Origin of the sequence: Pseudoalteromonas sp. SG43-6, from assembly GCF_014164365.1 — a bacterium.
GTDB classification, from domain to species: domain Bacteria; phylum Pseudomonadota; class Gammaproteobacteria; order Enterobacterales; family Alteromonadaceae; genus Pseudoalteromonas; species Pseudoalteromonas rhizosphaerae.
In genome coordinates, this window is record NZ_JACJEZ010000019.1 from 1 (window position 1) to 85,793 (window position 85,793).

67 protein-coding genes and 1 pseudogene are annotated in these 85,793 nt (G+C 39.3%); 40 read left to right on the forward strand and 28 right to left on the reverse strand.

Annotated features, from left to right (window positions below; genetic code table 11):
* Nucleotides 1-56: 56 nt before the first annotated feature.
* A complete protein-coding gene (locus H5201_RS09790) occupies nucleotides 57-710 on the reverse strand; it encodes a DUF6058 family natural product biosynthesis protein (RefSeq protein WP_182784474.1) in 654 nt (217 codons plus the stop codon).
* Nucleotides 711-880: 170 nt separating this feature from the next.
* Here H5201_RS09790 and dapA point away from each other — a divergent pair, with 170 nt between their 5' ends.
* Nucleotides 881-1,801 (forward strand): 4-hydroxy-tetrahydrodipicolinate synthase, encoded by a 921-nt coding sequence (gene dapA, locus H5201_RS09795; RefSeq protein ID WP_182784476.1) that lies wholly within the window; start codon nucleotides 881-883, stop codon nucleotides 1,799-1,801.
* A gap of 197 nt (nucleotides 1,802-1,998) precedes the next feature.
* Nucleotides 1,999-3,300 carry a DEAD/DEAH box helicase gene (locus tag H5201_RS09800; RefSeq protein ID WP_145236005.1) on the forward strand — a complete coding sequence of 434 codons (1,302 nt, stop codon included), beginning with the start codon at nucleotides 1,999-2,001 and terminating at the stop codon, nucleotides 3,298-3,300.
* A 72-nt stretch (nucleotides 3,301-3,372) separates the two neighbouring features.
* On the opposite strand, the gene H5201_RS09805 is transcribed toward H5201_RS09800, so the two are convergent.
* Nucleotides 3,373-4,983 carry an NAD(P)/FAD-dependent oxidoreductase gene (locus H5201_RS09805; protein WP_182784478.1) on the reverse strand — a complete coding sequence of 537 codons (1,611 nt, stop codon included), beginning with the start codon at nucleotides 4,981-4,983 and terminating at the stop codon, nucleotides 3,373-3,375.
* A gap of 165 nt (nucleotides 4,984-5,148) precedes the next feature.
* Here H5201_RS09805 and fdxA point away from each other — a divergent pair, with 165 nt between their 5' ends.
* Complete coding sequence (gene fdxA, locus H5201_RS09810; RefSeq protein ID WP_145235999.1) at nucleotides 5,149-5,472, forward strand: ferredoxin FdxA; 324 nt, start codon at nucleotides 5,149-5,151, stop codon at nucleotides 5,470-5,472.
* Between the two features lie 134 nt (nucleotides 5,473-5,606).
* Nucleotides 5,607-7,838 carry a carbohydrate binding family 9 domain-containing protein gene (locus H5201_RS09815; RefSeq protein WP_182784480.1) on the forward strand — a complete coding sequence of 744 codons (2,232 nt, stop codon included), beginning with the start codon at nucleotides 5,607-5,609 and terminating at the stop codon, nucleotides 7,836-7,838.
* 101 nt (nucleotides 7,839-7,939) lie between these two features.
* Here H5201_RS09815 and H5201_RS09820 read toward each other — a convergent pair whose 3' ends face one another.
* From H5201_RS09820 to H5201_RS09835, 4 genes are all read right to left on the reverse strand, one after another.
* Complete coding sequence (locus H5201_RS09820; protein ID WP_182784483.1) at nucleotides 7,940-8,479, reverse strand: fused DSP-PTPase phosphatase/NAD kinase-like protein; 540 nt, start codon at nucleotides 8,477-8,479, stop codon at nucleotides 7,940-7,942.
* Nucleotides 8,480-8,621: 142 nt separating this feature from the next.
* On the reverse strand, nucleotides 8,622-10,220 hold the full coding sequence (locus tag H5201_RS09825; RefSeq protein ID WP_149980148.1) for an AbgT family transporter: 1,599 nt from the start codon (nucleotides 10,218-10,220) through the stop codon (nucleotides 8,622-8,624).
* 107 nt (nucleotides 10,221-10,327) lie between these two features.
* On the reverse strand, nucleotides 10,328-10,630 hold the full coding sequence (locus H5201_RS09830) for a hypothetical protein (RefSeq protein ID WP_182740900.1): 303 nt from the start codon (nucleotides 10,628-10,630) through the stop codon (nucleotides 10,328-10,330).
* 2 nt (nucleotides 10,631-10,632) lie between these two features.
* Complete coding sequence (locus H5201_RS09835; protein ID WP_149980149.1) at nucleotides 10,633-10,890, reverse strand: DUF3081 family protein; 258 nt, start codon at nucleotides 10,888-10,890, stop codon at nucleotides 10,633-10,635.
* Nucleotides 10,891-11,052: 162 nt separating this feature from the next.
* On the opposite strand from H5201_RS09835, the gene H5201_RS09840 reads away from it, so the two are divergent.
* Entirely contained in the window at nucleotides 11,053-11,952 is a 900-nt protein-coding gene (locus H5201_RS09840; protein ID WP_149980150.1) for a redoxin family protein, read from the forward strand.
* A gap of 66 nt (nucleotides 11,953-12,018) precedes the next feature.
* Nucleotides 12,019-13,299, forward strand: coding sequence for a flavohemoglobin expression-modulating QEGLA motif protein (locus H5201_RS09845; RefSeq protein WP_145235968.1), 1,281 nt, complete (start codon nucleotides 12,019-12,021; stop codon nucleotides 13,297-13,299).
* 471 nt (nucleotides 13,300-13,770) lie between these two features.
* On the opposite strand, the gene H5201_RS09850 is transcribed toward H5201_RS09845, so the two are convergent.
* Both H5201_RS09850 and H5201_RS23170 read right to left on the reverse strand, forming a co-directional pair.
* Nucleotides 13,771-16,728 carry a TonB-dependent receptor gene (locus tag H5201_RS09850; protein ID WP_182784485.1) on the reverse strand — a complete coding sequence of 986 codons (2,958 nt, stop codon included), beginning with the start codon at nucleotides 16,726-16,728 and terminating at the stop codon, nucleotides 13,771-13,773.
* A gap of 583 nt (nucleotides 16,729-17,311) precedes the next feature.
* On the reverse strand, nucleotides 17,312-17,551 hold the full coding sequence (locus H5201_RS23170) for a hypothetical protein (protein WP_259399680.1): 240 nt from the start codon (nucleotides 17,549-17,551) through the stop codon (nucleotides 17,312-17,314).
* Between the two features lie 552 nt (nucleotides 17,552-18,103).
* Here H5201_RS23170 and tnpA point away from each other — a divergent pair.
* Nucleotides 18,104-18,441: pseudogene (tnpA, locus tag H5201_RS23550) on the forward strand (IS200/IS605 family transposase).
* A 76-nt stretch (nucleotides 18,442-18,517) separates the two neighbouring features.
* On the opposite strand, the gene H5201_RS09865 reads toward tnpA, so the two are convergent.
* The 5 genes from H5201_RS09865 to H5201_RS09885 all read right to left on the reverse strand — a co-directional run bounded on the left by H5201_RS09865 (nucleotide 18,518) and on the right by H5201_RS09885 (nucleotide 24,060).
* Entirely contained in the window at nucleotides 18,518-19,342 is an 825-nt protein-coding gene (locus H5201_RS09865) for a transporter substrate-binding domain-containing protein (protein ID WP_182784487.1), read from the reverse strand.
* Between the two features lie 82 nt (nucleotides 19,343-19,424).
* Complete coding sequence (locus H5201_RS09870; RefSeq protein WP_149980151.1) at nucleotides 19,425-20,228, reverse strand: DUF1338 domain-containing protein; 804 nt, start codon at nucleotides 20,226-20,228, stop codon at nucleotides 19,425-19,427.
* Between the two features lie 47 nt (nucleotides 20,229-20,275).
* Nucleotides 20,276-21,757, reverse strand: coding sequence for a succinylglutamate-semialdehyde dehydrogenase (gene astD / locus H5201_RS09875; protein ID WP_182784489.1), 1,482 nt, complete (start codon nucleotides 21,755-21,757; stop codon nucleotides 20,276-20,278).
* 18 nt (nucleotides 21,758-21,775) lie between these two features.
* Nucleotides 21,776-22,810: an arginine N-succinyltransferase gene (astA, locus tag H5201_RS09880; protein ID WP_149980153.1), complete on the reverse strand. Its 1,035-nt coding sequence runs from the start codon at nucleotides 22,808-22,810 to the stop codon at nucleotides 21,776-21,778.
* 44 nt (nucleotides 22,811-22,854) lie between these two features.
* Nucleotides 22,855-24,060 carry an aspartate aminotransferase family protein gene (locus H5201_RS09885; RefSeq protein ID WP_182784491.1) on the reverse strand — a complete coding sequence of 402 codons (1,206 nt, stop codon included), beginning with the start codon at nucleotides 24,058-24,060 and terminating at the stop codon, nucleotides 22,855-22,857.
* Between the two features lie 204 nt (nucleotides 24,061-24,264).
* Here H5201_RS09885 and H5201_RS09890 point away from each other — a divergent pair, with 204 nt between their 5' ends.
* Nucleotides 24,265-24,693, forward strand: coding sequence for an Lrp/AsnC family transcriptional regulator (locus H5201_RS09890; RefSeq protein ID WP_145235943.1), 429 nt, complete (start codon nucleotides 24,265-24,267; stop codon nucleotides 24,691-24,693).
* 266 nt (nucleotides 24,694-24,959) lie between these two features.
* Nucleotides 24,960-25,985 (forward strand): GGDEF domain-containing protein, encoded by a 1,026-nt coding sequence (locus tag H5201_RS09895; RefSeq protein WP_182718639.1) that lies wholly within the window; start codon nucleotides 24,960-24,962, stop codon nucleotides 25,983-25,985.
* Here H5201_RS09895 and H5201_RS09900 read toward each other — a convergent pair.
* Entirely contained in the window at nucleotides 25,982-26,905 is a 924-nt protein-coding gene (locus tag H5201_RS09900; protein ID WP_182718640.1) for a hypothetical protein, read from the reverse strand. The two genes, H5201_RS09895 and H5201_RS09900, sit on opposite strands and share 4 nt — an antisense overlap.
* 91 nt (nucleotides 26,906-26,996) lie before the next feature.
* Nucleotides 26,997-28,910 carry a bifunctional diguanylate cyclase/phosphodiesterase gene (locus H5201_RS09905; protein WP_182718641.1) on the reverse strand — a complete coding sequence of 638 codons (1,914 nt, stop codon included), beginning with the start codon at nucleotides 28,908-28,910 and terminating at the stop codon, nucleotides 26,997-26,999.
* A gap of 650 nt (nucleotides 28,911-29,560) precedes the next feature.
* On the opposite strand from H5201_RS09905, the gene H5201_RS09910 reads away from it, so the two are divergent.
* The 10 genes from H5201_RS09910 to rluF all read left to right on the forward strand — a co-directional run bounded on the left by H5201_RS09910 (nucleotide 29,561) and on the right by rluF (nucleotide 45,205).
* Entirely contained in the window at nucleotides 29,561-29,860 is a 300-nt protein-coding gene (locus tag H5201_RS09910; protein WP_182718642.1) for an isoamylase early set domain-containing protein, read from the forward strand.
* A gap of 10 nt (nucleotides 29,861-29,870) precedes the next feature.
* A complete protein-coding gene (gene malQ / locus H5201_RS09915; protein WP_182784493.1) occupies nucleotides 29,871-31,868 on the forward strand; it encodes a 4-alpha-glucanotransferase in 1,998 nt (665 codons plus the stop codon).
* A complete protein-coding gene (glgB, locus tag H5201_RS09920) occupies nucleotides 31,869-34,097 on the forward strand; it encodes a 1,4-alpha-glucan branching protein GlgB (protein ID WP_182718644.1) in 2,229 nt (742 codons plus the stop codon). It begins immediately after the preceding gene.
* Nucleotides 34,081-36,141 (forward strand): glycogen debranching protein GlgX, encoded by a 2,061-nt coding sequence (gene glgX / locus H5201_RS09925; RefSeq protein ID WP_182784495.1) that lies wholly within the window; start codon nucleotides 34,081-34,083, stop codon nucleotides 36,139-36,141. The genes glgB and glgX overlap by 17 nt, the downstream gene beginning before the upstream one ends.
* The gene (locus H5201_RS09930) at nucleotides 36,131-38,656 is read left to right on the forward strand and encodes a glycogen/starch/alpha-glucan phosphorylase (RefSeq protein WP_182784496.1); all 2,526 of its coding nucleotides are present in this window, start codon (nucleotides 36,131-36,133) and stop codon (nucleotides 38,654-38,656) included. Before glgX ends, H5201_RS09930 begins: the two co-directional genes overlap by 11 nt.
* Nucleotides 38,657-38,670: 14 nt before the next feature.
* On the forward strand, nucleotides 38,671-39,972 hold the full coding sequence (gene glgC / locus H5201_RS09935) for a glucose-1-phosphate adenylyltransferase (RefSeq protein WP_149980163.1): 1,302 nt from the start codon (nucleotides 38,671-38,673) through the stop codon (nucleotides 39,970-39,972).
* A gap of 32 nt (nucleotides 39,973-40,004) precedes the next feature.
* Nucleotides 40,005-41,546, forward strand: coding sequence for a glycogen synthase (locus tag H5201_RS09940; protein ID WP_182718647.1), 1,542 nt, complete (start codon nucleotides 40,005-40,007; stop codon nucleotides 41,544-41,546).
* A 118-nt stretch (nucleotides 41,547-41,664) separates the two neighbouring features.
* Nucleotides 41,665-42,876, forward strand: coding sequence for an EAL and HDOD domain-containing protein (locus H5201_RS09945; protein ID WP_182718648.1), 1,212 nt, complete (start codon nucleotides 41,665-41,667; stop codon nucleotides 42,874-42,876).
* Between the two features lie 16 nt (nucleotides 42,877-42,892).
* Entirely contained in the window at nucleotides 42,893-43,978 is a 1,086-nt protein-coding gene (locus tag H5201_RS09950) for a DUF418 domain-containing protein (protein WP_259398509.1), read from the forward strand.
* Between the two features lie 303 nt (nucleotides 43,979-44,281).
* A complete protein-coding gene (rluF, locus tag H5201_RS09955) occupies nucleotides 44,282-45,205 on the forward strand; it encodes a 23S rRNA pseudouridine(2604) synthase RluF (protein ID WP_182767903.1) in 924 nt (307 codons plus the stop codon).
* 60 nt (nucleotides 45,206-45,265) lie between these two features.
* Here the strand turns inward: rluF and H5201_RS09960 are convergent, their stop codons facing one another.
* Both H5201_RS09960 and H5201_RS09965 read right to left on the reverse strand, forming a co-directional pair.
* On the reverse strand, nucleotides 45,266-48,328 hold the full coding sequence (locus H5201_RS09960) for an efflux RND transporter permease subunit (RefSeq protein WP_145235895.1): 3,063 nt from the start codon (nucleotides 48,326-48,328) through the stop codon (nucleotides 45,266-45,268).
* Nucleotide 48,329: 1 nt separating this feature from the next.
* On the reverse strand, nucleotides 48,330-49,412 hold the full coding sequence (locus H5201_RS09965) for an efflux RND transporter periplasmic adaptor subunit (protein WP_145235892.1): 1,083 nt from the start codon (nucleotides 49,410-49,412) through the stop codon (nucleotides 48,330-48,332).
* A 122-nt stretch (nucleotides 49,413-49,534) separates the two neighbouring features.
* Between H5201_RS09965 and H5201_RS09970 the strand changes: the two genes are divergently transcribed.
* On the forward strand, nucleotides 49,535-50,428 hold the full coding sequence (locus H5201_RS09970; RefSeq protein WP_145235888.1) for a LysR family transcriptional regulator: 894 nt from the start codon (nucleotides 49,535-49,537) through the stop codon (nucleotides 50,426-50,428).
* Entirely contained in the window at nucleotides 50,429-50,734 is a 306-nt protein-coding gene (locus tag H5201_RS09975; RefSeq protein ID WP_145235885.1) for an MGMT family protein, read from the forward strand.
* 9 nt (nucleotides 50,735-50,743) lie between these two features.
* On the opposite strand, the gene H5201_RS09980 is transcribed toward H5201_RS09975, so the two are convergent.
* Complete coding sequence (locus H5201_RS09980) at nucleotides 50,744-51,382, reverse strand: hemolysin III family protein (RefSeq protein WP_182740059.1); 639 nt, start codon at nucleotides 51,380-51,382, stop codon at nucleotides 50,744-50,746.
* A 255-nt stretch (nucleotides 51,383-51,637) separates the two neighbouring features.
* Here H5201_RS09980 and H5201_RS09985 point away from each other — a divergent pair, with 255 nt between their 5' ends.
* The 15 genes from H5201_RS09985 to H5201_RS10055 all read left to right on the forward strand — a co-directional run bounded on the left by H5201_RS09985 (nucleotide 51,638) and on the right by H5201_RS10055 (nucleotide 62,875).
* Nucleotides 51,638-51,928 (forward strand): hypothetical protein, encoded by a 291-nt coding sequence (locus H5201_RS09985; RefSeq protein ID WP_149980170.1) that lies wholly within the window; start codon nucleotides 51,638-51,640, stop codon nucleotides 51,926-51,928.
* Nucleotides 51,929-52,141: 213 nt separating this feature from the next.
* Nucleotides 52,142-52,720 (forward strand): LON peptidase substrate-binding domain-containing protein, encoded by a 579-nt coding sequence (locus H5201_RS09990; protein WP_182784498.1) that lies wholly within the window; start codon nucleotides 52,142-52,144, stop codon nucleotides 52,718-52,720.
* Nucleotides 52,721-52,786: 66 nt separating this feature from the next.
* The gene (locus tag H5201_RS09995) at nucleotides 52,787-53,410 is read left to right on the forward strand and encodes a sigma-70 family RNA polymerase sigma factor (RefSeq protein ID WP_182740069.1); all 624 of its coding nucleotides are present in this window, start codon (nucleotides 52,787-52,789) and stop codon (nucleotides 53,408-53,410) included.
* Nucleotides 53,403-54,065, forward strand: coding sequence for a ChrR family anti-sigma-E factor (locus H5201_RS10000; protein ID WP_182761711.1), 663 nt, complete (start codon nucleotides 53,403-53,405; stop codon nucleotides 54,063-54,065). Before H5201_RS09995 ends, H5201_RS10000 begins: the two co-directional genes overlap by 8 nt.
* Before the next feature lie 8 nt (nucleotides 54,066-54,073).
* Nucleotides 54,074-55,027, forward strand: coding sequence for a DUF523 and DUF1722 domain-containing protein (locus H5201_RS10005; RefSeq protein ID WP_145235868.1), 954 nt, complete (start codon nucleotides 54,074-54,076; stop codon nucleotides 55,025-55,027).
* Nucleotides 55,027-56,421 (forward strand): deoxyribodipyrimidine photo-lyase, encoded by a 1,395-nt coding sequence (gene phrB / locus H5201_RS10010; RefSeq protein ID WP_182784500.1) that lies wholly within the window; start codon nucleotides 55,027-55,029, stop codon nucleotides 56,419-56,421. The genes H5201_RS10005 and phrB overlap by 1 nt, the downstream gene beginning before the upstream one ends.
* A 1-nt stretch (nucleotide 56,422) precedes the next feature.
* Nucleotides 56,423-56,851 carry a nuclear transport factor 2 family protein gene (locus H5201_RS10015; RefSeq protein WP_145235859.1) on the forward strand — a complete coding sequence of 143 codons (429 nt, stop codon included), beginning with the start codon at nucleotides 56,423-56,425 and terminating at the stop codon, nucleotides 56,849-56,851.
* Nucleotides 56,851-57,561, forward strand: coding sequence for an SDR family NAD(P)-dependent oxidoreductase (locus tag H5201_RS10020; RefSeq protein WP_182718654.1), 711 nt, complete (start codon nucleotides 56,851-56,853; stop codon nucleotides 57,559-57,561). Before H5201_RS10015 ends, H5201_RS10020 begins: the two co-directional genes overlap by 1 nt.
* On the forward strand, nucleotides 57,558-58,814 hold the full coding sequence (locus tag H5201_RS10025) for an NAD(P)/FAD-dependent oxidoreductase (RefSeq protein ID WP_182784502.1): 1,257 nt from the start codon (nucleotides 57,558-57,560) through the stop codon (nucleotides 58,812-58,814). The genes H5201_RS10020 and H5201_RS10025 overlap by 4 nt, the downstream gene beginning before the upstream one ends.
* A complete protein-coding gene (locus H5201_RS10030; protein WP_149980176.1) occupies nucleotides 58,807-59,541 on the forward strand; it encodes a DUF1365 domain-containing protein in 735 nt (244 codons plus the stop codon). The genes H5201_RS10025 and H5201_RS10030 overlap by 8 nt, the downstream gene beginning before the upstream one ends.
* A 26-nt stretch (nucleotides 59,542-59,567) precedes the next feature.
* A complete protein-coding gene (locus tag H5201_RS10035; protein ID WP_149980177.1) occupies nucleotides 59,568-60,830 on the forward strand; it encodes a cyclopropane-fatty-acyl-phospholipid synthase family protein in 1,263 nt (420 codons plus the stop codon).
* Nucleotides 60,808-61,320, forward strand: coding sequence for a DUF2878 domain-containing protein (locus H5201_RS10040; RefSeq protein ID WP_182718658.1), 513 nt, complete (start codon nucleotides 60,808-60,810; stop codon nucleotides 61,318-61,320). The genes H5201_RS10035 and H5201_RS10040 overlap by 23 nt, the downstream gene beginning before the upstream one ends.
* Nucleotides 61,321-61,364: 44 nt before the next feature.
* Nucleotides 61,365-61,856 carry a chalcone isomerase family protein gene (locus H5201_RS10045; RefSeq protein WP_182718659.1) on the forward strand — a complete coding sequence of 164 codons (492 nt, stop codon included), beginning with the start codon at nucleotides 61,365-61,367 and terminating at the stop codon, nucleotides 61,854-61,856.
* 1 nt (nucleotide 61,857) lies between these two features.
* A complete protein-coding gene (locus H5201_RS10050) occupies nucleotides 61,858-62,391 on the forward strand; it encodes a DUF3833 domain-containing protein (RefSeq protein ID WP_149980180.1) in 534 nt (177 codons plus the stop codon).
* Nucleotides 62,392-62,599: 208 nt separating this feature from the next.
* Nucleotides 62,600-62,875 (forward strand): HU family DNA-binding protein, encoded by a 276-nt coding sequence (locus H5201_RS10055; protein ID WP_145235830.1) that lies wholly within the window; start codon nucleotides 62,600-62,602, stop codon nucleotides 62,873-62,875.
* Between the two features lie 69 nt (nucleotides 62,876-62,944).
* Here H5201_RS10055 and ilvN read toward each other — a convergent pair whose 3' ends face one another.
* Entirely contained in the window at nucleotides 62,945-63,442 is a 498-nt protein-coding gene (gene ilvN / locus H5201_RS10060) for an acetolactate synthase small subunit (protein WP_182767905.1), read from the reverse strand.
* Complete coding sequence (locus H5201_RS10065; protein WP_182784504.1) at nucleotides 63,442-65,166, reverse strand: acetolactate synthase 3 large subunit; 1,725 nt, start codon at nucleotides 65,164-65,166, stop codon at nucleotides 63,442-63,444. The genes ilvN and H5201_RS10065 overlap by 1 nt, the downstream gene beginning before the upstream one ends.
* A 567-nt stretch (nucleotides 65,167-65,733) precedes the next feature.
* Here H5201_RS10065 and H5201_RS10070 point away from each other — a divergent pair.
* Nucleotides 65,734-68,742, forward strand: a complete 3,009-nt coding sequence (locus H5201_RS10070) for an immune inhibitor A domain-containing protein (RefSeq protein WP_310736935.1) — start codon at nucleotides 65,734-65,736, stop codon at nucleotides 68,740-68,742.
* Between the two features lie 64 nt (nucleotides 68,743-68,806).
* On the opposite strand, the gene H5201_RS10075 is transcribed toward H5201_RS10070, so the two are convergent.
* From H5201_RS10075 to H5201_RS10100, 6 genes are all read right to left on the reverse strand, one after another.
* Nucleotides 68,807-69,814, reverse strand: a complete 1,008-nt coding sequence (locus H5201_RS10075; RefSeq protein WP_182718661.1) for an isocitrate dehydrogenase — start codon at nucleotides 69,812-69,814, stop codon at nucleotides 68,807-68,809.
* 345 nt (nucleotides 69,815-70,159) lie between these two features.
* The gene (locus H5201_RS10080) at nucleotides 70,160-71,848 is read right to left on the reverse strand and encodes a hypothetical protein (RefSeq protein WP_182718662.1); all 1,689 of its coding nucleotides are present in this window, start codon (nucleotides 71,846-71,848) and stop codon (nucleotides 70,160-70,162) included.
* Between the two features lie 10 nt (nucleotides 71,849-71,858).
* Nucleotides 71,859-72,242, reverse strand: coding sequence for a DUF3192 domain-containing protein (locus tag H5201_RS10085; protein WP_149980185.1), 384 nt, complete (start codon nucleotides 72,240-72,242; stop codon nucleotides 71,859-71,861).
* Nucleotides 72,243-72,311: 69 nt separating this feature from the next.
* Nucleotides 72,312-73,085, reverse strand: coding sequence for a flap endonuclease Xni (xni, locus tag H5201_RS10090; RefSeq protein ID WP_182718663.1), 774 nt, complete (start codon nucleotides 73,083-73,085; stop codon nucleotides 72,312-72,314).
* A gap of 14 nt (nucleotides 73,086-73,099) precedes the next feature.
* Nucleotides 73,100-74,443, reverse strand: coding sequence for a nucleotide 5'-monophosphate nucleosidase PpnN (gene ppnN / locus H5201_RS10095; RefSeq protein ID WP_149980187.1), 1,344 nt, complete (start codon nucleotides 74,441-74,443; stop codon nucleotides 73,100-73,102).
* 41 nt (nucleotides 74,444-74,484) lie between these two features.
* On the reverse strand, nucleotides 74,485-76,020 hold the full coding sequence (locus H5201_RS10100; protein ID WP_404687826.1) for a diguanylate cyclase: 1,536 nt from the start codon (nucleotides 76,018-76,020) through the stop codon (nucleotides 74,485-74,487).
* A 217-nt stretch (nucleotides 76,021-76,237) separates the two neighbouring features.
* Between H5201_RS10100 and H5201_RS10105 the strand changes: the two genes are divergently transcribed.
* Nucleotides 76,238-78,022, forward strand: a complete 1,785-nt coding sequence (locus H5201_RS10105; protein WP_182718664.1) for a M61 family metallopeptidase — start codon at nucleotides 76,238-76,240, stop codon at nucleotides 78,020-78,022.
* A 21-nt stretch (nucleotides 78,023-78,043) separates the two neighbouring features.
* Here H5201_RS10105 and H5201_RS10110 read toward each other — a convergent pair whose 3' ends face one another.
* Nucleotides 78,044-78,844, reverse strand: a complete 801-nt coding sequence (locus tag H5201_RS10110) for a glycosyltransferase family 25 protein (RefSeq protein ID WP_182718665.1) — start codon at nucleotides 78,842-78,844, stop codon at nucleotides 78,044-78,046.
* Nucleotides 78,845-79,061: 217 nt separating this feature from the next.
* Between H5201_RS10110 and H5201_RS10115 the strand changes: the two genes are divergently transcribed.
* Nucleotides 79,062-81,221 carry a S46 family peptidase gene (locus H5201_RS10115; RefSeq protein ID WP_182718666.1) on the forward strand — a complete coding sequence of 720 codons (2,160 nt, stop codon included), beginning with the start codon at nucleotides 79,062-79,064 and terminating at the stop codon, nucleotides 81,219-81,221.
* A 150-nt stretch (nucleotides 81,222-81,371) separates the two neighbouring features.
* Here the strand turns inward: H5201_RS10115 and H5201_RS10120 are convergent, their stop codons facing one another.
* On the reverse strand, nucleotides 81,372-83,789 hold the full coding sequence (locus tag H5201_RS10120) for a PAS domain S-box protein (protein WP_182734172.1): 2,418 nt from the start codon (nucleotides 83,787-83,789) through the stop codon (nucleotides 81,372-81,374).
* 497 nt (nucleotides 83,790-84,286) lie between these two features.
* Between H5201_RS10120 and H5201_RS10125 the strand changes: the two genes are divergently transcribed.
* Nucleotides 84,287-85,558 (forward strand): O-acetylhomoserine aminocarboxypropyltransferase/cysteine synthase family protein, encoded by a 1,272-nt coding sequence (locus H5201_RS10125; RefSeq protein ID WP_182767964.1) that lies wholly within the window; start codon nucleotides 84,287-84,289, stop codon nucleotides 85,556-85,558.
* Nucleotides 85,559-85,793: the final 235 nt, after the last annotated feature.

The following is an 85,793-nucleotide window of genomic DNA, read 5'->3' on the forward strand; positions in this document are numbered from 1 at the left end:
TTTTCCTAAAACCTAAAACCTAAAACCTAAAACCTAAAACCTAAAACTTTTTTTCTTCACTTAACCGATAAATCATATTTAAGCACCAGTGCATCAATATAACGGGCACGAAGGGTATGTTGTTTTTCGTGTTCGGCACCATGACTAAGCGCGCGATTTAATAGTTTTAAAGCAGGGTGTAATTTGCTTCGCTCTGCTTGTGTGAGGTTTGGCTTTGTGCGTAATTCGGTTATATCATCTACAACTAAGCGACCAATATCAACGGCGGCGATTTCTTCAATTAAGCCATTTTGAGTTAGCACACCGTATTTACTGCATAAAAATTGTTGCCATACTTGTTGTAGGTGCTCTTCTAATTCACAACCAAATAGCTCTTCGTTAAATTCAAATCCTTGTTGATCTAACTTCGTTAAACTTGCACTGTATTGCTGTGCAAAGTAGTTGAAGGCTTGACTGGATGAATCAATTTTTTGCTTGGCTAAGCCTTGTCCCCAGTTAACGCATCCTCGTGGATAGAAGTCGTCGTATTCTTCGCATTCATATAAACCAGAGTAAGAGCTACAACTAAGCTGATTTTTAATACAGTAACTGGGTTTTGGAAATAACCCGTTTTGTTGCCAAATTGCAAGAGTATCTTCATCGATTGCTAAGGCATGACAAAGCTCTTCGCTGTGATAAAAATGGGTTGCTAAAAATCGTGATAAACGCATAAAAGTGCACTCAAGGTTAGAAAATAAATATACTGTTTATTTATACAGTTGTTTATTTTGGACTAAGCACCTCTACAACACAAGTAATTTAATTAATTAGTTATGCAACACTCGGAAAACGCCTGCTTTTATGTTACAACTACGGCAAGTTTTTTTAAGATTAATTTTTTATGCGCACCCTAGAACAAATTAAACAAGCAAGCCTCATCACAGCAATTAAAACGCCTTATTTAGCCAGTGGTGAAATTGACTTAGCCACCTATGATTTTTTAGTTGAACAACAAATTTCCGCAGGTGTTGATGGTATTGTGGTCGGTGGAACCACAGGTGAAGGCCAGTTAATGAACTGGGAAGAGCATTTAATGCTGATTGCGCACAGCGTTAATAAGTATGCAGATAAGTTGGTGATTGTTGGTAACACTGGCAGTAACAATACCCGCGAAGCCGTTAAAGCGACTGAGTATGGCTTTGCCAGCGGTATGGACGCAGCGCTACAAATTAACCCTTATTATGGCCGCACATCGATTGCCGGTGTGATTGAACACTTCAAACGAGTGCTGGCAATTGGTCCGGCATTTATTTACAACGTAGCAGGGCGTACAGGACAAGATTTAACCCCTGACATTATTGAGCCGTTGGCACAACATGAAAACTTTATTGGCGTAAAAGAGTGCGGTGGTAATGAGCGCATTAATCACTATGAGCAACAAGGTATTGCCTGTTGGTCTGGTAATGACGATGAAGCACATGATGCTCGCCATACTTATAAAGCGCATGGCGTGATCTCGGTAACCTCTAATTTAATTCCTGGCTTGTATCGTCAATTAATGGACAGCAAAAGCGACGCGCTGAACGCGTCATTACAACCTTTGATCAGTTGGTTGTTCTGTGAGCCAAATCCAATTGCAATTAATACTGCATTGATGATGACAGGTGCAGTCAAGCCTGTATTTAGATTACCTTATGTGCCATTAAATGAGCAGCAGCAAGTGCAAGGGGTTACGTTGATCAATCAACTTGATGATGTTGCTGTTGTAGGTGGCTCTAAAGCCACACCATTAAATTTAGAAAATACAATTATTCTGCCATAATTTAGTTTGGGCTTTAAAAGATCGCCAACCATTGTTGTTATTGCTTAGCAAAGTATGCTTTGAAAAGGTCAAACACAAAAATGGCTGTAGAAGAGAAAAGGTAATTCTAGTTGGTTTATATATTTAAAAACTAACTGTTTGCCTTAAATTGCTGTATAATTTGCGACCCTTGATAATGTGGCCGCAGGTTATACAGCATGAATTTTAAATCTTTTAGTTTTGCCCCTGAACTTCTTCAGGCGTTAGATGAACTTAACTATCACACCCTTACGCCCATTCAACGTAATGCTATTCCAGCAGTACGTAAAGGCAAAGATGTTTTAGCCAGTGCCCAAACAGGCACCGGTAAGACAGCTGCTTTTGCTTTACCAATTATTCAAAAATTATCTGAAGTTGAATACACAAAAACTAATGCGCCACGTGCCTTAGTGCTAGCACCAACCCGTGAGCTTGCAGAGCAAATTGCCAATAATTTTACTGATTTTGCAAAGTACACCAAGCTTAAAACTGTGAGTTTATTTGGCGGTGTTAGTACGGTAGGTCAAGCTAATGGCTTAAAAGCGGGTGTCGATATCGTAGTCGCAACACCGGGTCGTTTACTGGATCATATTCGTTTAGGTAATCTAAGCCTTGCTGACGTACAACATCTTGTGCTCGATGAAGCTGACCGTATGCTTGATATGGGCTTTATTGGTGATATGCAAACAGTGATCAATGGCTGTGCTGAAGATCGCCAAATTTTGTTGTTCTCTGCAACATTCCCAGCGGCAATTAAACAGTTTGCTAGCAAAGTACTCAAGCAAGCTGAAATTGTCCGTGTTGATCAAACCAACAGCACTGCTGCAACCGTTCATCACGTGGTTTATCCAGTTGAAGAGCGCCGTAAACAAGAGTTGCTTTCTGAATTGATCGGTAAGAAAAACTGGCAGCAAGTGTTAGTGTTCGTCAACATGAAAGAAACGGCTGATGAGCTAGTTAAAGAATTAAACTTAGATGGTATCCCGGCTGCTGTGTGCCATGGTGATAAAACCCAAGGTAACCGTCGTCGTGCATTAAGTGATTTCAAAGCGGGTAAAGTACGTGTGCTTGTGGCTACAGAAGTTGCCGCTCGCGGGATTGATATTGATGACCTACCACGTGTAATTAATATTGACTTACCATGGCTTGCTGAAGATTACGTACACCGTATTGGTCGTACAGGTCGTGCCGGTAAACAAGGTCAAGCAATCTCATTTGTTAGCCGCGAAGAAGAAAATATGTTGTTTGAAATTGAAACCTTAATCGGTCAAAAAATTCAGCGTGAATACTTGCCGGGTTATGAAGTAAGTAACCGTGAAGTACTGATTGATAAAATTGGCAAAAAACCATCGCATTTGCGTCGTAGCCATTCAAATAAACCATCAGGTCAAGCAACTGGTGAAGCGCGAGCTAAAAACCGTTCACGTATCTCAAACGTACGTAAAACCCTCAAAGGTGCCAAACTTTCGTTAAAGAAATAATGGTATAAGTTAAGTCATTAACACAAAAAAGCCTCAATAAATGAGGCTTTTTTGTGAACAGTGAAAAACTACTTAGCTATTTTTCTCAAGCATAGATAACGCTAATGCTTCAGCGGCCTTTATACCGTCAATGCCTGCGGAAAGAATACCACCTGCATAACCCGCGCCTTCACCTGCAGGGTATAAACCTAGAGTATTAATACTTTGCATGCTCTTATCACGTTTAATGCAAATTGGTGATGAAGTACGGGTTTCAACGCTAGTTAATAAGCCATCGTTTGATGAAAAACCACGAATTTGCTTATTAAATGCAGGAATTGCTTCACGAATGGCATCAATTGCATATTTAGGTAACACATTTGCTAGATCAGTGAGTTTGATACCTGGTGTGTATGAAGGCTTTACATCGCCTAAGTCACTTGAATCTTTACCTTTTAAGAAGTCGCCAATTAACTGTGCAGGTGCATCGTAATTACTACCACCTAGTTCAAAGGCTTGCTCTTCTAGTTTTCGCTGCAGATCAATACCGGCTAATGGATGACCTGGGAAATCTTCTTCAGGAGAAATCCCCACAACAATGGCACTGTTAGCGTTGCGTTCGCTGCGAGAATACTGACTCATGCCATTCGTTACCACGCGACCTTCTTCCGAGGTTGCTGCAACCACAGTACCGCCTGGGCACATACAAAAACTGTAAACAGTACGGCCACTGTGACAATGGTGAACCAGTTTGTAATCTGCAGAGCCAAGGATCGGGTTACCAGCATTATCACCAAAACGGCATTCATCGATCATAGATTGTTTATGCTCAATTCTAAAACCAACTGAAAACGGTTTTGCTTCAACGTAAATCCCTTTATCGTATACCATTTTAAATGTATCACGTGCGCTGTGACCTACCGCAAGCACAACATGACGGGTATCAAGTTGTTCACCGGAGGATAATTTCAGTCCTGTTACTTGGCCATCATCAAGTAGGATGTCATCAACGCGGGTGCTAAAACGAATTTCACCGCCGAGCGCTTCAATACTTGCACGCATTTTTTCAATCATTGTAACCAGCTTAAAAGTACCAATGTGCGGTTTGCTGACATACATAATTTCTTCTGGTGCGCCTGCAGCTACAAATTCAGTGATCACTTTACGACCATAATGCTTTGGATCTTTAACTTGGCTGTAAAGTTTTCCGTCAGAGAATGTTCCTGCGCCGCCTTCACCAAATTGCACGTTTGACTCGGTATTTAGAGTACGTTTTCGCCAAAAACCGAAAGTGTCTTTGGTACGTTCACGTACTTCTTTACCACGTTCTAAAATAATGGGTTTAAACCCCATTTGCGCCAGTATTAAACCAGCAAACAGTCCACAAGGGCCAAAGCCTATTACCACAGGACGTTCTTGGATTGTTGCTGGTGCTTGAGCAACAAATTTATAGCTGGTGTCAGGGGCTGGTTTTACATGTTGGTCTTTATCAAACTGAATTAATAATTGCGCTTCATTATCAACCTCAATGTCGAGGGTATAAATAAGTAAAATGGCGGTTTTTTTGCGGGCATCGTAACCACGTTTAAAGACATTAAAGCTATGGAGTTGGCTGTTATCAATGCCAAGTTTAGTTATAATTGCTTGCTTTATGGCATCTTCGCCATGATCAAGTGGCAGCTTAATTTCTGTTAAACGTATCATATTTAGTCTCTGTTAGGTGTCTTAGCAATCGCTGACGCGAGTTGCTCACAATAGCGGACTATTTTACGTTAATTTAAGCCTCGATGGCAGCGATTATTTATTGTATTTTGGCTGTGGTTGGGTATGATCTCCAGCTGTATTAAGATATGTTAGGCAAACGTTAAAATGGCATTTGTAGTCACTGAAAACTGTATAAAGTGTAAATACACTGACTGTGTAGCAGTGTGTCCAGCTGATGCGTTTTATGAAGGCCCTAATTTTTTGGCGATCAGTCCGATTGATTGTATTGATTGTGGTTTATGTGTTCCAGAATGCCCCGCTGAAGCAATTTATCAAGAAGATGAATTACCTGATTCGCAACAAGAATTCACCGAACTGAATGCCGAACTTGCCCTTATTTGGCCGCGTATCACTGATGTAAAACCAGCCCCTGAAGATGCCGATACCTGGAATGGTGTGGCCGATAAATTAAAGTTAATTGAGACCTAAAATCTCAGCTTTTTGCCTTGGTTAGTTAATTAAAATAACATTTTTGCAATCAAAATATTAACAAATGTACCTGCGTGAATTACAATTGCTACTTAACTTACTCATCCGAGTAACTGAGTATTAAATGGATGTTTATGCAGTATATAAAATTAATAACGTTACCTGTCTGGATTTTAGCTTTCGCTTTATGTAGTACGTTTGCACACGCTGAGCAACAACAATTTAGTTTAGCGCACATTGATCAAGGTATTGATCTTGATGGGCAGTTGAGCGAACCGCACTGGCAACAAGCCACTTTAATCCCTTTACGCTATCAAAATGAACCCAATGAAAAAGGCACACCACCTGTAAAAACAGACGCTTATATCTATGAAGATGGCAACTATTTATATCTTGGTTTTGTTGCTTATGATAATGATGCCAGTCAAATACGTGCAGCACTTCGAGATCGCGATACATTATGGTCGGATGATAATGTCGCATTGATGATTGATACCTTCAACGATGAGCGAACAGGTTATGAGTTTTACGTAAACCCACTCGGTGCACAAGGTGATATGCGCATGACCGATACCGATGGCTGGACTGAAGACCCATCGTGGGATGCGATTTGGGACAGTGCGGGGCAAATAACTAACCAAGGTTATACCGTAGAGATGCGCATTCCGTTCACTGCATTGCGTTTTCCTAAAAATAAAGCCGATATGACTTGGGGGGTTGCGCTGTGGCGTAATTATCCTCGAGATGTTTTATATCAATTATCCAATGTAGGTTTTGATCGCGACGTGAAATGCAGTTTTTGCCAGTTTGATAAAATAACAGGCTTTAATGCCATGGAACCGAGCAAAAATATTCAATTAACACCGACCTTGACCGCTCTTCGCAATGATGCCAAAGAGGCTATACCAGGGGATTGGCAAAATGGTGATATTGAGACTGAAGCTGGACTCGATTTACGTTGGGGTATCAGCCAAGATGCGGTTATTAATGCCACCATTAATCCCGATTTCTCGCAAGTAGAGACCGATAGTTTAGAGTTGGATGTCAATACTACATACTCTATTTATTATGCTGAGAAACGCCCGTTCTTTTTAGATGGTGCATCGTATTTCAAAAGCAGTTTATTTGAGCTTTTATATACTCGTACAATTGCCGAGCCTGAAATTGGCGCCAAAATAACCGGTAAAACAGATGCACATAGTTATGCCTTTATGTATGCCGATGATGAAAATACCAGTCTTTTTTTACCGACTAACCAAGGTTCTGGCTTTGCTAATTTAGCTGAAAAATCAAAGTCAGCGGTTGGCCGATATCAATACGACATTGGCGAGCAGGGCACTATAGGGGTGATGAGTACCCACCGTGAAGCGAATGACTATCACAATACCGTACTGTCGGTAGATGGTAGTTATTGGTTTAATCAAACAGATAGTGTGTTGTATCAAGTTGCTACCTCTGATACTAAAAACTCCGCCTTTTTAACTGATAACTATGGCTTGGAGAAAAACCAATCTGATCAAGCTTATAAGCTCGAGTTTTCTCGCGAGAAAAGGGATTATAAGCTACTTGCCAGTTACGAAGATATTGGTGAGGATTATCGTACCGATGTTGGCTATCAAGAAAAAGTGGATTATAAAAAAGCGTTACTAGGCGGCGGGCAAACTTGGTACTTAGACGCAAGTGAGATGATAACCGAATATTCTTATAATGTTGATTGGGACAAAACCTGGGCGCAAGATGGTAGCTTGCTTGAAGAAGAGTACGAAGGGTATATTTTTTTAAAAGGCCAATTACAGTCATCCTTAGAGTTTGGTTTGATCCATCGTAATGAGAGCTATAAAGATGATTTTTATAATCAAAATATCGGCTTTATTTATGGTGGTTTTAACCCAAGCAAAGATTTACGTATTACGCTCTATAGTGAGTTTGGTAGTAAAATAGATTACAGTAATGAGCAGTTAGGTGATTTATTTACTCTAGAGCCAGAACTTACCTGGGACATCAATGATCATTGGCAACTACAGCTTGAACACAGTTATAGCCGTTTAGATAACCCACAAGGTGAAAATGTATTTACAGCGAATCTAACCGATTTACGAATTTATTATAAATTTAATATGCGCTCGATGCTGAAACTGATTTTACAGTTTGAAGATATCGACCGAAATCAAAATGCTTATTACTTTGCTGTAAATCACATCAACCGAGATTATGGCAGTCAGCTTGTTTACTCATATAAAATTAATGCACAAACATTATTTTACTTGGGTTATTCAGATAAAGGCTATCAAGATGACTCATTAAAAAGTATAGAACGCGATCAACGTACTTTCTTTACTAAATTAAGTTATGCATGGCAGCTTTAAATTACATTTAAAAAAAGCCCTTAGTATTTAACTAAGGGCTTTTTGTTGTTAGATCTATTTAAAGTCATAGTTGAATATTTCAATACATCTAATGTGTTATTTTAATGCTCTTTTATTGCATAGGTTGCTGCTATGGCGTCTCTTACCACAGGTTCAAGACTTTTCAATCCCCACTGTTTACCGGTCTCAATCGCTTTTTCAATTGGTTGGTTAAGCTCTATTGCGTTATAAAGTGCAATCAGTGCCCCAACTCGGTTACCACTTGCACAATGCAGTAATGTTGGGCTCTCAGATGCTTGCGCTAATAATTGCTGCAGTTTTTTTGCATTTTCGATATTGATATCGGCTCTTGATGAAATGGGCAGTGAAAAGTATTGCAGTCCTAAATTGGTCACTAAAGCCTGTTCATCCCAATTATTTTCCCCATCCCCGCGTAAATTAATCACATACTTTATACCTTGCTTTGCAAGCTGCTGAAATTGCTCTTTAGGAGGTTGTCCTGCAGTATAGATGTGTTGTTGCGGGTGCGCATAATTAGTTAATGCAACGGACTTTATATTTACTGATGGGAGTGGCTGCGCATAACTTGTTATGCTGATCAAAGAACATGCTAAAGTGATAATAAAAAATACTATTTTCATGATGTTAGATCTCGTTGAAGTTGCTAATAATGTGACAATTGTATAAGTAGTTACTATTATTAAAGCAGATAGTTTAGTTTTTCAAACACGTTAGAGTCACTCAATAATAATGCCAGCAACAGCTGGCATTATTTATCGGTTATTAAGGTGTGTAATAAATTGGTGAGCCAGGCCCTACTGGCAGACCAAATACAAACACCCACAAATAAAACAGAGCAACCCAACCGACAAAGAAAATCATACTATAAGGCAGCATGGTGGCGACTAAAGTGCCTATTCCCATGTCTTTTTTATATTTAGTGGCAACGGCGAGTATCAAGCCAAAGTAACTCATCATTGGGGTGATCAAGTTGGTGACAGAATCACCAATTCGATAAGCCGCCTGAATGGTCTCTGGCGCATAGCCAATTAACATGAGCATAGGTACAAAGATAGGCGCAGTGATTGCCCATTGTGCAGATGAAGAACCTAAGCTTAGATTAACTAATGCACACATTAATATAAATAACACAAATACTTCAGGACCAGTCAGATTGAGGGCTTGTAACATAGCAGCGCCATTTATGGCTAAAATAGTCCCTAAGTTAGTCCATTTAAAGAAGGCAACAAACTGCGCGGCAAAAAATACTAATACAATGTACATGCCCATTGAGCTCATACTTTTGCTCATCGCGTTGATCACGTCTTTATCATTTTTCATGGTGCCTACTACACGGCCATAAACGAAACCGGGTATACCAAAGGTAATAAAAATAAATACCACAATCCCTTTAGAAAAAGGCGAGTGGGCAAATAAACCTGTTTCAGGATGGCGCAAAATGCCATCTGCAGGCACGATTGTCCAAGCAAGTAGTAGCGATACTAACAATAAAGAAAATCCAGCCCATTTTAAGCCTGATTTTTCTTTAGCTGTTAAGCCTTCTATATTATTTTGCGCCAGATCAGCACTGGCATCATCGGGGTTGTATTTTCCAAGGCGGGGTTCAACGATTTTTTCAGTCACGAAGGTGCCTAATACGGCAATCAGTAAAACTGAAATCATCATAAAATACCAGTTTGCTTCAGCGCCAACTTGGTAAGTTGGATCAATCATTTGTGCTGCCGGAGTCGTAATACCTGCAAGCAATGGATCAATCGTACCTAACAATAAATTAGCACTGTAACCGCCCGATACACCGGCAAAAGCTGCTGCTAAGCCCGCTAATGGATGACGGCCTAAACTATGGAAGATCATTGCGGCTAAAGGAATTAATACAACATAACCAAGTTCAGATGCGGTATTAGATAATATTGCGGCAAATACCACCATAAAGGTAACTAAGCGTTTAGATGCCCCCATTACCATGCCACGCATTGCAGCAGATAATAGCCCTGAATGTTCGGCAACGCTGACACCTAATAGTGCAACAAGCACAGTGCCTAAAGGGGCAAAACTGGTAAAATTAGTAACAAGACCGGTGACGATACGTTGTAAGCCTTCAGCACTTAATAGACTCACAACTTCGATAACGCCGTCAGGTTCACGACCGGCGGAGCCAATTGGGCGAGGATCAATTGCACTTAATCCAAACCAATCAGCAATACCACTGAAAACAATAATGGCCACACAAAATAGGGCAAACAAGGTGATTGGGTGGGGTAACATATTCCCCAAAAACTCAACCGAGGCTAAAAATCGGTTAAATAATCCCGATTGTTTTTCTTCACTCGATGAGTCGGCAGTGTCGACGGCTTTTGACATAGCAAGGCTCTTAAAATTGAAAAATTTCCGCAATCTATCATTTTTAAGCATGATTATCATTAATAAACGGTGGTTTACCAGATGGGTACGATAAACTGTTAATTAGGCTATAGAATTCCTTTGAATAGTAACGGATAGCGGCGTAATCGCTGGCCAATATAGTCATCCGCTAAGATTTGCTGGCAAATATCTTCAATATTATCAGAAGCTTCAAACACCCAGTCGAATCGTTCAATTGCAGTTAAAAATCCTCGCTTTAGGAACTGTTGTTGCCGATACTCCTCGAGATTACCTTTAATTATGGCAAGCTTACTTTCATCGTCGCGTAATTGTTGCACAACCTTGGCTATAAAATCTGTATGTTGGTTGTGCTTATTAGCTGGGCGAATTCGCGGTTTGCTGTTATACACAATTACACCTCATTGATTATATTTTCCAGCTTTTTAAGGAAGTCATCTTTATGCTTTTCATGTTCATAATCGAGATGATAGGTGTTATGAAAACCAAATCTAAGCAACACGCCACTGCCTTTAAGGTAAATGGTATAACCATCAATATCTGAAAATGCGGTTAATCCTTTATAGTGTTTTCCTTCATTATTTATCTCACCATGTTGGATGATCTGCTCATAGACAGCTAATATTTGTTTTCCTTCGATGTCATTTTTCATCACTACTCCAAATGTTGCTTTGATAATTAAATTGATACGAAACCTAACTCTATTTAGTTTATACCATGTAATGATAAATGATCGAAAAGTTCACCGATGTCGCAAAATTACAATCAGCTAAGAAAGCGACCATGCTAAGGTGTATTTATTTTAGGGATAACAATGATGAAGTCTAAATATATTACGCTGTTGTGGGTCTTTTTGTACTTTTCAAGCAGTCAACATTTGTTAGCAAATGAGTCAAATTTGGTTTTAAAAAACCAACAGGGCGAACTGTTCGAGCTGAATAAAATCGTTGGCAAAAAGCCTGTGTATTTAAAATTTTGGGCAACGTGGTGTAAGCCTTGTATGGAGCAAATGCCACACTTTCAGCAGGCCTATGAACAGTATGGAGATACAATTGATACAATAGCGATTAACATTGATCTAAATGATGATCCTACTGCTGTTGCAGCTGTTAAAAAACAGTTTAATTTAACCATGCCTATCATGAGTGATCATACCGCAAAAGTTGCTCAGCATTATCAATTTATAGGCACTCCTTTTCATGTATTACTCGATAAAACGGGCAAAGTGATTTTTCAAGGCCATCAAGCAGATAAAGCACTTGATAATACACTGCGATTATTATCACATGACGGCGTGGTGGCAAAGGCCCGCTTGTTAGATGAAGGTAATAAGCAAGTTGCGACTGCTTTAGTTATTCCAGAGCATGGCTTAAAGGCAATATTATATACGGCAACGTGGTGTGATTGGTATTTAGCTGACACTCGCCCGAAGATGGCAACAAACTGTGCCGCAGCTCAAAAGCAAATCAATTTATTAACCAATCAGGGAATTGATATTGAAGCTAGGGTTAGCCAATTATGGACAGATCAAGCCGCTGTTGATGAATATATCGAAAAATTTAAAGTCATACATCCGGTGTACATTGATCACGGTAATGATTTATTTATTGATAATAAAATCAGTAGTGTGCCTACCTTGGTCATTTATAAAAATGGACACATGGTCAATCGTATCAGCGATTTTTCTAGCCCTGTGAATTTGCAAAGTAAGTAATAATTTGCTTTGAAAATGAGCAAATCTAGCCTATCCTCTAGGCTCATTCATCAGTGAGCTTAGAGCATGATAGATAAGGCGTTATTACTTAAAACTCGCGAATTATCAGATAGATTAATCGCCCTACAAACCCCTATTCGTATTTTAGATGCGATTAATTGGGATAAAAGCATAAAAGAAGAGTTTTTTAGACAAAAATGTCAAAAAAATCCACTGGTTGATAAAGCCTATTATCAGCAACGGGATCTAGGTTTTGTACCTAGCGAGCTACGCCAAGCATTTTCTGATCTAAACCGTAATATCATTAGCCAGCTTGGGCAACTCAATCCTATCGCTCAATATATGAGTAAAATGTGCAGCGAGTACAAAACAGTATTGAGTATGCTTGAATACCGTGGCACTGCTGAATTTCATGATTTATCTGTAGAGTTGTTTGGTCATCCAAAAGATTTATTTCATGCCGGTGAGCCATCGTTATCAGAGCTTGCAAATATGCTTGAGTTACCGCTCAAAAATCTATTGGCGGCCGATATTTTACCAGATGATCCTAAAAATATAGATGCTGATGAAGCCGTTCGAATTCTTGCTGAACAAGTACGTTTAAGCATGCCAGGTATCGATGTTGAAGTGGTTATTAGTGATGGGATCGTCAGTGATGCAGCTGCTGGTGCTAATAATATTAAGCTAAATCAAGACGTAAAGTTTTCTCAACGTGAGCTTGATATTTTAGAAGTACATGAGGGCTGGATCCACGTCGGTACAACCCAAAATGGTTTAGCTCAGCCATACTTAACCTGTTTAAGTAAAGGCACGCCAAGTTCAACAGTGACACAAGAAGGGCTGGCGGTACTAACCGAAATCATCACCCTTAAATCAACCCCTCGTCGTTTAGCGAAGTTAGTAAATCGTATTCAAGCGGTGACCAAGGTAATTGATGGAGCTGAGTTTGTTGATATATATCGTGATTATGTTGCTCAAGGCTTGAGTAAAGATGAGAGCTATACATTGGCCCAGCGAGTATTTCGTGGCAGTACCGCAACAGGCTTGCCATTTACTAAAGATATCGCTTATATCAAAGGGTTTGTATTGGTTTACAATTTAATTCGGGTTGCGATACAACTTGGCCGCATCGATCAATTACCTTTGCTGTTAGTGGGTAAAATCTCGATTGATGACTTTAGACTAATATCGCAATTACATGATTTAGGTGTAATTGAAGACCCTAAGTTTGTTCCACCACATTTTAAAGATTTACGCGGTTTAGCAACGTGGCTTAGTTTTGGCCGTTTTATTGGTGATTTGTCATTTGAACAGTTAGAAAACGACTATAAACCACTATTTATTTGATTTATATAAGTAAAAGACCATTTTAAAAAATGCTTTCTTGAATTACCCTCTGAAAAGGGGGATAAAAGTAACTTTTATATCAATAATTATCTCACTATCCGCTCGAATTTATTTTACACAATACATGTGGAGCATGATAACTATTCAATTGTTGATAAGTGGGGCTTTAGGCGTGAAAAAAGTTCAACCTACAGCTATTTATATTTTTACACAGTACTGTAGCAAGTGCTCAAATGTATCATGTAACTACGTGTCATCTTATTATGTGGTTTATTGACACCCGTTATTTAACTCAATCCACTTTATTGTACTTGGTAAATGATAGTGTGAAAGTCTTGGGAGTATGGGGTTTATCTAATCAGTTTATCTATAAGTATTTCGCAATAGGTATTTGAGTTGAAATAAAATAAAATACCCTTTATCTGATTGAAAAAGGGTATTTAGTATTGCTAATAATTTTAAATTAACACATTAGAATGAAAGGCGTGCACCTAGATAAAAACGGCGCGGTTCTACCCAATCAGTTGCTTCACCAAATGCAAAGTTACCATCACCGCTCGCTAATCCTTGCTCTACTGTAGTGGCTTGGTCATCCAGAATGTTGAAAATATCTAAGAAAAACTCGGCTTTATATTGATCAAAGTCATGAGTATATTTAACTCGGATATCCAATGTTCCGTATGATGGAGTAACCTCACTACCTACAGAGTTATCAGCCACCCAATTAGTTTCATAACCGCCAAATTCATAGGCCTCATCAACTTGTAGTGGTAAATAACGGCCTGAAATCAGTTGTGCTTTACTGTAGCGGGTACCTGAGTTCCAATTATAAACAGCACCGACTTCAAAATTATTATCGAAATAGTACGTACCTAATATCTTAAATTGATGCTCTACATTACCAGGTTGCTTACCGTACATGTTCGGTGCTCTTGGATCTAGAATTTCCCAGTCACCTTGGAAATCAGCATTACCATCTGAGTTAGAGTTACCTTTAGCATCATTATGAGTATAAGACGCTAACATAAACCAGTTATCAGCGCGTAGTTTTTTAAATGTGACCTCAATACCTTCATAATCTCGTTTAGCACCTGCTAGTGTACCAATAACGTAGTTTGAACCTGGATTCTCATCGTAACCAAAATAAGAAAGTGGCAATTCAAGACTTGTACCAGCCATGTAGCCATCTTCAGAATAAATACTCAAGTCATAATCTTCCATAATATCTTTGGTAGTGCGCTTGGTATATGTTACTGATATGTTTGTACTGTCTGTTAAGTTAGTAGAATAACCAATTAAATACTCATCAGTATAAGGGGTTTTTGTACTTGGCGAGAAAAATGCATCTTGCTGTTTTGCACCTCCGCGCGTTCTAAACGTTACCCAATCATCATTAACATAAACTCTTTCCTCTAATACAGATCCTGTTAGGTTACCAGCAAATGAAGTCATATCAGTACGAAGAGGATCGTAGTAACGCCCACCAAATGCCCACACTTTGGAGTCACCATCACCAAAAATATCGTAAATAACACTTAAGCGAGGCGCAACTTCCCAATCAAAAGTAAAGATAGTTTCCCCTGTTGATGCAATATGATCCCATTTCTCAGCTCTTAAGCCTGCTTTTATCGTTACGTTATCAATTGTAAAAGTGTCTTGTAAGAAAGCCATTTTGCCTTTGGTTTCTAATTTTGAAGTAGCTTGCTGAACTTGCTCTATTTGGTATGCATTTACATCACCTGTAGGGTTATTTGCAGTACTGTCAAAAACAATGGCTTTTACTTCATCATCGCTAATAACACCATCATTATTTAGGTCTGCGCCATGTAAGTTACCACTATCATTCAAAGCTTGTGCTACACGAGTATAATCAGCCGCTGCTAATCCTTTCTCACCCGTCCATTGGCCCGTCGCATATGTTTCAAATGTTACGCCACTGTCTGATGCTGCTATTGAATTATATTGAGGTCCACCATTGTAGACACTATTAGAAATATTCTCATTAGTCTCTACAGAATAACCAGCCTCAAAAGTATGATCACCAAAGTCAGTGTCTAAGTAATACGTAAAATCTATGTAAGCAGCTTTTTTATTTCGCTCACGAATTGTATCGGCACCTAAACCACCAATATCTGTTTGTGACTGTGAAGGTGAGGTACTTAAAAAAGCAATATCACTGCGTGTTGATTTATCTAAAGCGACAGTAGAAAACTCCGCTTCGTGCTCCATATACCCAGCATTAATAATAAAGTCATCCCATGAATGAGAGTAGTCTATTTTATAATTGTCACCACCCGTTTTTTGTGTTCTTTGGCGGTTATATACGGTTGTTGTTGAACGTGATCCTGATAAATCTCTTGGGTCATTGAAGTAAGTAAAAACAAGGCGGTCTCTGTCTGTCGCTTGCCAAGTTATTTTACCAAATCCTAAATCTGTATCATCTTCTACAGTATGGCTAAACTCACCCGTTTCTGTATTCGTTATATCGTCTTCGCGGTTTTTTAGCTGGTAAGATGCGAAAAACCATAGTTTATCTTTAATAATTGGGCCGCCAAGCGTGATAGCAGTATCATAGGTCGAAAACTTATTTTTACTTTTTGATTCATTGTCATAATCACCAACAAGGCTATCATTTTGGAAGTAGTAGTTTATTGAACCATGAAATTCGTTACCGCCCGATTTAGTTATAACACGAGATACTAAGCCAGCTCCGCCAGCATATTTAGCTTCAATACCGCCAGTTAAAACTTGCTGCTCTTGAATAATTTCTGAATTTATATTGCCGCCAGCTGTACCGTCCGCATTATCAGTAACATTTACGCCATCAATATAATAAACGTTATCAGATGAACTACCTGCTTCACCGCCTATATCAACATAGTTCACACCCGATTTAGATGATGGATTACCATTTGTTGAAGGTTTAACGCCAGGGACTAACTGTAAGTAGCTTTGAAAGTTCCTGCCTGTTGGGAGTGATTCTGTCATATCTAGCGTTACATCTAGACCTGTAGATGACGACGTTGTATCGATAGCAGTAACTGAACGACCTGAAACAACTATTTTTTCAATGTCGCTGTTACCATTAGCAGCATCAACAGCGTAGTTTAAATTTAAGTTTTTATCAGTAATAACGCGAACATTTTTTGCTTCAAAAGGCTGGATAGATGCACCTGTAATGTCAATTATATATTGACTTGACGGGTCTAAGCCTCGTAATGATACATAACCATTACTATCTGAAACAGCTTGCTTTCCAATTAAACTTTCAGGAGATTTCGCAGATACAGTTGCGCCTGCTATAGGCTGCCCCTGTTTATCAGTCACTCTTATTTTTAAACCACCTGTATCAGCAGCATATACATTACTTGAAATACTAACAGCTGCAGCGACGGTTGCCGCTAGTAATTTTTTGTTGAATTTCTTCATTTATATTTTCCCTAAATATTTTTATTAGAATTGACATTACATGTCATTAATTAAAATAGCACAAATGTTAATAAAGTAAATATTTAGTTTTTATGATTTTTAAGTGTGAATCTATTGGTGTTTTTTTGTTTTGTAGAATGTTTATTGCTGTTGTTTGTTAAATAATAATCATGTCTGGTGAGTAATTATAGTGTCAGGTAAATTGCTAAGTAGCAAAGTTATAACTTTGTATGGCTTTGTTTTTAATAAATAAGTTTAATAAGAAAGGTGTTTTTTTAATCGTCAAAATCAATATTCTAGTTAAGAAATTGACGTTATTGTTTTGTTAATTGGAATGTTGCTATTAATGGCAGTATATTTGAGGTATAAAATTCGCAGTTATATGCAACTGCGGCTTTCGATGTATAGATCCAAGCTAATTTATTTATGACCAAAGAAATAATAGCTTGCCAATTAACTAGTCAGTACTTGGCTGTGAACTTGTGCATTTAATATTACAACTTTTGCACGTTTGAAGAAGTTAAACTCAGCTGCCGTTGCTAGAGAATATGCGCCCATCATATGACTGATGATCAGATCACTATTATTTTGGTAACACAATAGCTTCACTCACAACATCAATGCTGTTTAGGGTTGGACCTACTAATACAGATTCAATAAGCTCTCTGTGTTTTTTTATTGAGTTTATTGGATAAGCTGCTTTATCTAACATTAAACCGCTGAATGAATCATAAATGCCGATATCTAAGTAGTACCAATGTTTGATCTTACGAATAGCTTGATCCATTACTGATAGAGCGCTGGTTACGCAGCTGGCAACCATCAAAGCTTCTGGCTCTACAATTGCACGTCCCGTTTCTCGTAGCTGTACAAGCGCATCATTAATTAAAGCTCAAGTGCATCACGAATATCCGCATCACGCTTAATTGGAGGGTATGAATAGTATACTCACTTGTTCCACCTTGGCTGACAACAAAATCAACTTCACAGCTTGTTGCTAAGTCAAAGCTAGACCTTCTTCCAGTAGGACGCAAAAACAGCCGCGTATGATGAAGTGCAAAATGTAAGGTAATGCGCAGCTAAGAGCACTTTACTGTTGACGTACAGCTTCACAGTGAAGAACCATTCATGACGCGCCATGATAATAAAAGCAGTGTTTACTTTCTAAAATAGAAATATCAAAAAAGTAAATAAGATTTTTTATTTTAACAGAGCGTAGCGAAAATCTCGGGGGGCTTGTCCCAGTCTGTACTATCGAAAACATGGAACTTCAAAGAAATACGCATCACGTTTTTAGGATAATGTCCCATTTTGTGTGGATATCAAAATATCAAAATATCGATATAAAGTGTTCTCAGAACCTTATAAATCAGAGATGAAAGCAATTATTCAAAAGATTGGTTACGAATATGATATTGATATAATTGAGTTAGAAATACCATAAGATCATATTCATATGGTAGTTCTAAGTGAGCCGAAAATGTCACCTAGTAAAATAATGCAGGTAGTAAAGAGTATTTCGGCGAGAGAATTCTTTCGACTTTATTCAGACATAAAGAGGCGATACTTTTTTGTGGTAAGTTGTGGACTCAGAGTTATTTTGAAGAAATGATAGGAAATGCAAACGAAGGTACGATCAGAGCGTATGTGCAAAACCAGCTAATCGAATTAGATAGTAAAGAAAAGCACGGCGCTCAGTTAGGGCTCATATAAACGTAGTCGCTTGCGGTCGATTCTTTAATAATCATTGAGTTGAAAGTGTTTTTTGCTTTGTTTTCGACAAGTAAAATTAATCTTTATAAATATCTGGTTTATAGTAGGTTTTATAAATAGTCATAATTCGTTCAGCGATTTCAGGAGCAAAATTAGCATAGTGATATTGCTTTATGGGCTGGTGCATTTTAGCACTTTGCATAAGTGTATCTATTTGCTCAATCATTTCAGCGCCAACTTGGGTTCTGCTACAGGCAAAGTAGCCGCTATTAAACTCTGGGTATTCTATGATCTCACGACTATCTAGTTCAGCATATTGCTGCGGAGTTAAAAAGTGTTTAACACTCACGTCATAGTCAATGATCATATCAACACGCTTATGTAGGAGTAGTTTTGCTAACCGGGAAAAATCACCCGAACCAATTATGGGCACAATTTGATGTTGGTACATTGTCAGTATACTATCAAGTTCTTGATAACTAGTAGATGTAAGTATGGCAAAGGTGTGTTTATTTGCGAGTAACTTTGATATTGAAACTTGTTCAGGCAAATCTTTGAGTGTGTCTTTCAGTCCAAATACTCTGCGTTGCAAGAACATGGAAGAGGGCATAGCAGAGAAAATAAATTGTTTTTTGCGCTGAGGTGTTTTCAATATATTAAAACTACACACATCGGTTTGACCAGAGAGCTGCTTTAGCAGGCGAGCAACGTTAGTTGTGTATTGCTCTACTTTAAATTTATGACTGAGTGCTTGTGTAAAAGCAGCAAGGTAGCGCTCATCAGCAATTGATTTCTCTTCTGCAGTGAGAAAATACTCATAAGACAAAAGGGTAACAGCTTGCTTTGCATAGGCAAGGCTCGGCAGCATAAAAGCACAGAAAATGAGTAGCAGAATTTTCATACAAGTTCCTTTTTGTTATTATTAAAATAACAAGAAACTTTAATTTTGTCTTTTAAAAAAAGCCCTTGCGGGCTTTATATAATTAACGTGCATTGGTGCTTTCAAAGATTTTATCGGCCGATGCAGCAACGAAACCGGTATATAGTTCACCATCAGGTTTCGCATAACGCAGGGCAAACTCATAAAAACAACTAGGTACGCTCATCGTCGTGTCACTAAACTCTACGGCAAAGTCATCGGCAAGGGTTGATGATTGCTCAAGTAATACCTCAGGTGAGCCTTTTACTTCCCCGCCTGAAATATTAAGGGCAAAACCGGCATCTTTAAGCGCTTGGTTAACGTCTTCAATTTTATCAAATTTGGCAAGTTCATTAATGTTCACGGTGAAATGATTAGCACGGTAACCCCATGCTGACATCCACGCTGCATATTCGCTTTCAGCCAGTAACTGTTTATAAGTTTCAGAGCTTACTTGCCAATGGGTGCCTGAGTATAAGAAGTTTTCTGCGGTTACGGCATCTGCATCTATGCTGGCAACCAGCTCATTAACGATGGCTTGCAGTTGCTCAGAACATTGCTCTACAAGTAATTCAGAAATAAATACTTTTGGTTGCTTTGGATCGCTATGCTCATAATGTTTAGCATACAATTTTTTAGCTTCAAAATGATATTCACCACATTCTTTATAACCGACGGCTAAGAAATGGGCGGCTAACTTTTCCAGACCAATTTTTTCATGATTGAAAGTGCGTAGTGCAATATGGTCGTTGATCACATCATCTTGTTGTGTCGAGCCTAGTAGCTCATGAACTTTTACAGCTGACGGTGTTACCGCTAGGTAGTTTTGCCATAAGTTGTCAAAAAGGGCATTTACATCTGTGTGCATTTTTAATTCCTTAATTTAATTTCTGCAGCCGTTAAGCTGCAGACTGATTATTCAATAATTAAGCCCGGCGCAAGGGTACTTGGTAAACTAACGCTTGGTGCTTCAACAGAGGCTACTGGGTATGAGCAGTAATCTGCGGCGTAATAGGCGCTCGCTCTGTGGTTACCACTGGCACCAATACCACCAAATGGCGCGGCACTTGATGCACCGGTAATTGGGCGATTCCAGTTAACAATACCGGCGCGAATGTGCTTTAAGAAGTGCTCATAATCTTCACTTGAGTCACTTAAAAGCCCAGCCGATAAACCAAATGAGGTATTGTTCGCTTCCACAATTGCACTGTCAAAGTCGCTATAGCGATAAATTTTAATTAATGGGCCAAAGTGTTCTTCATCTGCGATGCTGGCCACATTTGTTACATCGATAATACCAGGGCTTACAAAACCGGTGCCTGGTTTTAAGTGTTTTAGTTCAACTAAAGGTTCAGCTCCCATATCAATCAATTGTTGCTGAGCGGCGACCATCCCAAGCGCGGCTTTTTCGCTGATCATAGCCCCCATGAAAGGTTGTTCTTCGCTAAAGCTGTCTGCAACTTTAATACTTTTAGTTGCGGTGATCAGCTTTTCTAAAATAGCATTACCATTAGCTGTATTTGCAATAAATACCCGACGGGCGCACGTACAGCGCTGACCAGAAGTTATAAAGCCGGATTGGATAATGTCATGCACGGCAGCATTTACGTCAGCCACATCTTTAATTATGAGCGGGTTATTTCCCCCCATTTCTAGCGCTAAAATTTTACCTGGATGTCCAGCAAACTGCTTATGTAATAAATGACCTGTGTTTGAGCTGCCAGTAAAAAACAAGCCATCGGTATCTTGGTGACTAGCAAGTGCAATACCGGTGTCAACTTCACCCTGAACAAGGTTGATCACCCCAGCTGGCAGGCCTGCTTTTAACCATAACTCAAGTGTGTATTGAGCAACAAAAGGGGTTAGCTCTGATGGTTTAAAAACGACGGTATTACCCGCTAAAATTGCCGGAACAATATGACCATTAGGGAGGTGGCCTGGGAAATTATAAGGGCCAAAAATAGCCACTACGCCATGCGGCTTATGACGAATAAAAGCTTTAGCGCCGGGCATTGGATTTTCAGTAGTGCCTGTTCGTTCATTATGAGCTTTTATTGAGATCGCCACTTTGCCTGTCATAGCACCCACTTCGGTGCGTGTTTCCCATAGTGGTTTACCTGTTTCGCGGGCAATGATAGTCGCAAACTCTTCGCTATTTTCTTTTAGCTGGCTGACAAAACGCTCAAGAACCGCAATACGCTCTGTAATTGGGGTATTTGCCCATGTAATGTGTGCCTGACGAGCTGATTTAATCGCTGCGTCTACTTGTTCTTTACTTGCCGCTTTACCTTGCCAAACAATATCACCGTTACTTGGGTTTATTGAACTGAAATCATGACCTAAGCCAGTTTGCCATTGGTTATTGATTAGTTGGCTGTTGTGCGTATTAACGCTCATAGAAACTCCTACAGAGGTTTACAGACGGAAAAACCGCGCTGCATCTCCTTGTTTTAATTTAAGTGCTTTTGCAACTTCACTACTAATAATCAAGGTATGTTTAGCATGATTATAATGTGCATGTTTTGTGAAAGTGGCTCTGAAGTCATTCACGCCTTGATTACAAATAGCTAAGGTGTCGGAACTTTGTTGATTAATATGATCAAGTTCACCTATGGTAATAGGGCATACTTGAGATTCACGGATGCTACGTATATTGCCAAGTTTGGCTTCAACTGTTGGCCCAGCATCAAATAAATCAACGTAACCTCGATGCTCAAAACCTTCTTTTTCAAGCAATTTTAGTGCAGGTTTAGTGTGCTCGTGTACTTTACCAATTACAGCTTGCGCTTTTTTGCTTAACAGGTTGGCGTAAATAGGGTACTTGGGCATTAATTCACTAATAAATACTTTATCGCCTAAGCCGACTAAATGATCGGCTAGTGGGAATTCAATACTGAAAAAATGTTCTTCAAGCCATTGCCAAAATGGAGAATGGCCGTTTTCGTCACTAACGCCACGCATTTCTGCAATGATGGTATCGGCAAAACGCTCACTGTGTTGAGCCATAAACAAAAAGCGTGAACGCGATAAGAAACGTCCTGTTAGCCCTTTGCGGCTATCTTCACGTAAAAACAGTGTGCATATCTCTGAGCAGCCGGTGTAATCATTACACATACTGAGAATATCAACGGTGTTATATACGTTAAGAGTGCGAGAATGATGAACCGTTTTACCTAAATGATAGTGATACAAAGGAACGTTCATACCGACCGCCGCTTCAATCGCGGTAGTGCCGACTACTTGACCTGTTTCACTGTCTTCTAATACAAATAGGTAGCCCTCGTCTTGAGGCTTATTAATGTTTTTTGCAAAGCTCCTTTCTGCTCGTTCAATTTTCTCTAGCAACAAGGCATCATCAACAGGTAATGATGTAAAACCATGGCCTGACTCTATTGCTATTTGTTTTAGTGAGTCAAAATCATTTGCGGTTATAGGACGTAATACTTGCATTTAAAAGTGCTCCATTAACGCCCTAAACAGGGCGTTAAATTAGGTTAACCGTTTACAACGTCTGCTACGGCTTTTTCAAAGCGCGCTAGACCTTCTTTAATGTCCTCAAGTGGGATCACCAGTGAAGGCGTAAAACGAATAACATCAGTACCAGCAACTAAGCTCATTAGTCCTTGTTGAGTACTTGCTACCAAGAAGTCGCGAGCGCGCCCTTCAAACTTGCTGTTTAGTACGGCGCCTAATAATAGACCTTTACCGCGTACTTCACTAAATACGTCGTATTTTGCGTTGATCGCTGCAAAACCATCACGGAAAAGCTGTTCACGCTGTTTAACGCCGCTTAGCACTTGTTCGGTATTCACGGTATCAAATGCCGCTTCTGCCACTGCACACGCTAACGGGTTACCGCCATAGGTTGAACCATGCGTGCCCACTTTAAGATGTGCTGCAATATCAGTCGTGGTGATCATCGCACCAATAGGGAAACCGCCACCTAACGCTTTTGCTGTTGTTAAAATATCTGGTGTCACGCCTAATTCTTGGTATGCGTATAGTGAGCCTGTACGGCCTACACCCGTTTGTACTTCATCAAAAATAAGCAATGCATTGTGTTTATCACACAAAGCACGCACACCTTTGATAAATTCATTATTTGCAGAGATAATGCCGCCTTCACCTTGCAGAGGTTCCATCATTACGGCACAGGTTTTATCGCTGATCAGTGCTTCAAAAGCTGCTAAATCATTGTAGTCACAATGATCAATTGCGGCTGGTTTAGGACCAAAACCGTCAGAATATGCGGTTTGGCCACCCACAGTTACGGTAAAAAAGGTACGACCATGAAAGCCTTTGTTAAATGCGATTATTTGGCTTTTATCAGCACCATGTACATCCAATGCTAAACGACGCGCGAGTTTTAGCGCTGCTTCATTTGCTTCTGCGCCTGAGTTTGCAAAGTAAACTTTGTCTGCAAATGTTGCGTCGGTGATTTTTTTAGCTAATCGAAGTGCTGGCTCATTAGTCATCACATTGGATAAGTGCCAGATTTTTTCGCTTTGCTCTTTTAACGCATTAACAAGGGCTGGGTGACAGTGACCTAAACAGTTGACCGCAATACCGCCAGCAAAGTCAATATATTCTTTATCGTTTTGATCCCAAACACGAGAACCTTGGCCACGCACCGGAATAACCTCTGATGGGTTATAGTTAGGGACCATTACGTCGTTGAATAATTCTCTTGTTACTTGCATTTGTTACACCTAATTCTGGCTTAATATGAAAAAAACAAATTGCATTTGATGGGTTAATCAAGCCGTTATTACCCTGCAATAATGTGCTTTAATGATTTTTCTTATTTACTACCGCTATTATCTGAGTTCAAAGCTTAAATTTGCAGTGCTATTTTGTGAAAAATGATTAAAATAAAACACAAAATGACGAGGTTAATAATCAATATGATAACTATACAAGACGAAAAGCTACTTTCTATACTTCGCACGAATGCCAGAGCGAGTATTTCTGATCTTGCCAGGGCACTTAACTTATCGCGCTCAACTGTACAAAGTAGGATGTTAAAGCTAGAAGAAACTGGAGTAATAAAGGGCTACAGTGTTGACTATGGCGATGCGTACTTAAGTGCCATGGTATCGGCCCATGTATCAATTAAGGTAAAGCAAAAACTAACCACTAAAACTAACCTTGAACTCAAGCAGATTGATGCTATTTCACAATTGTATGCTATCAGTGGTGAGTTTGATTTGATAGCCGTTGTACAAGCACAAAATTTAGAAAAACTCAGCCATTTACTCGATGACATTGGTAACTTAGATGGGGTTGAACGTACGACTTCCTCTGTTATTTTAGAAACAAAGTTTAAACGCTAAGTTGACCACAAATACAGAATGTCATACTTTATATATATTATTTTTTGCTGTGTAGCGTATTGAGGTTAAATTATTTCCTATCTTTACGACTAAACAAAACAGTATTTACGCACTACACTTACTACTAGCGCTGGGTTTTTTACTCGTTAATGTAATTATGCTCCCTAATTTTATTGGCGTTTTTATTTGGTTTATATTTTCTAGAACTTATGTTCGGGTAATTAATCATAATTAAGAATCTTCAGTTATTTGAATATAGGATCCCTATGGAAGAAAACTTATTAAATTCTGTTATTAAAATAACTAAAAACCGTGATGTAGATTCATTAGAATATAGCTTGATCTCGACGATCCAAGAATTTGTTGGTTGTACAGAAATTGTAGTTTATAAGGATTTAGACGTACACACTGATTTAACGATTGAGCGCAGCATATCGTTAAAAGTAATTAATGGTAATCAGTTTGAATGGGCACAACGTAAAGTAGTCGATTCACCAGAGCCAGAACTGTTGTCATGTTTGCGCTCAGCATGCATTATTACTGTACAATCAGCGGATGGCATTGAGAAGCGTTGGTTACCAATTTCTTTGCAAGATAAGCCGATAGGCGCTATTGCGGTTGTATGTAAAGATTTAAAAAGTGCGGATCAAGTGTTGCTTAATGCCTTTTGCCGTATCTATGAAAATTATTTATTTATCTTGCATGAAAATGAACGGGATCAACTCACAGGTCTGTTAAATAGACAAACATTTGATAAAAAAATAAAGCAGCTAATTGAAAAGCAAGTAATAAAACAGCATAAAACAGCAAAAATGGATAACAATCGCAAGCGTAGGCTCAGCTCAACATCTTGGCTGGCAATGCTTGATATTGATCACTTTAAAAAAATAAACGACAGCTTTGGTCATGTTTGTGGTGATGAAGTTTTATTGCTGCTTGCACAAAAAATGCGCCACTTTCTACGCTCAACCGATTTGATTTTTCGCTTTGGTGGAGAGGAATTTGTGCTCGTGTTTGAACCCACCAATTTTGAGTCGATTGAAAAGAAAATGAATGAGTTTATGGAGATGATCAGAGAAACTCATTTTCCATTTGTTGAAAATATGACCGTTAGTATTGGCATGTGTCGCATCAGCCCTTACGACTTTCCTATTAATGTGTTAGAAAATGCGGACAAGGCACTTTATTACGCAAAGGAAAATGGTCGCAATAGGCTGTGTTTTTATGAACAGTTAATGGAGAACAACTTGATTGACTCAAATGATAAAAGCACGGATATAGATTTATTTTAATCTGACGCCTTTGGTATTTTCTTAATGATAGTTTTTGTTACTTCATCAAGTTTAATGACATAAGCGTTACCGCCAATTCCTTTAAATTCTTCATCGGTAAATACAATGGTATTTTCATCATAGAAAGTAATCGCTTCTTTTTGAGTCACAATCCCCAAATCTATTCGTGATACGTCCCCTGAGAAAAACTTATCACCAGTAAAGTTTTCAAATAACCAAATGCTTGTTGAATCTAATAATACTAACTTTGTACGATCGGGGCTCAGTGCTGCAGAGGTTATCCAGCAAAGCTTTTCCATTGTTGTACAGGTTTTAAATGAATCTATTAACTGCGCATCAAAATTAGCTGCATGATCGCCAACTTTATAAACATTAGTAATGCCATCAAACGGCTCAGTACGGTTTTTAGTAAACAAATATAAGTGACGGCCAAAGGCAACAAATGCTTCTAGATCAAAGTTTCGCTTATCTGGTGTGATAGGGCTACCGTCAAGTTCTGGATAAGTAAACTTGATAATTTCAGCTTCGGTGGTATCAGTTTTGATGTCGATGGGATTTTCTATTTTATAAATAGTGAGCCACTTACGTTCTTGTTTATTATTACCAAAGTCACCTAAAAAGAAGTGCCCAAAGTCATTCTGAGTCATATCTTCCCAATCAATGTTTTTCGCATTAGTAACAAGGACCTCTTTGGCGATAGAGCCATCTTCGTTGAGGCGATAAAGTTTTGGATCATCACCGCTGTCATTTATTGCCCACAAGCGCTTGAATTTATCAAATTCGATCCCCGATATTTCTTTGAGTTTAGGATCAACACTGAGTTTCTTTTTGCTGTATAAGGTATAAATTGAAATGCTGGTAAGTACAATACTCACCAAAATGATGATTGAGATTAATGAATAAATACTTTTTTTAAGCATGGAGGAAGTAGAATCTGATACTAAGTTATTGAGTATTATTATCTATTTTAAGGTGAATTTCCATGCCAATAAGACTATAAATGAATAATCGTTAAGTTTCGAGGCTCCATACGCCAGTGCCTGTCGCCGCTATATGATTAACATTTCCTTGTAGTACTTTGCTGCCAACATTCACAGATGACTGCGGACGACTGACCAAATACCCTTGCACGCAGCTAATACCCATACGCTTCACTAATTCAAACTGGGCGATTTCTTCCACCCCTTCAGCAACGATTTTAAGGCCGAGCTTCGAGCCTAACTCACTGATTGAATTTAATATTTCATTATACTTCGGGTTTTCATTAGCTTGGGCTATGAATAATCTATCAATTTTGATCACATCAATAGGTAGATCAGCTAAGGTGCTTAAAGAACTAAAACCGGTACCAAAGTCATCAATTGCGATAGTGACGCCTTCTTTTCGTAATTTTTCTAATTCATTAATAATAGTGTGACTTGCGGTGATCAATGTTGATTCGGTGATCTCTAACATCAAAGAAGTAGGCGGGAGACCCGTTTTTGCGAGTTTTTTCATTACCCATTCGTGAATAGGGCGATGTTTGAGTTGAATGCCTGAGACATTAACTGAGATTTTAACTTTGCGCATACCAGCATTATGCCAAGCTGCCATTTGTCGACATGACTCTAGCATTATCCAATCACCAAGCTCTAATATAAGGTTTGATTCTTCGGCAATCGGAATAAACTCTACTGGAGAAATAGCCCCTTCAACAGGATGATCCCAGCGCACTAATGCTTCGAAGTAATCGATGGCGCAATCTTCAACATGCACAATAGGCTGAAATGATAAATGAAAATTATGACACGCAATCGCTAAACGCAGCTCTTCGAGTAAGTAGTGGTAGCGACGCATTTTATTGCCCATTTCTGGCGAATAGACTTTAAAAATACCACGTCCATCGGTTTTAGCACGATACATAGCCACATCCGCCATTTGCAACAAAGCATGGGGAGTTGATGCACTCTCAGGATAAACCGCAATACCGACACTGGCACTGATCTTAATTAGTTTATTGCCTAGTACAAAGTCTCGCTCTATTTCGTTTAATACATGCTGTGCAACATCCAAACTTTTAGAACTGGAATCAATGTTATTAATAAAAATAGAGAATTCATCGCCCCCTAAACGTGCTAGATTTTGCTCTAGCAGACTGGTGGGATTGATATCATTAAGCTTGTGATGGCGTAATACGCTGGCGAGGCGTTCGGCTACTTGAATCAATACTTCATCACCAAAACTGTGACCAAAAGAGTCATTTACTTGCTTAAAACCATCTAAATCAATAAATAACAAGGCACAGTGAATGTTTGTGAGTTCAGCACCACTGAGTTGACGGTCTAAGTGCTCAATATAAGCGTGACGGTCAATTAACAAGGTCAATTTATCTTGGCAAATACTGGTTTGAGTTTCACGAGCATAATTGGCTACATGGCTGGTTAAGGCATTAATTGCTTGGCTTAAGCGGGTAACTTCTGTTGCATGCTCAAGCTCAGGAAGTTGAATGTTAAATGACTCGATTACTTTTTTTGTTTGTGTATTAAGTTGTTCTATTAATTGTTTTTCGCGTTTAATGTTTAATTGCTTACCAAAATACCACGTTAAAAATAAACCTATTAAAATCAATAAAATAAAGTTTATGGGTGACAAAATAGTGGCATTGAGCATTGATGACACTTGGGCAGTAATAAATTGTGTGTCTGTTGCTTTAATAAGTAAATAATCCGTACCATCTTTGCGAACAATATAATGGCCATTTAATATAGGATTATACCAAGAGGGCATCGTTAGTTGGGTGGTAGCAGTATCAAAAGCGCGAGTGGCAATACTAGATTGTTGCGGGTTAATGGTATTGACTTGCTTGGTCAATAAAATATTCATGCCGTAGCAAAAAATAAACATAGCAATAAAGGCAATACTGAGTAAGCGAAAAAATTTAGTCATTCCATTAAACCATTTTATCCCAATTATATGAGTTTTTTATTAGGTATTACATAATTTTATCAGTATATAGTTTGTCAGAGTCACTGACAAAACATTTCTTTTACAATAGTCTTGTAAAAGCAACCCTTTTCCTGTTAAGTGTTATTTTATCGATGTTTGCCGAACTTTTACTCAATTTAATCATTAAATAAATTCACTTTACCAGCGGTTATTTGTTAACTACTTTAAAGGTCATAATTCAGACCGTGATTAAACTTGGTTTAGTTCTTGCTCTCATTTAATTGGTGATAATGAGGTGAGTGTTTTGTGTTTTATTTGCACATATTTGGTGCGATATTTTTTTAATTGCACTGTCATAAAGCATAAATATAACTTTGTTTAACTAGGGTGTGTTTATTTTTCGAGGTTACTTTTACTGCAGTATGTTTGATTGTTAGGCAAATCAGAGCACATAGTAGTGTTTTATCTACATAGATTGTGCGATAACGTAGCATAACGACCAAGCGCAGTCTGAAAGTTGAACAAATTTCAAGCTTGAAAAGTTACACGCCCTAATAAAAATACATTTTACAGCCCTGCGTATGTTGAGTAGTTGAACGCACTTCTGTGGCAAGGATTAATTGACCTTAAGGTTTAGTTTGGAGCCCACTATGTTAAGTAAACGATTTTTTAAAACTAAAAATGAAGCTGAAGTTACATTTGAATTTCAGCATCCTCAGGCTGAGCAAGTTCAGTTAGTTGGTGAATTTACTGATTGGCAACCTGTTACTATGAAGTTTAATAAAAAAGAGCAATGTTTTAAATTAAAACAGCGCTTACCGAACGATCAACAGTTTCATTTTCGATATTTAGTTAATGGTACTATTTGGGATAATGATCATCATGCTGATGGATACATAGCAAACAGCTTTGGTACAGAAAATAGTATAGTCAATACACAACGTATTTAAGGCGCGGTAAATGGAGTCTCTTTCACAGCTTTTTTATCTACATGGTATTGGCTATGAATACACCAAATATACCGGTGAACACGTGGTTTTTAGCGATGCAACCCGCAGTGCGGCACTCAGTTGTTGTGGTGTTGATGTTACAGATCACGCTCAAATAGCGCATTTAAATATCAGCTTAGATGCCAATAAGTGGCTGCAACTAGTACCAGAGTGTAGTTTGGTATGTGCTGAACAACCAGCCGTTAAAGTGCGTATTGATAGGCGTATGCTAGGGCAACAATGTACCGTATCATTTGCACAGCTTGATTTGCCCAGCATTACTCACCAATTAGCTGATTTGCAATGCAGTGGCGATTATTTATTTAACGACGTCACTTATTTAGAGCTTATTTTTCCGCTTCCATTATTGCCAATTGGTTATCATGATGCGCATATTAGCGTTGCAGGTTTAACGGCGACAACTCAACTGTGGGTGACACCTAAATATAGTTTCCAAGTGACAGATAAAAAGCAAAGCGGGCTTTCAATTCAACTTTATAGTTTAAAAAATAATGCAGCACTAGGGATAGGCGATTTTGCCGATTTATTATCGCTGACCGAGCAAGCAGCAAGTCATAAACTGGATTATATTTTACTCAATCCACTGCATTTATTATTTTCTGAGCAACCAGAGCGAGCAAGTCCCTACAGTCCAAATAATCGCGCGTTATTAAACCCACTCTATATATCAATTGATTTATGCGATGACAGCATTAATAACCCCGATATCACTGCGTATTTACAAAGCAGCTATGCGAGTGACTTTAAAAAGCGGACTCTGCAGTCGCAGTATATTAATTACAGTGCAGTGAGTGAATTCAAATACGCAGCCTTTAACTTGCTATACCAGCATTTTTGTATGCATGGGAGTGAGCACCGCAAACAACACTTCAGCGATTTTTGTCAACAGCATGGTTCGACACTTGCGACCTTAAAAGTTACTGACAGCGACTTTGCTTACTACTTGCAATGGCTAGCATATGTGCAATTAAAATTATGCCAAACTACCGCCCGAGAGCAGGGAATGAGTATTGGTTTGATCAATGATTTAGCGGTGGGTTGCGCCGGTGATGGCAGCGAGTTTCTCAATCAACAATCGTTGTTTACCGATTCTGCTTATGTAGGTGCACCGCCTGATCCATGGGCAGAGCATGGCCAGAACTGGGGATTGCCAGCATTGAATCCGATTAAGCTCAGCGATAATAATTTTAGCTACTACCGAGCATTGATCCGTGCCAATATGGAAAACGTTGGTGGCTTACGTATTGACCATGTTATGGCTATCCGCCGTTTATGGTGGTGTTTTGAGCATCAACAGCAACAAGATGGTTGCTATGTGTATTATCCATTTGAGCATTTATTAGCGGTACTGACAATAGAATCCCATTTGAATCAATGTATTGTCATTGGTGAAGATCTTGGGGTTGTTCCACCAGAGGTGAAAGCTGCACTTGCAGATAAAGCAATATTTTCAAATAGCTTATTCTATTTTGAAAAAGATTATCAAGGTGAATTTTTAGCGGCTCAGTCATTTGCGCCACAATCATTGTTAATGGTTGCAAACCATGATGTACCGCCTTTCTTTGGTTGGTGGCAGGGGCTTGATCTTACTTTGAAATTAAAATATCAATTAATTGATGAACAACAGTTAACTCAACTGCATGCAGACCGAGAAATTGAAAAACAACGACTACTGCGTTTTCTGTCAGGATGTGCAGAGCACTCCTTGTTTGTGGACAGTACAGCAAGTGATGTTTATCAGGCGCTGACCTTAGGCTTGGCCGCTGCACCAGCGCGGTTATTTACTATTCAGCTCGATGATTTAGATGAGCAAACATTACCTGTAAACATTCCTGGAACGGATCAAGAATACCCTAATTGGCGTCGGGTATTAACGCATTCAAGTGAACAAATATTAACTCGTCACAGTGCATTTCTCAGTGCTATTAATTCCATAAGGACTAATTAAATGAACAGTATTGTTCGTAAAACCGCAAAGTCACAGCACTATGATCAACAAGTTAATGCTTTAAAGCGCGGCTGTTTTAAAGATCCGTTTAGTTTTTTAGGCGTACATGCAATTACTGACACGCACAGTGAAATACGCTGTTATATGCCCGGGGCAACAAAATTAACGATTAAACTGCCTCAGCAAATGATTGTTAGCATACGCTATGGTGATTCAGATTTATTTATAGCACAGCTTAGTAATCAAGATATTTCAGCTTATCAGCTAGTGGTAGATTACAGCGATTGTCAGGTTATTTGTGAAGATGTGTATAGTTTTGATAGCAGCCTAGATGATAGTGCAATGTACTTATTTAATGAAGGCACATTAGAGCATGCATATCGCCATCTTGGTGCCCACTTTATTGATTTTAAAGGTGTTGCAGGTGTGCGTTTTAGTGTTTGGGCACCTAATGCTAGCAGTGTTTCAGTTATTGGCGAATTTAATCACTGGCAGCAAAGCCAACACTTTATGCGTTTTAACCCTGCGTCTGGAGTCTGGGATTTATTTATTCCAGAGCTCAGTGAAGGTCAGTGTTATAAGTTCTCTATAACAACTCTCAGTGGCGAAGTGCTCGAAAAGGCTGATCCATTTGCATTTAAAATGCAGCAAGCACCAGGCACTGCTTCAGTACTTCAAACTCGGCCCACAGCAATTAAACTAACTGATAAAATGCAACGTCAGCGTGTTAAACGCAACGCGATTGATGCACCTATCTCTATCTATGAAGTGCATTTAGGTTCTTGGCAGCGAGAAGAGGGAGATCGTTATTTAACTTATCAAGAATTAGCACAGCGGTTAATTAATTATGTCACTGAGCAAGGCTTTACGCATATCCAACTTATGCCGATCAGTGAATTTCCATTTGATGGTTCTTGGGGGTATCAGCCAGTTGGCTTATTTGCACCAACGAGTCGGTTTGGCGGTTTGGATGATTTTCGTTATTTTGTAGAGCAATGCCACCAAGCTAACATTGGTTTACTCATTGATTGGGTTCCAGGCCACTTCCCAAGTGATCCACATGGCTTGCATCGTTTTGATGGCACACATTTATTTGAACATGCCGATGTGCGTCAAGGTTTCCATCCAGATTGGAATACCTATATCTACAACTATGATCGCCCAGAGGTTCGCAGCTTTTTAGTTGCTAATGCAATGTATTGGTTAGAAGAATTTGCCATTGATGGATTACGTGTCGATGCTGTTGCCTCAATGCTATACCTTGATTACAGTCGTGAAGATGGACAGTGGATCCCGAATAAGTTTGGCGGACGTGAGAATCTTGGTGCTATTGAGTGTTTAAAACAAGTTAACTTACGTTGTTATGCTAATAACCCCGGCATTATGATGGTAGCTGAAGAGTCAACGGCATGGCCTGGTGTTACCCGTCAGGTGAATCATGATGGCTTAGGGTTTGGTTATAAGTGGAATATGGGCTGGATGAACGACAGCCTTCACTATATGCAACGCGATCCTTTATATCGCCAACATCATCATCACGAATTAACTTTTTCGATGGTGTATGCCTATAGTGAAAATTATATTTTACCTTTAAGCCATGATGAAGTGGTGCACGGTAAAGGCTCATTAATTGAAAAAATGCCTGGTGATGATTGGCAAAAATTTGCAAATTTACGCGCGTATTATGCATTTATGTGGGCGCATCCAGGCAAAAAATTACTGTTCATGGGCGGTGAGATTGCCCAGCGTAGCGAGTGGAATCATGATCAATCAATTGATTGGCATTTACTTGAGCATCTATCGCATCAAGGTGTACAACGAACTATCGCGCAGCTCAATAAAGTATATCGCGATGTTCCAGCTTTACATCAGCTAGATACTGATCCGTCAGGTTTTAGCTGGATCGATAATCAAAATGCTCAACAAAGTATTTTTAGTTTTATTCGCTTTGCTAAGAAAGCCAGTAATTACGTGGTTGTGGTAAGTAACCTCACACCAACGGTTTATCATGATTATTGTATTGGTGTACCAAGCTCAGGTGAATTTGAAGTCATTTTAAATACCGATGACGAACAGCTATTTGGCTCTGGAGTACAAGTGTGTGGGCAATCAGCTAAAACAACCAGTACAGCAACTCCATGCCACGGGCATCAACATAGCATTAAACTCTCACTGCCAGCGCTTGCGACGGTTTATTTAAGAAGGGTGGCTGATGAGTTTATCGATTGAATTAAATAAAGGGCAAACTTTTCCGCTGGGAGCCAGTGTATTAACAAACGGTGTAAATTTTGCTGTTTATGCGCCATTGGCTAAACAGTTGTATGTGTGTTTATTTGATGCCAGTGGTCATACCGAAGTTTTAAAGTTAGCAATGAATAATAATGAAGGGGGGATATGGAGTTTACATATAACCCCACTGGCTATGGGCACTTTATATGGTTATCGCGCAGAAGGTGAATATCAACCTAAAAAAGGATTGTTTTTTAATAGCCAAAAATTGTTAATTGACCCCTATGCAAAAGATTTATTTGGTGAGTTTACCTGGAGTGAACGCCACTATGGGCAAATGCCTAAAGGTACTTTGAGTACGGTAAACAACGCCATTGATATCCCTAAATCTAAAGTCACACAGCTGCAGCCTTATCAAGGTAAAAAACCGAGCCATAGTTGGGGAGAAACGGTTATTTATGAATGTCACGTTAAAGGCGCCACAGCACGACATCCCTCTATTCCAAGTCAGCTACAAGGTACCTATTTGGGCTTGAGCCATCCCAGTTTTATAGAGCATTTACGTACACTTGGCGTAACCACTTTAGAATTGTTACCGGTACATAGCTTTATTAGCGAACAGTTTTTAACCGCCAAAGGCCTGCAAAACTACTGGGGTTACAATACATTAAATTTTTTTACACCAAATAAAGATTACTTAGTAACTGATGAAATTGGTGAATTTCAACAAATGGTTACTAAACTTCATCAAGCGGGTATTGAAGTGATTTTAGATGTGGTTTACAACCACACCGCAGAGGCTGGTAGCGACGGTCCTTTGTTATCTTGGCGCGGCCTAAATAACCCAGGTTATTACCGTAGTGTTAACGATAACCCTGAAGTTTATATCAATGACACTGGGTGTGGTAATACCTTAAATATAGACGACCCATTTAGCTTGAAAATGGTACTCGATAGCTTACGTTATTGGGTAGAAATAATGGGTGTTGATGGTTTTAGGTTTGATTTAGCAACTATTCTTGGACGGACGCCGCATGGCTTTAGCCAAACCCATAGTTTTTTACAAGCAATCAATCAAGATCCAGTGTTAAGCCAAGTGAAATTAATTGCTGAGCCTTGGGACATAGGCCCTGGTGGTTATCAATTGGGAGCATTTCCTGCGCCTTGGCGTGAGTGGAATGATAAATACCGTGATGTTGTTAGGCGCTTTTGGCAAGGGCAGCACAATATGCTGGCTGATCTTGCAAAACGTTTACATGGCTCTTTTGATTTGTTTGATCATAATCACCGTGGGCCATTAAATAGTATTAATTTTATAACCAGTCATGATGGCTTTACTTTAACCGATTTAGTGAGTTACGAACAAAAGCATAACGAAGCAAATGGTGAACAAAACCGCGATGGGCACAGTGCTAATTATTCGTTTAATTGCGGTGTTGAAGGCTTTACTGATGATTTAAAAGTTACCTCCATGCGGTTACAACAACAAAAAAACTTTTTACTTACCTTACTACTTTCCAAAGGGGTGCCTATGCTGTCATCAGGCAGTGAAATGGGGCACTCGCAAGGAGGGAATAACAATGCTTATTGTCAAAATAACCGCACTAGTTGGCTGGCATGGAAAGACTCGCAGCGTAGCCACAGCCTCATTCGTTTTATTGACGATGTATTGACCTTACGAAAGCAACACTGTGTGTTTAAACACAGTGTATTTTTACACGATAGCGATAAGCGATTTAGTGTTGATTGGTATACCGAGCAAAGCCAAGCCATGCAAGAAAGTGACTGGCATGATGGTTCAAAACAGTTTTTGATGTATAGCTTAAAAGATACACAACTAAATACGGCATTACTCATTATTTTGAATGCCAGTAATGTGGCAGTTAAATGTCAATTACCTGCTAATCACGATTTATCGGTATGGCGTTTAGCGCTTAGCAGTGTTGATCAAGCAATGGTTAAAAATACAGAACAGTTTGAGGTTGCTGCACAAAGCAGTTGGGTTTTTACAGCCAATTTAGAGGACGAATGTAATGGCGAATAATGGTGAACAAATGTGTGTTGCTAAAGGTTGGCAAGATGCCCCTTTAATAGATGAAAGTACGCTTGAAGATGATTTATCACGCCATTTCTATTATACCCTTGGGCGCGATAAGGTCGGAAAGTCTCAACTGTATTTGTATAACGCACTAGCGTTGACAATTCGCGATCGATTAGTCGCTCGTTGTCGAGCAACAAAACAGCAAATGCACAGTGAAAAGCGTCGAAAAACGGCTTACATATCACTTGAGTTTTTAATGGGCCGAGCATTAGGTAATGCCATTTTAAATTTAGATTTAGAAGAGCAAGTCAAACTTGCACTTAATAATTATTGCGCTCACATTGAACATGTTGCGCAAGCAGAGCATGACGCTGGGTTAGGTAATGGTGGTTTAGGCCGCTTAGCTGCGTGTTTTCTAGATAGTTGTGCGAGTTTAGCATTACCTGTAACCGGTTATGGTATTCGTTATGAATACGGCATGTTTAACCAGTCAATCGAAAATGGCCATCAAATAGAGCAGCCTGATAATTGGTTACGTGAAGGGCATCCATGGGAGCTGAGCGCACCAGAGCAAGCCAAGCGTGTTAAGTTTTTTGGCCATGTTGAAAGTTATACTGATAAGAACGGACGCATTCATCGACAATGGTTAGACACTGAAGATGTATTAGCTGTCCCTTATGATGTGCCGATCCCTGGCTATAAAAATGACATAGTTAACACCCTCAGACTCTGGAAATCAGAAGCCACTGATGAGTTTGATTTAGGTGAGTTTAACGCCGGTAGTTACTCAGAAGCCGTCGCGCATAAAAACCTTGCCGAACAAATCACCATGGTACTTTATCCTAATGACAGCAGCGAAAATGGTAAAGAGCTACGTTTAAGGCAGCAATACTTTTTATCGTCGGCGAGCTTACAAGATATTGTTGGTCTATGGGTATCACAGCATGGTGAAAAGTTTAGTGATTTTGCTGATTTTCATGTTTTTCAACTTAATGACACCCACCCAAGTATTGCTGTTGCAGAGTTAATGCGATTGCTGATTGATGATTATGACTTGGATTGGGATGCTGCATGGCAGATCACCACAAAAACCATGGCGTATACCAATCATACGTTACTTCCAGAAGCGCTCGAAAAGTGGTCTGTGTCATTATTTGCGCGTTTATTACCGCGTATTCTTGAAATAATTTATGAAATAAATGCACGTTTTCTTGCTCAAGTTGCGTTGGCGTGGCCGGGGGATGTTGCAAAACAACAAGCGTTGTCTTTAATTGAAGAAGGCTCAGATCCACAAGTAAGAATGGCGTATTTAGCCATTGTTGGCAGTTTTTCAGTTAATGGCGTAGCAGCATTGCACACAGAATTACTTAAAGAAGGTTTGTTTAAAACTTTTTATGAATTGTGGCCTGAAAAATTCAACAATAAAACTAATGGTGTAACGCCAAGGCGGTGGATAGCTCATTGTAACCCCAAACTAACACAGTTGATTGGTGAAAAAATTGGTCAAGATTGGGTGAGGGATTTTGCGCAAATTAGCCAGCTGCGTCGCTATTATGATGATGTTAAATTCCATAAACAATGGCAAAGCGTCAAACTTGAAAACAAACAACGGCTAGTTGATTTAGTCAAAGAGCGTTGTGGTGTTGAATTTGACACTAGCATGCTATTTGATGTGCAAGTTAAACGAATTCATGAGTATAAGCGCCAATTACTGAATGTATTACACATAATTCACTTGTATGACCGGATCCGTCGTGGCGATACCGCCAATTTAGTGCCACGCTGTGTATTACTAGGAGGAAAAGCTGCACCGGGGTATTACATGGCTAAGCACATTATTAAGCTAATTAATAATGTTGCAGATGTGATCAACAAAGATCCGCTTGCTCAGCCTTATTTACGGGTGGCATTTTTACCAAATTATAATGTTACAGCAATGGAAACGATTTGCCCCGCAACAGACTTGTCTGAACAAATTTCAACCGCAGGTAAAGAAGCATCTGGTACCGGTAATATGAAGTTTATGATGAATGGGGCGTTGACGATTGGCACTTTAGATGGTGCTAATATAGAAATTCGCGATGCAGTAGGGGCTGATAACTTCTTCTTATTCGGCGCACAAGCGGAACAAATTGAGGGAATAAAACAAAGCTACAACCCATTACACATTATTCATAATACGCCTGACTTACTAAGTGTTATGCAATTACTTGAAAGTGGGCACTTTAATTTATTCGAACCTGGTTTATTTGACGACATTATTGGTGCAATCAAAAGCCCACATGATCCTTGGTTGGTTGCCCACGATTTTGATAGTTTTGTACAAGCACAAAAGGCGGTTGAACACGCTTATCAAGATCAACAGCATTGGACGCAAATGAGTATTTTAAATACTGCGGCCAGTGGTACTTTTTCAAGTGATAGAACGATCAGCCAATACAGTGATGATATTTGGCATTTGGAAGCATTAACAACATCTAGTTCGGCCGACACAGCCGTAAGCAACAGCAAAGATTAATACGGAGATAAATTATGCCAAGTTATGCAAATCGCTACATAAGTAGTCTGACACGAGAAACCTACGCACTGATTTTAGCAGGGGGCAGAGGTTCACGCTTACATGAATTAACAAACTGGCGGGCCAAACCGGCAGTTTATTTTGGTGGCAAACATCGTATTATCGATTTCCCGCTATCAAACTGTATTAATTCAGGTATTCGTCGTGTTGGGATTGCCACACAGTATAAATCGCACTCGCTGATCCGCCATGTCAACCGTGCATGGGGCCACTTTAAAAAAGAACTGGGTGAATCGGTAGAGATATTACCGGCATCACAGCGTTATGGTGACGAATGGTATTGCGGCACTGCAGATGCGGTGTTCCAAAATATGGATATTATTCGTCATGAGCTACCTAAGTATGTAATGATTTTATCTGGCGATCATGTTTACCGTATGGATTACGGCGGCTTATTGGCAAAACATGTTGAAACAGGTGCAGACATGACGGTGTGCTGTATTGAAGTTCCTTGCGAAGAAGCCGCAGAAACATTTGGTGTGATGACGGTAGATGAAGAGAAACGAGTACGTCGTTTTGACGAGAAACCGAAAATGCCAAGTTCAATTCCTGGTCGTCCGGGCACTTGTTTAGCGTCAATGGGTAATTATGTATTTAATACTGAGTTCTTATTTGAACAACTAAAAAAAGACGCAGAAAACGAAGGTTCAGGCCGTGATTTTGGACATGATATTATTCCGGCAATTATTGAAGAGCATAATGTATTTGCTTTTCCATTTCGAGAGCCAGGTCATGACGGCCAACCTTATTGGCGTGATGTGGGTACACTTGACTCATTCTGGGAAGCAAACATGGAACTGGTGATGCCAGAGCCACAGCTGGATTTATACGACCCAACTTGGCCTATTTGGACTTACCAAGAACAACTGCCACCAGCTAAGTTTATTTTTGATAATGATGACAGACGTGGCATGGCTGTAGATTCAACCGTATCAGGCGGCTGTATTATTTCAGGCTCGGTGGTTCGTAAATCACTGTTATTCTCTAATGTACATATTCGCTCATACTGCGTCATTGAAGAGTCGGTGATATTACCGGGTGCGATTATTCAACGTAATTGCCGCATTCGTCGTGCTATTATTGACCGTGGTTGTGAAGTGCCTGCGGGCGTTGAAATTGGTTTTGATCGCAAAGCAGACGAAGAAAATGGTTTCAGAGTATCTAAAAAGGGTATTGTATTAGTGACCCGTGAAATGCTCACAGAACTTTCCAAAAAACTTGAGCGCCAAGAGCGTGAGAGTAAACAATTAGCTTAAAATATCATACAGTTGTAGGAAGTAAGAAAAAGATGCATGTATTAATGGTTGCGGCCGAAAATGACGCTTTACCAAATGCCAAAGTGGGTGGTGTTGCAGATGTACTACGAGATTGTCCCAAAGCATTAGCGGAGCTTGGCTTAACCGTTGATGTGGTTATTCCAGATTATGGTTTTACCACGTTAGAGCGTGTGCAATTAGGCACGCTCCATGTGCCCTTTGCCGGATATATCTATGATGTTCAAGTGTGGCAAGTATATGTTGATCAGCAGCAAGTCAGGCAATTAGTACTATCACATCCGTTATTTAGTCAGCACCATGGCGCTGTATACTGTAATGATGATGGTGACCGACCTTTTGCCACTGATGCCACTAAGTTTGCATTATTTAATGCTGCAGTGTGTGAAGCGCTATTGCAAGGTGTGATCACTCGTCCTGATGTGTTGCATTTGCATGATTGGCACAGCGCGTGTGTGGCGGTATTGTTAAAGTTTGATCATCGGTTTGCATCTTTTTCTTCTTTGCGCAGCGTATTTACAGTACACAATATTGCACTGCAAGGGATCCGCCCATTCAAAGGAGATGATTCAAGTTTAGAAGCATGGTTTCCGGCGTTAAGTTATAACGGCGAGATATTATGCGATCCGCGTTATCCTCATTGCTTTAATCCGATGCGCAGCGCTATCAATTTAGTTGATAAGATACATTTAGTATCTCCAAGCTACGCACAAGAAGTATTGCAAGCCAGTGAACCGCATAATGGTTTTTTTGGTGGTGAAGGCTTAGAGCGCGATTTGAATAATGCGATGGCGAACAATAAAGTCGTCGGAATATTAAATGGCTGTGAGTACACTGAGCACAACGCACAGTCAACCAGTACGCTATCACAATTATACTTTGAGATAGAGCAGGCATTGTTTGTTTGGATGGTTAAAGAAGTTAACCTGCAAAGCAGTTACTATATAGCTCATCAACGGTTACAGCAGTTCATTGAGCAGCCAGTTAAAGGGCCTTTAGTCACCAGTGTTGGACGCCTAACCGATCAAAAAGCTTTGTTACTGCGCCAACCCTACGAAAACCAGCAAGTGCTAGATGCATTGTGTGAAAAGTTAAATGAACAGCAAGGACGTATGATCATTTTAGGTTCCGGTGACACGGCCCTTGAAGATGTTATGACAGCCGCCATGGCACGAAATAGTAACTTATTATTTTTAAAGGGTTATGGTAATAGCGTTGGCGAATTACTGTATGAGTTAGGGGACTTATTCTTGATGCCTAGTTCCTTTGAGCCATGTGGTATTAGCCAAATGCTTGCTATGCGAGCAGGGCAGCCTTGCTTAGTACATCAAGTCGGTGGTTTAAAAGATACTATTACTCATTTGGAAAATGGTTTTAGCTTTAGTGGTGACACATTACAAACACAAAGCGAGGCGCTGGTAACGTGTTTTGCTAATACTCTTACTCTGAGACAAGAACAACCCAAACAATGGGATGAAATTGTCAGCAATGCTAAGGCTGCTCGCTTTACATGGTCTTATGTAGCAAAGGACTATATCAGTAAACTTTATAATTAATACTGCTATTTATCATCTTACTAGCTATAATGGATTGCAATAACATTATGATTTAGTTACTTAGTATTGTGTTTTATTTCGTAACTAACCATCAATAGTCGAGTTTAAGGGTGAAAAAGTGCAAGTATTTGTTGCGCGCCAAGCAATATTCAATCGTCAACAACATGTAGTTGCCTATGAATTATTGTTTCGTAATAGTACCAATAATTGTTTTCCAGATATTGACGAAAGCGTCGCAACAGCAAAACTGATCATGGAAAATCAGCTTAATTTTGGCACTCGACATATTACTGCTGGTAAAAAAGCACTGATTAATATCGGTCCTGATTCTTTAAAAATGGATTTATGTGCATTTTTGCCTTCGCAAGATGTGGTACTTGAGTTGCTCGAAACAATTGAGCCGACAGAAGAAAACTACCAGCTATGTCGTGCGCTGTTTCATAAAAACTTTGTGTTAGCACTTGACGATTTTGTATATGAGCCTAAGTGGGAAAGGTTTTTAAAACTTGTTAAATTAATCAAATTTGATATTCAAATAACTCCTTTGCAGCAAATTGAACCGATGATTCGACGGCTGCAAAAATACAAAAAGCTAAAGTTGCTTGCTGAAAAAGTCGAAACTATTGATGATTTTAAAATAGCTCATAAGATGGGCTTTGATTATTTTCAGGGTTATTTTTTTGCCAAGCCGGTAGTCATTCAACAAAAAGACATTGATATAAACTATGCATTAGCATTGACCATCTATGCACAAGTTATGAAAGAGCATCCTGATATCAATGCGATTGCGCGATTGTTTCAATTAGATACAGCGTTAGCATTTAAGTTATTAAGATTGATCAACAGCGGTGTGTTTCCTGTCCAAAAAGAAATAGAGTCACTCAAACAGGCTTTAGTCTATTTAGGCCATGATCATATAAAGAAGTTTGTTAGTTTGATCATTACCGCTCACGTTGGACAAACGAAACCTAACGAATTGATCAAAATGTGTATCATTCGGGCGCGATTTTGTGAGCTGATAGCGAAAAAGATAGCGCCTTCGCAAGCGAATAGTGCCTTTTTAACCGGTCTTTTTTCGTTGTTGGATGCAATATTAGATCGCCCAATGGAGCAATTACTCCTTCGTTTACCATTTCCAGAACCAATCAAAGACGCTCTAATGGAAGAAAAAAACACCCTGTATTATATCCTTGCAACAGTAAAAGCGTATGAATCAGGTAGCTGGTGGGCTATGGAGCAAGCAGTTGTATTTATTAACATAAATAGTGATTTACTGCCGAAGTTTTATCGAGATGCGCTAGACTGGTCAAACATACATAAGCACAACTAATAAGTCGAGCCCAATAATGCGTAATCAAAATATGGATGTTATTCGTGGTGTTGCTGTGCTTGGCTTAATGTACATGAATGCCTATTCCTTTGGTTTATTTGAATTTGGTTACGTACCATTACAGTCCCCGCCTTTTTCGGATCATGTTATTCAATGGGTGAGCCTTAGTGTTATTGACGGCCGCTTTCGCAGCTTATTTTGCTTACTCTTTGGTGCTGGCTTATATATTCAGTGGCAGCGTTACCAGCAGCTTGAGCAATTGCAAAAACGCTTAAAAGTATTGGCCGTGTTTGGTTTACTACATGGCTTTTTGTTGTGGGCTGGTGATATTTTGTTTATCTATGCATGCGCAGGTTGGTTGGTCATACAGTACCTTGATGCGAGTGACGAGATGTTATTAAAACGCGGTTGGCAATTTCTATCATTAGCCGCAGCGATAACGTTTTTGATAGCCTTAATTGACCCCACACTGACTATCTATCGAGATTCAGCCGATTTTTTAGCAAGTTATAATGCTTCACGAGGATCGGCATTAACTATTTTTGTCAATAATAGTGTGATGTTTATCGTGATGCTCATTGCACTTCCGCTGATCACTTTGTGGATGGCTGCAGGATTAATGCTATTCGGTATTTATGGCTATAAAAATAAACTGTTTGAGACTGGTTTAACTAAATTAAGCAAAATCAGAGTTTTGTCAATTGCGCTACTGTTAAGTGCGATTAGGATCAGTTTTGAATACCAATCTAGCTTATTTATTAGTGCATTAAAAGAACCCGTAAGCTGGTTTGCAGCATTATTCACAGCCCTATTAATTATTCATTTTGTGGTAATGCTGATGACAAAACATGACTTTCACTTTATTGCATTGCAGCGTGCAGGAAGGCTCGCATTAACTTTATATCTAATGCAAACTATTTGCTTGTTATTGTTGTTTAAAGTTTTTTATCCGCACTGGGTGCTAAGCTTTAATCATTTAGAATATTACGTATTAGTGAGTGGTTTAGTTATTTTTCAACTTAGTTTTAGTGTGATTTATTCGCGTTATTTTAAGCAAGGTCCAATGGAATTTATTTGGCGAAAGTATGCAAATGCTGCTTGAGTTGAAGCTACTGTAAATAGTGTGGTAATTTTTCACTGTCACTGCAGGTTAAAATTATCGCAAACCCATATACCGTAAAACAGAGCAATCGTTTAAGTATAAACAAACAGACTAGATGTTTGCTGTGAAAAGGCTAATTGTTGGTTTAACGGCGCTTTATACTGCGTTATTAATTTTAACAAGTGGCTTCTATTGTTTGCAATCTATGCCTTGTCTAAATCGCTTTTAAATTCAACTGAGCTCGCATCTTAAGGTGGTTTGGGTATACAATATCGGCCTTTAAAATTAATATGAATTTGGCCCATGACAGACTTAAAACGATTAAATAAATTTATTAGTGACACTGGTTTTTGTTCACGACGCGAAGCGGATAAATATATTGAAGATGGTCGTGTTACTGTCAATGGTATTCGACCGGAAATGGGTGTCAAAGTAGCATTGTCTGACACGGTACTGATTGATGGTAAGCCGCTGAAAAAAGTGCCGAAACGCGCGTACATCGCTTACAACAAACCCGTTGGTATAACCTGTACAACTGAGCGTAAAATTCAAAGTAATATCGTCAAAGCGGTTAACTACCCAGATCGTATTTTTCCAATTGGTCGCTTAGATCGCCCATCAGAAGGGTTGATTTTCCTGACAAATGAAGGAGATATCGTCAATAAAATCCTTCGTGCAGGCAATAATCATGAAAAAGAGTATGTTGTTACAGTCGACAAGCCATTAAATCGTCAGTTTGTGAATAAGATGGCAGGTGGTTTACCAATTTTAGATACAGTCACGAAAAAATGCAAAGTTACACAAACAGGACCGCAACAATTTACTATTGTATTAACGCAAGGTTTGAATCGTCAAATTCGTCGTATGTGTGAGTACTTGGGCTATGAAGTGGTCACCTTAAAACGCGTACGTATCATGAATGTCACGTTAAAAGGCTTAAATGTTGGCCAGTGGCGCCATTTAACTGAGCAAGAAATGGCTGAGATTAATAACTCGATTGCCGACTCGGGCAAAACCGAGGAGTTATCAGTGGATGAGAACAAACAATCTGCGAATATCAGCAAGCCTAAACAAGCACGCACGCCTTACAAAGATAACGATAAAAAGCGTGATTTTGCTAAGCATGTCAAACAAGGCCGTTTTGATTCTAAAAATGACCAAATTAACGCCAAACCTGCAAGAAGAAATAGCACCACTCGCACAGGCACATTAAGCCTTAAAAAATAAGATCAAATTGTAAAACCAGGAACAACATAAATTGTGCTCCTGGTTTTATTTAAACCTCAGTTATTTTGCTTTTGGCACCTCAATTTTAAATAGCACGGTATAGAGCACCGGCACTACGATTAATGTCAGCACGGTTGCAAAGCCTAAACCAAACATAATCGTCACCGCCATTGATTGGAAGAACACATCAAATAATAATGGGATCATTCCTAAAATGGTGGTGATTGCTGCCATCGCAACGGGGCGCACACGGCTTACACCGGAATCAAATACTGCTTGATAAGGCTCTTTGCCTTCACTGAGCTCAAGGTTGATCTGATCAACCAACACAATGCCATTTTTAATCAACATACCGCTTAAGCTTAATAACCCAAGTAGCGCCATAAAACTAAATGCGGCGTTCATCACTAGCAAGCCGGCGCTGACACCGATGATTGCTAAAGGTACTGTGGCCCAAATAACCAGTGGTTTTTTTACTGAGTTAAATAGCAACACAGTGACTGCAAACATCGCTAAATAGCCCAAAGGTAACGAGCCAAAAATAGCTTTTTTTGCCTTTGTTGATGATTCAAACTCACCGCCCCATTGTAATTCATAGCCATTAGGGAGTTTAATTGCTTCAATACCTGGCCTGACTCTTGAAAATAGTTTAGCGGGTGTTTCATCGCCTATTACGTCATGATCGGCCATTACTGTAATAGTACGTTTGCGATCGCGGCGCATTATTAGGCTGTCTTCCCACTGTACAACAAACTCATCCACCACTTGAGTAACTGGCACGAATACGCCTAATACTGGGCTGTATATTTGTAGGTCACGGAGGCTTTCAACATTAAGACGCTCTTGTGCCGGTGAGCGGGCAATAATGGGGATCTGTTGAGTACCATCTTTGTAAATGCCGACTTTTTTACCGGAAAAACTGGTTAATAATAGTTGGTCCAAGTCTGTTTTAGCGATACCCAGACGCCGCGCTTTTTGTTCGTTAAGTTGCGGGCGAATGAGTTTTGAGCGTTCACGCCAATCATCACGAATATTATAAGCACCGGCATCTTTTGCTAGCACTTCTTTTGCTTGTTTAGCTAATTGGCGAAGCACTACTGGATCAGCCCCCGAAAAACGCGCTTCTATTTTAGCATCAGTAGAAGGGCCTATTTCCATACGTTTTATTTTAAGCTTGGCATCAAATACATGGTTGTATTCATAGTCGCGAACTTTTGCAATCATCGTCGCCACTGCTTCGCGGTCTTTTACACGGATAATTAATTGACCATAAGCTGGGTATGATTTTTCAGGTGCGTAGGTCAACATAAACCGTGGTGCGCCTTGTCCTATCGTTGATGTTACTTCTTCGACCAGCTCATCTTTTTGTAAGAATGCTTCGAGTTTGGCGACGCCATCTAAAGTGGCATGAATATCAGCCCCTTGGGTATGCCAATAATCTACGTAAAACATTGGCGTGTTAGAAGCTGGAAAAAACGCTTGTTTAATAAACTTAAAGCCAAAAACAGAGCTAGCTAATAAAACGACCATCAACAATAAAGTGGTTTTACGAAAACGCATCGAGGTGCTTAATAAACTTTTATATAGATTAAAGATCACACCTTGATATGGATCTTCATCATGGCTTTGCTGCTTGAGCTCTGTTTCTTTGAACATTAAGTCAGCAAAGAAAGGAGTTAAGGTGATGGCAGTGATCCAGCTTAGTAATAATGAGATAAATAATACCCAAAATAAGCTGCCGGCAAATTCCCCACTAGCGTCAGAGCTTAAGCCAATTGGCGCAAATGCAGTAATCGCAATCACGGTTGCGCCAAGTAAAGGCCACTTTGTTTGCTCCACTATATTAGCCGCTGCTTTTATCTTTGTTTGCCCTCGCTTTAGGTTTATTAAAATCCCTTCGGTGACTACAATGGCATTATCAACCAACATTCCTAATGCAATGATCAGCGCACCTAAAGAGATTCGTTGTAAATCAATCGCAAACAGTTTCATGAAAATGAATGTACCTAATACGGTCAGCAATAAAATTGCCCCGATCAGTACGCCACTTTTAAAGCCCATAAAGACAAGCAGGACAACAATAACGATAGCGACAGCTTCGAGTAAGCTGATGATAAAGCCATTGACTGATTTTTCGACTTCAACAGGTTGGTTATAAACGGTATTTATTTCCATGCCATGGGGGCGTTGATATTCAAGCGATGCTAAATGCGCTTTAATGTTATCGCCTATATCCACAACGTTTACACCACTGCTAAACGATACGCCAACTAGTAAGGCTTGCTGCTGGTTAAAACGGATTACATTATTAGGTACTTCGGCGTATTCACGAAACACAGTTGCAACGTCACCGAGGTAAATCAGTTCATTTTCACCTGGTTTTGAGATCAGTAGATTTTCGAGCTCTTTTACGTCTTTGAATTCGCCTGTTGGGTGCAGTCTAATTGATTCATCGCCTACGCGTATTTTACCTGCATTCGATACGGTATTTTGTGATTGCAATAATTGATAAATTCTAGTTGGTGCAATACCAAGCTGCGCCAGCTTACGCGTCGATATTTCAACCATCACCTGTGCTTGTTGTTCACCACTGACGGTAACTTTACCTACGCCGTCAACGAGTACCAGTTCGCGCTTTAAGTAATCAACATAGTTTTTTAGTTCGTCATAAGAGTAACCATCGCCAGTGACGGCATACATTACGCCGTATACGTCGCCAAAATCATCTAAAATGGTACTTGGGTATACACCACTTGGCAGTGATGAAGCGTTATCGTTAATCTTGCGTCGTAGCTCATCCCAAATTTGTCGTAAGTCTTGTTTGCGATAGTTGCTTTTCATTTCAACGGTAATTTGTGATTTCCCTGGAGATGAAATGCTGGTTACGTAATCCACATACGGCAATTGTTGAATTGCATTTTCAATCGGAAAAGTAACTTCATCTTCTACCTGTTGTGGTGAAGCGCCAGGATATAAGGTGATCACCATGGCTTTTTTTATTGTAAATTCAGGGTCCTCAAGCTGACCAAGTCCTAAATAAGATACTACGCCACCGATTAATAGTAATAGCGCGCACATCCAACTGACGACCTTTTGTTTTATGGCAAGTTCAGCAATGCTCATTTTATAAGCCTCGCTCTTTTTGCCACGGACGTACTTGCATGCCTTCTTTAAGGTAGTGAACACCAGCCGCGACCACAGTTTGACCTTGCTCTAAACCAGCAAGCACTTCAATACCACGTCGATGTAATTGGCCAACTTCAACAGCTTGCTTTTTCACCTTGCCAGTCTGTGGATCGTATAGCCAGACATAGCTGTTATTAGTAGGCTGTGTTGGTTCAGAGAACACCGCTTCAACAGGGAGTAAAATATAGTGTGATTGCGAGTGAGTAACTTTACTTAGATCAATATCTACACTGCCGGTCATGCCTGCCAACAGGTTAAAATCCTTAGGCACAGGTAATGAAAATACCACCTTGTAAGTTAATGTGGCTGGATCTGCTTGGGTGTCGAATTCTTTAATCATTAAGGTATATGATTTATTTGGAAAACCGTCAAAAACCACGCTTGGCTGATAGTCAATGTCTTTATCAATACGGGCGATTAGTTTTTCGGGTACTTGAATGATCACATCCATTAAATCACGGGTTTCTAAGCGAAGAATGTTTTGTTTTGCTTGGATATTTTCAAAGTTTTTAACAAACACTTTGGAAACGGTGCCGCTAAAAGGGGCACGTAATTCGCTATTATCTAAGTTGGTTTTTGCAATTTTTAATGCCGACTCAGCTACCTGTTTATTGGCAAGTGCCTGATCAAGTTCGGATTGACTGGTAATTGATTTATTAAATAGTTTTTGTACGCGTTCAAGTTGCGAGTGCGCCAATTCAAAACGTGCTTTTCGCTCATCATATTGCAGTTGAAAATCTTCAGGGTCTAACTTGGCAAGGAGTTGATCTTTTTCAACATGTTGACCCGCCAATGCCGGGAACTCTAATAACTCACCGTTAACTCTAAACGCCAAATAAGAGCCTTGATTTGCCACTACTTCTGCCGGAAAACTGCGTATTGTCTGATCTGAGTTAGTATCAATTTCAAATAGTTTTACTGGACGAATAGCTTGTTCGACGTGAGTGTCGGTATTTGATTCTTTACAGGCGACTAAACTCAGTATTAATGTAGATATAATTAAAACTGGCGACAGTTTCATGGTCTTCTCCGTGGCTATGAAAACATAAATTAGGTGCAGCATACGCCGCGAACATATAAAATAAAAATTATTAAATTTTAAAAAGATCATAAATAAAATTTATGATTTTAAGTTGGACCATTATGAACTTAGTGCAGTTAAAAATGCTTGATGCCATTGTTCGCACTCAAAGCTTGTCGCAAGCTGCTTTAGCACTGTATAAATCGCAACCAGCTTTAACGTTAGCTATTAAGAAACTTGAAGCTGAGCTTGGTTTTGAATTATTAGATCGTAGCCATTATCGATTGCAATTAACTGAAAAGGGTCGTATTTATCATCGCGAAGCAGCATTATTATTAGATGCTCAGGCACATTTAGCACAACTGGCCAGTGAACTTGCACTTGGTAATGAAGCAAATTACAAAATTTGTTATGAGCAGTTATGTCACCAAGCACTGTATAACGATATTATTTGCAATGCTTTTGTTAAACATACCAGCACCGAGTTTAGTGTAACCAGCGGAAAACGCTTTGTTTCTCTTGAGCAAGTTAATAAAGGACAAGCAGACTTAGGGATTGGTCCGTGGTTTGATTTGTTTCATGCTACAGGCGATTTAGAAAGTTTACCGATTGGCAAGCTCGATATTGGTATTGTTAGTGTGACAGGATTAGTGCCAGATAAAGTAACTTATCAACAATTACAGAACTTTCCTTGTTTAGCGATGTTTGAAAGTGATATGAGTTTTGACTCTGATCGTTTATCGTATTCAAAAGGCTCTACCATGATGAAAATTGATGATATATCAACTTTAAAATCGTTTTTATTATCGGGAGCTGGCTGGGCAATGATGAGTTTAGCGCATTGTCAAAATGAACTTGAAAGTGGTGTATTACAACAAATTAAAATACTAGACAGAGAAAATACGTTTAGCGCACAGATCAGAGTATTCCGACAAAATGCCACTCATCATGGACCCGTGGCAAGAGCCGTGTGGCAAGATTTTAAGCAGTTAAGTAAAACGTTTTTAGGGTCGTAAATGCAAGCCAGTAAAGAAGACAAAATTTATACTGTGATGGCGAATATACCGCCAGGAAAAGTAGCCAGTTATGGACAAGTAGCGGCAATGGCAGGATTGCTAAATAATGCTCGGCTAGTAGGGCGGTTATTAAAGTTAATGCCAAAAGATTCAAGCATACCTTGGCATAGAGTAATCAACAGCCAAGGTAAAATTTCTTTTCCTGAAGGGACAGCGCAGTACCAAAAGCAATATCAATTACTGCAAAGTGAAGGCGTAATTTTTAAAAATGGTCGTGTTAATATGCGTCAATTTCAGTGGGACTAATTAAAAAATTTAACCGACCGTAATAATATAGCGGCTGATTGCAATATAGTGACAAACACAGCCTGCAATCACAAATACATGCCAAAGTGCGTGGCTATATTGACGACTTTTAGCACTATAAAAGAGTGTGCCGAGACTATACAAAATCCCTCCACTGAGTAACCACCATAGTGCATTTACTGGCACATTTAAATAAAGCGGGTAGACAATTGCAACTGCAAACCAACCCATTAATAAATATGTTGATAAAGACACCTTTTTGTTTTGTTTTTTCACCATTAATTTATAGCACACTCCGCCAAGTGCTAAAGACCATATAAATACCAGCGTTAAAATCGACCAAATTCCGGTTAATGAGAGTACTAAAAAAGGGGTGTAAGTGCCTGCAATCAAAATATAAATAGCACAGTGGTCACATTTTTTATAAAAAGCCCGCGCACCTATGCTGCTACTGCTGTGATAAAGCGTAGATGATAAAAACAGCAACAATAAACTACCGCCATAAATAATTGCACTGACCGTTGCTTCAATCGTGTGTATCTTGCCGGTAAGCTCCCACAATACAAACAGTGAAAATACAACGCCTGCGCCGTGAGACAAGCTATTAAGTTGCTCTTCTTTTTTAGAATAAGCGGGTTCAACCGACATCACATACTCATCGTAAAACATTAATATGGGTTTGAGTGTACAAGTGTACGCTGAAACTTTCAATGCTTATTTATTGACTATATTTTAGTATTTTTAACCACTTTGAATGGTTTTAAAATTCACATCATCAAAAGGTTATGCACTTATGTGATTTAAAGTGCATAAAAAACAATTGGTTAAAATTTATTTCGTGGTTGGCACAACCTTTGATTAAGTAATAGCGACTAACTTAATAACACAATAGGGAATACCATCATGAAAAGCATTATTAAACTATCTGTTGCAGCACTTTTGGTTGTTGGTTCTACACAAGCAAGTGCAAATGACGGTCAATTAGATATCACTCAAACGCTATCAAACAGCATTGCACATTATATTGAAAGTACGAGTGATGAATTACAAAGCAAATTAAAACAGTCATTGTTTAGTGATTCGCAAAAAATGTTAACTGAACTGCTTTCACAGCATAGTGAGCAATCAGCTAAAGTTGCGGAAAATACATCACAACTCGTTGCAACTAGCAATGCAGTAAAAGTTGAGGATTAAGGCAATGAGCAGCGAATTAGGATTATTAGCTTTAATGTTAGCACCTGTAGTGAGCTTATTAAGTGTGTATGCCTCAGTTGAATTATTACGCAACGTAGGGCAGTGGTTAAACATAGGCTAAGGGGATAGCGATAAGTAATAATCAGTAACGTTGATCTTATTTGCTGCGGTGCACGTAACGTAATGCATAGTTAAACTGATGTAGTAAGCCTTATGAAACGTGCAATCTTTCCATTACCGGTATTTATTCTACCAAGCGGGTATACGCGGTTACGTATCTTCGAACCTCGCTATCTTGATATGGTCAAAGAATCACTTAAAAATGATCATGGTTTCGTACTTTGCCAGTACGATGTTGATAGTTATCTCAACGTTCCTAAGTATGGATGCTTAGTTGATATTATTGACTTTTCACAAGATCAACAAGGACAACTATTAATTGATGTGGTGGCCAAATCTGTAGTTGAGTTAACTGATATAACTCAAGATAAACAGCAACTGCGTTTCGGTCAGCTATCTGCACCTAAAACATCTCTTTGGTTTGAACAACCTCACAACTTAGAGCGCGATGATTCATATTTAGTAACGGCACTAGAGCAGTTGTTTGCTGCTAATCTAGAGTTAACCGATTTATACCGCCAGACACACTTTGATGATCTAAACTGGGTGCTTGCAAGATGGCTTGAATTATTACCTATTTCAATTGATAAAAAACAACAGCTTGCCTTTAAATCGGACTTTGCGAATATCCACTCTTTCCTTCATACTGTGATTAATAACGAATTTTCCTAATTAATATGATCTTATTTTAGTTGCTCTGCGTATTGCACAAGCAAGAACACTAATAGGAATATTATGATGGTAAGTCAACAACTTTCAACACGTTGTGAACCTAACACAGGTAATTACACTGCCATGCCACAAACGCCAAGCAAAGAACTTGCAGATGCATTATCTGCGGTTGCAGCTAATCGTGATAAACAGGCTTTTGCTTATTTATTTGCGTACTTTTCACCGAAAATAAAACGCTTTGGTATTAAGCAATTTAATTCAGAAGCGCAAGCGATGGAATTAGTGCAAGACACCCTTACCTCAGTGTGGCGAAAAGCACATCTTTATAATAATGATAAAGGTGCAGCTACAACGTGGGTATATACCGTAATGCGTAACGCATCATTTGATATGCTCAGAAAAATGAAAAGTAACAAAGAAGACAATATTAGCGAAGATATTTGGCCGCTAGTTGAGCAACATGATAATGCCGACCATGAATTTAGTGATCATCTTGAAAACCAGCAAATCAAAAATTACCTCGATAAATTACCTCAAGCTCAACGCGATGTTGTTAAAGGCGTTTATTTTCAAGATATGTCACAAGAGCAACTTGCAGATCAATTGAATATTCCAATTGGTACTGTGAAGTCACGTTTACGTTTAGCGTTACAAAAATTACGCAATGAAATGGGAGACCGCAATGATTAAACATCACCCAAGTGATGCGCTATTAGCGCAGTATTGTAATGCGTCATTACCGGCGAGTATCAGTGTTGCTGTCGCTATTCATCTTGACATGTGTAGTTGCTGTAAAGATAAAGTGCAACGCATTGAAGCGCAAAATGCTGTAGATGTGTTTGCGCATCATAATGAACAACTGCAAACTACAGATTTAGCTATTGATGAACTATCATTACTTGATGCAATTACCGCTGACGATAGTGTTGATGATGTATATAAAGTGACGCCACAAACTATCCTTGTCAATCAGCAAAATTATCAATTGCCTCGTGCTCTTGCCCGTATTTCACATAGTAAGTTTATGCAAATGGGTAAGTTATCACGTTCTCGTATCGCTCTCGATGATGGTGCGCTACGTTCGAGTTTGCTACACATAGATGCTGGTGGGGAAATCCCTGAACATACCCACACTGGTTTTGAACTGACTTTATTACTCGATGGTGAGTTTAGTGATGAAGACGATCATTATGTGCCTGGCGACTTTATGTGGCTCGATGGTCGTCATCAACACACTCCGATCACAGAAAAAGGCTGTTTATGTTACACAGTAGTCAGTAGTGCTCTACACTTTAATAAAGGACTGAGTAAGTTACTCAATCCAATTGGCAATTTGATTTACTAGGAGTGTATATGCAGCAATCGACTATTCAAATAGGCATCAGTGCATGCCTTGCAGGTGAGAAAGTTCGGTTTGATAGTGGCCATAAAAAATCAAATTTTTGCATGGATGAATTTGCTAAACATGTTGAATATAAGCGTTTTTGTCCTGAAGTGGCGGTAGGTCTACCGATCCCAAGACCGACAATTAGACAGGTTAAAGTAGGCACAACTATTAAAGTGTGCCGTCCTGACGGCAGTGGTGATGTTGGCCCACAATTGACAGAGTACGGTAAAAAAGTTGCCACAGAGCAGGCTGCACAATTAAGCGGCTTTGTTTTTTGTGCTAAAAGTCCAAGCTGCGGCATGGAACGGATCAAAATATACAATGAAGCAGGCACCGGTAATACATCAGAAGGCGTGGGTTTTTTTGCTGCGCAAATTATGGCTCACAACCCATTGTTACCGTGTGAAGAAAATGGTCGTTTAAATGATATGCACTTGCGTGAAAACTTTGTAATGCGAGTGTTTACTTATAAAAACTGGCAATTATTGCGTCAACAACCAGCAACCCTGCATAGGTTAACGCAGTTTCATGCGCAATATAAGTATTTGTTAATGGCTCACAATTATCAGGCATATAAAGATCTTGGTAATTTACTGGGCACCTATGTTGGCGATGATTTTGAGCAGCTTGCTGACGATTATATTGCAGGTTTAATGGCAGCGCTGAAAAGACCTGCCTCACGCAAAAATAACAGCAATACTTTAATGCACTTACAAGGCTACTTTAAAAAACATTTATCCAAAATTGAAAAAGAAGAGTTACGAGATGCAATTGATGAGTATCGCTCAGGTTTAGTGCCGCTGTATGTACCGCTGACACTCTTAAAACATCATTTGAAAGTACATCCAAACGAATACTTAGCAAAGCAAGTTTACTTCAACCCTTATCCTCACGAACTTAAATTACGCTACGGAATTTAATGAACACTGTATTTTGGTTTAGGCGCGATTTGCGCCTTTTTAATAATCATGCCCTTTATCAAGCAATCGACAATGGTTGTAAAGACGCTATATTTTTTATCACTGAGCAACAATGGCAACGCCATGGTGTTGCTTCAATACAAATTGATTTGCTAAAACGAAGGTTAAACTTCTTAGGTCAGTTACTAGCTGATAATGGCATCACCTTGCATATCATTGAAGCGGGTAATTACGCAGGATGTGTGCAGCAGTTAAGCGAATTCTGCCAGCGACATTCAGTAACGCAGTTATTTGCCAATAAAGAATATGAAATTAATGAAGTTGAGCGCGATAACGCATTTTTACATCATACTGATGAACTTAAAGTATCAGTCACCTTGTTTGATGGTGACGTGGTTGCACCGCCTGGAACGGTACTGAATCAAAGTGGTGAGATGTTTAAGGTGTTCACCCCTTTTAAAAATGCCTGGCTAAAGCAATATCAAGATACTCATTTTTATTTTCAAGCCCCCCCGACAATGTTTAGCCCAATACCTTGGCAAGGTTCAGCGTTACTTACCGGTGATGATTCCTCACATAAGTGGCCAGTTGATGATGCGTCATTAAGTCAAATCTGTGCCCGCTTTATCAGCGATAAATTACTCAGTTATAAAGATCAGCGAGATATTCCAAGTATTAAAGGCACATCAGGCTTAAGTCCGTATTTAGCTTTAGGCATTGTCAGCGTTCAGCAATTAATTGCTCTTGTACAGCAACAATATGTCGATGTTTTAAGTAGCTCTAAAAGCAATTTATTTAATTGGGTCAACGAGTTAGTGTGGCGTGAGTTTTATCGTCATTTAATTGTGGCTTATCCAAAACTTAATAAATATAACAATTTTAATGAGAAATATGACCCAGTAAAGTGGCGAACTGATGAGGCTGATTTCACTGCTTGGTGTGAAGGTAAAACAGGCTACCCGCTTGTTGATGCCGCTATGAGACAGCTTATTCAAACTGGCTGGATGCATAATCGCTTACGAATGGTAGTTGCCAGTTTTCTTACCAAACACTTGTTAATTGATTGGCGTAAAGGTGAACGTTTCTTTATGCAGCATTTGATCGATGGCGATTTAGCGTCTAACAACGGCGGTTGGCAATGGGCTGCAAGTACCGGGTGCGATGCCCAGCCATACTTTAGAATATTCAACCCGATTACTCAAAGTGAGCGATTTGATCCTGATGGTGATTTTATTCGTAAATATATACCGGAGTTGGAAAATGTGCCGAATAAGCAAATTCATTTTCCACATGAATATTTAGCGAAAAGCGGCAAAGCAAAAGCAGTTTATTGGCCAGCAATCGTTGATCATAAAACGGCTCGCTTACGAGCGCTTGATGCATTTAAGGTATGATATGAGCAACCACAGAACAGATAAATTTATCGCGATATACCAAAAGCTAAGTAAAGAAAATCTACATTTACTGAGTGATATTTATGCTGCAGACATTCACTTTTCTGATCCATTGCATGAAGTCGATGGTTTAGCTGACTTACATCAATATTTTGCTAAACTTTATAGTAATGTTATTGAATGCACGTTTGATATCAGTGATGCTGTTAGTGTAGGCGATAATGCTTTTGTTTACTGGACTATGTATTATCGCCATCCAAAGCTTAGTAATGGCCAGCAAATAGCCGTAGCAGGCCATAGCAAGTTAACATTTACTGGTGACAAAATCAGCCTTCATAAAGACTACTTTGATGCTGGTGCATTACTTTATCGACATATCCCTATTCTCGGTTCAATTATTAAATACATAGATAATAAGGCAGCGGAATAATGATCACGCTTATAACAGGTGCAACATCAGGTATTGGTGAACAACTTGCGAAACTGTATGCGCAAGCCGGGGATACAGTGATCGCTTGTGGGCGTAACCAAGAAAAACTAAACGAACTTGCGCAACTAACGAATATTGAAAGTTGTCAGTTTGACGCTACTGATTTACAAGAAATACGAAGTAGCACTGTTGCTTATACGCAATTTGATCGCGTTATTCTTAATGCTGGCAATTGTGAGTATATCGATGATGCGCATAATTTTGACAGTGCATTGTTTACCCGCGTTGTTACTACTAATTTGCTTTCGATGGGTTACTGTCTTGAGGCTTTACTACCGAGGATAAAGTCCGGTGGTCAGTTGGTGATTGTCAGTTCAAGCGTAACTTATTTACCGTTACCGCGCTCACAAGCATATGGCGCATCAAAAGCTGGGGTCAGTTACTTAGCAAAAAGTTTAGCCATTGATTTAGCTGATATTGACGTAACCTTAGTGCATCCAGGCTTTGTTAAAACACCGTTGACTCAAAAAAACGATTTTCCAATGCCAATGGCAGTTACTGCAGAAAAAGCGGCAAATTATATTATCAAAGGGGTCGCTAAGCGCCGCAAAGAGGTGCATTTTCCTTATCGTTTTACCCTTATTTTAAAATGTTTACGCATGTTGCCGCTGCCAATTTGGCTCATGCTTGCAAAAGGATTAAGTCGTTGAAAGAAATAGCAATTATAGGTTCTGGAATTGCAGGATTAAGCTGCGCGCATTTGTTGCACAAAAAGTATGATATTACGGTATTTGAAAAAAACAACTACATTGGTGGGCACACCGCAACGATAGATATACAGGTTGATGGTGTTAAGCGTGCTATTGATACTGGCTTTATTGTTTTTAATGATCGCACTTACCCTTATTTTGAAAAGCTGTTAAAGCGCATCGGCGTTGAACGACAACCGACAGAAATGAGTTTTAGTGTGCATAATCAGCAAACTGGTTTTGAATATAATGGCCACACCTTTGCCAGTTTGTTTGCTCAAAAGCGCAATATATTTCGTCCGCGTTTTTGGAAGTTACTTAGTGATATTGTGCGTTTTAACACCTTGTGTAAAAAACTATATCATGACAACGACTACCAAAGTGAGCAGATGCTAGGTCAGTTGCTCGACCAACACGGTTTTAATGATTTTTTTCGTTACCATTATATTTTGCCGATGGGCGCGGCTATCTGGTCAACAAGTATTAAAGAAATGAGTAATGTTGGCGTTGAGTTTTTTGTAAAATTCTTTTTCAATCATGGCTTATTAGATATTACTAATCGTCCGCAGTGGTATGTTATTCCCGGTGGTTCAAGGGAATATATCAATCCATTGATCAGTGGTTTTAAAGATAAAATAAAATTGAACACGGATATACAGTCTATTTTTCGCACCCCGGAGCAGGTGTTGATCCGATTGAAAAATGGTACTGTTGAGCAATTTGATAAAGTGATTTTTGCTTGTCATTCTGATCAAGCTCTCGCTTTACTTGAAAACCCAAGCACAGATGAAAAAGCAATTTTATCAGCCATTCCCTACACTGAAAATTCAGTGATTTTGCATACTGACACTGCTTTGCTGCCAAAACGTAAAGCCGCATGGGCAAGTTGGAATTATCTACTTACCGATAATCTTGATAAAGCTGCTGTTGTAACTTATCAAATGAATATTTTGCAAGGCATCACAAGTAAAACGCAATTTTGTGTCACGCTTAATCACCGCGAGGGAATTGATAAAACTAAAATACTCCGAGAATTTACGTATCATCATCCAGTATTCAATAAAACGTCTATTGCTGCTCAGCAACAGAAACAGCTTATTGATGGAGCCAATAACAGTTATTTTTGTGGCGCTTATTGGTATAACGGATTTCACGAAGACGGAGTGAAAAGCGCTGTAGATGTTGCTCGCAAACTTGGGGTTGAATTTGAATAGTGCACTTTTAATCGGTGATGTTCGTCATCACCGATTAGCAATTAAAGCGCATAGCTTTAATTATCAGTTGTACATGATGTGGGTTGATCTTAATGCTCCTCAGCAACTTGATGGTGTTCACCCTTGGCTTGGAACAACAGGCTTTAAAGCACTTAAATTTAAACAATCCGATTATCTTAATCGTGATTTAGATACTCAACAACCAATCAAACAACGAGCAATTGATAAAATTGTCGAGCTGGGGATTACTGCTCCGTTTAGTAATGTTTATATGCTCGGACAGCTGCGCTGTTTTGGGGTGTATTTTAGCCCAGTTAACTTTTTCTTCTATGAAACGGCTGATGGCGATTTTCCCTATATGGTTGCTGAAGTGAGTAATACCCCCTGGAACGAGCGACACTATTACTTGGTTGATTTACACAAGAAAGTGAACTTTAAAAAGGCTTTCTCCGTATCACCATTTATGAGTTTAGATATGGATTACCACTGGAAAGTGCGTTTAACAAAGCACAATACTATGATCCATATAGAAAATAAAAAAGATAATACGCTATTATTTACTGCCAGTTTGCGTTTACAACGCCAGTCACTCAGTCGTGCTGCGGTTACTGCGTTACTGAAACGTTTTCCTGCCATGACCATCACTGTGATGAAAGGAATTTACGTACAGGCGTTTAAACTATTTTGTAAGCGAGTGCCTTTTTTAGGTCACTCAGGCAAGAATTGATAAGCTAAAATAATGAAGGTCATGAGATGGAAAAAGTATCCAGTTTAGCTGATAACGCATCAAGTAGCTTGTTAAGTAAGCTGTATAAAAAGTTAGTTATTGGTGCGTTTGATAGCATTGAAGTTGGCGCAATTACCCTAGTTGATGGTAACGACGTTCAACACTTTGGTGATCCTCAAAGTCACTTACAGGCTAAAGTAGTTGTCAATAATCCGGCAATGTATAAAGCATTTGCGCTCTCTGGCAGTGTCGGAGCTGGCGAAGCTTATATTTTAGGCCAGTGGGAATGTACTAACTTAACTCAGTTGATTGAAATTTTTGCCATTAATCAGGCTCAACTGGACCAATTTGAACGTAAGTTTGCGTTTATTAGTAATCTTTATAATCGAATAAACCACCGTAAAAACAAGAATTCTGAGCAAGGTTCAAAGAAAAATATTGTTGCTCATTACGATTTAGGCAATGAGTTGTATTCATCATTTTTAAGCACTGAAATGCTTTACTCAAGCGCTGTATACCCATCAAAAGATGCTTCTCTTGAACAAGCACAAAGCCATAAGCTTGATTTAATCTGCCAACAAGTAGATTTACAACCCGGTGAAACGGTTATTGAAATTGGCACAGGGTGGGGAGCGTTTGCCATTCATGCTGCAACACATTATGACTGCCACGTTACTACTACAACTATTTCTGATGAGCAACATGCGTTTGTGGCAGAAAAAATTACCCAGTTGGGGCTTGAAGATAAGATAACCTTATTGAAACAAGATTATCGTTTACTCGAAGGCTGTTACGATAAGCTAGTGTCAATAGAAATGATAGAAGCGGTTGGTCATGAATACCTACCCAGCTTTTTCAAAAAATGTAATGACTTACTCAAAGACAGTGGTGCAATGCTGATCCAAGCAATTACAATTGCTGATCAACGCTATCAACATTATCTGAAAAATTCTGATTTTATTCAGCAGTATATCTTCCCTGGTGGTTGTTTACCGTGTATTGATGAAATGAATAAGCAAATAAAAAGTCAATCAGACATGGTGGTACACAGCATTAACGATATCGGCGTTCATTATGCAAGAACCTTAGCTGATTGGCGCACACGGTTTATCGCAAGCTGGCCAGAAATCGACAAAGTTAAGTTTGACCAGCGCTTTTATCGATTATGGTTATTTTACTTAGCTTACTGTGAAGGCGCATTTAGGGCGCGAGTAACCAGTACAGTGCATTTAGTTGCCCGTAAACCGCGTTTTAACCATTCAAGTGATGACATTGCGCTCAGTTATTAATTTTTTGCTGTTTCAAGGAGTGTGGTTTTTAGCATTATTCCTTGAGCAGCGCGCTATCATACCGATTTTATTAATCATCATAGTGATGTTATGTCTGTCGCAACAAAAGCAACAAGATATGCTGTTACTGTGCTATGGCTTAATGATCTCGTTAAGCTTTGAATATTTGATGGTTGAGGTTGGCTTTTTATCTTTTAGTATATCGCCCTTTCCATTGTGGTTTGTATTACTTTGGTGTGCTTTACTGTTAACCATCAATACATCAATGCAATTTTTGCATCGCACGCCTTGGTATTTAGCGCTGTTGCTCTGTGCAGTTTTTGCCCCCGCAAGTTATATTGCTGGTGCACGCTTTGGGGCGTTAGAGGTTCATCCTGTAGTTTGGCAATTTTGGCTTATATATGGTTTAGCTTGGTCGTTTATGTTCAATTTTATCAGGATTATAAATACATACAGCAAAAAGTACCTGTTAGTTTCTGAACATAAATGAACATACAGGTGTAACTATTTAACTTAGAAATTTGGAGTCCGGTAATGATAGCAAGATTAACTAAAGGGCTAATTATTTTAAGTGTATTGGTATGCAGCCGAAGCTTTGCTGCTGATTTTAAAGTGGTCGGTGAGGCTCGTTTTGAGTATCTATTTTGGGATGTTTATCAGGCGCAGTTAGCAACCCCATCGGGGAGCTATCAGTTTGGCAATCACCCCACTAAACTGACATTGACCTATTTACGCGATTTTGCTGCCAAGGACATAATCAAAGCGACGAACGAACAATGGCAGCATTTGGGCAAAAAAGAGATCATTAAAAAATACGATGCACAGTTAGCTGCGCTTTGGCCGGATATCAAAAAAGGTGAATCGCTATCGTTCATTACGGATGAAAATGGTATTGGCACATTTTATTTTAATGATAAAAAGCTAGGGGCTATAGAGCAAAGTGGTTTTGCGGATGACTTTTTAGCTATTTGGCTTGATGCTAATACCTCTGAGCCACAGATGCGAAAACAACTAATAGGGCAATAACATGAAGCGAATTACTATATTATTTTTACTTAGTTGCACATTTTTATTAAGTAGCTGTGCTGCGCCAGATGTTGAGTATTACCAAGGAAGTCAGCCAGAATTTAATTTTAAACAATTTTTTAATGGCAAATTGAAAGCCTATGGCGTTGTCCAAGACTTTAAAGGTGAAGTAACCCGTAAGATGGTCGTTGATATGAATGCTAGTTGGGATGGCAATAACGGCGTTATAGAGGAAGATTTCGTTTACGACGATGGTGAAACCCAACGCCGAGTGTGGAAAATAACACTCAATGCTGACAATACTTTAACTGGCACTGCAGGTGATGTGATAGGTATCGCGAAAGGAAAAAGTAATGGCAGTGTATTTCATTGGCAATATACCCTTAAATTACCCTATGGAGATGACACCATTGAAGTTAATTTAGATGATTGGATGTATCTGGTAACACAATCGCGCTTGATTAACCGTACAGCTATTGATAAGTTTGGCATTGAGGTTGGGGAAGTGACCTTAGTTATCGAAAAAGTTGAATGATAAACAAATTGTCATATTGATTTATTAAATACTGCTTAAATTCATTGTTGGTTAATCTTTAAATCAATATTTATTTCGGCAATTATTTAAAATTTACTCATTTTTTAAGAATTTACGCGAAAAAAGCATTTTGCTGTTGCCAATACTTAAAAAATGCATAAAGATAGGTTTTGCGAAGGCAAAATAATAACGAATAGGAATTTAACAAATGAATAAAGCTCAATTAGTTGAAAAAATCGCTACTGATGCAGAAATCTCTAAAGCAGCAGCTACACGTGCACTTGACGCATTCACTGGTGCTGTTACTTCTTCTTTAAAAGAAGGTAATTCAGTTGCACTAGTTGGTTTTGGTACTTTCTCTGTAAAAGAGCGTGCTGCACGTACTGGCCGTAACCCACAAACTGGTGCCGAAATCCAAATTTCAGCGGCAACTATCCCAAGCTTTAAAGCAGGTAAAGGTCTTAAAGATCAAGTTAATCCTTAATCAATTAGATTGGTTAAATAAAAAAGGGCTAATTAGCCCTTTTTTTGTATCTACTCATTAATCTAAGGTTTAAGCTTTTAGTGCTTTATCACCGCGGCCAATACCTACCGCACCAGAGCGTACAACTTCAATTATGTCTGTCTCATGACGTAAGGTATCTAAAAACGATTCAATTTTATCTGTGCTACTAACAAGCTGCAATGTGTAGCTGTTGCGACCCATGTCTAAAATAGTCCCTTGGAATACATCGACCACTCGCGTTACTGCCGCTCTTTTAGCTTCATCTTGAGCGAATACTTTTACTAATAGCAGCTCACGTTCAATATGCGCCATTTCAGTTAGATCAATAATCTTTAATACATCTACTAATTTATTAACCTGTTTAGTGATTTGCTCAACCACACGGTCATCACCCATGGTAGTGATAGTAATACGTGATAAAGAATGATCGTCTGTTGTGCCAACGGTTAAACTATCGATGTTATAAGCTCGTTGTGAGAATAGGCCAACAATACGCGACAATGAGCCTGGTTCATTCTCAAGTAAAATAGATAATATACGACGCATTATGCTTTCACTCCTTTACGTAACCACATTTCATCAACTGCTCCAAGCTTAATTTGCATTGGGTATACATGTTCATTTTCATCAACAAGAATATCTAAAAACACTAAACGGTCAGTGATCGACATGGCTTTATCGATTGCGGGCTGTAGTTCATCAAGAGTATTAACGCGAATACCGACATGGCGATAACTTTCAGCAAGTTTGACGAAATCAGGTAACGATTCCATATACGACGATGAGTGACGACCGCCGTAGACCATATCTTGCCATTGACGCACCATACCCAGAGAGCGGTTATTCAGTGACACCACTTTTACAGCCAAGTTATATTGTAAACATGTCGAAAGTTCTTGAATGTTCATTTGAATCGAACCATCACCGGTGACACACACTGATTCTTTATCCGGGAACGCAAGTTTCACTCCCATTGCCGCTGGCAGACCAAAGCCCATAGTGCCAAGACCCCCTGAGTTGATCCATTGGCGCGGGTTTTTAAACGGGTAGTACTGCGCCGCAAACATCTGATGCTGACCTACATCAGAGCTTATATAGGCATCACCATTGGTAGCTTTATAAATTGCTTCAATGACGGCCTGAGGCTTTATTTTATCGCCCGCAGTGCTGTAGCTTAAACATTTTTGTTCACGCCAGCTAATGATCTGACGCCACCAATCTTCTTGAGCACTACGATCAATTTTGATTGGACTTTTATCTATGGCTGTCTGTAATTGCTCAAGTACGGTTGATAAACAACCGACGACGGGAATGTGGGCTTTGATCGTTTTTGAAATAGAGGTCGGATCAACATCAACATGAACAATCGTCGCATTGGGACAAAATTTCTTCACGTTATTGGTTACCCTGTCATCAAATCGGGCGCCTAGAGCTAAGATCACATCGGCATTTGCCATCGCCTTATTTGCTTCAAGGCTCCCGTGCATACCTAGCATACCAACGAAATTAGGGTGAACCCCGGAAATACCGCCCAATCCCATTAAGGTATTAGTGATTGGTGCATTGAGTGATTCAACCAAATGAGTCAGTTGCTCTGAAGTGTTAGAGATAATAATCCCGCCACCAGAGTAAATGACCAGTTTTTTAGCTTCTAAAATAGCGGCAACGGCTTTGCGAATTTGCTTTGGGTGGCCTTTGGTATTTGGACTATAGGTTCTCAGCTCTGTGGTTGCTAGAAACTCAAAGTCAAATTTAAGTGCAGGGTTTAACATATCTTTTGGCAGTTCTACGACCACAGGACCTGGGCGTCCAGTACTTGCAATATAAAATGCTTTAGCCAAAATTTTAGGAATATCTTTTGCGCTACGACAGTTAAAACTGTGTTTTACGATTGGCCGAGAGCAACCAACAATATCGGTTTCTTGAAATGCATCATCACCAATTAAGTTAGTCGGCACTTGACCGGATAGCACTACCATAGGAATAGAATCCATATAGGCTGTAGCGATCCCCGTGATACAGTTTGTCGCACCTGGACCTGATGTTGCTAATACTACGCCCACTTCACCTGTGGCACGTGCATAACCATCAGCCATATGGGTTGCTGCTTGTTCATGACGAACTAAAATATGCTCAACATCATCTTGCTGAAATAATGCATCATAAAGATCTAATACTGAGCCACCGGGGTAGCCAAATATATATTTTACCTTCAATGCCTTTAATGCCTGAACAACTAGTTCGGAGCCATTATATTGTTGTGTACTCATCCTCATTCCTCTGTGTGCCTGTTACCGATTGATTATTATCATGAGTAATAATGTGCTATTGCACGCACTCCCCATTTATTCTGTGCAATTACCGTATAATTTAAATGCATAAAAAAACCCCCGCTTAGGGCGGGGGTTTTTAAAAAGCTATTTCACCTTCTAATACATCCCCGCTGGGCTTAAAACTAAGACCAGTACGAGTACAGTGACTAGGTGAAATTGATATTTCATAACGTTATTTTTCTTCTCGGTATTTGTTATATAAGTTCAAATGAGTTATTGCGCTGAGATAGCCGAATAACTCATTTAGTCTACAAATTTAATAGTCTTATTTTTAAAGGTTTTGCCAGCTAATGTCAACAGCCAAAACGGCAATGTTGCATTAAAATTCCAAATTAATTGTTTTTATATTTAAAAGTTGCTTTAAATTGCATTTTTAACCGTTAAAAGCAAAGAAATTATGCTTTTTTGAAGCGTGGCGATATTCACTGTATATCTATAAATGTAATGTAAGTATATAAATTATTCGCTATTATTATCGTTATGGAGTTGTTGATAGGTGATCCTGTGAAATACTCACAATTGTTATGTGGCCTGACTTTGGCATTGTTAAGTCAACAGAGTGTGGCAAAACCACAAAATAGTAGCCCAACTGATATTGGGGTCGTTAACAAAGAGCGAATTTTATATTGGTTAGATAAACGCGGGCAGCTTGACGATAAAATAGCGCATGACAAATTATTGTCTGATTATATTGGCCGTGGTGAATCGATGCATTCACGTCGGCAGCTTAACCCTCAAGTTTTAACCCAACAACGAAAAATGGCTCAGCGCTTAGCGAGTGTGTCTTCGCAGTTACCTAACTCGACGCACAATACCGTAAAAGTGTTGGCTATATTGGTTGATTTTCCTGACTTACCTCATGATGATAATGGCTTAGCCGCAGTTGATAGCGATATGTACTACTCAAGCTATAGTCAGCAGCATTACCAACAAATGTTGTTCGCTACTGATGGTTACTCAGGTCCACAGCAGCAACCGTTGCAAACAGCGTATCAATACTATCAGCAAGCCTCAGGGGAAAGCTTAGCATTTACGGGTCAAGTTTATGGCTGGGTAACAGCCGATAATGATGCGAAAAGTTATGGGGCTCGCCAAGGGGGTAATAATGATATTGATGCCCCTAGTTTAGTGCATGAAGCGGTAGAAAAAGCCGTAGCCAAATTTAATATTAATTTAGCCGATTATGATTTAACAGATTTGGATGATCGTGATGGTGATGGGATCACCAATGAACCTGATGGGATTATTGACCATGTTATGATTTTCCACTCGAGTATAGGTGAGGAAGCCGGTGGTGGCGTACTGGGTACTGATGCAATTTGGTCACATCGTTTTTATGTGTACGACCAAAACAATCAGCCAAGTGCGGTTGATGGCAGTAGTATTCGTTTATTTGGTTATACTATAAATCCTATCGATGCTGGTATTGGCGTGGTGGTACATGAGTTTGGTCACGACTTAGGTTTGCCTGATGAATATGATTTAACCGGCAGTGCGCTGGGGGAGCCAGTTGCGCTTTGGTCTGTGATGTCTGGTGGTAGTTGGGCAGGCTCACCTCGTGGCTCACAGCCGGTGATGTTCAGTCCTTATGCACTCGAGTACTTACAAAACCGTTATCAAGGAAACTGGCTTAATCAAACGACGATATCGTTAGACGAAATCGATACCAATCAACAGCAAATACTTCGCCATAGTAGTGGGGTATCAACTGAATTAAACCAGTTAAAAATCACCCTACCAACCAACTTACAACCGTTTTATCAAGCAGTAGAAGGGCACTTGCAATACTACTCTGGCAGTGGTGATAATGTTTCAAAAAGTATGACATTTACAGTTAATATACCTGCAAGTACGCAGCCTACTTATCTTGATTTAAGTGCCTATTACAGCATTGAAACGGATTATGATTATGCTCAAGTATTAGTAAACGCACAGCCTATTGCTTCGCAATATACTCAAGCAGTCAATCCATTTTATGGAGACATTGGTCCATATATAACAGGGTCTTCAAGTTCAGTAAATGACGCTCAGCAGCCGAATAATTATTTACGGCATCGTTTTGACTTATCAGCTTATGCTGGTCAAACAATCACACTTAGTTTTAACTATAAAACGGACACTTATACTCATTATTTTGGTCTAGTGGTTGATGATATGACCATTAGCCAAGGTGATACTTTCGTTTGGCAAGATAATGCAGAGCAGTCAACACAAGCACAACTTGATGGCTTTAGCCGAGTGGGGGATCACATCTATGCAAAACCACACAATTACTATTTACAGTTACGTAGTTATTTAGGAATAGATAGTGGTTTACAAGTTGAGCAGTATTCACCGGGTTTATTACTTTGGTCTGCTAATGAACAGTATACAGATAATAATACTCCTGAGCATATTGGTGAAGGGTTTATATTGGTTGTTGATGCCGATCAAAATGCCATTGCAAAAGGTAATAGCAGCGCACCTGCCAGTACTACGATTCAGTTAAGAGATGCTGCTTTTAGTCTTTATGATCAGCGCCAAGGTTTAGGCGATACGCAGTTAACAGCAATCACTGAGTTTAATGATAATAATGATTACAGTTTTGCCACGCAACAGGCCTCTGGTGTAAAAGTTTCAACGTTTGGTTTTAATTTTTCTATTGTTGAGCAAGCGATTAATAATAGCTCAATTGAATTGAATTTAGGCTATACACCACAGTCTGGGATCAATGTAATTACTAATGATCTCGAAGCGAGTTTTGAAATTAAAGGAATGGCGTTGACCCCAACCGATAGTTTTAACTGGCAGTTTGGTGATGGACAAAGTAGTGATGAATTGAATCCAAATCATAAATTTGCCGATTACGGTAGTTACACTGTGGGTTTTACTCGTACTAATGAACAAGGGCAGCAGTTTCAAGAATCGATGACTTTTGTGCTTACTGCGCCGTTATCAATTTCTAGTGTGGATACCAGTATAGAGAAAGGCAATGTTACTGCAAAAGTCACTGTATCAGGTGGTCAAGCACCTTATGACTATGCATGGCAATTAGGTGATGGCTCAACTGCGAAAGGGCAGAGCATTAACTACCGCTATGAATACAGTGGCGATTATACCTTAAGCGTTGTTGTAACTGATGCAAATGGCGCTATGCAGTCTTTTGCAACCCAAGTGTCGGCAAATGTATTACTTACAACACAGGCCAGTTACAGTGCAAAAGATTTACTGGTTAATTTTAACAGTGATACCAAAGGCGGGTTTAATAATTACACTTACAGTTGGGATTTTGGAGATGGCAGTGCTGTAAGCCAACGGGCTAATCCTACACATACTTATAACCAAGCGGGAAGTTATACAGTGACACTGATCGTGACTGATACCTCTGCAAAAGGCATAAAAAACACCTTACCGTCTAGCAAGCTTATGGTAACAGTGCAAAAACAAGTTGCCAGTTCAGGCTCCAGTGGCGGAAGTATATTTTGGTTATTGTTACTGCTACCGCTCAGTTTTCGAACAAAGAGACAAGCATAAACTAAGTGACAAAAAAGCCAGTAAATACTGGCTTTTATTATAATGCTAATAATCTAGGTTTGGTTTATAAACGGTCGATAACAGCTTGAGTGAAGTCAGTAGTACCGTGACTGCCACCTAAATCGCGAGTGGTACGATCACCCGATTTAATTACGTCAGCTACAGCACTGCGAATACGCTCTGCAGTTTCGCCCATTTCTAAATGCTCTAACATTTGAATAGATGCCAAAATAACAGAGGTTGGATTTGCTAAATTTTTACCAGCAATATCAGGTGCGCTGCCATGAACTGCTTCAAAGATTGCTGCATCTTCACCGATGTTAGCGCCAGGTGCCATACCTAAACCGCCTACTAGACCAGCACATAGATCAGATAAAATATCACCAAACAGGTTTGTAGTAACGATAACGTCAAACTCTTCAGGGCTCATTACCAGTTTCATACAGGTTGCATCAACAATCATTTCAGTTGATTCAATTTCAGGATAACGCTCAGCAACTTCACGAGCTACTTTTAAGAATAAACCTGAAGTTGATTTTAAAATGTTAGCTTTGTGAACCGCTGTCACTTTTTTACGACCTTCACGCACGGCTAGTTCGTAGGCAAAAGTAACGATTTTTTCAGCACCTTCACGGGTGATCATAGACATTGCTTGTGCTTCGTTGCCATCTTCTGATGTCACTTGGCCTAAACCTGAATACATACCTTGCGTATTTTCACGTACCGTGATGATATCAATGTCTTCATAACGTGCTTTGGTGCCAACAAATGACTTTACTGGGCGTACATTGGCGTATAAACCAAACTGCTTTCGTAATGTTACATTGATTGAAGTAAAACCTTCACCAACTGGCGTAGTTAGTGGGCCTTTAAGAGTAATTTTATTACGCGCAATAGTATCAATGGTATCTTGTGGTAATAATTCACCGGTCTTTTCTAGGGCTGCAAGACCTGCATCAACGAATTCATAATCAAAATCGCACCCTGCGGCTGTTAAGATCTCAAGGGCTGAATCAATAATACTCGGACCGATGCCGTCGCCTTTGATCACTGTGATGGTTTGTTTGGCCATGAACTTTTCCTATTACGAGTTAGAAATGCACGTAAATGTGACGCATTATTATACCAATCGACTTAAATATTTAACCATTCTAGCGTGCTAAATAAAGCGCTAACTGCGTTATGAATTTCTCAAGTAGAACAACTACATGTCGAAATTTATGCCTTGTTATCACTCTATTTATCTGTCGCTATAAATGGCTAGTAACTTAACACGATTGGTATTAAGCGATTACTTGTTAGATTATTTACGTGAATGAGTTTGAAAATACAAGCGGCTTTTATAGCAATTTATTCAACTTTTTGCCAGTAAAACCCACGAAAACGCACTAAATTAGTCACTATGTCTAATAAATATTCATACGCTATTGCTTAAACCTAGGCTTGGTAGCTGTGCATAAAAATCCTCGCTGGACTGCCAATCTAAGCGTTTTAACACTTGCTCAAAAGTGTGTGTTTGCCAACTACTTTGTATTACGTTGGGTTGATACACCTTAATAACGACGAGTTTTATTGCAACCCATAATTGTGCCTCTGCAGATAAGTGTTGTTTTTTTTGCTGCTCTGCATCTAAGAGCGCTTGTGTCCATGGATTGTCACCAAGCAATTCAAGTAAATAAGCCGATAAATGCCCACTATCATGAACCGTGACACCAAATAGCCACGCAAAGGGCATACTTACATCACTTTTAGGTGAGTGTTCATACACTGTCTTACGGCTAATTGTGGTGCTACAGTATTCAATCAAATAATTAACGTAACCATAAATAGGCAAAGCGAGGTGCTCGAACTGGTTGTGTTGATCACGACTTACCAGCTGGTTTAATAAACTTATTATTGCCTGTAAGCGTAATTGTATATGTTGCATTAATGGATGTGCTTGGTAGTTTACTAATTGCTCAAAGAGCACCCGTTGAATGATCGCTGGTGCATTGTATAAGCCGACCATTGATAAACAATGGCGTAAATCTTTGCCTGCTAGGTGCTCTTTATTATAAGGCTTCACTGCTTCACGAAGTAACTCAATTGTCGCTGGATGATTGTTGAGTAATTTAGCAAGGGCACTGTATGAGTATTCTTTTTGTATTTTAACTTGGCTTATCAGCATCAGTAATTGTTGTTTTTCAAAGTTTACAATTTCAACAGGGGGGGCTATGTGCTCATTGAACCATACGCTAAACAATAATCGCTTGTCTTTACTTGGGCGTTGTTTTGAATGTGATTCTAGCTTTGCCTTAACGCTATACCATTTGGTTTTTTGCTGCTCATGCAATGCAATTAATAAATCCCGTTGCTGGTGGTTTTTACCAATATAAGTGAGCTGCTGATCGCTATAATTAACTAAAGAGCCTGGCAGGTAAGGGCCAAAATGACCGATTAATGCTTTTAATGCTTGTTGGGCAAACAGGTTAGGAGTACGGATATAAATATCAGCCACTGCCTTATAGATATCAATATGATCATTTTGGGTACGATAGGTAATGTTCATCGCAATAATATTTGCTAACGCAACTAACGTCGTTGGTCCATCATAGATCATGATTTTTGGCGTGCTTAGCAAGGCCTGCTTATACTTATTTAAGCGCGCTAAAATACACGCAATATGGTCAGTGGGAACGTTAGCTGATTGCAGTAATTTTACTGCTAGCTGATGACGCGACTGCCATTGCTTTTTTTCTTGTTGGGTAAGAGGTTGGCGCAGGGCCAGCTTATTAGTTTGTGTTTGCACACATAAATAGTTAGTTAAACACACACAAATAAGCAATTGGCTGATTTTACTGTCGTAACTTAAACTGCGACAAAATGCGGCGACAATGACACATTGATTGACCACTAAGTTGGTTGTATAACCTTGTGTTTCTGCATATAGAGTAAGCTGGGCTTGTAGTGCATTTGGATGTGAATCATAGAGTTTATAATATTGCTCAGCCAGTTGTGTCAACAGCGGATAAATTTGTGGCCACTGACTTTTATTATTATAACGCCTTAATATTTGGTGAGTTTTTTCAAATAGGCTGGCAAGATCTTGTGCGCAGAGTGCATCCATAAGTAATTAATTACCCGCGTTGCTCAAATGCATCAAATGCACTTGGGCCCCACAAAATCAATTCGCCATTTTTAAACAGTAAACCAGTACACTCATCCATAGTCGTGATCCCATCTGATTTGATATGTTGAGTACGGTAAAAAATAATTTGCCATACTTCCTCTTTATCACGTTTCGCGAATGTTAGATCAGGACTGCCTAAATACTCTAAAACTGTGTTTAAGTTAGTCGGTGTTTCGACACTTAATTTAGCGATATAACGTTTATTGAACGCTTCTCGGTCTTGCCAGATCATCGCCTGTGGATCATCTTTATAAAAAGTAATGACCAAAGTAGCGATCAAGGCGTATACACCCAAACCTAATATGAGATAGCGAAAAACCTTCTTAAACATTGTGCACTCTTACGCTGAGACTTAAATTTAGTATACGCATAGTTCAAATCCAGTGCTACGTGAATGCGATTAATTGAGCCTTAACTGCTTTAAACTAAAGCCTAAGTTAATATCTGTACGTAAACCAACCAAATGTTTAGAGGTAATATAGTCAGCCATTCCTGTCGCTAACTTTTTACGAACTGCTGTAGAGAGCGTTTCATCCTCTACCGCCAATGTTATATCTGCGTGCTTACTAATAATCTCTTGTGCTGTTTTAGTACCAATTCCCTTAATACCCGGAATATCATTCGTTTTATCACCAGCCATTGCCCAAAAATCAATTAATCGAGCTTGCTCAACACCAAAACGTTGTACGATAGAGTGATGATCTAAATATTCTTTTTTAAAATAATCATACACATTAATATAATTATTTAAGCTAGGTAAAAACCCTTTATCAGTGGAGATAATTGTACTATACAACTGATTTTGCGCCATTTTATCGGCTAATGTCGCGATAATATCATCAGCTTCATCATTTACTGGGGCAAACACCACAATACCCGTTTGCTCAATCGCCTGTTTAAATTTATCTAATGAATTTTTCAGAGTTTCAGGCATGGGGGCACGGCTGCTTTTATATTGAGCGTAATAATGATACCGCCAGCTTTTATCACCATCAAATACAGCAATAGCATGCGTTGCTTGGGTGATCTTTATAAGTTTTTCACAAGCGTGAGCTACCCGCGCGCAGCAGGTATTTATCATTTGCTCATCACTGCCTTTGTTTTGATTACTATCAACTGCATAAATGCGCCTAATTAAATTAAGCGCATCGATTAAAAGTAACTGACCTGACACGAATACATTAACCCTTATGCTTTGACTTCATAACATGGAACATATTGACTGCCTGGGAGCTTCATTCTTCCTTGCTCAACAAATGCTTGCAGCAGTTTGTCCATGGCTTTCATTAAAGTCGGTTCACCGCTAATGATAAACCGGCCATGTTGTTTAATTGCCTGTATGCCTTCGTCTTTAACATTCCCTGCAACAATACCTGAAAATGCACGGCGCAAATTAGCGGCTAGTAATTGTTTTTCTTGGTCTAAATGTAAATCAAGCCCAGCCATATTGGCATGAGTTGGCGCGAAAGGTTGCTGAAATTCATTTTCAATTTTTAACGTCCAGTTAAAGTAATATGCATCGCCCTGACTCTTGCGGTAATCACGCACATTTGCCATTGCAGATTTGAGTTTGATCCCAACTAATTCGGGGTTATCAATAATAACTTCAAATTTATCAAGCGCCTCCTTACCTAACGTCATTTCAATGAACTGGCATAATTCGCTAAAGTAATTTTCACTTTCTTTCGGCCCAGTTAAAATAACCGGTAACGACTGTTTGGCATTATCAGGGTGAAGTAAAATGCCTAGTAAATACAATAACTCTTCAGCAGTGCCAGCGCCGCCAGGGAAAATAATTATAGCGTGGGCGGTGCGTACAAAGGCTTCAAGGCGCTTTTCAATATCTGGTAAAATAACCAGTTCATTGACGATCGGATTTGGTGGCTCTGCGGCAATAATACTTGGCTCTGTTAAGCCCAAATAACGGTTATTGGTGTTGCGTTGTTTTGCATGTCCAATGGTTGCACCTTTCATTGGACCTTTCATGGCACCGGGGCCACAGCCAGTACAAATATTTAAGCCACGTAAACCAAGCTCATAACCTACTTGTTTAGTGTATTTATATTCGTTTTCATTAATAGAATGACCACCCCAGCAGACAATCATACTTGGATCGCTATTAACGCGAAGCGCTGCGGCATTACGCAACATATCAAAGACCATATGAGTAATGGCTTTTTGTTCGGTTAAATCTTTTTCGTATTTTTGACAAATAAATAAAATATCACGAATAACAGAGAAAATATGTTCGTGGATCCCAGTGATTATTTCACCATCAACAAAAGCCGTAGTCGGAGGATTGAGTAGTTCAATTTTTATGCCTCGCTCACGGCTTAATAAGCGAATATCAAAATCTTGATATTTATTGTAAATCTCTGAGCTGGAGTCAGTATGACTGCCAACATTGAGAACAGCTAGCGCACAGTTTCTAAATAACTTATAACGCTCACTGGTAGACGATTGCTCTAATAAATCAACTTCGAGCTGCGACAGTAAATCTAACACACCTGTCGGGTTTAACTGTATTAACATAGGCGTTCTCCTTGCTATAAAAAGCACTAGGTCGGTCGCTGTTATTTATTGATACACAAGCGATCACGACCGGTATTTTTTGCTTTGTAGAGAGCATCATCGGCGCGGTCAAAAGCGCCCAATGGGGTATCACCTTTTTTAAACTGCGTGGCACCGACGGAAACTGTTATCTCTACTTGTTTATCTCTGAACTTAAACGGAATCCCTTTCACCGCTTTTCTTAGTTTTTCAAGAGGTTTTTTGGCATGCTCTAAGGGCATACCTGGCATTAATAAAACAAATTCTTCACCGCCATAGCGGGCTATAAAATCAGATTTACGAATTGACATTTGCAGCGCTTTGGCAATCACTTGTAACGTTTTATCACCCGCGCTGTGACCATATTTATCGTTGATAGACTTAAAGTGATCAACATCAATCACCACTAAGGTGACATCGGATTCTTGTACTGCAAACAAATGAAATTCGTGATGAAAGCGTTCGTCAAATGCGGCTCGGTTTGGCAGTTTGGTAAGGCCATCAAGCAAACTTTTAAAACGTTGCTCATGCAGGCGTTTTTTATATTTAGATAATTTAGTTTCAAGGCTGCCAATGCGTTGATTGATCTCTTGAAAACTGTTTAGCAACATATCGCGATCTTGCTGCTCGAGGCGCTCTTTTTCAATTAAGTCTTCACTTAACGATTTTAATTCGTTATCAACTAAGGCTTTTAATGATGAAATTGAAGTAGCATTTTGGGTTTGTGCTGTCAGATTGTTAATTTTATCTTCAATGCGCTTATTTAATGCAGTAAATTCAGCCCCCATTGCTTCTGAATGTTTACTTGTAGAAACAATTGAGTGGTGTAATTCTTCAAGCGTTTGGTTCAATGACACTAAAAAGCTTTGTGCAGATTGACGCTCTTTACTGATATTGTTGGCAATGATGCGAATAATATCGATTGCAGAGGTCAATAAATCATCCACTGAATCGGTTTCAGAGATATTATTTTTGATGGTTTTTACTTGATCTGCAGCTTCATCTTCAAATACTAAATCATTAGCTAAATTGAGTAACTCTTTTGCTAAATTAGGTTGCACAGCAGTTTGCTGGCATTCAGGAATAGTCAGTTTTACTTGTAAGGCTTGATGATAAATCGTCACTAAACGATTAAGGAGTGGAATGAAATCCCGCGTCGATTGCACATTATTCAGTTCATGATCCAGTAAATGACGCAATGTTCTGCGTGCATCATCTGGTAACCCTTTGGTTTTCTGCAGTAACTTGCCAGCATCGAGCACACTGTTATGAAGTTCACGCTGATGTGTGGCCTGTTGTGCTTCTTGATTTTTTAGCAGTGTAAGAATTTCATCGATCTGTGGCGCGAATAATTCAAAATCGACCCCTTTAGCCAGCGCACTACGAAACTTAGCTAAGCGATTATCAAGTTCAATGTCCATACCTTTACAGCTTAACGATAACTTAGCTGCAAAGTGTGTCAATGTGTCTACTTGATGCTTACGTGCATGTTCAACTACCATACGAGTATCAATGGCTTGTTTAAGTTTTTTATTTAAAACTTCGAGCTGTTGTGACACTAATAGTTACCGCCATTGATTAAATCTTACATGGTTGTAAGTTTACAACAAAAATTGCACAAATGTAGTCAGTAAGTCAAAAACTTAGCATTTGTTGATGATTTTTATTCATCGAACCTATCTGCACGTGTATTTATCGCTTTTAATTCACATTTTCTATCATCATTGTTAGGCTCACGCATAATAAAATCACTTGATATATGAATTAAGAGCCTCTATGAAAAAGTTTTTAGCATTATCGGTATTAGCCGCTTTATCTCACTCGGCATGGGCCGATGTTAATTATTCACTTGCTGTTACTCAACCTGAACATCATTTAGGCAACGTTAGCGTAGAATTTCCACAAACGGCACAAGCACATTTAGATGTAAAGTTGCCAGCTTGGCGAACAGGTCGTTACGAAATTTTGAACCTTGCAAACGGTGTGCGTTTTTTTGAAGCAACAGGCGATAATGGTAAAGCATTAAAATGGGAAAAAATTGATGCCAGTACATGGCGGGTACATTTAGATAAACCAACAGAAGTTAAAATTGATTATCAAGTGTATGCTAATGAGTTAGGTAAACGTGCGCGCCATATTGATGATAGCCACGCATTTATAGATGCATCAGGCTTTTTTATGTTTAGTGAATCATTTCGTCAAGAGCCAGTGACGGTTAAGCTAGATGTACCGAAAGCATGGCGCTCAGTATCGGGTATGGATAATGCAGGCTCAAAACATAGCTTTAAAGCCGCAGATTACGATGTATTAGTTGATTCGCCGATTGAAACGGGTATTAATGAACTCCATAAATTTGCCGTAGATGGCCGAGATTATGAATTAGTGATCTGGGGCAAGGGCAACTATGATGTTGAGCAAATGCTTGAAGATCTTAAGAAGCTGGTAGCAACAGGCAATATTATTTGGGATGCTTACCCGTACCAACGTTATGTATTTATGGTACATGCAACCTCAGGGGCAGGTGGTGCCACCGAGCATTTAAACTCAACGATTATTCAGCGTCCGCGTGACCGTTTTGGCTCGCGTGAAGACTATCTTGCATTTATTAGCACCGCAGCACATGAATTTATCCATACTTGGAACGTAAAAGCATATAGACCTGAAGGTTTAGTTCCTTACGATTACACGCATATTAATTACGATAAACTATTATGGATAGCGGAAGGTTCAACCAGTTATTTTGAAGATCATTTAATGGTGCGCTCAGGGATTGCCACGACGGATGAATTTTTAAACGTGTTAACGAAAACCGTCAACCGTCATTTATCATCGCCTGGGCGTGAGGTACAAAGCGCCACCGAAACCAGTTTTGATAAATGGATAAATCAAGGTGGTGACCATGCTCGTAACTACAGTACTAATATTTACTCAGAAGGTTCATTGATTTCGATGGCCCTTGATATTGATTTACTTGAGAACAGCCAAGGTAAGCAAAGCTACCGTGATATTCATCGTGCACTTTACAATCAATATAAAATGCCGCATGGCTTTACTGCAACTGACGTGAAAACTATTTTAAAACAGTTAACGGGCCGCGATTACAGCCAGTGGTGGGCAAATAATGTTGATGCACCAGCAGATATTGATTTTGACGCACTGTTTAAAAAAGTAGGCTTAATGTTAGAGCGTCCAAAAGATGCAAAAGCCGTTGCCAGTGTTGATGCGATGGCAAAAAATACCGGTGAGTTATTAACTTTAACTCATGTGCGTCGCGATGGCGCTGCATGGCAAGCGGGTTTGACCAGCGATGACAAAATTGTGGCAATTAACAAAAAGCATGTTGGTAAAGATTTAAAATCAAGCTTAGAAACATTTAAAGCAGGGGATAAAGTAACCATTGATTTTATCCGCCGTGATGCACTGCAAAGCACCACAATAACGCTAGCACAAAGCTTTGATAAAGATAAAAAGCTAGTTGCTGACAAACAGGCAACTGCACAGCAAATGGCATTATTTAAAGCATGGATGGGTGTAGAGCACCCAAACCTCGTTAAAAAATAAATACTATTTAATGATGCTAGGTTATGAGTAAAAAGGAGCTGCGGCTCCTTTTTTGCATTTAGGAGTAGTGGGTAAAGCACGCTTAGTTTGGGCAATAAATGCCGCCGTTGCAAAGTGATTGTTTACCGCACTACGGAGTTGCTGACCTTTACGCGCTAAAAACGATTTCTTTTCGCGCGCATTACTACGCGATTTGATATCACTTACCTGCTCACAATCTTGGGAGAATGGATACGGTAGTAATGAATAGCCAGCGACTTGAGTTTCCCAAATATGTTGTAGATCACAATCAACAGGGCGAGCAAACGTTTTAGTGGCAGCTAATAATTGTTTTGCACCTTGATAACTGATTGCAGTAGCACAACATCCTGTCATCAACTTTTTATGGATCACTAATCGTTGCTCAAACTGCAACGGTATCTGATAGGCGATTTTGCGAGTACGGTTTTGATAAGCTGAGAGTTTTATAAGTTGCCAAGCAAGCGGTAATTGCTCAATATTTTTAATTGCACTACCGATACTTGAATCTAAGATAAAGTCATCTTCGAGCACAATTGCGTAATCAAGTTTTCTATCGACAATGGTTTGCCACGCTTTGCGATGGCTCAAATAACAGCCAATCTGCCCAGCACTGAGCGGGTAGTGATATTCTTGTGTATTGAGGCTAGGACTGTAATTAATTTCTTTTTGTGCTTGCGTGAGCATGGCGCCATCAATTGCATCTATACGCTCAAAACTTAGCCCATGTGCGGTTAATTGTCGCTGGCTGTTTGCCAATCGCTCGGTTGAGCGAGCGAGGTTGATCAAAAAAATAGCAGTCATAGTTAGGCCGTGCATTACTAATAGTATTTAAATCCTAACGATTGAAAATGACTAAATGATTGCATTGTTGTGTTGTTTTTATTGCTAACAGAGCTCGATGAAATATTTGTTTTCAGTATTTTGTTACACAATAGTGTGGCTATTTTGTCGCAGAAATATTGACCTTGCTAAGGCTGCACGCGTAACCTGTTATAGAAACAATAAAAAGGATTAAAAAATGCGTTTAAAACCACTCATAGCATCACTTGCTATTGTAGTATCGGGCTCAACATTTGCTGATGAAGGCATGTGGCAACCACACCAACTTCCTGATCTAGAATCAATTCTGAAAGCCAAAGGATTAGAAATTGATGCAAAATCGATTTCTAAATTAACCGAGTTCCCAATGAATGCAGTGATAAGCCTTGGTGGCTGTACCGCATCATTTGTATCGCCAAAAGGGCTGGTGGTTACCAATCATCACTGTGCTTATGGTTCGATTCAATATAACTCAACACCAGAGAACAATATTTTAGAAAATGGTTTTTTAGCAACAACACCGGCTGAAGACTTACCAGCGGCACCCGGCTCTAGAGTGTATGTAACTGAAACAGTTACCGACGTGACCAAAAAAGTAATAAAAGGCACTGAAAAACTCAGCGCCAAAGCGCGCTACGACGCGCTAGAGAAAAACGAAAAAGCATTAGTGTCAGCATGTGAAGCTGACGATAATTATCGCTGTAATGTGTATTCATTCCACGGTGGTCTAGAGTTTTACTTAATCAAATCACTAGAAATTAAAGATGTACGCTTAGCATACGCGCCTGCCATGGGCGTAGGTAAGTACGGTGGCGATATCGATAACTGGATGTGGCCGCGCCATACCGGCGACTTTTCATTTTATCGTGCATATGTAGGTAAAGACGGCAAACCAGCTGAATTTAGCGAAGACAATGTACCTTATGTGCCTGACTCATATTTAAGCGTCAGTGCTAAAGGCGTCCAAGATGGCGACTTTGTTATGGTAGCAGGCTATCCTGGGCGCACTAACCGTTACCGCATTGCTGCTGAAGTTGATTATGTATTTAATACCAGCTATCCCAAATCACGCGAGCATAATTCAAAATATGTGTCTTTAATTGAAGAGAATTCAGAAGATGGCAGCAAAGCGCGTATTGCTTATGAAAGCACTATTGCGGGTTACAATAACTATATTAAAAACTACGGGTCAATGATAGAAAGCTTTAATAAAGGCACTATGTATGAACGTAAAAAGCAATTTGAACAAGATCTCACTGCGTGGATAAACAGCGACCGTAAGCGTAAAAAACAATACGGTAAAGTGTTAAATGAACTGTCGGCGCTAGTCGCTCAATCGCAACAGCACAATGATCGTGATCGTATGCTTGGCTATGTACACCGCTCACAAATGATCAGTACCGCACGTAGCTTATATCGCTTAGCGTATGAGCAACAAAAACCTGATAGCGAACGTGAATCTGGCTATCAAGAACGCGATTTACCACGCTTTGAAGCCGGTTTAAAGCGCATGAGTCGCCGTTTTGATGCAAACGTTGATAAAGCCATTTTATTACATTTTTTAGAGCTTTATGCTGCGTTACCTAAAGAAGAGCGTTTTGCAGAAGTAGATAAAGTTTTTGAATTAGAAAATGGCTTTGATAAAACCAAGCACAGTGCACTATTAGCAAAAATGTATGCTAATTCAACGCTAGATAATGAAGACGTTCGTATCGCGTTATCTACGCAATCATTTGCTGAACTTGAACAAAGCCAAGATGCATTTATGCAATACGCGAAGGCCATCTTTGCCGTAATGAAAGCTGAAGAAGACAAAGACAAAGCACTTGCCGGTAAACTACAAGCGGCGCGTCCACAGTTAATGAGTGCTATCATAGCGTTTAATGAAGCACAAAATAAACCTGTGTATGCAGATGCGAATAGCACATTACGTGTAACGTATGGCACTGTTGGAGGCTATTCACCGCAAGACGGTTTGATAGCAACACCGTTTACATCACTTGAAGGGCTACTTGCAAAAAACACCGATGTTGATCCATTTAACGCGCCTGAAAAACTGCAACAGCAAATCAAGGCTAAAATATTTGGTGATTACACCGGTGGCATGAATACCGTACCAGTTAACTTTTTATCAAACGTAGACACGACTGGAGGTAACTCAGGTTCACCAACACTTAACGGTAAAGCCGAACTGGTAGGCTTACTGTTTGATGGTGTGTACGAAAGTATTATTGGCGATTGGGATTATAACCCAGCACTTAATCGTTCAATCCACGTTGATTCACGTTACATGCTGTGGGTGATGGATAAAGTAGATAACGCACAAAACCTATTAGACGAAATGAAAATCGTAAAATAAGTAATCAGTAAAATAGTAGGGCGCTTACCATAACGGTAAGCGCCTTTTTTAATAAGTATAATTTGTAATGACTTATGTCTACTTTTTGCTATGAGCGGAAGTTGATTTGCCGAAGCCGAACTGGCAATAAAGCACAAACAAAGCAAGTACTTACTTTATAAATGAGCTCAGAACACCGTATAGGGTAGCAATATCAATTGGTTTTGCTATATGTGCATCAAATCCTTGGCTTAAATAATCAGCAACGTCATCAATCATTACATTTGCGGTTAGTGCAATTATCGGTATATGCTTATTGAAATTAATGATATTTTTCATTGCTTCAACACCATCCATTTCAGGCATTTGTATATCCATAAGTATCAAATCAAAGTCCTTTTCTTTAGCTGCTTCTACTGCCTGTTTACCGTTATCTACAATAGTTAATGATGCATTAGTGCCTTCGAGCATTGACTGAATGACAATTTGATTGATTTCGTTATCCTCAGCAATCAGTATTTTCTTTCCCCTCAACGGCGGCGGAGTCATAGATTTTTGTACGAAAGAGCTGACACTCTTATTGGTTATAGTTAATGGTAATATGACTCTTATAGTGGTGCCTCTACCCACATTGCTTTTTACATCGATAGTGCCTCTCATCATAAGAATAAGACTGAGGGTAATCGACATACCCAGCCCAGTTCCACCAAATTTACGTGTTGTTGAGTTGTCTGCCTGTGAAAAACGATCAAATATACGAGCTTGAGCTTCCTCACTCATTCCAACTCCTGTATCAGCCACTTCAAGACTAATAGCCTGCTTTTCTTGGTAAAGAGTTTCGCTCAAGTGAATGTTTACGCTACCCTTTTCAGTAAACTTAACAGCATTCGACACAAGATTGAGTAATATTTGCTTAACACGGACAATGTCTCCTAACCAGTGATCATTAAAATTTTCATCAATATTACTGACAAGTTTAATACCCTTATTACTGACTATGCTGTCCACTTCAAATTTCACAGATTTAATTATATCGCTAATCGAGAAAGGCTCTTGCTCTAGGCTTAGTTTATTGCTCTCTATCTTTGAGTAATCCAAAATATCGTTGATAATGGTTAACAGCGATTTAGAAGACGATACTGCATTTTTAAGCATTACTTTGGACTTGGCATCGAGATACTCAGTATTGACCATCTGCAGTCCGCCTAAAATTGCATTCATGGGCGTACGTATCTCATGGCTCATATTTGACAAAAATTCACTTTTCGTTTGGGTTGCCTGCTCAGCTTTTTGCTTAGCTACTTCTAGCTCATTTATCGCATTTATTTTATCTGTAATGTCGTAATTTACACCGATGACTTTTAGAGCGTTGCCATCATTATCTCTAATAACTTCTGCGCTAGCTTTGATTGTTCTTACCTGCCCGTTTGGATGTACTACTCTAAACTCTGGATTAAAAGCACCTAAACCTGATACGGCATCCTCTAATTGTTTGTTAGACTCTTCCATATCATCAGGGTGAAGACTATGAGTCCAAGCTTCATAAGCACCAGAAAAACAATTCTCTGTAATGCCATACAGCTTGTACATCCATTCATCCCAGATTAATTCTCCCGAAATGACATCCCACTCCCACACACCAATTTGAGCTGATTCATTTGCCAATTTCATTCTCAGAGAACTGGTTTCAGCTTGGTTTTTTGCTATTTGTAATTCGGTTTCTATCTGTTTCTGATGGGAAGTATCTTGGATGACAGAGCAAATCAGCTCATCGCCATTTGCACTCTTAATTATAACGCCCGACAATTGTACGGGGTATTCATAACCCTTTTTATGAATATATTCTTTATAGTAAGGTCCGTAACGGCCTGTTTCTGAGAGGGATTTTAGTTGTTCTTTTTCTTGTTCTTCGTACTTTTTTGGTGTCAACTTCCAATAGTCCATTTGATTTAGTTCGTCTTTGTCATAACCACTAAAACGACTCAGTTCCTTGTTAACATACTCAAATAAACCATTATCTAACCTATTAATTGCAATGCCTACCGGCGCTAAGCTAAAAAACTGTTCAAATTTTTCTTTTTCCTCATTGAAAGCGTAGCTAATTCGTTCTATGTCTGTTGAAGCACTATGCAATTTGTTTTGCGTCTCAACTAATTCACTAATATCTCTACCTATGGCTAAAATAAAAGCATCACCATCCACATTTAATACAGTCAGAGATACAAGGCATGGAAAAGATGAGCCGTCTAATCGAGAGTGAACCCACTGAAACAGCTGTGGCCCTTTAGTCAGAGTATTTTCAATGTGTTCTGCGGCTATTTCCTCTGAACGTCTGCCACATGGTTGATACTCAGGTGAGATATCAGAAGGCTTTAAATTAATAAAGTTGTCTTTACTTTCCACGCCGTGCATATTGATTGCAGCTTGGTTACATTCTGTGAATTTACCAGATTTCAGATCGATTATTGATAGTGCGTCCCCAGATACTTCAAACAACTTCTTATACTTTATATTTTCAGCTCTAGCGTTTGCAAGCTGAACTTTAAGCTGGTCAATCTCCGCTTCGAGATCGTTTGTGGGATTACTCATAAGAACTCACTGTTAATTGTGTTTTTTCTTTTCCTATATATAACAATAGCTATAGTCCATTTTTTGTAAAAACAGAAGTTTTAAATAGAGAGTATTGAGTGGCTATTTCCTTATAGCACCGTTTGACGAGAATCAATATTTTTTCAAATAGCTACAAACTACGAGAAGATAATTATAGTTGGCTGTAATGATAAGTGAAAAATACAACAGATTATTGTTCTTTTTATTTTTTATAGCTGAAAAGTCCAGAGGACGATCTGGAGTTAAGATACGTTCAATCAGTCAATGCACGCTTCACAGCCTAAACCATAATAAACAGCTATGTCCACTTTCTTAAGAAAAGCAGGTGTTCGTTTAAGGTGGAACAAACTAACATAATTCTCTCTTAGCAGAATTTAACTTAAATCTAATTACTTCAACATCCTTTAATATATTTCATGTGCACTTTATAACCAATAAATGCTAGCTTAGTGGCAAATTAATTGAAGGAAATAATTATGAAACTTGAGTCTTTAGCGCTGCATCACGGTTATGAATCTGAACCTACAACTAAATCGGCGGCGGTGCCGATTTATAATACCTCATCGTATACGTTTGATAGTACTCAACATGGTGCTGATTTATTTGATTTAATAGTACCCGGGAATATTTATACTCGTATTATGAACCCGACTAATGCGGTGCTTGAACAGCGTATTGCGGCCATGGAAGGGGGCATTGGTGCGCTTGCTGTGGCCTCTGGTATGGCGGCCATCACTTACGCAATTCAATGTTTGTGTGAAGTGGGCACTAATATTGTCAGTACCAGCCAAGTGTATGGTGGTACTTATAACTTATTTGCGCATAGTCTACCGCGCCAAGGTATTGAAGCGCGGATGATTAAAGCGGATGACTTTGCCGGTTTTGAAAACGCGATTGATGAGAATACCCGTGCGGTTTTTTGTGAGTCGATTGGTAACCCTGCAGGGAATATTGTTGATATCGCTCGATTAGCTAAAATAGCCCATAGCAAAGGCGTGCCGCTGATTGTTGATAACACGGTAGCAACGCCGTATTTATGCCGGCCATTTGAGTTGGGTGCCGATATTGTGGTGCATTCGCTTACTAAATATATTAACGGCCATGGTACGGCGATTGGCGGCATAATTGTTGATTCGGGTAAGTTCGACTGGAAAGCTAATGCCACTCGTTTTGCGATGATGAATGAGCCTGATCCGTCGTATCATAATGTGGTTTATACCGATGCTTTTGCTGAAGCGGCGTTTATTGGTCGCTGCCGTGTTGTTCCACTTAGAAATACCGGTGCGGCACTTGCGCCTAAAAACGCCTCTGACATTTTAATTGGTCTTGAAACTTTAGGGCTAAGAATGCAGCGCCACTGTGAAAACGCGCAACAGCTTGCTGAATACCTAGAGAATCACCCTAAGGTGCTTTGGGTTAATTACGCGGGGTTAGCGTCAAGTCCCTATAACGCAATGAGTAAAACAACCACTAGTGGCAAAGCGTCTGGTATTTTAAGCTTTGGGATAGCGGGTGGCCTTGAAGCTGGCACTCACTTTATTGATGCGCTGAATATGATTTTACGTTTAGTAAATATCGGTGATGCAAAGTCATTGGCTTGCCACCCAGCATCAACCACGCATCGACAATTAAATGATGAAGAATTGGCGAACGCAGGGGTTAGCCGCGATTTAATTCGTTTATCAGTGGGTATTGAAAACATCGACGATATCATTGCTGATGTAAGCCAAGCGCTCGATAAAGCTTAGTAATGTTAGCTACAGGGTAAAGCGTGATCCACATTAATGTTTAAACATGCATTTTATGTTTTGCTTGTAAGGTAGGTTTTATTTATGACCTACCGCACAAATTTACGTTTCTTGAATTCAAGTATTAAGTGCAATCATTATGCAGCAACCAGAACTTCTGATTGCCCCGTAAATAGTTCATGAGGGGTTTTATACCCTCTTGTTTTTCTTGGCCGATGATTGAGCTTATCAACTG

Coding starts and splice junctions, on each gene's coding strand:
- H5201_RS09790 (WP_182784474.1), bottom strand. CDS start 710: ATGCGTTTATCACGATTTTTAGCAACCCATTTTTATCACAGCGAAGAG.
- dapA (WP_182784476.1), top strand. CDS start 881: ATGCGCACCCTAGAACAAATTAAACAAGCAAGCCTCATCACAGCAATT.
- H5201_RS09800 (WP_145236005.1), top strand. CDS start 1,999: ATGAATTTTAAATCTTTTAGTTTTGCCCCTGAACTTCTTCAGGCGTTA.
- H5201_RS09805 (WP_182784478.1), bottom strand. CDS start 4,983: ATGATACGTTTAACAGAAATTAAGCTGCCACTTGATCATGGCGAAGAT.
- fdxA (WP_145235999.1), top strand. CDS start 5,149: ATGGCATTTGTAGTCACTGAAAACTGTATAAAGTGTAAATACACTGAC.
- H5201_RS09815 (WP_182784480.1), top strand. CDS start 5,607: ATGCAGTATATAAAATTAATAACGTTACCTGTCTGGATTTTAGCTTTC.
- H5201_RS09820 (WP_182784483.1), bottom strand. CDS start 8,479: ATGAAAATAGTATTTTTTATTATCACTTTAGCATGTTCTTTGATCAGC.
- H5201_RS09825 (WP_149980148.1), bottom strand. CDS start 10,220: ATGTCAAAAGCCGTCGACACTGCCGACTCATCGAGTGAAGAAAAACAA.
- H5201_RS09835 (WP_149980149.1), bottom strand. CDS start 10,890: ATGAAAAATGACATCGAAGGAAAACAAATATTAGCTGTCTATGAGCAG.
- H5201_RS09840 (WP_149980150.1), top strand. CDS start 11,053: ATGATGAAGTCTAAATATATTACGCTGTTGTGGGTCTTTTTGTACTTT.
- H5201_RS09845 (WP_145235968.1), top strand. CDS start 12,019: ATGATAGATAAGGCGTTATTACTTAAAACTCGCGAATTATCAGATAGA.
- H5201_RS09850 (WP_182784485.1), bottom strand. CDS start 16,728: ATGAAGAAATTCAACAAAAAATTACTAGCGGCAACCGTCGCTGCAGCT.
- H5201_RS23170 (WP_259399680.1), bottom strand. CDS start 17,551: ATGGTTGCCAGCTGCGTAACCAGCGCTCTATCAGTAATGGATCAAGCT.
- H5201_RS09865 (WP_182784487.1), bottom strand. CDS start 19,342: ATGAAAATTCTGCTACTCATTTTCTGTGCTTTTATGCTGCCGAGCCTT.
- H5201_RS09870 (WP_149980151.1), bottom strand. CDS start 20,228: ATGCACACAGATGTAAATGCCCTTTTTGACAACTTATGGCAAAACTAC.
- astD (WP_182784489.1), bottom strand. CDS start 21,757: ATGAGCGTTAATACGCACAACAGCCAACTAATCAATAACCAATGGCAA.
- astA (WP_149980153.1), bottom strand. CDS start 22,810: ATGCAAGTATTACGTCCTATAACCGCAAATGATTTTGACTCACTAAAA.
- H5201_RS09885 (WP_182784491.1), bottom strand. CDS start 24,060: ATGCAAGTAACAAGAGAATTATTCAACGACGTAATGGTCCCTAACTAT.
- H5201_RS09890 (WP_145235943.1), top strand. CDS start 24,265: ATGATAACTATACAAGACGAAAAGCTACTTTCTATACTTCGCACGAAT.
- H5201_RS09895 (WP_182718639.1), top strand. CDS start 24,960: ATGGAAGAAAACTTATTAAATTCTGTTATTAAAATAACTAAAAACCGT.
- H5201_RS09900 (WP_182718640.1), bottom strand. CDS start 26,905: ATGCTTAAAAAAAGTATTTATTCATTAATCTCAATCATCATTTTGGTG.
- H5201_RS09905 (WP_182718641.1), bottom strand. CDS start 28,910: ATGACTAAATTTTTTCGCTTACTCAGTATTGCCTTTATTGCTATGTTT.
- H5201_RS09910 (WP_182718642.1), top strand. CDS start 29,561: ATGTTAAGTAAACGATTTTTTAAAACTAAAAATGAAGCTGAAGTTACA.
- malQ (WP_182784493.1), top strand. CDS start 29,871: ATGGAGTCTCTTTCACAGCTTTTTTATCTACATGGTATTGGCTATGAA.
- glgB (WP_182718644.1), top strand. CDS start 31,869: ATGAACAGTATTGTTCGTAAAACCGCAAAGTCACAGCACTATGATCAA.
- glgX (WP_182784495.1), top strand. CDS start 34,081: ATGAGTTTATCGATTGAATTAAATAAAGGGCAAACTTTTCCGCTGGGA.
- H5201_RS09930 (WP_182784496.1), top strand. CDS start 36,131: ATGGCGAATAATGGTGAACAAATGTGTGTTGCTAAAGGTTGGCAAGAT.
- glgC (WP_149980163.1), top strand. CDS start 38,671: ATGCCAAGTTATGCAAATCGCTACATAAGTAGTCTGACACGAGAAACC.
- H5201_RS09940 (WP_182718647.1), top strand. CDS start 40,005: ATGCATGTATTAATGGTTGCGGCCGAAAATGACGCTTTACCAAATGCC.
- H5201_RS09950 (WP_259398509.1), top strand. CDS start 42,893: ATGCGTAATCAAAATATGGATGTTATTCGTGGTGTTGCTGTGCTTGGC.
- rluF (WP_182767903.1), top strand. CDS start 44,282: ATGACAGACTTAAAACGATTAAATAAATTTATTAGTGACACTGGTTTT.
- H5201_RS09960 (WP_145235895.1), bottom strand. CDS start 48,328: ATGAGCATTGCTGAACTTGCCATAAAACAAAAGGTCGTCAGTTGGATG.
- H5201_RS09965 (WP_145235892.1), bottom strand. CDS start 49,412: ATGAAACTGTCGCCAGTTTTAATTATATCTACATTAATACTGAGTTTA.
- H5201_RS09970 (WP_145235888.1), top strand. CDS start 49,535: ATGAACTTAGTGCAGTTAAAAATGCTTGATGCCATTGTTCGCACTCAA.
- H5201_RS09975 (WP_145235885.1), top strand. CDS start 50,429: ATGCAAGCCAGTAAAGAAGACAAAATTTATACTGTGATGGCGAATATA.
- H5201_RS09980 (WP_182740059.1), bottom strand. CDS start 51,382: ATGTCGGTTGAACCCGCTTATTCTAAAAAAGAAGAGCAACTTAATAGC.
- H5201_RS09985 (WP_149980170.1), top strand. CDS start 51,638: ATGAAAAGCATTATTAAACTATCTGTTGCAGCACTTTTGGTTGTTGGT.
- H5201_RS09990 (WP_182784498.1), top strand. CDS start 52,142: ATGAAACGTGCAATCTTTCCATTACCGGTATTTATTCTACCAAGCGGG.
- H5201_RS09995 (WP_182740069.1), top strand. CDS start 52,787: ATGGTAAGTCAACAACTTTCAACACGTTGTGAACCTAACACAGGTAAT.
- H5201_RS10000 (WP_182761711.1), top strand. CDS start 53,403: ATGATTAAACATCACCCAAGTGATGCGCTATTAGCGCAGTATTGTAAT.
- H5201_RS10005 (WP_145235868.1), top strand. CDS start 54,074: ATGCAGCAATCGACTATTCAAATAGGCATCAGTGCATGCCTTGCAGGT.
- phrB (WP_182784500.1), top strand. CDS start 55,027: ATGAACACTGTATTTTGGTTTAGGCGCGATTTGCGCCTTTTTAATAAT.
- H5201_RS10015 (WP_145235859.1), top strand. CDS start 56,423: ATGAGCAACCACAGAACAGATAAATTTATCGCGATATACCAAAAGCTA.
- H5201_RS10020 (WP_182718654.1), top strand. CDS start 56,851: ATGATCACGCTTATAACAGGTGCAACATCAGGTATTGGTGAACAACTT.
- H5201_RS10035 (WP_149980177.1), top strand. CDS start 59,568: ATGGAAAAAGTATCCAGTTTAGCTGATAACGCATCAAGTAGCTTGTTA.
- H5201_RS10040 (WP_182718658.1), top strand. CDS start 60,808: ATGACATTGCGCTCAGTTATTAATTTTTTGCTGTTTCAAGGAGTGTGG.
- H5201_RS10045 (WP_182718659.1), top strand. CDS start 61,365: ATGATAGCAAGATTAACTAAAGGGCTAATTATTTTAAGTGTATTGGTA.
- H5201_RS10050 (WP_149980180.1), top strand. CDS start 61,858: ATGAAGCGAATTACTATATTATTTTTACTTAGTTGCACATTTTTATTA.
- H5201_RS10055 (WP_145235830.1), top strand. CDS start 62,600: ATGAATAAAGCTCAATTAGTTGAAAAAATCGCTACTGATGCAGAAATC.
- ilvN (WP_182767905.1), bottom strand. CDS start 63,442: ATGCGTCGTATATTATCTATTTTACTTGAGAATGAACCAGGCTCATTG.
- H5201_RS10065 (WP_182784504.1), bottom strand. CDS start 65,166: ATGAGTACACAACAATATAATGGCTCCGAACTAGTTGTTCAGGCATTA.
- H5201_RS10075 (WP_182718661.1), bottom strand. CDS start 69,814: ATGGCCAAACAAACCATCACAGTGATCAAAGGCGACGGCATCGGTCCG.
- H5201_RS10080 (WP_182718662.1), bottom strand. CDS start 71,848: ATGGATGCACTCTGCGCACAAGATCTTGCCAGCCTATTTGAAAAAACT.
- H5201_RS10085 (WP_149980185.1), bottom strand. CDS start 72,242: ATGTTTAAGAAGGTTTTTCGCTATCTCATATTAGGTTTGGGTGTATAC.
- ppnN (WP_149980187.1), bottom strand. CDS start 74,443: ATGTTAATACAGTTAAACCCGACAGGTGTGTTAGATTTACTGTCGCAG.
- H5201_RS10105 (WP_182718664.1), top strand. CDS start 76,238: ATGAAAAAGTTTTTAGCATTATCGGTATTAGCCGCTTTATCTCACTCG.
- H5201_RS10110 (WP_182718665.1), bottom strand. CDS start 78,844: ATGACTGCTATTTTTTTGATCAACCTCGCTCGCTCAACCGAGCGATTG.
- H5201_RS10115 (WP_182718666.1), top strand. CDS start 79,062: ATGCGTTTAAAACCACTCATAGCATCACTTGCTATTGTAGTATCGGGC.
- H5201_RS10120 (WP_182734172.1), bottom strand. CDS start 83,789: ATGAGTAATCCCACAAACGATCTCGAAGCGGAGATTGACCAGCTTAAA.
- H5201_RS10125 (WP_182767964.1), top strand. CDS start 84,287: ATGAAACTTGAGTCTTTAGCGCTGCATCACGGTTATGAATCTGAACCT.